We start from the raw sequence: 115,343 nt of genomic DNA on the forward strand, positions 1-115,343 counted from the left end.
TAGTTAAGACTACCATGAATGCGATGATAGTTCCACCAATGGACATAATCTTTCGTTTTGAGAGCTAATTCTTCTAATGACTGAAAGGTTTCTTGGTTGATAAACTCCAGTTTGAAGGAACGATAGGTACTTTCAGCGACGGCATTATCATAGGGACAACCGGCTTGACTGAGGGAACGAGTGATTCCAAAAGCTTCAAGCATCTCATCAATCAGCTGATTGTCAAACTCCTTGCCACGATCAGAATGGAACAACTTGACCTTGGTTAGTGCATAAGGGATGCTTTGAATGGCTTGTTTAACGACTGTTGTAAGTGATAAAGATTTGGTTTTTATAGATGGTCTTGGAGATTTTTTTGTTTTGAATACATTTAATTCCTATATCCAACGTTATTTTAATAATCAGGAGATTGAAAAGTTGGATAGTTTTAAACTAACTAGTCATGTTTTTAGACATTCTCACGTTAGCTTGTTGGCGGAGCTAAGCTTTCATATTCGAGAAATTATGGAACGAGTTGGGCATAGTGATGAAAAAACGACGATTCAAATTTATACTCACGTGACAGAAAAAATGAAACAAAATAGTTTTGAGAAGTTATAATCTGTTGCAATATAAGTAACCAAAAACTAACCAAAAGATGAATAAATAAGTAGAAGTAAGTGGTAGGTAGTTGTTGAATGAAAAGAAATGAAAACTGTAAAATAGTAGTAAATAATAGTATTGGACAATAAGTATTTTTGAAAAAGCATATTAGATGTTATAATGTAGCTATGGCAAAATTAAAAATGATTAAAGAAAAAATTCTTTCTTTGTTTAATAACATCAAGGAGAGAATACCTTCTCACAATCACAGTAAGCGTAACTCATCTGAGGAGGAGTTATCAGGCGTTACTGTTAATGAATTTGAAACAGAAAAAACAGAAGAAAAAGAAGCAACACCAATGTATCAGCGAAGCAAAGGACACCACGAAAAGGTGAAAAAATTACCTGCTTGGGTGCAAAAAATCTCTCGCTTTATGCCCTCCACCAAAAATCCAATCCGACGTTTCTGGCGTCGCTACCGTATTGGAAAAATTCTGCTTATTTTAACAGGAATTAGTGTTTTAGCGATTGGTTCTTACCTTTACTTTGTCGCCAAATCAACGAATGTTTCGGATTTGCAAGATGCTTTGAAAGCAACAACTGTTATCTATGACCAAAATGGTGACCAAGTCGGTTCGCTTTCAGGTCAAAAAGGAACGTATGTTGAATTAGATGCTATCAGTGATAACATGAAAAATGCGGTTATTGCAACCGAGGACCGAACTTTCTATGAAAATAGCGGGATTAATTATTCACGTTTTTTCTTGGCTCTGTTCACCCTTGGGCACTTTGGTGGTGGTTCGACAATCACCCAGCAATTAGCTAAAAATGCTTATCTGAGTCAAGAACAGACAATCACCCGAAAAGCTAAGGAATTCTTCCTCGCGCTCGAGTTAACCAAAAAATACACCAAAGATGAAATCTTGACCATGTATCTGAACAATGCTTATTTTGGAAATTCGGTCTGGGGGATTGAGGACGCAAGTCAAAAATATTTTGGCACCAGCGCAGCAAATTTAACCATTGAACAATCAGCGATTCTTGCTGGGATGTTGAAAGGTCCTGAAATTTACAATCCTTATTATTCTATTGAAAATGCGACAAATCGTCGTAATACGGTCCTAAGTGTTATGGTTGATGCTGGTAAAATCACGCAGGAAGAGGCTGATGAAGCTGAGCAAGTTGATATTTCCAGCGAGCTTAACGATACCTACACAGGAACTTCTGACGATTACCAATACGCTTCTTATTTTGATGCGGTTATTCAGGAAGCTGAAGAAACATATGGCTTATCAGAAGATGATATTGTCAATAATGGCTATAAAATCTACACAGAGCTTGACCAAAATTATCAAGCCAATATGCAGGCTGTTTTTGATAATACGTATTACTTCCCAACATCAGATTATGACGGTGAAAGTGCCCAAGGCGCAAGTGTTGCTATGGACCCATCAACGGGGGCTGTTCGTGGTCTGGTAGGGCGTGTTAGCTCAACCTCTGCAACCTTCCGAAGTTTCAACTATGCGACACAAGCATCACGTAGCCCTGGTTCAACCATCAAACCTCTGGTGGTTTATTCACCAGCGGTTGCCTCAGGTTATTCAATTACAACTGAATTGCCAAATACGGTTCAAGACTACAATGGCTATGCGCCAACAAACTATGGTGGCATTGAGACAGATGATTTGCCAATGTATCAAGCCTTGGCTAATTCTTATAATATTCCTGCTGTTTATCTCTTAAATGAAATTGGTATCAGTAAGGGAATTAGCTATGGTAAGAAATTTGGTATCAACATGGACAATGTCAGCGAGGAATTGGGTATTGCGCTCGGTGGTGGTGTCACAACGAATCCACTTGAAATGGCGCAAGCCTATTCAACCTTTGCTAATGATGGTGTGATGCCAAAAGCTCATTTGATTACCAAAATCGAAAATGCTAGCGGTGATGTGATTGCAGAATTTAAACAATCCAATAAACGTGTCATTAGCCAATTCGTCGCAGATAAGATGACAAGCATGATGCTCGGAACATTCTCAAACGGCTCTGCTATTAACGCTAATGCTTATGGATACACGATGGCAGGTAAGACAGGTACTGTGGAAGCAAGCTTCAATGAAGACTTGACAAGTGACCAATGGGTAATTGGCTATACGCCTGATGTTGTTATCGCTCAATGGATTGGTTATGATTTGACTGATGAAAATCACTACCTAACCGACGCAAGTTCGGGAACGGCATCGACTATTTTTAGTGCGGTAGCAAGTAGCATTTTACCATATACGGCAGGAACAGAGTTTACCGTCGAAAATGCTTATAGCCAGAATGGATACGATTTAGTTTATAGCACCGATGATTCAACAGATACAAGCAGTAGCAGTTCGTCATCAAGCTCTAACAGTATCCTTGATAAAGTGCAAGAATCCGCACAAAACGCTGGCGATACGATTGGACGAGCGGTTAAAGACACTTGGGATAGCTTCTCAAGTTGGTTTAACAGCCAGAAGAACTAACGAACTTGCCAATTTATCAAAAACATGATAAAATAAGGTCTCGGAGGCATTATGGCACAGAAAAAAGCAAGTTTAGCTTGTACAGAATGTGGAAGCCGTAACTACTCTATTGGAGTTAGTAGTAATCCAAAGCCTGTACGACTAGAAGTTAATAAATTTTGTAAACATTGTAAAAAATACACGCTACATAAAGAAACACGTTAATCATTTTATGTAGTAACTGGCATTCTCAGCTTTAGAGTAATGAGCGGAGATGATAGAAAAAGGAGGCGCCCGTGGCATTCGTTAAGGGAGTTTTTACGATTTTAAAAGATACAACATGGCCAAATCGTAAACAACGTTGGAAAGATTTTATTTCTGTACTTGAATATACAGCATTCTTTACCATTGTTATTTTCATTTTTGATAAATTGCTCTCACTCGGAGTGACAGATTTATTGAATCGTTTTTAAGATTAAGTTTGATTGGAGGTTTTGCAATAGCAAGCTTCTGATTGATGATTAAGTCAAAAGAAGTCTGAAAAGTCATTTCTCAGGCTTTTTGTGCACATTTGGCAGCAACTCGTTGACAGCGCTTATTATTTTTCCTATAATAAAATAAAGAAAAACACCCAAAGAGCCTTGCGGGGCTTTTTTATAATGGAGGAAATTATGTTAGATTCATTTAATAAGGGTTGGTTCGTTTTACAAACTTACTCTGGTTACGAAAACAAAGTTAAAGAAACATTGTTGCAACGTGCGCAAACTTACAATATGTTAGATAATATCTTGCGCGTTGAAATTCCAACACAAACAGTTAATGTTGAAAAAAATGGGAAAGTCAAAGAAGTTGAAGAAAATCGTTTCCCAGGTTATGTCTTAGTTGAAATGGTGATGACAGACGAAGCTTGGTTCGTTGTTCGTAACACACCAAACGTTACTGGATTCGTTGGGTCACATGGTAACCGTTCAAAACCAACACCACTTTTGGAAGAAGAAATCCGTTCAATTCTTATCTCAATGGGACAAACTGTTGATGTCATTGACACAAATATCAAACCAGGTGATGTGGTTCAAATCATCGACGGCGCCTTTGCAGGACAAGAAGGACGTGTTGTTGAAATTGAAAGCAACAAAGTGAAATTGATGATTAACATGTTCGGAACTGAAACACAAGCTGAATTGGAGCTTTACCAAATCGCTGAATTGTAATGATTTTTCACAAGCCTAACGTGTATATTGGCTTACATTCTAAAACGCTGAACTCTTAGACGGAATTCAGCGTTTTTTCTATTTGAATGCTATTTTGATTCGGTATCTTCTTTTTCGATTTCTTCGAGGTAGCCTGCAGTCATGATGCTGACAGGGATTGCAATGATAGCAACGCCGAGGATAGAAGAAATCATTGTGATTAATTTTCCAATTTCAGAAATAGCATAAATATCACCATAACCTACCGTTGTCAAAGAAATGGTTGACCAATAAAGCGCATTAAAAAAGTTTTTAAAGGTATCTGGTTCAACATTGAAAATGACCAGTGCCGAGATAAAAATGTAGGTAATAACCAAGGCACCAGCCATAAATAGTGATTCCTTTTGTCTTTTGAGAACATTTATCAGCAGATTAAGGCTTTTAGAATAACGAAAAAGTTTAAATACGCGAATGGTGCGAACCATGCGAATGATTTTCAACAGTTTAAAGGTATTATTCCAAAAAAAGACAGAGGATAAAATGGCAATTAAGTCAGTAATAGCAAGGAAAGTGAAAGGGTATTTGACAAAGGATAATTTTCCTTGATTTAGCTTATAATCGGCGGTTATAAAACGCAAAAAGTAGTCGATAATAAAAATAATCGTTGTGATAGCCTCAAGCGTGAGATAAAATGACGTCGTTGTCTTACTTGTTAGTGGCAATAAGCTAACCACGATAGTACAAACCATAAAAACATCGTAAATTTTTTCAATGGTTGTTAGGTTATTAGAAGGTTCAATAATGTTAAAAAGCTGTTTTCTCATGAATGTCTCCTTGATGTTGTTAGGACTATTATAACATACCAAAAAACACTCTAAATAGCATGTTTTTTGGTATAATAAGTAACAAAACGAGAAAGAACGGAGAATGAGGATGTCTGTTGGTTTAGTATTAGAAGGTGGCGGCATGCGCGGCTTGTACACCGCTGGTGTCTTGGATACTTTTTTAGATGCGGGAATTAAGGTGGACGGTGTTGTCTCGGTGTCTGCTGGCGCTCTTTTTGGGGTGAATTTTTTATCAAAACAAAAAGGAAGAGCCCTCCGTTATAATAAAAAATATGCCTCAAATCCAGGATACATGGGACTTCGTTCATGGTTAAAAACGGGAAATGTGGTCAATAAAGAATTTGCCTATTACAAAGTTCCGATAGAATTGGATGTTTTTGACGAGAAAGCTTTTGAAAAATCAGGTGTGCCTTTCTATGCAACGGTAACGAATTTAGCAACAGGAAAAGCTGAGTATCATAAGGTTGACAATGTTTTTGAACAAATGGAGTTGCTTCGTGCGAGTTCCGCACTGCCTTTGGCGTCAAAAATTGTTGAGTGGCAAGGCAATAAATACCTTGATGGTGGTCTGTCAGACAGTATTCCAGTTGATTTTGCCAAAAGCCTTGTTTTTGATAAATTGATTGTTGTTTTAACACGTCCAATTGATTACCGTAAAAAGCCAAGTAATGGTCATGTCTATAAACTTTTTTACAGAAAATATCCTAAGTTTGTAGAAGTCGCTTCAAAACGTTATCAACACTATAACGACACCATTGAATACATTAGCAATTTGGAAAATAAAGGCGAAGTTTTTGCCATTCGCCCAAGCCAAAATCTAGAAATCGGACGACTTGAAACCAACCCCGACAAATACGAAGAAATTTACCAAATCGGTGTCAAAGATACCAAAGCAATCATGGAACAATTGAAAGATTATTTAGCAAATGACTAAATGAGCATTTGATTTGACTAAAAATTCTTCTTATCAACTGAGAACAGACATGAAATCTCTTGTGATTTCGCCTTTTTTCTTTATTCTTTTCGTGGTATAATAGTAACCAACACTAAGAACATGGAGAATGACATGGCTACTTATAATCATAAAGAAATTGAGAAAAAATGGCAGGCCTATTGGGCTGATAATCATACGTTTAAAACAGGAACAGATGCTGATAAACCAAATTTTTATGCGTTGGATATGTTCCCTTACCCATCTGGAGCTGGTCTGCACGTAGGACATCCAGAAGGATACACTGCGACTGATATTCTTAGCCGTTTCAAACGTGCTCAAGGCTACAACGTTCTTCACCCAATGGGTTGGGATGCTTTCGGACTTCCTGCCGAACAATACGCAATGGATACAGGTAATGATCCAGCTGAATTTACAGCTCAAAACATTGCAAACTTTAAACGCCAAATCAACTCACTTGGTTTCTCATATGACTGGGATCGTGAGGTGAACACAACTGACCCTAACTACTACAAATGGACTCAGTGGATTTTCACAAAATTGTATGAAAAAGGTTTGGCATACGAAGCTGAAGTACCAGTTAACTGGGTTGAAGAATTAGGTACAGCTATCGCCAACGAAGAAGTGCTTCCGGACGGAACTTCAGAACGTGGTGGATATCCAGTTGTTCGTAAACCAATGCGTCAATGGATGCTTAAAATCACAGCTTACGCAGAACGTTTGCTTGAAGATTTGGATGATCTTGATTGGCCAGAATCAATCAAAGACATGCAACGTAACTGGATTGGTAAATCAACTGGTGCTAATGTTACTTTCAAAGTAAAAGATACTGATAAAGACTTCACTGTCTTTACAACTCGTCCAGATACACTATTTGGTGCAACTTACGCTGTTTTAGCTCCTGAACACCCACTTGTTGAAGCTATTACAATACCAGAACAAGCTCAAGCAGTTGCTGATTATAAACACCAAGCAAGCCTTAAATCAGACCTTGCTCGTACAGACCTTGCTAAAGAAAAAACAGGTGTTTGGACTGGTAGCTATGCAATCAACCCAGTAAACGGTAAAGAAATGCCAATCTGGATTGCTGACTATGTTCTTGTAAGCTACGGAACTGGTGCTATCATGGCTGTTCCTGCCCACGATACACGTGACTGGGAATTTGCAAAACAATTTAACCTAGAAATCATTCCAGTTCTTGAAGGTGGAAATGTTGAAGAAGAAGCTTACACAGAAGATGGACTTCACATCAACTCTGGTTTCCTAGATGGTCTTGATAAAGCGCAAGCTATTGACAAAATGGTCGAATGGCTTGAAGCAGAAGGTGTTGGTAATAAGAAAGTAACTTACCGTCTTCGTGACTGGCTCTTCTCACGTCAACGTTATTGGGGTGAACCAATCCCAATCATCCACTGGGAAGATGGTACAACAACAGCTGTTCCAGAAGATCAACTTCCACTTGTATTGCCAGTAACAAAAGATATCAAACCTTCAGGTACAGGTGAATCACCACTTGCTAACTTGACTGATTGGCTTGAAGTGACACGCGAAGACGGCGTTAAGGGTCGTCGTGAAACAAATACAATGCCTCAATGGGCTGGTTCAAGCTGGTACTTCTTGCGTTACATTGATCCACACAACGATGAAAAATTGGCTGATGAAGAGCTTCTAAAAGCTTGGTTGCCAGTTGATATCTACATCGGTGGTGCTGAACACGCTGTGCTTCACCTTCTTTATGCTCGTTTCTGGCATAAATTCCTTTATGATTTAGGTGTCGTTCCAACCAAAGAACCATTCCAAAAACTCTTTAACCAAGGGATGATTTTGGGAACAAGCTACCGCGATCACCGTGGTGTACTTGTGGCAACTGACAAAGTTGAAAAACGCGACGGTTCATTCTTCCATATCGAAACTGGTGAAGAACTTGAACAAGCCCCAGCTAAAATGTCTAAATCACTTAAAAACGTTGTTAACCCAGATGACGTCGTTGAACGTTACGGTGCGGATACTCTTCGTGTGTACGAAATGTTCATGGGACCACTTGATGCTTCAATCGCTTGGTCTGAAGAAGGTCTTGAAGGCTCACGTAAATTCCTCGACCGCGTCTATCGCTTGTTGACAACAAAAGAAATTGTTGCAGAAAACAATGGCAATTTGGATAAAGTTTACAACGAAACAGTCAAAGCTGTAACTGAACAACTTGAAGCCATGAAATTCAACACAGCTATCGCACAATTGATGGTATTTGTTAACGCAGCAAATAAAGAAGATAAACTCTTTGTTGACTACGCTAAAGGCTTTGTACAATTGTTAGCACCATTTGCACCACACCTTTCTGAAGAATTGTGGCAAACATTGACACAATCAGGCGAATCAATTTCATACGTTGCATGGCCAACATGGGACGAAGCAAAACTCGTTGAAAACAACGTTGAAATTGTTATCCAAATCAAAGGTAAAGTTCGTGCAAAACTTGTTGTACCAAAAGATTCAAGCCGTCAAGAACTTGAAAAACTTGCTCTTGCAAACGAAAAAATTCAAGATGAAATCGCTGGTAAAGACATTATCAAAGTGATTGCGGTACCTAATAAACTTGTAAACATTGTTGTAAAATAAGTTTAAATAGATGAATCCTGTCCTTAAGGGCAGGATTTTTTTGTTGGTAAAAACTGAGTTTTAGTAAAACCTTGGTAAAAACAAGCAGAAAACGTTTACAAAAAATTTTAGGAGGAGTAAAATAAAGACAAGACCTAAGAAAGAGGGAAAAAATGGAAGTAAAATAAGAAATTGTTGAGACAATTAATCGGCAAAAGATTGAAAAATACACTATTATTAATGATAACGGTGTCCAAGTTGGTTTACTAACACTGGGAGCAACTTGGCAAGAATTTTTAGTGCCAGATGACAAAGGTGGTCAGAAAAATCTTATCATTGGTTTTGATGAGCCAAGTGATTATCTGAAAAATTCTTTATGTGCAGGTCAATCAATCGGACGTGTTGCAGGGCGTATTAATCAAGGGAAAGTTAACCTTGATGGCAAAGAAATTCAGCTACCACAAAACGAAAAAGGAAACACTCTTCACGGTGGTCCAAAAGGTTTCCACAAACACATTTGGCAAGCAAGAGTTGAAAATGATATTGACAAAGCCACTGTTGTCATGACTTACAATGCCAAAGAAAGCGTTGATGGTTTCCCTGGTGATATGTTGATAACAGCACGTTTTAAGCTGGATAACGACAATCGTTTTACAATCACTTACACTGGTAAAAATGGCGGTCAAGCGACCCTCTTTAACCCAACTAACCATGTTTACTTTAACCTCGGTGAACGCCAAGACTTGACACACCATACCTTTACTTTGGCTACTGACTGTTACTTGGAAACACGTGATGATTTGGTGCCAACAGGAAAATTCATTGACGTTGCTGGCACAGCTTATGATTTTCAAACTGGGCAAAACCTTGGAGAGGCTATCGCTGATACAGGCGGGCTTGACGATGCTTTCTTGGTAAATGCTTCGCTTGATAAACCTTGTGGAGAATTGAAAGATGAAGAAAGTGGCGATTCTGTTCATCTTTATTCTGACCGTGATACTTGGGTCGTTTACAGTATGGGTGGCATTCCTGAGGATATTTATCCAGCGCGAAATAAGGGTAAAATGGCTAAAGAATTTGAAGCCTTAGCGCTTGAAGCACAATTCTTACCTGATGCGATTAATCATGATGGTTTTGGCGATATTGTCTTGCAAGCTAATGAAGAAAAGACTTACACCATTGCTTTTGAATATCACAAAGGATAATATAATTTTACAAATTCAGTTAAAAAAGAGATCTCTGTTTGGAATCTCTTTTTATAATTTACAATTGATTCTTGAATTATGATTGAGAAAATCCAGTCAGAGCAAAATAGTTGTGTGAAAACATACTTTGTAGTAGCATAGCGTTATACAGTTCTACATACTATATTCCAACATCAAAGTAATATAGATATGTAGAATTAGAAAGGAAATGTAAATAATGATTGAAATTACATTTTTAAACTCCGTAAACCAAGAACGAGTAGTGACGTTTGACTCATACGAGGAATTCGAACGTTCACAGCAAACCTGCTCAATCGATATTGCCGACTATTACAAAGTCACTAAGGTCGTTTATAACGGTCATGTACTGGATTATTCAGGAAATTATGGCAACCTATTTTACTACTTTTTAAAACAAGATTTAACACAATATCGCTAATATCATGTTTGTTATTTAATGATGCGGTGCTTTTATGGGGGAAGAAAAATGAAAACATATGATTTATTAGTCATAGGCTTTGGTAAAGCTGGAAAGACACTTGCTGCTAAAATGAGTTCTCTTGGTAAGAAAGTTGCTCTTGTTGAAGAAAGTTCTTCAATGTATGGAGGAACTTGTATCAATATTGGCTGTATTCCAACAAAAACATTAATCCATGCAGCTGAAAATCATTTAACATTTGAGCAGGCAATGGCTGAAAAAGAGGTGGTTACGCATCGATTAAATCAGAAAAATAAAGCCAATGTGGTCAATGCTGGTGTAGATCTTTATGATGCTAAAGCAAGTTTTGTCTCTAATAAGGTTATTAAAATAGTTGCTGGCGAGGATAGTGAACGGTTAACAGCTGATACTATAGTGATTAATACAGGCGCCATTTCAAATCGTTTGCCTATCCCAGGATTAAAGGAATCTAAAAATGTCTTTGACAGCACTGGTATTCAAAAATTAGAAACTTTGCCACAAAGGTTAGGAATCATTGGAGGGGGTAATATCGGGCTTGAATTTGCCAGCCTTTATGCTAATCTTGGCAGTAAGGTCACCGTTTTTGAGACTGCTAACCGTATTTTGCCACGTGAGGAGGATATCGTTGCGCAGCTAGCAAAAGAATACATGGAAGAAGACGGTATTTCCTTTGTTTTAAATGCTCAGATAAATGCTTTAGAAAATGATGAAGAGGATAATGTTATTTTAAGCAATCATGGTCAGAAAATGAGTTTTGATGCTGTCCTTTATGCGACTGGTCGTAAACCGAATATTACTGACTTGGGACTTGAAAATACAGATATTGTGGTAACAGACCGTGGTGCCATTGAGGTTGATGATTATTGTGAAACTAGTGTTCCAAATGTTTATGCTGTTGGGGATGTCAATGGCGGACTCCAATTTACTTATGTGTCATTGGACGATTATCGCATAGTTTTTAATAAATTAACTGGACAGAGTGATTATAACGCTAGTCAGAGAAATAATATCCCCACTACATTATTTATTAACCCTGCTTTGGCACGTGTAGGTTTAACAGAAAAAGAGGCTGCAGAGGCAAATCTTCCCTATAAAGCAAATGAATTAATGGTTTCAGCTATGCCTAGAGCTCATGTTAATGGCAACCTTCGAGGTATTTATAAGGTTATTGTTAATGAAAAAACACAAGATATTTTAGGAGCAACTCTTTTTGGTGAAGGTGCTCAGGAAAATATAAACCTGATTAAGTTAGCTATGGATAACCATATTCCATACACTTATATTAAGAATCAAATATTTACGCATCCTACTATGGCAGAGAACCTTAATGACGTTTTTAATTTTTGAAATAAAAGACGACCAGCAGATTGTCAAAAAATTGATAAAATCGTAACAAATTGATTTTAAAACAAGCAAAAAGCCCTAAACAAAGGGCTTTTTCTTATGACGTTTAGTCCTCCCTATAGGTAGTTTATAGGGATTTATACATATAAAGAAAAGGATTTTTATTGATTTTATGAGATTTTACTATCTTTATATTTTAAAAGAATTTATATTTCGCAACAAATTCGCAACAGATTGAGGAAAGATTTTATGCTACTTATCAATAATGTCATTTCTAATCAGTAGCTTCTGTACTTCCATTAATAATTTTTAAGTAATGTTCGGTATAGTTAGTAAGCATAGTCGTATCACCAAGTATTTCAAATACCTGCAATGCTTGTTCCATTTTTTCTTTTCCTTTGTTTTTTGATTTTTTAAACTCAAAAAATCCTTCTGCATATAGGAAAACAGTTTGTTCATAATAATTTAGTTCACCATCTAGTAACTTTTTTATTTTTTTTATTAGGTAGTTACAATCATTAAACTTCCTATGCTCAATACTTGTTATTAAACAATTAATTGCAAGTTGTGTTACCAACTTTTTATTGTTTTTATTTAAAGAAGAATATATATAATTTCTTAGCATCTCCCTTGTTAGTAAAATCAAAGATGAGTAATCTATAGTGGGCGCACAATTTCCTAATAGGATAATTTCATAATATCCCCAAAATTCAACTTTAAAAAGATAGTCAGTTAATTCGAGTAATTCTTCTTGGCTAGGTTTTATTGAACTATCAATGGTGTATAAGATAGATTTTATCATTGTCTTATCAAATTTACTTAATTGAAAATTATTTTGAGTATTTAGTAAATTTATTAAAGTATCAACCTCTTGCTCAGAATAAGCTTTACGGATGTATTCAAGCAAGTCAATAAAAGACTGATTTTTTTTATTATCATTATTGTATAAAATCATGAATTCATCTAAAGTAACATTCATTTTATCTAATATATTAATTAGACGAATACAGGAGATTTCAGATTCTCCTCTTTCGAATCTTGAGATTTGAGATTTTGAAAGATATTTGTCTGCAATAGAGGTGAGGGAAATATTTTTTCCTTTCCTTATTTTTCTGAGTATTTTCCCAAGAGATGACTTCATATAAATTCCCACTTTCACAACAAAAATTAAGTCGATTTAAATTTATTATACAATAATCGGAAATAAAGGAGAAATATTATGAACAAATTTTTTCGAATAGTAACGATAATTGTGGGAATAATTATTATTGTCGGCGGATAATATATACTATGATAGTAGTTGTATGTTATATAGTTTGTATAGATATTTTAGACAATGAGGTGAAAAATGACTGAATTTTCAAAAAGGATAGATTATTTGAAGGATTCTCCAACTTTAAAATTAAATGACAGGATAAATTTTTTAAAAGGACAGGGGAAAGATATAATCAATCTTACAGTAGGTGAACCGAATTACTATGAACCAATAGTATCAAGTGAAGCTGCAATTTCTGCTATACAAAAGCATTTCACACATTACACGAATAGTTCAGGGATTCTTTCATTAAGAAAGAATATATGTGAGAAGCTTAGTAAAGAAAATAATTTGAATTATAGTCCGCAACAAATTACAGTATCTACGGGAGGAAAACAGGCACTTTTTAATACTCTCTCAGTGCTGGTAAATTATGGAGATGAGGTTATCATCCCCACTCCTGCTTGGCCAAGCTACGAGGCACAAGTTAGACTTGTTGGTGGGATTCCTAATATGGTTCAATTAAATGAAGAAACAAATTTTAAACTTACTCCAGATGTATTGGAAAAAAATATTAGTAATAAGACCAAAGTCTTATTACTAAATAGTCCATCAAATCCTACAGGAGCAACATATCATAAAGAAGAAATGGTAGAATTAGCCAGAATTATTGAAGAAAATGGATTAATTGTTATAAGTGACGAAATCTATGAGAGATTGGTCTATGATATAGATTTTATTTCTCCCGCCTCTTTATCTGATTATATGTATGAAAATACAATTACTATTAACGGTTTTTCAAAATCATTTGGCATGACTGGTTGGAGAATAGGATATTCTGCTGCTCCTATTGAGATTGCAACAAAAATATCGGCTTTTCAAAGTCAAATTACAGCCAGTATTTCCTCTATCTCTCAGGTAGCAGCAGAGAATGCGGTTTTAAATTTTGATTACTCACATGTAGAGGATTTAAAGACTTGTAGAGATTATTTAATGGATATTATAACAGATAATACTGACTTATTATTACCTAATAGACCAGATGGAAGTTTTTATTTGTTCCCGAACTTAGAAAAATTATTCGGGAAGAAGTTTTTTGGACATATAATTACTAGTGATGAGGACTTTTGTGAATTATTATTATCTGAGGTAGGAGTTGCATTAACTCCAGGGTCATTTTTCAATGCACCAAGGAATGTGAGAATATCTTATGCTAAGTCGTTTGATGAGATTCAGGAGGCAGGAAAAAGACTTATTAAATTTTTTGGAGATGAATAATAATGGTTGCTGGTGACTACAAATCGCTTGTTGATACAGTTATTGAAAAAGCAAGAAAAGAAAAAGATATTTTGATTGCTTTAAGATTATTATTAACATTAGATGGAAAACAAGAATTTGATGAAGCAATACTTCCTTTATCAAATAGAGATGTTAAAGTTATTGAGAATCTGCAAATTTTACCTGAGGATTCTGAACAAACAATAAAACTACATTGTTATTTTAGAAATAACAAAATAGAATTTTCTGATGTAGAACTATTAGAAGATGAAAATTGTAAATTTGTACTATCTTTTATGCTATCTAAAGATAGGTGGCATGAAATTTGTAAACAAGATAGTGAAGTGATGAGAAAAGAGTATAAAAGATGCTATAGTTTACTTAAAAAATTAGATGAAGCTGGTTTGCAACAACGTTTATTAAGAATAAAATATTATTTGTTACATATGGCTCCGGTAATTTATTATGTAGGAGCGTCGTGCTATTCAAATTTTGATTATCTTAATAATTTAAGTAGCAAAACTAAAGAAATTAACAGAAATTGTCTACTAGAATATTGGCTTGAAAGTCCATTGGAAAAGTGGGAAGAAAACGACTACATATTTGTATGTTTTACGGATTATATACTGAACTTGAATTAGATAATAAAGTACAAAAACTAAAGGAGAAGTGGGAGAAAATATCGAAAACAACTGTTATTTATAGAGGAATTAATGGTTTATCTCTACAAAAGTCAGAAGAGTTCATTCAAAACGAAGACCTCCTTTCTAAATTCGTTTTCGATTCAGATTTGAGTAGCGAATTGTACGATACATTTGGAGTGAAATCTAACAGTTTAGAAGAATTTCAAACAAGTATTAAAGAATATTTTCAAAGAGATTTATCCCATCTTGAAGAGCGTTTTCTAGATTTATTAAATTTTATTTTTCTACGTTTATCCGATATTACTCACAGTGATATTGCATTTTCAAGATATTTTGGTAATGTTGGCTTATTAATAAAATTAGATTCAGAAAAAGATTATCAAAATATTATCTCTCTTAGTCCTAAAAATTATTATTGTCTTGTTACCCCAAGTAAAAATATGTTAGAGAATGTTCTAGTTGATTTACTTTCAAAAATTGGAATGGCAATAAATTCACGTATGCTGTACAATGGATGGCATTATATGCCAGGGAATTTTATTAATTGTGAGCAGGTTGATTTTAGTGAACGGGATTTTTATTTTTCAGCAGTTTTGTCTGATGTTACGAATAAAGATAAATATCATCATGTTGGTCACGTCAAATTGGATATTAATAATTGTATAAGAGTTCCTTTAACTATGACTATTAATGGTAGAGCATACAAAGCATTAATGGATGTGAGAACTTTTAGAAGAGGAGATAATGAATATTCAATAAGCGACCTAGAAAATGTAATAATATATTCTAAGTACGTTAAAGTCATTGGACAAGCAATTTTTGATATAATTACAGATAAAAAAGATTTTTCTTTTGCGTTACAACAAGTAAATAGAGATAATTATACTAAAAATTTAGCTGAATTGAAGAAAAAGAGGTATTAAAGTGAAAAGAATTTTATTCATTAATTTGCGTTCACATTATGTTGAACGTATGGAGCCATTGTACGCAGCAAAAAAATTAGGGGTTGAAGTTGTGCTTCTTGCAGATATAAAGCCACAAATTGATGATGGATACATATCAGAAGATAATTTTATTATTACGGATACATATGATATGGCTAATGCACTTCAAAAAGTTATAGAGTTTGCTAAAGATAAGCCCATTGATGGTGTCCTAACTTGGTCAGATAGAGATGTCGAGTTAGTCTCACTTATTGCTGAAAAGTTAGATATACCTGCTCCAAATATTGAAGCAAGTAAGAATGCTAGGAATAAGTTTTTGATGCGGAAAGCTATTTCAGAAGAAAACCCAGAACTATGCCCAAAATTCTTGAGAGTTACAAATCTTAGCGAATTCAAAGAAGCAGTTGATGTAATAGGTACTCCAGGGGTATTAAAACCAGTAGGGGCTTCTGGTAGTAAAACGATTGTAAAAATATATTCGGAAACTAATTTGGAAAGTGTATTTGAACGAGTAAGGTCAGAAACTAGAATTTCAAGGGACAAAGTTTATAAATACTTTCCTGATGAATATATTTATGAAGAATTACTTTCTGGTGATGAAATGTCAGTAGAAGGTTTTGTTTCATCAGTAACTGGAGAAGTAGTGATAGCAGGTATGACTGATAAATATGTTACGGATGAGTATTCAACAGAATATAAAGAAGTAGAACCATCTCAAAAATCTCCTAAATTTCTTAAACTATACAGCGAAAAGGTAAAGTCTGCAGTAAAATCACTAGGACTTACAGCCTGTGCCTTTCATGCTGAAGTAAAAGTAGTCGGTGAGACTTTAAAAGTTATTGAGATAGCTGCACGACCGGGAGGCGGCTTTATAACAACACATTTAGTAAAATTGGCATCAGGAGTTTCATTTATTGAAGAAACCATAAAGAATGCTTTGAATCAGCCAATCGATAAAAAAATCTTTTTTGAAAGTTGGTCTCAATCTCCTAAGTATGTTGTTGGGCAAGAAGATTTTATGTCTGAAAAAGAGGGTGAGGTGTCTAGAGTAGGAGGTCTACCAGAAATCTTTGAAGATTCTAATGTTAGATTGTTTATTCCTTTGAAAGAGGTTGGAGATGAAGTTATTCTTCCTCCTAAAAATTACGGCTCACTTTACACAGGTAGAATAATTGTAGCTGCTTCAAATATAAAAGAAGTTGAAAAGTCACTATTAAGAGCAAAAAATAAATATAGATTTGAAGTAAAGTAAATATGTAATTTAAAATTGACATTCATTAATAAGGGGATACTATGAATTTTTTTAATAAAAAACTTTTCTCCTATTCAACGTCTGTAAAATTTTATTTAATAGGAACTTTCATATCTAGTATAGGTGATGGAATGTTTTCCTTAGCTGTTAGTAAGTTAGCTTTTGATAAAACTGGTACAGTAGCTGGAGTTGGTGGTGTGATTATCATTCAGTCTATAACAACGTTTTCGCTTAACCTACTTGCGGGCTATGTTGCTGATGCATATGATTCTAAAAAGATTTCAATTTATTCAGATTTAATACAAGCGATATTAATAATATTGTATGCCTTCTCATTAATTTATCTTAACGGTGGAAGTTTGCTTTTATTTTTATTAACGACTGTTATTAGTTGTATATCTCCTTTTTTTAGAGCTGCAAATTTTAAGCTTCTTCCAGAGATTGATAGAAAAGATTTAAGTTTGGTTAAATTAAATGGGCTAAGAAGTTCTGTTAAACAAGGAGGTTTACTACTTGGCTCCACTCTCATTGCACCTTTTATTTTTTTTAATTTGCTTCCACTTACTTTTCTATTAAATGGCATTAGTTTTCTTATATCTTGCTTATGTACATATAGGGTAATTCTTACAAGCACTACTAAAGAGGGAAGAATAGGGCCTTTATCGAAGATTTCAGAAATCTATAAAAGTTGGTTTTCATTAGTAAAGGAGCTATTTCTTAATCATAAAGTATTTTTCCTTGTTTTATTTTCAACTTTTGATTATTTGACAATAAATTTTATTAATTTAATAGGTATAAAATATGCTGAAACAGTATTACATAATTCAGCTTTTATTTCTCTCATTGATGGTGGCTATGCTGCAGGTGCAATTATTTCGTTTTTGTTAATTAACATAGTCTTTTCAAAGTGTGACTTTAATTACATTTTATGGATAGGACTGTTTGTCCAAGGAATAACGATTATTTTAATGAACTATTTTTCAACGGCGTATAGTACATTTATTCTAATATTTATTATAGGAGTTTTTACAGGTACCTCTATTTCCCTTTTTCAAACAATTCTGCATAAAGGAATATCTCAAAAATTTCATGGAAAGATATCAAGCTTTAGGGATATGATGGTTTCCGGTGAAACACTTTGTATTATTCCAATATTTTCTTATATTATAAATTTTGATTTTAAAAGGGGAATTTTGATTTTTGGAATTCTTATATTAACACTGTCGTCTATTTTAGCTTGGTTAGGTCTGACTAAATATTTTCCAAGTATAAAACTCAGAGAAAATGGAGAATAAAATGAAAAAAAGAATATGTGTTATAAATACTGTGACTTGGCTTAGAGCACCTATTTCAAATTGGCTTAATGATAATCTTGATACTACCTTAATCTCGAGTTATCAAGTTGATAAATCATTGCTTAAAGATATTAATCAATTTATATATTTTGAAAAATACAATGATGATGAGGAGCTTGAGAATTTAGTTATTAAACTTCACCAACAGGAGAAATTTGATTTACTTATTGCTCTCTCTGAAAAGGATATTTTGCGAGTAGCAAAGTTGAGAGAGCTTTTGGGAATACAAGGGCAAAATTATTTTTCAGCACTTCTTTATAGGGACAAATATATCATGAAGCAATTTGCTAAAATAATCGGATTAAATGTTCCAGAATTCAGCACTTTTTCGGAGCCTTGTGAGTTGATGGAAAAGGTTTCAAAAATTGGTTTTCCTATCTTAATCAAGCCTTTATCAAAATCGGGTTCTGAGGGAGTTCAGGTTCTAAAAAATAAAGAGGAGTATGATGACTACTTAGAAAAGAAGAGTCTCTGGGGAGAAAATTATGATGTAGAACAGTTTATTTTAGGTGATATGTATCATGTTGACGGAATTGTTGAAAATAATAAGCTTAAATTTGTATCAGTTTCTAAATACTGGAATAGTCTAGGAAAAAGTACAACATTAATGGAAAGTACGCAAAATACAACAATAACTTTTGCAGACTTTACAATAAATAAATCAGATTGGGAGTTTTTACTATTAAAAGGGGAGACTAAAAAATTTGTGGAAAAATCTAATTTTAATAATGGCACTATCCACGCAGAGTTTATAATTTCAGAGAAAGATAAAACGCCTTATTTTATAGAAATAGCAAGCCGTACAGGTGGTCTAATGATAAGCGATACGATTGAAAAAAAATATGGCATTATCATGAATGAAGTTTCCTTTTATTTACAAGTTGGACAAAAAGTGACTTATCCTTTAAAAAATGAGCCAGAAAATTTTGGTTTTTTAACAGTTTTTCCACAGAATAAAAAATTAATTGAATATGACGTAAGTAAAATTAAGCAAGATTTAAATGTCATTGATTTTTATGAAAATCATAAAATAGGTAAGCACTACAAATCTACGGAATATATGAATCATATAGGTATTATTTTATTTAAAGGTACCAGTCAAGAGAATATGAAACAAAAAATACAATATTTAACACGACTTATTGATTCAAATATAAAGTGGGAATAGCGTATTTATAATTAAAGCTAACTCTACCTTACTTATCCTAATTGGTAACTTTATAACTGAGAATTTTTTAAAATATAAAAGCGAACAACATTGGTTAGAACTCCAATTTGTTCGCTTTTATTTATGGTTGGTAATTGGGTAAAGTTTACATGTTAGGTAAATAAGGATATTGATTATGCAGTAATTGCTAAGTTAGTTACTTTGCAGTGTTTTGTTGTGTTTTTATAAATTTCTAGTTGCTAAAAATAGTGCTATTTAATATTAAATATTTTCTGATTACTTCCAGTTAGAGTTAGTGTTTTCTATGAGGAAATGCTTCTGAGATATCTTTCTCAACTTCTATAAATATAGTATTAAGAATTTCTCGTTCATCATCTAATTTGTATTTTGTGATTAAATTGTCTTTAAGATTGAATGCCTTAATTTTATTTTGCGTCATTTCAAATAGAATAGCCCACTTTAATTTATCTCGCTCTACTTTAGAAAAGTTCTTAATATCACTAACATCAAAATCAGACAAAAATCTTGTAACATCAACTCGTGAATAAATTGTTTGTCCTAATAGTTCATCAAGCGATAGGAGTGATGTTACTAAGTCAAAATATCTAATGCGAAAAAATGTTATCATACGCTTATTTGGAGATAAGAAAATTTCAAAAATAAAACCTAGTGAATATCAACGTATTATGAATGAGTATGGTAAAAAGGTATCAAGAAAACATTTAGGTCGGTTGAATAGTAATATAAAATCAAGTATTCATATGGCGATTGCTGATAAAATTGTCATTGAGGATTTTACAGCCTATGTAGAATTATTTTCTTCAAAACAAGGTCAAGAGACCGAAGAAAAGTATCTTCACACGGAAAAAGATTACCAAACTGTTTTAATCTATTTAAAAGCTAAGTTTGATTATCAAAATTCAATTGTTCCCTATATTATATTTTTCTTTTTAAAACAGGTATGAGATTTGCAGAATTGGTTGGTTTAACTTGGGAAGAGATTGATTTTGAAAAAGAAGAAATTAGAACATATAGACGTTATAATACTGCTACACATCAATTTACAGGACCAAAGAATAAAACTTCTGTAAGGAGTATCCCAATAACTGCTGATATGCTAAAAGTATTTGCTTTCTTAAAGAAAATGCAAGAAAAGACTAACAAAGAACTAGGAATTAGTAATGAAAATAATCTGGTTTTCCAACATTTTGGTTATGTTCACGATATGCCAGATATTGCAACTGTCAATAAGGCTATGAAAATAATGCTTACTGAACTTGACATTTATCCCATTATCACAACAAAAGGTGCACGCCATACTTATGGTAGCTATCTTTGGCATAATGGAATTGACCTTGGTGTTATTGCAAAAATATTAGGTCATAAAGATATTTCTATGCTAGTTGAAGTTTACGGACATACCTTACAAGAAAAAATTAATGAGGAATTTCTAGCTGTTAAACATTTATTATAAAATAGCAACAAATTTCGCAACAAATTGATTTTAGAACAAGCAAAAAGCCCTAAACAAAGGGCTTTTTCTTATGATATTTAATCCTCCCTATAGGGCTCGAACCTATGACCCATGGATTAAGAGTCCACTGCTCTACCAACTGAGCTAAGGAAGGATAAGAAGCTGTATTGGCACCGTGATTCACGATTTGTATTGAACCCGCGATCTACAAGCAGGTGGGCAACTCGCTTCTCCTTAGTTGCTTCCGCATGTAACGGCTTGCATACTGGAGAAAGACTACTGTTTCCCGAAATACAAATATTTAGTCGGTCAATACATTGATGTGAATTCGTATGCCACAGCAATAACCTATGTATCTATGATAGCATTTTTAAAAAATATTTCAAGGGGAAATCTTATTTTTTAGAAAGCGGTTTTCTTTTTAGACATTAACAAAAGCTATTAAAATGAGAAAGTCGATATGTTACCCTTATTTAGATAGTTCATCAATTTGCTCTTTGTTAGCACCGAGGGCACGCTCGTATTTCCCAGTTTGGTTAGCATCAAAATAATTTTTTCCGACTAACTTATCTGGTAAATACTGCTGTTTAACCCATTTTTCAGGATAATCATGAGGGTATTTGTAGCTTTGTGCGTTGCCCAATTCTTTGCTGCCAGCGTAATGTCCGTCGCGTAGATGACGTGGAATTGGCAGATTTCCATTTTGATGAAGGTCGCTGATAGCCTTGTCAATCGCTGTAATGGCAGAATTTGATTTTGGTGATAAGGCAAGGTCAATTACGACGTTGGCAATTAAGATACGTGCTTCAGGAAAACCAATTCTTTGGGCAGCATCAAGGGCCATGACCGTATGAATTTGAGCGTCAGGATTAGCAAGCCCAATATCCTCGTAAGCAATCACAGTCAGCCTGCGAGCAAGGCTTGGCAAATCACCAGCTTCAATCAGACGAGCGGCGTAGTGCAGACTAGCATTGACATCAGAGCCGCGAATGGATTTTTGCAAAGCTGACAGCACATCATAGTGACCGTCACCGTCTTTATCCATGGTAATATAACTGCGCTGCAAGCTATTTTCAACGGTGTCAAGGCTAATGTGGCGCAGTCCGTTATCATCTGCTTTGGTTGACATGACCGCTAAATCAAGCGAATTAAAAGCTGAGCGTAGGTCGCCGTTGGTTGCCGTTGCAATGAAATCAAGCGCATCGACATCAATATCAACATCAAAATCAAATCCGCGCTCTTTATCAGATAAAGCTGTTTGCAAAGCTGTCTTTATGTCATCAGTTGACAAAGGTTCTAATTCAAAAATTTGTACCCTTGAGCGAATGGCTGGCGTCACTGAAAAGAAAGGATTTTCAGTTGTTGCCCCAATCATGATAATATTGCCATTTTCAAGTAAAGGTAGCAAGAAATCTTGCTTGGTTTTATCTAAGCGGTGAATTTCGTCAAGCAGTAAGACTAAACCGCCAGAAAATTTAGCTTCCTCGGCAATTTCTTGCAGGCGCTTTTTGCTGTCTGTTGTAGCGTTGAACGTTCGAAAAGCGTATTTGGTTGTTCCTGCGATAGCGCTAGCGATTGAGGTCTTCCCGATACCAGGAGGACCGTAGAGAATCATTGATGACAACATATTGGCCTCCACCATACGGCGAATGATTTTTCCTTCACCGACTAGATGCTTCTGCCCAATCACTTGGTCAATATTCTTAGGGCGCATTCGCAAAGCGAGATTATTTGGCATGAATATCCTCCAGATAATAACTGTAAACGAGGTCATCAACGTAAGTATGGTTTAAGTAAAATTGATTTTTCAAAGTAGCCTCTTGTTTAAAGCCTAATTTTTCGTAGAATGTGCAGGCTTTTTCATTTGATGATAGTACATGAATGAGAACTTTTTGGTAGCCGTCAGCTTTTGCCATATTGAAGAAAGTTTGGATAAGTTTGCGTCCGATACCTTGACCGCGCGTTTTTTCAGAAACGGCAATGCCAAAAGTTACCACGTGATGACCGCTAGGGAAAAGATAATAAGTATGGTAATCAAGAACACCTAAAATGTCCTGATTTTCTTCAGCGACAAGATAATGTGTTCCATTTTCAAAATCTTTGATGATTTTATCCTTATTTGCAATAGGTAGCGGAGCTGGCGTGTTAAATGTATCCCATGTTTGGTTTTCTAGTATAACCACTTGTTCAATATCTTCTAGCTCCATTGGTCGTATTTGCATGTCATTTCCCCTTAAGTATGATAAAATAATTGTAACACAAAAGAAGATTGGAAGAAATTTTTAATGGCTAAATTTGGCTTTTTATCAGTATTAGAAGAAGAAATGGACAAGCACTTCACGTTTGATTATGCCATTGATTGGAATAAGAAAAATCATGCGGTGGAAGTGACTTTTATTTTGGAAGCGCAGAATCAATCTGCGGTTGAAACTGTGGATGACCAAGGTGAAATCAGCAATGATGACATCATTTTTGAAGATTATGTGCTTTTTTACAATCAAGCAAAATCAAAAGTTGATGAAGATGATTATTTGGTGACTATTCCATTTGACGCCAAAAAAGGCTTCTCGCGTGAATTTTTAGCCTATTTTGCAGAAACATTAAATGACGTTGCAACTAAAGGTCTTGATGATTTGATGGATTTCTTAGCAGATGAAAATGCAACTGACTTTGCTCTTGAATGGGATGCTGAGAGCTTTGAAAAAGGCAAAGCAGAGTTAAAAGAAACAGAATTCTTTGCATATCCGAGATATTAAGATGGTAAAAAGAGGTAAAAATATAAATATGTTTCTGATGGATGGTGAAGTCACTGGTAAGATTAAGTGTACTTTATCCAACTGGACAGGCGTGATTTATAAAATTCCTAGAATTCAGTTAGGTGATTTAAAATCAAGACCTGAGATGAAACAAAGTGGTGTTTATTTTTTACTCGGTCGTGATGATGCTAATCAGCAGGATACTGTTTATATTGGTCAAGCAACGAGCCGAAAGAATGGTGAAGGTGTTTTGTTACGTGTTCAAGAGCATACTAGGGATAATCATGCTGATTATTTCAATGATGTCATTGTATTAACAACTCAAAATAATTCCTTCGGGCCGACTGAAATCAGTTATTTGGAAAACAGATTTACTCAGCTAGCAAACGAAGCAAATCGTTTTGTTGTTCGAAATGGTAACGAACCAAATTCTGGCAATGTAACTGAAGAAAAGCAATCTGAACTGGATGAGGTTGTTGAGAATACAAAAACAATAATTGGAACCCTTGGTTATCGAGTATTTGTTCCTATGATTAACGGTGACAATTCTGTTGATGAAGAGCCAATTGAGGCTGAAACTGTTCTTGCTCTTAAACGTAAGATTAAGCGATCAAACCGTGAAATTATTGCAACTTGCCGACAGACAGCAGAGGGATTTGTTGTTCTTGAAGGCAGTATGATTGAACTTACAGATGGTAAAGGAATTCCAGAATCTATTCGTAACTTGCGACAAGAGTTACTGAAAGAGGGAATTATCAAGGATGGTATCCTCAAGAAAAATCGATTTTTCAATAGTCCATCTTATGCAGCATCTTTTGTTTTAGGTATGCCTACAAACGGTCGTACTGATTGGAAGGATTCAAATGGATGTACTTTGAAAGAGAGAGAAGAAAATTTATAACAATATGTAAATGTTCAGGTGTTTTATTGTGGATAAAGAGAGTTAATAGCTCCGCCTGAAATAGATTAGATGGAAAGGAAAAGGTTCGGTTAGTATTTTAACTGAACCCGCCCGAAACAAAAATAGAAAAGGAGTGTAAGGATAAGCGTTCAGCTTTGAACACGGACTTATGACCTTTTTAATACAGATGGAAAGGAAAAAGGTTCGGTTAGTGTTTTAACTGAACCCTCCCGAAACACTGTGCCAAAAAGATAAAATTCTCCTAGACGCAAGCGCCGTCGGTGATTTTCCTATTTTGGCTTTGTGTTTTACGGGCTTGGTATCTTAATTATGGACAAGTGGCAAGAGTTGACTGTTGAGGTTTTACGTGATGCAGAAGAGGCTGCGTCAAATATTTTGATTGAATTGGGTAGTCAAGGGGTTGCTATCGATGATAGTGCTGATTATCTTGGACACGTCGGGAAATACGGTGAAGTTTTCCCAGAAATCAAACAAGTAGAAACTGTGAAAATTACGGCTTACTACCCTGAACACATTGACATTGAAGAAGTTGAAAAAGAAGCGTCTAAACGTTTGGCTGAATTGACACATTTTGGTGTGGATGCTGGTGAGGTTCACTATGAGACACAAGAATTGGCTGAGCAAGATTGGGCTGAAAATTGGAAGAAATATTATGAGCCAACACGTATTAGTCATGATTTGACAATTGTTCCAAGTTGGACAGATTATGAAGCTAGTGAAGGTGAAAAGACGATTCGTCTTGACCCAGGTATGGCTTTTGGTACAGGAACTCACCCAACCACAAAAATGAGTCTTTTTGCGCTCGAGCAAGTGCTTCGTGGCGGTGAAACGGTCCTTGATGTCGGTACTGGTTCAGGTGTGCTTTCGATTGCAAGTTCACTACTTGGGGCAAAAGACATTTACGCTTATGACCTTGACGAAGTAGCGGTGCGCGTGGCACAAGAAAATATTGATTTGAATGCTAATACTGAAAATATCCACGTGGCTACTGGAAATCTTTTGCAAGGTGTTGGCATTCAAGCAGACGTTATCGTGGCAAATATCCTTGCGGACATTTTGGTCAATATGACAGAAGATGCTTATCGTCTTGTCAAAGATGAAGGTTACCTTATCATGTCAGGCATTATTTCTAATAAATGGGATATGGTTCGTAAATCAGCTGAGGACGCAGGTTTCTTCCTTGAAACACACATGGTTCAGGGCGAATGGAATGCCTGTGTTTTCAAAAAAACAGATGATATTTCAGGTGTAATTGGAGGATAAATGCAACAGTATTTTGTAGCAGGACAAGCTCAAGATGTCGTTATAATCACGGATAAAGATACGATTAAGCATATGTTTAACGTTATGCGTTTGACAGAAAACGATGAAGTTGTCCTTGTCTTTGATGACCACGTGAAGCGTTTGGCAAAAGTCATTGATAGTGCTGAACACCGTTTTGAAATCATTGAAGAACTAGATAGCAATGTTGAATTGCCTATTGAGGTGACGATTGCTGCAGGATTTCCTAAGGGTGATAAATTGGAATTTCTAGCACAAAAAGGGACTGAACTTGGTATGGCAAAGCTCTGGGCATTTCCAGCGGATTGGTCAGTGGTCAAATGGGATGGAAAAAAATTAGCCAAAAAAGCTGATAAGCTGGCAAAAATCACACTAGGTGCTGCGAAACAAAGCAAACGTAATGTGATTCCAGAAGTCACTCTTTTTGAGAAAAAAGCAGCTTTTTTAGAAGAACTTGAGCAATTTGACAGGATTTTTATTGCTTATGAGGAATCAGGCAAGGAAGGTGAGACGGCTATTTTAGCGCGTGAATTGTCACAAATGAAAGCGGGAGAGAAAATTCTCTTTATCTTTGGACCAGAAGGCGGCATTTCGCCAGAAGAAATCGAAACATTTGAATCAAAAGGTGGTTTGAAAATCGGCTTAGGACCACGTATCATGCGCGCTGAAACCGCACCGTTATACGCTTTAGCGAGCATTAGCTATGCCTTGGAATTGATGAAGTAGCTAGAAACCTAGGTTGTTAACAATTTATAATGGAAAACACTGTTATAGGTGTTTTCTTTTTATTTACTTATTTTTTACTGGTGCTTGTGAAGGTTTTGGGTTGACAGCGCTTTAAAAAGTTTTTATTCTAGATATATACAAATTACAGATAAGGATAATATAATGGTAACAATTAAGGATGTCGCAAGGGTTGCGGGGGTATCAAGTTCGACAGCTTCACGTGCTCTACATGATAATAGTATGATTAGCGAGGCGACTAAAAGACGTGTGCGTCGTGCGATGAAAGAACTGGATTACTCTCCAAACTATTCGGCACAAAATCTAGTCAATCGCACAACCAATACAATAGGGATTATTTTGCCTGTGCGAGAAAGTCAGGATTCACTTGAAAATAACCCATTTTTCATGCAAATTATTCAAGGTATTTCAAGCGTGTGTAGCGAGAATGACTACATGGTCAGCTTGGCAACAGGACGAACAGATGACGAATTGCAAAAAAATATCCAAACCTTAATTCGTAGCGGCAACATCACTAAGCTTATTTTTCTTTATTCAAGAAAAGCAGATCCAGTTTTTGAATTTGTCAAACAAGAAAAGAAGGTTTCTTGTGTCGTTGTTGGTCGTTCTTACGAAGATGCTCCGCAAAAAATGGTGCGTTTTGTCGATAATAATAATGACCAAGCTGGTAAAAATGCAACGACATTCATGTTAGCCAAAGGCTATAATCATCTTGTTTTTGCCTATACTGATATGGATGAATTAGTGCAAACCGAACGTTATCAAGGTTACTGTGAAGCTTTGCAAGAATACGGTAAAAAAGGGAGTACATTGCAATTATCACGCCTAAGCGACGAGGAAAATGCGGTGAAGTTGCAGACGTTTCTTGCTGAAAATCCCAAAACAGAGGCTTTTGTTGCCTGTGATGAACATCATGGCGATTCGTTTGCAACGTTTATTTAAGGATAGTGACCTTGAAAATCATTATACTATGATTGATTTTAACAATTCATTGATTACAGAAATTGCGAGCCCTGCCTTGACTTCCGTGGATATTTTTCCATATGAGCTGGGGAAGAATGCTGCCAAATTATTATTAACTGACCCTAAAAATTTAACTGAACAAACGGTTGTTATTCCACATAAAATCATTGAACGCGAATCAACACCAGATTTGGGTTAACAGCTTTTACTAACTAAAACCTCCGTTGAAGGTTTTTTGGCAAGGAAGTGTTTGTTTAGATGTCTTTTTTTTAAAAAATTACGGAAAACGCTTTACAAATTAAAAATACGTGTTATAATAAAATCATCAAAATTAACGCAAACGTTTGCGTAAATTTAAAACAAATCTCAAACCAATACTTTAAAGGAGTTGGAAAATAGAAGTGGCATTATTTTTCATAAATTAAAGCAATTGGTTTCCTAGAAAATGGTTTAAGGAGTATTTCATGAAGAAGGCATTTAAAAATTTAACCAGCTTCGAATTTTGGCAAAAATTCGGAAAATGCTTGATGGTTGTTATTGCTGTTATGCCAGCAGCAGGGTTAATGGTTAGTATTGGGAACTCAATTTCGCTAATCAATGCAGACTCAGCCCTTCTTGCTACGGTTGGTAACGTTATTGCTCAAATCGGATGGGGAATTATCAATAACCTTCATATCCTCTTCGCGTTAGCAATTGGTGGTAGTTGGGCAAAAGAGCGTGCTGGTGGTGCGTTTGCAGCAGGTATCGCATTTATTCTCATCAACCTTATCACAGGTCACGTTTATGGTGTTTCACTTGATATGATTGCCGATGGTACAAGTACGGTACACAATGTGCTTGGTGGTAAAATGCTTGTAGCTGACTACTTTGTCAATGTTCTCGGTCAACCTGCCCTTAATATGGGTGTGTTTGTCGGTATTATCTCTGGTTTTGTTGGGGCAACAGCTTACAATAAATATTATAACTACCGCAAATTGCCAGACGTTCTTTCATTCTTTAATGGTAAACGTTTCGTACCATTCGTTGTTATCTATCGTTCAGTTCTTGTTGGTTTGTTCATGTCACTTGTTTGGCCAATCATCCAATCAGGGATCAACGGATTTGGTATGTGGATTGCATCTTCACAAGATTCAGCACCATTTTTAGCACCATTCTTATATGGTACTTTGGAACGTTTGCTTCTTCCATTTGGACTTCACCACATGATTACTATCCCAATGAACTACACATCACTTGGTGGTACTTATGAAATTTTGACAGGTGCTCAAAAAGGAACAGAAGTATTTGGTCAAGACCCACTTTGGTTAGCATGGGTAACAGACCTTATCAATCTTAAAGGGTCTAATGCTTCAGCATACCATGATCTTTTAACAAATGTAACACCAGCTCGCTTTAAAGTTGGGCAAATGATTGGTGCAACTGGTACACTTATGGGACTTAGTCTTGCTATGTACCGTAATGTCGACCCTGACAAGAAGAAAAAATACACTGCTATGTTCATCTCAACAGCAGCAGCAACATTCTTAACAGGTGTTACTGAACCAATTGAATACATGTTTATGTTCGTTGCAATGCCACTTTACCTTGTTTATGCAGTCTTTCAAGGGGTGACATTTGCTTTAGCTGATTTAGTTAACCTTCGTCTCCATTCATTTGGTAATATTGAACTCTTAACACGTACACCTATGGCTCTCAAAGCTGGACTTGGTGGTGATTTGATTAACTTTGTCATCTGTTCTATCTTGTCAGGGGTTGTGATGTACTTTATCGCAGACTTCATGATTAAGAAATTCAACTTTGCTACTCCAGGTCGTAATGGTAATTATGACGATATGGATGATGACCAAGCTAGTGCATCAGCAGACGGTGCTAGTGTCTCTGCAGACTCACAGATCGTTCAAATCATTAATCTCCTTGGTGGACGCGATAACATCGAAGATGTTGATGCTTGTATGACTCGACTTCGTGTCACAGTCAAAGATGTCGCTAAAGTCGGTGATGAGGACACTTGGAAAAAAGCTGGCGCTATGGGACTTATTATCAAAGGCTCAGGTGTTCAAGCGGTTTATGGACCAAAAGCAGATATTTTGAAATCTGATATCCAAGACCTTCTTGATTCTGGCGCAGAAATTCCAACTGTCAACTTGTCAGAAGTTGAAGGAAATGATGTTACAAAAGTTTCTTATAAAGGTGTGACAGAAGTTGTCAATGCAGTTGCAGATGGTTATGTAAAACCTATCACAGAAGTTAAAGACCCTGTCTTTGCTGGTAAAATGATGGGTGATGGCTTCGCTGTTGAACCAGAAAACGGCAATGTTTACGCACCAGTTTCAGGTATTGTAACAAGCGTCTTTCCAACAAAACACGCCTTTGGTCTATTAACAGACAATGGACTTGAAGTTCTTGTTCACATTGGTTTAGATACTGTTGCCCTTAACGGAGTACCATTCTCAGTTAAGATTACAGAAGGTAAACGTGTTCAAGCTGGTGAGCTTTTGGTGGTAGCTGATTTAGCAGCTATTCGTTCAGCAGGTCGTGAAACAACAATTATTGTTGCCTTCACAAATACAGCAGAAATCAAAGCAGTCAATTTAACACAAACAGGAAAAGTTTCTGCTAACACACCTGTTGCCAAAGTAGAACTTTAAGCTGATATTACTCATATGAATAAGAGATGTTTAGGTTAAATCTAAATAAAAGGGAGTCTGAGATAGGAATCATGGAGTCTCCTTTGACTTGAAGGGAACAGATATGGCTAAATTTTTAACACTTAATACGCATTCTTGGTTGGAGGCAAATTCATTAAAGAAATTATTCGACTTGGCAGAAACGATTTATAGTGAAAATTATGATGTCATTTGCCTTCAAGAAATTAACCAAGATATTCGTGGACTGTTAGCCAAAGAAGTTGATGGCTATGAAAAATTACCAAGTAGCCCAGCTTTGCATCGTGATAACTACGCTTTACAACTCGTGAATTATCTGAGAAGTCAAGGACGATATTATTATTGGTCTTGGGCATATAATCATATTGGATATGAAAAGTACAATGAGGGTGTTGCTATCCTATCAAAAACACCTATCAAAGTGAATGATATTCTGATATCTGATGTTGATGACGAAACTGATTTTCACACAAGACGTGTTCTCGTTGCGGAGACAGAAATTGACCAGAAACCAATTACGGTTGTCAGCTTACACATGTCTTGGTTTGGTAAAGGCTTTGAAGGTGAATGGCAAAAGCTGGAGACAGCACTGCTTGATTACCCCAAACCATTGGTACTCATGGGTGATTTTAACAATCCAACGGATACTGCTGGCTATGATATGATTTTAAACAGCCCACTTGACTTACAAGACAGCCACAAAGTGGCTAAGAAAGTCCAAGGCGACCACACGATTATTGAAGACATTGACGGCTGGGAGGGCAATAAACAATCCCTCAAAGTTGACCATGTTTTCACAAGTAAAGATATTGATATTCTATCATCAATCATCACATTTGATGGTGGTGAAGCGCCAATCGTCAGTGACCATTTCGGTCTTGCCGTTGAGCTTAATTACTAATAATACTACCTCCTAATTTATTTGTTTGTTTTTACACAATCGCTCCTGATTTCAGGGGCGATTTTAGGTGTTATGTGTTATAATGACTCCATGATAATAGCATAAAATAATAAACAGTTAATTGCGGAGAAAAATATATGAGGCCATTCAGGTGAAAATGAAGCTTTGAGATTGGTAACTGACCATTACAGACGAGGAGATATTGTCTTGAATGAGGAGGATTATAAAGGAATGAAATAAGAAGCTGGACATTTGGTCTCAGCTTCTTATTTTTCAAATTCAATCATTCTACAATTGGGCTTTTTAGGTAAGCATCAACGAGGCGTTCAGTTGCTTGGACAGAGTTAATGTGTGTGCGTTCGTATGAGTGACTTGATTCGATACCAGCTCCAAAAAGGGCATGTTTGACTTCAGCACCTGCACGAAGAGCAGCAGAAGCATCACTACCATAATACGGATAAATGTCCAATTTGTAAGGAATCTTATTGTCATTTGCTAATTTGACAAGATGTTGGCGCAATTCATAGTGATAAGGTCCTGAACCGTCTTTGACACAGATTGACACACTGTATTCATCTGTTTGTTGGTCGTCTCCCATTGCTCCCATATCGACCGAAAGGTATTCAACAGTTTCAACCGGAATACTCGAATTCGCTCCATGACCAAGTTCTTCAAACGCTGAGAAGTAGAAGTGTGTCGTATATGGCAAAGTAATGTTTTGCGCTTTATATTCTTTAAGCAATTCAATTAAGATGGCTGCTGACACTTTGTCATCTAAGTGACGTGATTTGATAAAACCTGATTCGGTAACGACAACACGCGAGTCAAATGAGATAAAGTCACCAACTTCGATACCAAGAGCGCGTGTTTCTTTCTCATTTGTCACTATTTCATCAAGGCGAACTTCCATATTAGTTTGGTTGCGCTCAGCTGTACCAGCATCTTTATAAACATGTACAGATGTTTGGTGCATAAGGATTGTACCACTGATTTTCTTGCCATTTTTAGAAACGTGAACGGTACAATTTTCTCCCTCAATAGCGTTGTAAACAAAGCTACCGATAAGGTCCATTTTGAGCCGTCCATCAGATTTGACAGCGCGAACCATAGCACCAAGTGTATCCAGATGAGCAGTCACCACACGGTGTTTGCTGTCATCTTTACCTGTGACTGTGACCATAACACCGCCTTTATTCGTGCGAGCAGGCGCATAGCCAAAGCTTTCAAGTTCAGCAATCACATAATTCATAATGTGACTTGTGTAGCCAGTAGGTGAAGGGATATTTACAAGTTTTGTAATATAATCAACCGTAGTTTTCATGAGTCCTCCAATTAAAATTTAGTAGTCATATCGACGATAAAATACACGATATCATCTATGTTATTATACCATGTCTGCTAAATTTAGTTGAGAGAGGACTGTATGTATTAACTAGGATTGGCAAATCCTTGGTGTTGCTTCACAATAATCTTTGCTAGGCGCTCAATATCAGCACTTGTTCCTCGTAATTCAAAATCACCCAACATAGGAAAACCAAAACGTTTGGCGTACTGCTTAGCTGTCAGACAATATTGTTTATTGAAATTACGATTGCCAGAACCAATAATACCAAAACAATATTTGTAGTTTTCATGAGCAGCAATAAAATCACCTAGTGGATTCGTCAAGATTTCAACATCACCTGAATCAATACCATTTCCCCCTTCAAGATATGTTGGTAAAATAGTAACGAAAGGTGTTGTAATTGGAAATGTTTCATGATTAAGTTCTTTGATATTAATTGCTTCTATATCCAACGTATAGTGGTTAAGTAAGTGCTCAGTTAAGCGCTTTACAAAGCTTTGTGTGTTACCGCTCAAACTGATGTAAACAATGCTCAACGGAGCTAATTTTTTCTCTTGTGACATAATAAATTCCCTACTATATATGGTATTGCTTAGAATACTGTAACACAATATATGGTTATAAACAAGAATTTAGCTTTGCAATTTAGATGATTTAGAAAGCGTTTAAATTTTTTGAAAAAGTTCACACTTTTAAAAATAAAATAATATATATTTTAAAAAGTCTGTGTTTTACTTTTAGTAAAGATGTTGAGGAGCGTAAAACATCTTAAACAACTATTTTATATTCTATTCTAAAAGGGAGAATGATTATGTCAAAAGCATTGATTATCTGTGTAGCTGGAATGTCATCATCACTAATGGCCCAAAAAACAACAGACTTTTTGAAAAACCAAGGTAAAGACATCACTGTAGAAGCTATTAGCTCTAACGAAGGTGAACAAGTTATTACTGACGCAACTTACGATTTGTATCTAGTTAGTCCACAAGCTGGTATGTACTATAACCAATTTGCAGCTGCTGGTGAAAAATAAGGTCGTTCAGTTGTTAAAGTTCCACCACAAGCTTATGTTCCAATCCCAATGGGTGTTGAGAAAATGGCTAATCTTATCGTAGAAAACATTTAATGAGGTATTGTTAGAGATGACTGAAGAAGAATTGCAACTTGCTGCTTTTGAAATTATCTTGCACAGTGGTAACGCCCGCACTTCTGTTCACGAAGCATTTGCTGCAATGAAAGAAGGCAAATATGACGAAGCAAAAAAAAACTAGATGCTGCTGATGCAGAACTTTTGGAAGCACATCATGCTCAAACTGATTTGTTACAGAAATATCAAGCGGTACCGAAGTTAAAATCGAGATTATTATGGTTCACGCACAAGATCATTTGATGACTACAATGAATTTGAAAGAAGTTGCGGTGGAAATGATCACATTGTACCAACGAGTCGACGAAAAATTACGAGACGTTTTCATGTTAGCGTTTCCATTAACTGTGTTTGGGTCAATTGTCGTGGATATTTGTAACCTTCCTTTTTTAAGCAATGATTTGAAATCGCTTTTATACGACATTATGGGTAGTGGTCAAAGTGCCACAATGTCTATCATGACAGTGTTTGTAACCTTTGGTATTGGTTATTACCTATGCAAGTTTCCTTATCTTAACACCATTCTTCACAACTACCGACAGTGGTGAAGAATGGTGTTAAGTGTTTTAAGTCTTGATCGTCTTGGTGCCAAAGGAATATTCCTTGGTATGATTGTTGCTTTCCTTGCGGCAGAAATTTATAGCCGCGCAAGCAAAAAAAGGTTGGCAAATTAAAATGCCAGATAGTGTTCCACCTGCAGTTGCTAAATCATTCGCAGCGCTTATCCCAGCTATTTTGACATTGTCAGTCTTCACATCTATCAATGCTATTGTAACAGTTGGTTTCAATACAAACCTTCACGACGTTATCTACAATGTTATCCAAGTTCCACTTGTTGGTTTGGGAAGTAGTATTTGGGAAACATTTATCGTTGGTCTAGGTGGTTCAGGTATGACTTTGGCAGTTGTTATCATCATGGCGTTTATCATGAAGAAAAAACAATATCGTGATGTCGGTCGTTTGGCATTATGTGCCGGAATCTTCAACGTTAATGAACCTGTTATCTTTGGTTTGCCAATCGTGTTGAATGCTACGATTCTTATTCCTTGGGTAATTTCTCCAATTATTATAACGGCTCTTAACTATTTCATTATGTCAATTGGTCTTGTTCCTGCCCCAACAGGCGTGTCAGTACCTTGGACAGTGCCAATCTTCTTTAGTGGTATGATTGCGACAAACTCACTCACCGGAGGTATTCTCCAAATTATTGACTGTCTCCTTGTCGGATTTATTTGGTATCCATTCTTGCGTATGCTAGACAAACAATCTGATTCTGCGTTATAATAGAACTATAGTTTTTAAAAAATAGTCTATACAAGTAGAGTAGGAGCGATCTATGTCAAAATATGAAGAGATTGCAGATATTATTCGAACAAGGATTTCAGACGGCACCTACCCAGTTGATTCAAAGCTACCGACCCAATCGGACTTAGCAGAAGAATTTAAGGTAAGTCGTATGACAATTAAAAAGGCTATTGAGATGTTAATCATTGAAGGTTTAGTCCTCTCAAAGCAAGGTAATGGTACAAAAGTTTTAAATTCTTCGTTTTGGGATAAAGGGGACTCAAAATTCCGTTTAAATAATTACAATGGGTTGAGCTATGATATGAAAGATGACCCTCGGCAATTGACAAGTAAAATCATTGATTTTACTGTCGAATTTCCAGATGCTAAAATAGCAGAGAGGCTCCAAGTTGATTCAGCGACACCTGTTTACAAAATTATCCGACTTCGTTTATTGGACGGTAAACCTTACGCTTTGGAACATACTCATATGCCCTGTGATTTAGTACCTGGTTTGGATGATGAGATCTTATTAACATCTGTTTATGATTACCTTTGGCATCAGCTCGGTCTCAAATTTGCAGGTTCCTACCGACATATCACGGCTGAAAAGCCAGATCATTATGACAAAGATTATTTAGCCTGTAAAGATGATGATCCCATTTTGCAAGTCGAACAAGTTGTTTATTTGGAGAACGGGAGGCCAATCGAGTATTCTCGTAGTAGAAATCGTTTCGATACTAGAGGTTATTCATTATTGGATGTTAAGAACATTTAACTAAGAAACCCAAAAATGCTTTGGGTTTCTTCTTGGTGAACAAGCATATTTTGCTTGAAGGAAAGGAAAATTGTTATGGCAGAACCATTATTTCTAAAGTCACAAATGCATGATAAAATCTGGGGTGGAACTAAACTTCGTGATGAATTTGGTTATGACATTCCAACAGAAACAACTGGTGAATACTGGGCAATTTCAGCTCACCCAAATGGTGTTTCAATCGTAGATAATGGTACTTATAAAGGTGAAGGTCTAGATAAACTTTATCGTGAACACAAAGAACTTTTTGGCAATCCAAAATCTGAAGTCTTTCCATTATTGACAAAAATTCTTGATGCCAACGATTGGCTTAGTGTACAAGTTCACCCAGATGATGCTTACGCTCTTGAACATGAAGGCGAACTTGGTAAAACTGAGTGCTGGTATGTTATTGCTGCGAATGAAGATTCTGAAATTATTTACGGACACAATGCCAAATCAAAAGAAGAACTTCGTCAATTGATTGAAGCTGGGAAATGGGATGATTTGTTAACAAAAATCCCTGTTAAAGCTGGTGATTTCTTCTACGTACCAAGTGGCACAATGCACGCTATTGGTAAAGGGATCTTGATTTTGGAAACACAACAATCAAGCGATACAACTTACCGTGTTTACGATTTTGATCGCCGTGATGCACAAGGCAATCTTCGTGACTTACATATCAAGCAATCAATTGATGTTTTAACCATTGGTGAACCAGCTAACAGTACCCCTGTGGCAGTTGATGTTGACAATTTGAATTCAACACTTTTGGTTTCAAATGAATTCTTTGCTGTCTATAAATGGCTGGTATCTGGTGCTGTTAACTTTACCCAAACAGCGCCATACTTGCTGGTAAGTGTCCTTTCAGGTCAAGGTAGCATGAAAGTTGACAACCGTGTTTATAACATCAAAAAAGGTGACCACTTTATCCTTCCTAATGACGTTAAGTCATGGGAATTTGATGGTGAGTTAGAAATCATTGCTAGTCACGCAAATGAAAAATAATGATTGCTAATAAAGAGAGAGGATGGAGCCTAAGGCTAGAGAAAAGATAGTTGGCTGAAAATTTTACCCAGTATTCAACACCTTCTTTGATCTCTTGTACGGTAATGCCTTATGCTAATCCTATTTTTGTTATTTATAAAAAGTATGATAAGTGAGCATTAGCATTAATAACCTAAAAACGACTTAGTTTATAAGTCGTTTTTATTTATAGTGGTTTGATTTAGGAATAGGGCTAGATAACGAGTTGCAGATAAAACTGGAGTTCATCAAGACGAGTTAACGACGTCCTAACCTAAAAAACAACTATAGTTCAAAGGCTACATTGTTATTGTCAACAGAGGTTAGAGTTACCACACAATCGATGGAAAAAAGCACGACCACTCGCTAAAGTAGAGAATTTTTTTAACTGGGCAACTTAGATTTGACAGTCGGTGATTTGGTAGATTTGCGAAACAATTGTTTTGGCTGTGTCTCTCATCACCCAGTTAGGATTGCTCTGAGTTTGTGATAGGTAACGTTTTTTATTTTGGCTAGGGTGACCCAACACAATAAAAGAGGGATATGCCTTTATTCTTAAAAAGAAAGGTCATCGTAGATAAAAATACCAGTATAATTATTTTCAAAGATTGATGTTATAGAAATAAATACATATTTTTATATAAAAGATATATACTTTCTAAAAATAAAGCGTTATAATGTAAGCGCAAACAAAAAGAAGCTAAAATTAGGAGGAAGAACCTATGAAAAAAGGTTTGCTTACAATTGGGATGACTGCATTAGCAGCCGTGACATTAGTTGGTTGTTCAAGCGGAAGCAGTAATAGCGATGTTGAAACAATTACATTCATCAACCATAAGACCGATTGGGAAACTAACGGTAAATGGGATGAGTACATTGCAAAATTTAACGAGAAATATCCTGATATTAAAGTTGAAGTACAAACTATCACTGATTATGCTGGTCAAATGAAAACTCGTATGAATAGTAAAGAGTATGGCGATGTTTTAATGATTCCTGGTGATATTAGCCCGAAAGATTATGAGAACTTCTTTGAACCACTTGGTGATACAGAAGAATTATCAGAAAAATACTTAGGACTTAATGACCGTTCATATGAAGGTGTTCAATACGGTATTCCAAGCCAAATGAATGCTACTGGTTTGGTTGTTAATAAGAAAGTCTTTGAAGATGCAGGTATTACAGAACTCCCTAAGACAACAGAGGATTTCATGGTTGCACTTAAGAAAATAAAAGAAAATGATAGTAGCATTGTCCCACTTTACACAAACTACGCTGCTGGTTGGACATTGTCTAACTGGGACTTCACACGTACAGGTGTGTCAGGTGACGCTGATTTCACTAATGAAATGACTACTGATTCATCACCATTTGATGAAGGGGATACAATGTATACTATCTACAATACCCTTTACACAGTTGCTAAAGAAGGTTTGATTGAATCTGACCCTACAACAAGTGATTGGGAGCAATCAAAAGTTGACTTAGCAAATGGTAAAGTAGCTGTTATGGTACTTGGAAGCTGGGCAGTTCCACAAGTTCAAGAAGCCAATGAAGATAATGCGGACAACATTACGTTTGAAGTATTCCCAGTAACTGCATCTGATGGCAAACAATATATGCCAATCGGTGGTGACTACAACTACGGTATTAACATTAACAGTAAACACAAAAAAGCAGCCCGCAAATTCATCGACTGGATGGTTAATGAATCTGACTACGCTGTTGACAATGGTGGTATTCCAACCGTGAAAGGCGCCGAATATCTAAAAGCACTTCAAGATAGTCAAGATGCAGGTGTTGAATTGATTGAAGAAAATCCAGCTCCAGAAGGTAAAGAATCACTCTTTAGCGACATTAATAATGAATCTGAATTAGGTATTGGTTCTACTGACACGGAAAAACAACGTATTATTGATGCTGCTATTGGTAATTCAAAAGAATCATTTGATGATATTATGAAAGACTTTAACACAAAATGGGCTAATGCCATCAAGGCGGTTTCAGATAACTAAAATTTAGTTTAGTGGGATGAAAAAGTTTGGGAGTCAAAAATGTCTTGCTCCCTTACTTATGCTCATTGGGGTATTTATATAAGAATTTAAAGTTATTGTCATGGTGGAGGTTATTATGACAAAAAGTAAATTGAGTAAAGAATGGGAAAAACGCATCCTCGTTTTCTCTTTCACCATTATTCCAGTTCTTCTGTTACTCGTCTTTTCATATTATCCATTGATAAAAATGATTCAATATAGTTTGACAGATTGGAATGGATACGGTCAAAATCCCAATTTTGTTGGGCTTGATAATTATAAAACAGTTTTAACAAATCCAAAATATTTTTCAGTTTTTAAAACAAGTCTGTACTACTTTATTGCAACATTTTTCCAATTAGGAATTGCGCTGCTATTTGCTACGATTCTTTCATTCAAAGTGAAGTTTGCTAATTTCTGGAAAGGGATTTTATTTTTCCCATATCTTCTAAATGGTGTTGCGATTGGTTTTATCTTCCTTTATTTCTATAAAGGCGGTGGAACGCTTGATACGGTTTTGAAAGCTATTGGTCTTGGAGACCAAATTAGACTTTGGTTGGGAGATCGTTCAATCAATTATATCTCGCTTGCATTTACATCTGTTTGGTGTTACACAGGCTTTAATTTCTTGGTGTTCTTAGGAACGATTCAGTCTATTAACCCTGAAGTCTATGAGGCAGCTGAGATTGACGGTGCTAATCGCTGGGATCAATTTAGATACATTATCATTCCAAGTATTCGAAACATTGTCTTTCTTAACATTATCTTGGGTGTGAGTGGTTCACTAAGCGTCTTTGATATTCCATATATCATGACAGGCGGTTCAAATGAAACATCAACTTTCGTTATTCAAACAATTATACAGCCTTCAAGTACAATAAAGTTGGTTTGGCATCGGCTATGGCAATCATTCTCTTGTTTATCGTTATTGTTGTTTCTTTGATTCAAAAGGTTGTTACTAGTGAAAGGAAGAATGTCTGATGAAAACGAAAAAATAACATTTGGAAAAATTCTTCAATACCTTATCTTGCTAATTGGAGCAACCGTTGCGATTTTGCCGATTTTAGTTGTCTTTATCGGCTCATTCAAATCAAATACTAAATTTTTGAGTACGGGTGTTTTGGAATTACCAAAATCACTAGATTTCTCAAATTATAAGATGGCTTTTGTGAATGGGCAAATGTTGTTCGGTTTTAAAAATACGTTGATTATCTTTGTGGTTAGTATGGTTGGGAAATTGACTCTTGCCTCAATGTTTGCTTATGCGGTTAGTCGATTTGATTTTAAACTGAAAAAGCTTATCTTGACGCTCTTTATGTTGGCAATGTTGATTCCGAGTATCACTAGCCAAGTTGCAACTTTCCAAATCATCAATTCACTTGGATTGTTTAACAAAATTTGGTCAGTTATTTTACTCAATTTGGGAACTGATGTTATTTCCGTCTATGTCTTTTTACAATATCTGGATAAAATTCCAATTTCTCTTGATGAATCAGCTTATCTTGACGGTGCTAGTCATTTTGGTATTTTCTGGCGCATTATTCTCCCAAATTTGAAAGCTCCGATTGTTACCATTTTAATTATCAGTGTTGTCGGTGTTTACAATGACTTTTACAATCCTTTCCTTTATATGCCAGACCGTAATTTGAAAGTTATTTCAACAGCGCTCTTTGCCTTTAAGGGACCTTACGGAACTAGTTGGCCTGTTATTTTGGCAGGGGCTGTCATCGTTATTTTGCCAATTTTAATTGTCTTTTTATCACTTCAAAAGCACATCTACAATGGTGTTGCTGGTTCAGTAAAATAGAAAGATTTAGAAATTGTCTAGAAAGGAACAGCTATGACCGAAAAATCATCGCGTTTGATAGACGCTGTTAATTTAGTTTATACCGTCATGAAGGGCTCAGTGCTCTTCTGGCTGGCTTTGCTAAGTAGAGGTTTTGTTTATGGCTGGGTCTTTGCCATAAAGATAGTGTCTCTTTATTTCACTTCTGAAAATCCTCAGACGTTGCGATTTAGAGATTTGTTAAAGCAAAAAGAAAGTATTCCTTATGCTAAAGTGATTTCGGCTATGATGACTTTCTTCTTTAGCTTGGGAGTGACTGGTTGGTTACTTAGTCTGGTCAATATCAGCCAGTTATCGTTTGCCATGTTTTATATTGGTGGGCTTGCTTGGTTAGTCTGGTTAGTTATCGTGATTTATTACGTTAAAACACAGTCGTCAAGCGGAGAAAATCAGTTTTATCAAAGCCTTCTTGAAATGAAACAGGACTTTTAAAAGGTTATTTTAGCCTTTCTTCTTGCTTTTATCTTTGTGTGGTTAACATTAACCAAAACGATGCTTGGTTGGTTATTGTTTCCAGGAATTTATTTTTATCTTGTTGGACGTATTCAAAAAGTACAATTTAAGGAGTCAAGTCATGATTCTCATTAATGAGGAAGAACCTTCTTTTCATTTGACCAATGGAAAAGTATCGTATGTGTTTAGAGTAATGGAGAGAACAGGGATTTTAGAGCAATTATATTGTGGACCTGCTATTTCTGATTACAAATCGTTTACCTTTTTAATCGAGCGTGAAATTCGCCCAGGAAACAATCTTTATATGGAAACGAGTTTGATGTCGTTGGAACATATCAAACAAGGATATCCCGTATTTGGAACAACAGATTTCCGCTATCCAGCTTTGGAAATCTAATATCCGACAAGAGATTTGATTTCTCATTTTCGTTACACGGGATACCGTATTGAAAAGGAAAAAACGGTGACTGGCGCACTTCCTGGCACATTTGGAAATGAAGAAGATGTTGAAACGTTGATTGTTTGTTTGAAAGATGACTATGCTGATTTAGAGCTTGAATTGCAATATGCGATTTATGTGAATTATCCTATCATTACGCGTCAGCAAAAAATCATCAATAAGGATAATCAAACGGTTTCCATTAAACGCTTTGCTAGTTTTAGTTTAGACCTTCCAAATGAGAATTATGACTGGGTTCATTTAGATGGTGCTTGGGCACGTGAAAATCATTTGTCGCGTAGTTCCATTCAAGAAGGTATCCAAAATGTTTCAAGCACGAGGGGACATAGTAGTCATGTGCATACCCCTTTTCTTGCCATTTGTTCACCAGAAGTAACCGAAAATAGTGGACAAGTGTATGGATGTAGCTTAATTTATAGTGGAAGCTTTTTAGCTCAAATTGAATCCGACAACTACAATACCCTACGCATACAAATGGGTATCAATCCCTTCCAGTTTGATTGGCAACTTCATCCAGGACAGCTGCTCGAATCTCCTCAAGCTGTCTTGGTTGTGAGCCAGTCGGGCTTTAATGGGATGAGTCAGGTTTTTCATGATTTTTATAAAGAACATTTAATATGAAGTTCATGGAAAAATAAAAAACGCTCTGTTTTACTAAATAGTTGGGAGGCGATGTATTTCGATTTTAATCAAGAAAGGATTTTAGAAGTGGCTGAGGAAGCCAGTAAATTAGGAATTGAACTTTTTGTCTTGGATGACGGTTGGTTTGGCAAGCGAAATAGTGACACGGGTTCACTTGGTAATTGGACGGAAAATAAGGAAAAATTACCAGACGGACTTGCTCATTTAGCTAAGGCTATCAAAGAAAAAGGAATGTTGTTTGGACTTTGGTTTGAGCCAGAAATGGTCTCTGATGATACTGATTTGTTTAAAGAACATCTAGATTGGGTCATTGGCAATCCAGAAGTGGTTGAAGCAATTTATAGTCAAATGGCACATTTGTTATCAACGGTGACGATTGATTACATTAAGTTAGACATGAACCGCTACATTTCAGAAAGTTTTTCAAGTCATTTGCCAAGTAAACAGCAAAGTGAGGTTAACCACCGTTACATCTTGGGTGTTTACAGCTTGTACGAAAAACTAAATCAGGCATTTCCTGATGTTCTTATTGAATCTTGTACGGGTGGCGAGGCACATTTATCAACCATGAGTGCCCATGTTTCAGCGGTGCCTAATCATCAAGTCGCACGTGTGACATCACTTGATATGCGAAAAGACGTTGCCATGTTTGGTGTCTTTGGCTACGAATTAAATCCATTAGCTTTGACAGAAGAGAAAAAAGAAGCTGTAAAAGCGCAGATTAAAGAATACCATGCCTATCAAGAACTGATTCAAAATGGTATTTTCTATCGCTTGGATTTGACGGACAAAAACCATGTCGGCTGGCTGGTTGTCAATAAAGAAAGAACAGAAGCTTTGGTTGGCTATTATATGATTTTGGCGCAACCAAATCCAATTTACGAACGCTTAAAATTAGTTGGTCTCAACCCTGATAAAGCCTATCATATTCTCGGAAAAGATAAAGATGAGGTAAGGTATGGACGTGACCTAACTTCTATCGGTATTGTTTTAGGAAAAAATTATATCGGTAGAGAAAATGAGTATTGGTCACGCGAAATGCTGGGTGATTTTAACGGAAAATTTTATTATTTGCAACAAATTGATAAATAACATTTTGAACTTCTTGCGTTCTAGTTTACAATAAAGGTAAGGAAAAGAGTAATCAAAGTGAGCAGAGGAGAAAAAATGGAAAAATATAATCTTATTGCAAATGATGTTCGCAAGAAGATCTTAGAAGGTGTTTATCAGCCAAATGAGCAACTACCTTTTGAAAAAGACCTTTGTCAATTTTACGATGTTAGTAAAATGACGGTTAAAAAGGCTTTGGACATGCTAGTTGCAGAGGGATTAATTTACAAGCGTCGTGGTGCTGGAACTTTTGTGATGGACCTATCTGTTGAAAAAATGGAAAAAGTGTTGATGGACAATCAAATGATGGGGACAACCGCATCCTATCCAGACAAAAACATTACAAGTAAGGTGATTGACTTTTCTGTCGTAAAAGCAACGCCTGAAATTGCTGATAAATTAAAAATTAAAGAAACAAGTTTTGTGTACAAAATTCATCGTGTGCGTATTGTTGATGATAAACCAACGGTTATTGAAGAAACATATATGCCGATTGATTTAATTAACGGTCTGAAATTAGAGCATGTTGAAAGCTCAATTTATGATTATATCGAAAGTAGTTTAGGGCTAAAAATCCAATCTGGTCACCGTACGATTACAGTACGTCGTGCAACGGATATGGAAGCTGAATACCTAGACTTGGAAAAAGGAGACCCAGTTGCAATTGCCGTTCAAACAGGTTACCTAAGTACAGGTGCTGCTTTTGAGTATTCAATCAGTACCCACCGTTATGATGAATTTTCAGTGGAGATTGTTTTAACACATAATTGATAGCAATCTCCACCGCTTAGAATGGAGAAAAAAATGAATTTAGTTGTGTTTGATATTGGTGGAACATCTGTAAAATACGGTCTTTACTAAGATGGTAGTATCGAAAAGAAAAGCTTTTTTGCTACGCCAAAAACTTGGGATGAAATGAAAGAAAATCTGTATCAAGTCTTTAAAGAATTATCAGATGCTGATACAAAAGGTGTTGCCATGTCAAGCCCGGGTGCCGTAGATACAGAAGAAGGTGTTATCAAAGGGCTTAGTGCGATTCCATATATTCATCGCTTCAAAATTGTTGATGAATTAGAAGCTTTGTTTGGACTTCCTGTTGCTATTGAAAATGATGTCAACTGTGCAGGTTTAGCTGAAAGTAAATTTGGTATTGGTCAAGACAGCAAAAATGCCCTTTACTTTATCATTGGTTTTGGTATTGGCGGTGCAGTTTGTCAAAATGGTCAATTGTACAAAGGTAGCAGCCTTTTCGGTGGTGAATTTGGCTATATGATTATCGAAAATGGTAAGATATTAAGCACGCTTGCTAGTCCAGTTCAAGTAGCTGACCGTTATGCTAAAGCTCATGGTTTAACTGATTTTTCTGGGAAAGACTTGTTTGATTTAGCAGAAAATGGCAATGAAGAACCTAAAGCTGCTTTGTCAGGTTTGTATGGTGCCTTGGCTACTAGTATTTTCAATTGCCTTGTCAGCTTCAACCCAGATTTGGTCGGTATCGGTGGCGGTATCTCAGTTCGACCAGATTTGGTATCTGAACTTGATCGTATTCAAAAATTAATTCATGACACTGAAGCCAATGAATTAACTTACGAACTTAAAATTTGTCAATTTAAAAATGACACCAACTTATTAGGAGCCGTTTCAAATTTCTTAAACACTAAGTGAGGTAACCTATGGAAATTAGGAAACATGACCGTATCGTTTTTTTCGGAGATAGCATTACGGAGTGGGGATGTGATAAAAGTAATCCAGACAGTCTAGGACATGGCTATGTGAGTATTGTAGCGGCAGATTTACTGGATCGTTCTCCAGAGTTAGAATTGCATTTTTACAATCGAGGTGTTGGTGGTGATAAGGTTCAAAATTTGTTAAATCGTGTGGGTGATTGCTTATCTTGCCAACCCGATGCTGTCATTTTAATGGTTGGTATCAATTATGTTTGGCACTTGGTTGGTAAAGATGGCTTTGCTAGTTAAGAAGAACAACAACGTTTTGAAAATGTCTATCGTCAGCTTCTGCAAGCATTAAAACAAGCAGGAATTGAGCGCATTTTGTTAATGGAACCATTTGTGTTGGATTATCCAGAAGACCGTATGGAATGGCGCCGAGATTTGGACCCTAAGATTCAAATTGTCCGTCATCTTGCGCGTGAGTTTAAATTGGAATTGGTTCCTTTGGATGGCTTGATGAATGAGCAGGCATTGCTTTATGGCAGACGTGAATTGACAGGTGATGACGGTGTTCACCCAACATTGGCTGGCGCTAATATCATTGCTCAAGAAATCCTAAGACGCCTAACGTTTATTTATTGAAAGTAGAGGTAGGCAATGAAAACAGAGGATACTTTGAGATAGTGGGGCAATTACTAAGGGCATCAAGATAAGCCTGATGATTTTTGGGATAAAGCCAAAAAAGAGGTGGATTCGCTGGGGCTTCATTATGAATTGACGCTGACTGATTTTACATCAAAAGTGGCAGAGTGTTATGACTTGTATTTTACAGGTGTTCATGAGTCAAAAATCTATGCTCAACTGCTTTTGCCAAAGAAATCGAGTGCGAAACACCCTGTTATTTTTCAATTTCATGGTTATCATAGTGATGTCGGTGATTGGTCGGATAAATTAGCTTTTGTGTCTGAAGGCTATGTTGTGGTTGCCTTGTCTGTTCGAGGGCAAGGTGGCGAGTCAGAAGACCGTTTGCAAACAAGTGGTGGTACCTTGAAAGGACACCTTATCCGTGGCATTGAGGACGGTCCAGAGAAGCTTTTTTATCGTGCGGTTTTTCAGGACGTTTACCAACTGACAAATGTGGTGAGTCGTCTGCCATTTGTGGATAGTTCTAAAATGGCTTCTTACGGCGTATCACAAGGCGGAGCTTTAGCGCTTGTCTGTGCAGCGCTGTGTCCAAAGGTTAAACGGACATTTGTGCAGTATCCTTTTTTAAGCGATTATCGTACCGCATATGGTTTAGAGGTCACACAATCAGCTTATGAGGAGTTGGCATACTATTTCCGCTATCGTGATCCACTTCATGAACGAGAAGAAGCTGTATTTACCGCTTTAGATTATGTTGATATTCAATATTTGGTGAACTGTATCCAAGCAGAAGTGATATGGGCGATGGGCTTAGAAGACCGAGTTTGTCACCCAAGAACACAATTTGCTGTTTATAACCACATTCAATCACCAAAACAGCTTTATTTTTACCCAGAATACGGTCACGACTACTTGCCAAAATTTAACGACAAGATTCACCAGATTTTAGGTGGAAAATAAGTTGAAAAAGAGTGAAAGGAAGCTGAGACAAAGCTGCTCAGCTTTCTTTATATCATTATATTGCTAGATGTGGTGACTTAGGCTGTCGGTCAGCCAGCAAGAAATGAGGAATAAGCGCCAATTCGCCAGATTTTATTTGTTCTAAGCTTGACTATTTCTTATTTGGATAATATTTAGCACATTTCTCCTTCCAAAACGTGGCTTTTTGGCTTATGAATTGGTATTTTAGGCAGTTTAGTGTTAAAATAAATACAATATCAATCTGAAGAGGTCTTTATGGCAAAAACTGTGAATTTAACGGGTGAAGAGGTGGTTGCACTTACAGCCCAATATATGAGCGAATCTGATGTGGCAATTGTTCAAAAGGCATTGGATTACGCAACAAAAGCACATATTTCTCAAGTCAGGCAATCAGGTGAGCCTTACATTATTCACCCTATCCAAGTTGCAGGTATTTTAGCAGATTTGCATCTTGATGTGGTGACGGTAGCTTGCGGTTTTTTGCATGATGTTGTTGAAGATACTGAAGTTACTTTAGATGACATTGAAGCGGAATTTGGCAAAGATGTTCGTGATATTGTCGATGGTGTTACAAAACTTGGTAAAGTTGAGTACAAATCACATGAAGAACAATTGGCAGAAAATCACCGTAAAATGTTGATGGCGATGTCTAAGGACATTCGTGTTATTTTGGTTAAATTGGCAGACCGTCTCCACAATATGCGCACTTTAAAACATCTGCGCAAAGATAAGCAAGAGCGTATTTCACGAGAAACAATGGAAATCTATGCACCCCTAGCTCATCGTTTGGGAATTAGCCGTATCAAGTGGGAATTGGAAGATTTGTCCTTCCGTTATCTTAATGAAATTGAATTTTACAAGATTTCTCACATGATGAATGAAAAGCGTCGTGAACGTGAAGCTTTGGTTGACGAAATTGTTAAGAAAATCAAGGATTACACGCAAGAACAAGGGCTTTATGGTGAAGTTTACGGACGACCAAAACACATTTACTCGATTTATCGCAAAATGCGTGACAAGAAAAAACGTTTTGACCAAATTTACGATTTGATTGCCATTCGTTGTATTATGGAAACGCCGAGTGATGTTTATGCTATGGTCGGTTATATTCATGAATTGTGGCGTCCAATGCCTGGTCGTTTTAAGGATTACATTGCTGCGCCTAAAGCTAATGGTTACCAATCTATTCATACGACAGTTTATGGTCCAAAAGGTCCGATTGAGATTCAAATTCGTACCAAAGAAATGCACCAAGTTGCCGAATACGGGGTTGCTGCTCACTGGGCTTACAAGCAAGGTATCAAAGGGAAAGTTGATAACCAAGAACAAGTTGTTGGTATGAACTGGATTAAGGAATTGGTGGAATTGCAAGACGCTTCAAATGGTGATGCGGTTGATTTCGTTGATTCGGTTAAGCAGGATATTTTCTCAGAACGTATATATGTCTTTACACCAACAGGTGCTGTACAAGAATTGCCAAAAGATTCAGGTCCGATTGACTTTGCCTATGCTATCCATACGCAGGTTGGGGAAAAGGCAGTTGGTGCTAAGGTTAACGGACGTATGGTGCCACTGACCGCTAAATTGAAAACAGGTGATGTGGTTGAGATTGTCACTAATCCTAATTCATTTGGTCCAAGTCGTGATTGGATTAAGATTGTCAAAACCAATAAAGCTCGCAATCGCATTCGCCAATTTTTCAAAAATCAAGATAAAGAAACCTCAATTAATAAAGGTCGCGAGCTCTTAGTGGATTATTTCCAAGAGCAAGGCTATGTGGCTAATAAATACCTTGATAAAAAGCATATTGAAGAAATTTTGCCACGCTTTAGCGTTCGTAGCGAAGAAGCCTTGTATGCTACTGTCGGTTTTGGTGAAATTAGTGCTGCTTCTGTCTTTAATCGATTGACGGAAAAAGAACGCCGTGAAGAAGAACGCGCGAAGGCGAAGGCTGAAGCCGAAGAACTGATGAACGGTGGCGAAGTTAAAACTGAAAACAAAGATGTTCTGAAAGTTCGTAGCGAAAATGGTGTTATTATCCAAGGAGCTTCAGGTCTCTTGATGCGTATTGCCAAATGTTGTAACCCAGTCCCAGGAGACCCAATCGAAGGTTATATCACTAAGGGGCGTGGGGTGGCTATTCACCGTGCAGATTGTCATAATATCAAGAGCCAAGAGAGTTACGAACAACGTCTTATTGAAGTTGAATGGGACGATACTAGTGCCAACAATGATTACTTGGCTGAAATTGACATTTACGGACTTAATCGTTCAGGTTTGCTCAATGATGTGCTTCAAGTGTTATCAAGTGCCACTAAGAACATTTCAACTGTCAATGCCCAACCAAGTAAAGATATGAAATTTGCCAATATTCACGTCAGCTTTGCTATTCCAAACTTAACAGCATTGACAACTGTCGTTGATAAAATCAAAATTATTCCAGATGTTTACTCTGTCAAACGAACAAATGGGTAATGAGTGTGTTTTTCAAGCGAGTTGACTCGGTCAGCCCGCTTTTTTAGAAAGGATTGTACATGAAAGTTGTTATTCAGCGTGTCAAGAAAGCCCAAGTCGTGATTGATGAGGAGCTTGTCGGTGATATTAAACAAGGCTTGTTGCTTTTGGTTGGGGTCGGTCCAGATGATGAGCAAGAGGACCTTGATTATGCGGTGCGAAAAATTACGAATATGCGGATTTTTTCAGATGATATGGGAAAAATGAATTTATCTGTTCAAGATGTCAAGGGAAGTATTTTATCGGTGTCACAGTTTACCTTGTTTGCGGATACGAAAAAGGGTAACCGACCAGCCTTTACTGGTGCTGCCAAACCTGACAAAGCTGAGCAATTATACAATGCCTTCAATGAATCACTAGCGCAATACATTCCTGTTGAAACAGGCGTTTTCGGAGCTGATATGCACGTTAGTCTTGTCAATGATGGTCCTGTTACCATTATCTTGGATACTAAGGCACGCTAATCCCTTGATTAAAGTAGAGACTTATTGCATTTAATTAATATAAAACTGGTATTAATTTTGCAACAGTTATTAAAAATGGAGGTAAATCATGTCACTAGATGAATTGTTTCCTGAAGTGACATCAAAAGGAAATATCCAAAATCCAGAAGAATGGCTTATTTTAGAAGAAAATGGAACACCTTATTATCTTCCTCTAGCAAGTCTTAGTGAGCGTGAAAAAGCATTGCTGAGACTTAAAAAGACGATGATTTCAGCCAGCCGTGTTTCTGAAAATCTTTGGTATCAGTATTTGGTGCAAAAAAAGGGCAGTTTACCCCAAGAGTACAAACGCCTTCAGATGATTTACATTGACCATCAATATCGATTACCAGAAGAATTGGTTGATTTTTTAGCAACCCTTTTGCCAAATATGATTACAGAAGTCAGTCTTTCAGATAATCGGACCATTCTTTTGTTGGACCAATCAGAGCCGATTGAGGTAGAAGAATTGGTAAAAGATGTTTTACCGACTTTGGAAAGTGATTTTGGGATTAAATTGACTGTTTTCTTTGGCAATAGCTGGAGTAAATTGCAAGCAAATGATTTGCAAGCTTATTTCGATGAAGAAACCAAGCTTTTTTCTGATGTGAGTCACTATCGTGGTAATGAACGGGTGGCGACGTTTTCTGAAATGTTGTTGTTAGATTTTTCACGTCATCTTGATATTCCAATGATAAAACACAAAATATTACAATCTATTGATGATAGCAAGGATATTCGAGCTATCATTGTTGCCATGTGGCAGGAGCAGGGAAATCTTGCCAAAACGGCACAAAGTCTTTATATTCATCGAAATTCACTTCAATATAAATTAGAAAAATTTCGATTGTTGTCTGGTTTGAATTTGAAAAATCTTGATAGCCTTGCTTTTTGTTATCTCCTAATCATGATGCCATAATTTTTGGGCACTTTGCACAAAAAATCTTGTCACTCCTGTCCATGGTCTGTAAGCGTTATCTTTGTTATAATAAAGCCACATAGATCAAAGGAGTTACAAAATGGTAGAATTAAACCTTAACCACATTTACAAAAAATATCCAAATGCAAGTCATTATGCTGTTGAAGATTTCGATCTTGACATCAAAGATAAAGAATTTATCGTTTTTGTAGGACCTTCAGGTTGTGGTAAATCAACAACACTTCGTATGGTTGCTGGTCTTGAGGACATCACAGAAGGTGAACTTAAAATTGATGGTGAAGTTGTTAATGACAAAGCACCAAAAGACCGTGACATTGCCATGGTTTTCCAAAACTATGCCCTTTACCCACACATGACTGTTTACGATAACATGGCATTTGGGCTAAAACTTAGAAAATACAAAAAAGACGACATTGACAAACGTGTTCGTGAAGCTGCTGAAATTCTTGGGTTGACAGAATTTCTTCAACGTAAACCTGCTGACCTTTCAGGTGGTCAACGTCAACGTGTTGCCATGGGACGTGCCATTGTCCGTGATGCCAAAGTGTTCTTAATGGACGAACCTTTGTCAAACTTGGATGCTAAATTGCGTGTGTCAATGCGTGCTGAAATTGCCAAAATCCACCGTCGTATCGGTTCAACAACAATCTATGTTACTCACGACCAAACAGAAGCCATGACCCTTGCTGACCGTATTGTTATCATGAGTTCTACAAAAAATCCTGACGGTTCAGGAACAATTGGTCGTGTCGAACAAATCGGTACACCACAAGAACTTTATAACCGCCCTGCTAATAAATTTGTTGCAGGATTTATCGGTAGCCCTGCCATGAACTTCTTTGAAGCAATGGTTGAAGGCAATACTTTGGTCAATGATGCTGGCTTCAAGATTACTTTGCCAGAAGGTAAAAAGAAATTGCTTGAAACAAAAGGTTACAATGGTAAAAAAGTTATCTTTGGTATTCGCCCAGAAGATATTTCAAACCATCCATTAGTTCGTGATACTTATCCTGGTGCAACAATCAAAGCAGAAGTTACTGTTTCTGAATTGCTCGGTGCTGAAACAATGCTTTACGTTAAAGTAGGTAACACTGAACTTGTTGCTCGTGCGGATGCGCGTGATGTTTACCAACCAGGTTCAAAAGTGGAATTGACATTGAATGTTGCCAAAGGTCACTTCTTTGACCCAGAAACGGAGGCAGCTATTCGCTAATTTAACGCTATCCAAAACAGAACTCTTCTAGAATACAACCCAAAAAGCCTTACGTCTAACGACGTAGGGCTTTTTTGGGTTTTCATCATAAAATAAAGTTACTTACCAAATGATAAGTAACTTTTTATTGTCTAAACTTATTCGTCAGCGACCATGATATCAGTTAATTGACCAAATTTTTCTTTGGCATCTTCAGAAATACCTGAATCAGTGACCAGATGATCGATTTTGCTAACATTGTAGAAATCATAAAAATCGTATTTATTGAATTTTTCATGGTCGACGAGAAGGAATTTTTCAAAGGCATTATCAAGGGCAATGCGTTGAATTTCTCCTTCACTTTCGCTGTAAGTAGCTACAGAATCCCCAAAGACACCGTTAGCACTGACAAATGCTTTTGAGAATTTGAGGTTTTGCAAGTAGTTAGCAGTCAGTGAGCCAACAAAGGCACCTGTAATATCACGATATTCACCGCCGGTTAAGATTAAATCGGTGCTTTTATTTTGATTTAAAATAGTGAATACTGGCAAACTATTTGTCACGACACGGATGTTTTTGGCAACAAGTTCGTGAGCAAAATGTTCCAGCGTTGTTCCGGGACCGATAAAGACTGTTTCGCCTTCTTGAATGAGTGTGCTGGCGAATTTAGCAATGGCACGCTTTTCTTCAATTTGTAGTTCTTGTTTTTCAGTGTTTGATTTTTCGTATTTAGGTTTTACTTTTGGTGTATCGATACTTTGGGCGCCACCATGGATACGAATCAACAAACCTTCTTTATCGAGTTCGTCAAGGTCACGACGAACAGTCATATCTGAAACACCAAGTTCTTTAATGATGTCGTTAACTGTAATAACACCTTTGACGTTGATTTTTTCGAGAATCCACTGGAGGCGTTCTTTTTTCAGCATGTCAATCTCCTTTCTTTTCTTTTTTTCTTCTCACTATCATATCACAAACAAAGAACTAACTCAACAAATAAAAAAAAAAGAAACAATTCAAAACATTGTCGTCATAAAGGTAACAATTACTGAAAATAAAGGATTTCTATGACGTTGTTTTTAATGAAGGAAACAAAAATAAACAAACATTTTTAAAAAATCTAAAACAAATATGTTGACAAATGTTTGTTTTAGATTTATTATATAAACATAAAAAAACGTTTTTAAAAAATTATCTAGATAAAAGAAAAATTTTGAGGTGTTAAAATGACAATTATTCTTGGTTCAGATGCTGCAGGTGAAACTTTGAAAAATATTATCAAAGATTACTTGCTTGAAAATGATTATGATGTCAAAGACGTCACAGAGGTTAATAAAGATTTCGTTGATAACACGCTTGCTGTTGCGGCTGGTGTCAACGAATCAGATGAAAATTTAGGTATTATGATTGATGCCTATGGTGCAGGTAGCTTTATGACAGCAACTAAAATCAAAGGTATGATTTGTGCGGAAGTTTCAGATGAACGCTCTGCTTATATGACACGTGCTCACAATAATGCTCGCATGATTACTATGGGTTCTGAAATTGTCGGAGTTACTTTGGCGAAAAATATTGTTAAAGGATTTTTGGAAGGTCACTATGATGGTGGTCGTCACCAAATCCGTGTCGATATGCTAAATAAAATGTGCTAGGAGCGAGGAAGATAAAATGAAAATTGCAATTGGATGTGACCATATCGTAACAACAGAAAAAATGGCAGTATCAGATTTCTTGAAATCAAAAGGTTACGAAGTAATTGACTATGGGACTTATGACCACACACGTACGCATTACCCAATTTTTGGTAAAAAAGTCGGTGAAGCGGTGACAAGCGGTAAAGCAGATTTAGGTGTTTGTATCTGTGGAACAGGTGTTGGAATCAACAACTCTGTCAACAAAGTTCCAGGCATTCGTTCTGCTTTGGTTCGTGATATGACAACAGCGATTTACGCTAAAGAAGAATTAAATGCTAATGTCATTGGTTTTGGTGGCAAAATCACAGGTGAATTACTCATGTGCGATATTATTGAAGCCTTTATTAAAGCTGAATACAAACCAACAGCAGAAAATAAAGCTTTGATTGAAAAAATTGCACAAGTCGAAACGGTTAATGAGGACCAAACATCACCAGATTTCTTTGATGAATTTCTTGAAAAATGGGACCGTGGCGAATATCACGACTAGGAGAAAATCAGATGATTCTTACAGTAACACTGAATCCGTCAATTGATATTTCTTATCCGCTTGATGAACTAACTTTGGATACGGTCAATCGTGTTTCTGAGGTTAAGAAAACAGCAGGTGGTAAGGGTTTGAACGTCACACGTGTGCTATCAGAAATTGGTGACAATGTGACTGCGACAGGCTTTATCGGTGGAAAGCTCGGTGATTTTTTAACCAGTAGGCTTGATCAAAATGGTATTCAACATCGTTTCTTTCCGATTCATGGGGAAACCCGCAATTGCATTGCGATTTTACATGAAGGTTTGCAGACAGAAGTTTTGGAAGCAGGTCCGATGATTGACCGAGATGAGGCAGATGGTTTTCTTAATCATTTTCGTTACCTTTGCCCATCTTATGAAGTCATCACGATTTCAGGAAGCCTTCCAGCGGGGCTTGAAAGCGATTATTATCAAAAAGTCATTGGCCTTGCTAATTCGCAAGGCAAAAAAGTGGTGCTAGATTGTTCTGGTAAGGCTCTGGAAGCTGTTTTAACAGGTGATGACAAACCGTTTGTTATCAAGCCAAATACAGAAGAATTATCACAACTTGTTGGAAGAGAAGTGAGCGATGATGTGGAGGAGTTAAAAGAAATCTTGCAAGATGATTTGTTTACAGGGATTGATTGGGTGGTCGTTTCACTAGGCAGCAAAGGAGCTTTTGCGAAACACGGTGACCACTATTACCGCGTTACCATTCCAAAAATTGATGTCGTCAATCCTGTTGGTTCTGGTGATTCAACGGTGGCTGGTATTGCGTCAGCAATTATCCATAACCTTTCCGACAAAGACTTCTTACGTCATGCGAATGCCCTTGGTATGCTAAACGCTCAAGAAAAAGTGACAGGTCATGTCAATATGACAAATTACGAAAACTTATTTAATCAAATTCAGGTAGAAGAGGTATAAGAAAAATGGTATTAACACAAGAAAAACGCAGATTACTTGAGAAGCTTAGTCGTGATGGCGTGATTTCTGCTTTGGCATTTGACCAACGTGGAGCACTTAAACGCATGATGGCGAAATATCAAACAGAAGAACCAACAGTTGAACAAATCGAACAATTGAAAGCCTTAGTTTCAGAAGAATTGACACCGTATGCGTCATCTATTCTTCTTGACCCTGAGTATGGTTTGCCAGCAAGTAAGGTTCGTAATGCGAATGCTGGACTTTTGCTTGCTTATGAAAAAACAGGTTATGATGCGACAACGACTAGCCGCTTGCCAGATTGCTTGGTTGAATGGTCTGCTAAACGTCTTAAAGAAGAAGGAGCTGATGCAGTGAAATTCTTGCTTTATTATGATGTTGATGGTGATGAATACGTTAATCTTCAAAAACAAGCTTATATCGAACGCATTGGTGCCGAATGTAAAGCTGAAGATATGCCATTCTTCCTTGAGATTTTGACTTATGATGAAAACATCACTGACAATACAAGCGCAGCATTTGCCAAAGTAAAACCTCACAAAGTTAACGAAGCCATGAAAGTTTTTTCTGACGACCGCTTTGGTATTGATGTGCTCAAGGTTGAAGTCCCTGTCAACATGAAATATGTTGAAGGTTTTGCGGACGGTGAAGTGGTTTACACTAAAGAAGAAGCTGCTAAAGCTTTCAAAGACCAAGAAGCAGCAAGTCATTTACCATATATCTATCTTAGCGCAGGTGTTTCAGCAAAGCTTTTCCAAGAAACGTTGGTATTTGCGGCTGAATCAGGTGCTAAATTCAATGGTGTCCTTTGCGGACGTGCTACTTGGGCTGGCTCTGTACAAGTGTATATCGAAGAAGGCGAGGCCGCAGCGCGTGAATGGCTAAGAACACAAGGACGCAAGAATATCGAAGAACTCAACGCAGTCCTTATCAAAACAGCCAGCTCATGGAGTGAGAAAGTGTAAGAAGGTGATAAAATGACTCAATTATTTGCAGAAGATACGGTATATATATCTGAACAACAAGATCAAAAAAGTGTTTTTAAAGAAATCGCTCATAAATTATTTGAAAAAGGTCTTGTAACAGAAGAATACTTGGATAATTTAATCGACAGAGAGGAACATTATCCGACTGCCTTACCGTTAAGTCCAATTGATTCGAGTCTTCCCAATATTGCTATTCCACATACAGAAAGTCAGTTTGTAAATGTTACTCGTATTGTTCCAGTTAAACTGGAACATGCGATAACTTTTCATAATATGATTTTGCCAGATGAAAAACTAGAGGTTTCATTTTTGTTCATGATTTTAAACAATGAAGAAAAAGAGCAAGCTGGTTTATTGGCAGCAATAATGGATTTTATTAATAGACAAGATAAGGAAGCGTTAATTAAATTCTTTAATTCTGAAAATCCAGAAAGAATTTATCAATTTTTGGAAAATAATTTTTAAGGAGGAATTTCTCATGATTAAAATTTTAGCAGCTTGTGGAGCTGGGGTTAACTCAAGTCACCAAATTAAAAACGCTCTAGAAACAGAATTGACTAAACGTGGTTATCAAGTATCGTGTGATGCTGTTATGATTAAAGATATCAATGAAGAATTGTTATCGCATTATGACATCTTTGCACAAATTTCTAAGACTGATTTAGGCTTTGATGTTAAGATTCCAGTTGTCGATGCTGGTGCTATTCTTTATCGTATCCCAGCAATGGCAGAACCTGTTTATAAGAAAATGGAAGACGTTATTAATAGCTTAAACAAATAAATTAAAGCGCTTTCGAAAGAAAGGGAAGAAATGAAATGAATGTAATTATCGACTTTGCAAATACGATTTTCCAACCAATTATTGGCCTTGGTGCCGCTCCGTTAATGACAATCATCTTGACTGTCATTGCCCTCTTTTTTAAAGTGAAATTCACTAAAGCATTAGAAGGTGGTATTAAACTAGGAATTGCCTTAACGGGTATTAGCGCAATTATCAATATCTTGTCAACGGCATTTTCGGGTGCTATGGCTGACTTTGTTGCCAGAACTGGTTTGGAATTAAATATCACTGACGTTGGTTGGGCACCGTTGGCAACTATCACTTGGGGCTCACCTTATACCCTATATTTTTTGATGGTAATGGTCATTGTAAATATCATTATGTTGGTATTGAATAAAACCAATACGCTTGATGTTGATATTTTCGATATTTGGCATTTATCAATTGTTGGCTTGTTTGCTATTTATAGTGGAGCAAACCTCATGATTGCAACGATTTTGGTTATTTTTATCGGTATTTTAAAAATTATCAATTCAGACCTTATGAAACCTACTTTTAATGATTTATTGGGTACTGGTGATGAAAATCCGATGACAACAACTCACATGAACTACATGATGAATCCAATTATTATGGTATTCGATAAAATTTTTGACAAGCTTTTCCCTTGGCTTGATAAATATGACTTCGATGCTGCTAAATTAAATGCTAAAATTGGTTTCTGGGGTTCAAAATTTGCAATTGGTATTTATTTAGGAATCTTTGTTGGTTTATTAGCAGGTCAAACACCAACTGAAATTGCTTCTTTAGCTTTTACAGCAGCTGTCTGCTTGGAATTGTTCTCATTGATTGGGTCATGGTTTATCGCTTCTGTTGAACCACTTTCTCAAGGTATTACTGACTTTGCTTCTTCAAAATTACAAGGATGCACATTAAATATTGGTTTGGACTGGCCATTCATTGCAGGTCGTGCAGAAGTATGGGCTGCCGCTAATATTTTAGCTCCAATTATGTTGTTAGAAGCAATTGTTTTACCAGGAAATAAATTATTACCGCTCGCAGGTATTATTGCGATGGGGGTTACTCCAGCTTTGCTAGTTGTAACACGTGGTAAATTAATCCGCATGATTGTCATTGGTGCTATTGAATTACCGCTATTCTTGTGGTCAGGAACGTTGATTGCACCATTTATCACAGAAACTGCTAAAAAAGTGGGTGCCTTTCCAAGTGGTTTAGATGCTTCGACCATGATTTCTCATACAACAATGGAAGGACCAATTGAAAAATTCTTGGCATTCTTTGTTGGTAAAGCTTCAACTGGTGATTTGACTTACGTTCTTTATGCAGCTATTGCTTTAGTTGTTTACACGTTGCTCTTCTTCTGGTATAAAGGAGAAATGAAAAAACGTAATCAAGCTTATCAAGAAGCCAAATAGTAATACATCTAATCTAACTCACTAAAACTTCTTTTATTATTTTGTTTTTACGCGTGATGAGAATGGCAGTTATGAGGCTGTTCATTCTCATTTTATTTAGGAGAAAGTAATGGTTATTGAATTAAAAAATGATTTCTTAACAGTTCAATTTAAGGAATTTGGTGGCGCTGTGTCATCCATAAAAGATAAAGACGGCGTCGAATATTTGTGGCAAGGAAATCCAGAGTATTGGAGTTCACAAGCACCAGTATTATTTCCGATTTGTGGGAGCTTACGTGATGATGAAGCTATTTATCGTCCTAGTAGCCGTCCCCATTTTACAGGTGTGATACCGCGACATGGTTTGGTGCGTAAGAAGACTTTTACTTATGAACCATTATCTGAAAATAGCCTTGTTTTTTCAATCACCCCTGATGCGGAAATGTTGGCAAATTATCCTTATGATTTTGAGTTGAAAATCATTTACACTTTGATTGGAAAGACGATTAAAACAAGTTACCAAGTGACAAATCGCGAGACGGAAAAGGTCATGCCTTACTTTATTGGTGGGCACCCTGGGTTTAATTGCCCATTGCTTGCTGATGAGTGTTATGAAGATTATTATCTCGAATTTGAAAAAGAGGAAACTTGTACTGTTCCAGAATCTTTTCCAGAAACAGGGCTTCTTGATGTGAATAAGCGTACGCCATTTTTAGAAAAGCAAAATATTCTAAATTTGGATTATGCTTTGTTTGCCAAAGATGCCATTACTTTGGATAAATTAGCTTCACGCAGCGTTTCTTTGAAATCTCATAAACACGATAAAGGATTGCGTTTGGATTTTGAAGATTTTCCAAATTTGATTTTATGGTCAACCGTCAATAAGAGTCCTTTTATTGCTCTAGAGCCGTGGAGCGGCTTGTCAACGTCGCTTGATGAAAGTGATATTTTAGAAGATAAACGTCAAGTAACTTTTGTAGCGAGTGGGGAAACGAGTAAAAAATCCTTTGATATTACGATTTTTTGAATTTGTTTAAAATAAACAAAAAAAATCAAAAAAACACAAAGAAAGGGTTTACAAAGTTAAAATTATGTGTTATATTATAATCGTAGAAATTAATAGAGTGGATTGTAACTAAGACATTAGGCAAGACCGCAAATGACCTAGAAGGGAGGATTCTAGTTTGTTTGTGGTTTTTTTATCTAGAAACCACGTGAGGAGAGTAGAATGTTTCGGATTGTACAAGCGCTCAACAATAATGTCGCTCTGGTAAAAAATGAGCAGGATGACCAAGCCGTTGTCATGGGGCTAGGGATAGTCTTTCAAAAGAAAAAAGGTGATTTAATCACTCCAAGCAAAGTCGAGAAAGTTTTCCTTTTGAAAACAGAGGAATCCAAAGAAAACTTTTTAACCCTTTTGAAAAATATTCCGCTTGATATTCTAACGGTGACTTATAACATGATTGATGATTTGGTAGCCAAATATCATTTTCCTGTTCAGGAATACCTATATGTAAGCCTTACCGACCACGTTTATTTGGTATATCAAAAGCTTTTAAAGGGAGCTTATCAGGATAGTCATTTACCAGATATTTCAGCGGCGTATGTTACTGAGTTTCAAATGGCGCAAGAAGCTGTTGCTATTTTAAGTCAAAAGTTGTCAGTAACTTTTCCAGATGATGAAGTCGGACGAATGGCTCTGCATTTCATTAATGCCAAAGGTGATTACGAAGTTTCTGATAATAACAAAGAGGATGCAACTAAAAAAGTGATAGCTTTGATTGAGAACGAATTGGCTAAAAATAACATCAAGCGGAGCGCAGAAAACAGTAATCTTTACGACCGTTTGATGATTCATTTAACCTACCTCGTTAATCGATTGCAGATGAACCAGCAAGACAATACATCGTTGATTAATTTGGAAGAATATGTGAAATCAGATTATCCACAAGCCTATCAAATTGGGCAGGCCATTTATGATTTGATTGAACAAGAATTAAAAATAGATTTATCGCATAGTGAACGTGTTTACCTTGTGATTCACATTCAACGCTTATTGAAATAAGGAGAAAATTATGTATCAATTACCAGAAGATTTTATTTTAGGTGGTGCAACAGCAGCCTACCAAGTTGAAGGAGCTACTAAAGAAGGCGGTAAAGGTCCAGTAGCTTGGGATGATTTCTTAGCAGAACAAGGGCGTTTCAGTCCAGACCCTGCTAGTGATTTCTATCATCAATATCCACAAGATATTGAACTTTGTGAAAAATTTGGTGTCAACGGACTTCGCTTATCAATTGCTTGGAGCCGTATTTTCCCAAATGGAACTGGTGAAGTCAATCAAGAAGGTGTGGATTTCTATCACAAGGTTTTTGCAGAATGTCAAAAACGTGGCATTACAGCATTTGTAACGCTTCATCACTTTGACACGCCAAAAGTTTTGTTTGACAATGGTGATTTCTTAAACCGTGATACGATTGAAGCTTTTGTTAACTATGCAAAATTTTGTTTTGAAGAATTTACAGAAGTTCGTCATTGGAGTACATTCAATGAAATTTACCCAGTAGCAACTAACCAATATTTGCTTGGTATTTTCCCACCAGGAATCAAATATGACCTGTCAAAAGTCATTCAATGTCTGCACAATATGATGTATGCGCATGCGCGTGTGGTTAATTTGTTCAAAGACGGTGGCTACCAAGGCGAAATTGGTGTGGTTCACTCTCTTGAAACAAAATACCCTGCAACTGATAGTGAAGAAGATAAACATGCCGCTTTCCTAGATGATGCTCTTTCAATTCGTTTCTTACTTGATGCAACTTATCTAGGTTATTATTCAAACGAAACAATGGAAGCGCTTAACGAAATTTGCGCAGCGAACAATGCTAGCTATGAATTCCTTGACAGCGACTTTGAAGAAATGAAAAAAGCTAGTCACCGTAACGATTATCTTGGTATTAACCATTATCAATGTCACTTTGTCAAAGCCTACAATGGTGAAAATGCTATTCATCACAACGGTACAGGCGATAAAGGAACATCTGTTTACAAAGTTAAAGGTATCGGCGAACGCATTTACAAAGAAGGTATTCCACGAACTGATTGGGACTGGCTCATTTACCCAGAAGGCTTGTATGATTTGCTTCTTCGCATCAAAGCAGATTACCCACACTATAACAAGATTTACATCACAGAAAATGGTATGGGTTACAAAGATGAATTTGATGATGGCGTTGTTATGGACACAGCTCGTATTGATTATTTGAAAGTTTACATTCAATCTCTTGCTAAGGCAATTGAGGCTGGAGTTAATGTTAAAGGATATTTCCTATGGTCATTGATGGATTGCTTCTCATGGTCAAATGGTTATAATAAACGCTATGGTTTGTTTTATGTGGATTTTGAGACACAAAAACGTTATGCAAAAGCGTCAGCTTACTGGTATAAACACATTAGCGATACAAAAATTGTAGAATAGGGGATTTAGAAAATGGATAAAAAAGAATTGCAAATGTAAAAAGTATGTTTAGGATTCTAATTTCTATATTAATCATGGAAAAACTGAGGAATTTTATGTTTAATCAATGATGTAACTTTAACTGATCACATTTATTGTGCTTACCAGTCTATTCAAGCAGGTAACTACCAAAATAGTAAGTTGTCAGATATTTCCAATGAGTATCCAATTGAATATCAAATTGGTGAAGAAGCTCTTTCCATTTTCAAATTAAAATTATTTGATGGTTTTCCTGAGGACGAACTTGGAAGAATTGCTATTCATTTTATAAATGCCAAGAGAGAAGGGGAAGTGACTCCATCGTTTCAGATTAGTCGAACGAAGCATATTCTTGAATTAGTTAAGCAGGAATTGTCTCGAGACAATATTGAACGAACTCCACAGAATAGTAATTTCTATGATCGTTTCATGGTTCATCTAAGTTATTTTTTGGATTATATTGATCGATCTAGGAAAGATAATATGTCCTTGCTGGGAATGGAAGAACATCTAGAGGTTTCGTATCCTAAGGCTTTTGAAATAGGAAACAGAATCTATAATGTCATTGCAAGAGAAACAGAAGTGGATTTATTCCACAGTGAGCGAATTTATATCGTTCTTCATGTTCAACGTCTCTTGTAAAAATTTAATTTGCTCTATATCATTAAAATTATAAGGAGGAACTATTATGAATAGAGAAGAAGTCCAATTACTTGGCTTTGAAATTGTCGCTTATGCTGGTGATGCTCGTTCTAAACTTCTAGAAGCATTAAAAGCTGCTGAAGCTAGCGATTTTGCTAAAGCAGAAGCTCTTGTTGAAGAAGCAGCAAATTGCATTGCGGAAGCTCACAAAGCGCAAACATCTATGCTTGCTCAAGAAGCTGCGGGCGAAGAAATTCCATACAGCATCACAATGATGCACGGACAGGATCACTTGATGACAACCATTTTGTTAAAAGATGTGATTCATCATCTTATTGAATTATACAAAAGGGGAGCTAAATAATGAACAAACTCATTGAGCTTATTGAAAAAGGGAAACCATTCTTTGAGAGGATTTCTCGTAATAAATATTTGCGAGCGATTCGTGATGGTTTCATTGCAGGGATGCCTGTAATCTTATTCTCATCTATCTTCATCCTAATTGCGTATGTGCCAAATGCTTGGGGATTCCACTGGTCTAAAGATATTGAAACACTCTTGATGACTCCATATAACTATTCTATGGGCATCTTGGCCTTCTTCGTTGGTGGTACAACGGCTAAGGCTTTGACTGATTCAATGAACCGCGACCTTCCAGCAACCAACCAAATCAACTTCATTTCTACAATGTTGGCTTCTATGGTTGGATTCTTGCTCATGGCTGCTGAACCTGCTAAAGAAGGTGGATTCTTAACAGCATTCATGGGGACAAAGGGGTTGCTAACAGCCTTTATTGCTGCATTCGTTACTGTTAATGTTTACAAAGTCTGTGTGAAAAACAATGTGACTATCCGCATGCCGGACGAGGTTCCACCAAATATTTCACAAGTATTTAAAGACTTGATTCCATTTACATTGTCAGTTGTACTCTTGTATGCACTTGAATTAGTTGTGAAAGCAAGCCTTCATGTAACAGTTGCTGAATCAATTGGTACTCTTCTTGCTCCACTATTCTCAGCTGCAGACGGATACCTTGGTATTACTATCATCTTTGGTGCTTTTGCCTTCTTCTGGTTTGTAGGTATCCATGGTCCTTCAATCGTAGAACCAGCAATCGCTGCAATTACTTACGCAAATATTGATAACAACTTGCATTTGATTCAAGCTGGACAACATGCCGATAAAGTCATCACATCTGGTACTCAAATGTTTATCGTTACCATGGGTGGTACTGGTGCAACCTTGGTTGTTCCATTCCTCTTCATGTGGTTGTGTAAATCAGAGCGTAACCGTGCAATCGGACGTGCATCTGTTGTTCCTACATTCTTCGGTGTAAACGAACCACTCTTGTTCGGTGCTCCAATTGTATTGAACCCAATCTTCTTTGTTCCATTTATCTTTGCTCCAATTGCAAACGTGTGGATCTTCAAATTCTTCGTTGATACCTTGGGAATGAACTCATTCTCTGCTAACCTTCCATGGGTAACTCCTGGACCTCTTGGTATTGTTCTTGGTACGAACTTCCAAGTACTTTCATTCATCCTTGCTGCGCTATTAGTAGTAGTTGACGTGATCATTTACTATCCATTCGTTAAAGTTTACGATGAACAAATTCTTGAAGAAGAACGTTCAGGTAAATCAAACGATAGCTTGAAAGAAAAAGTTGCTGCAAACTTTAACACTGCTAAAGCAGATGTTATTCTTGAAAAAGCTGGTGTGGAAGGCGAACCAGTTCAAAACAATATCACAAAAGAAACAAACGTATTGGTTCTTTGTGCCGGTGGTGGAACTAGTGGACTTCTTGCCAACGCTTTGAATAAAGCTGCTGAAGAATATAATGTTCCTGTGAAGGCTGCTGCTGGTGGCTACGGTGCTCACCGTGAAATGTTGCCAGAATTTGACCTTGTTATCCTTGCACCTCAAGTAGCTTCAAACTATGAAGATATGAAGGCTGAAACAGATAAACTTGGAATCAAATTGGCTAAGACTGAAGGAGCTCAATACATCAAGTTGACTCGTGATGGTAAAGGCGCTCTTGCATTCGTTCAAGAACAATTTCAATAATAAATAGATTTACTGTTGATTGAAGTGAGATGGAGAAGGATTGATCACTGACTCCTCTCCATCTTGCTTTATTTCTATTTTATGATTGAGAAGGGGAAACTTATGTCAAAAACATTACCTAAAGATTTTATTTTCGGTGGCGCAACAGCAGCTTATCAGGCAGAAGGTGCTACACATACAGATGGAAAAGGTCCTGTTGCTTGGGACAAATACCTAGCAGATAACTATTGGTATACTGCTGAACCAGCGAGTGATTTCTACCATAAATATCCAGTAGACATACAGTTGGCTGAAGAATATGGCGTAAACGGAATCCGTATTTCTATTGCTTGGTCACGTATTTTCCCAACTGGCTATGGTGAAGTCAATCCAAAAGGGGTAGAATTCTATCATAAGTTATTTGCAGAATGTCATAAACGTCATGTAGAACCGTTTGTAACTCTTCACCACTTTGATACACCTGAAGCTCTTCACTCAAAGGGAGACTTCTTGAATCGTGAAAACATCGAACACTTTGTAGATTATGCTGCCTTCTGTTTTGAAGAGTTCCCAGAAGTCAACTACTGGACAACCTTCAATGAAATTGGCCCAATCGGTGATGGTCAATACTTGGTAGGTAAATTCCCACCGGGTATTCAATATGACCTTGCCAAAGTCTTCCAATCTCACCACAATATGATGGTTTCTCATGCACGTGCTGTGAAATTGTACAAAGGCAAAGGTTATACAGGTGAAATTGGGGTTGTTCACGCCCTTCCAACTAAGTATCCTTTGGATCCTAAAAATCCTGCAGACGTTCGTGCTGCTGAATTGGAAGATATCATCCACAACAAATTTATCTTGGATGCGACTTACCTTGGACACTACTCAGATGCAACCATGGAAGGGGTAAACCACATCTTATCAGTAAATGGTGGGAGCTTGGATCTTCGTGAGGAAGACTTTGCAGTCCTTGAAGCAGCTAAAGATTTGAACGACTTCCTTGGAATTAACTACTACATGAGTGATTGGATGGAAGCCTTTGATGGTGAAACTGAAATCATCCACAACGGTAAAGGTGAAAAAGGAAGCTCTAAATACCAAATCAAAGGTGTTGGACGTCGTGTGGCTCCTGACTATGTCCCTCGGACGGATTGGGACTGGATTATCTACCCTCAAGGTTTATATGACCAAATAATGCGTGTCAAGAAAGATTATCCAAACTACAAGAAGATCTACATCACTGAAAACGGACTTGGATACAAAGATGAATTTGTGGACAACACTGTTTACGATGATTACCGTATTGATTATGTGAAACAACACTTGGAAGTATTGTCTGATGCGATTGCCGATGGTGCAAACGTAAAAGGATACTTCATCTGGTCATTGATGGACGTCTTCTCCTGGTCTAATGGTTATGAAAAACGTTACGGACTCTTCTACGTTGATTTCGATACACAAGAACGTTATCCTAAGAAATCTGCACATTGGTACAAGAAATTAGCTGAAACTCAAGTGATTGAATAACCTCACTTGAACGTATTCTATTTTGTTATCAGATATTCTAGAAAAGGTGGCTCTTTGCCACCCACTACAGTTGACAAAGAGCTGAACTTTGAAGTCGTAGAACTAAAGATGTTTAGAGGCATTGTAGCCAATATCGGCTAAGCCTTTAAAAACGGTAGCTCTATGATTGCGGACAGGTTGGCAAAGTGGCAAAGGAAAACTATCTATAATGGCTAGTTTATCAGATGGAAGCATTTCACTCATAGCTTTTCGGATTAATTGGACGAGCCAAATCAATTGTTTTGACCGACGATTGAAATGACCTCTTTCTAGTAGCTGTCCACAAGGAAAGAGGTGGCAGATGCTGTAGAAATGACGCTGTGACGTTATGCCTAGTTCAGCCTGTAACAAAAGTAAGATAAGAATTGATTCATCTGAAACTTTGGCTAAACTAACATTACGCCGATGTTTGAAGGAATTTGGACAGTAGTTTTGGTAGAAGTGATGACAAATTTGTGATAATTGCTGTACATTCCATTGTAAATGATGAGATTTAGCAGTATACTGCAAGTGGCTCATTTGGACTAACCTCCTATATGTTTCATAACTTACGCTATTTTGAAATGAACTAGCACCACGAGTAAAAGGTATCCTAGTAGCCTTTATCACTGTTAATGTTTATAAATTCTGTGTGCTTCATGACATCACCATCAAGATGCCAAAAGAAGTACCTGGTACTATTTCTCAAACATTAAAAAAGTTGTTGTGGTTGAAACAGCTTATGCCAATACTCTTGGCAATCTTGACCAAAAGACAAATGCTGTCACAGCAACAGAAGAAGCAGCAGCTGGTTACAAAGCTAGCCAAGATGGTTAGTACGAATTTTTGACAGATTTAGTTGATAAGATTAAGGATGTCAAAAATAACAATGGACTTGGTTTCTTCTATTAGGAACCACTCTGGTATAACGGTAACGTCTTATGGGCTACGCAAGTGGGTATGTCATATCTTGGCGTTTCAGATATGACAGGTAACGAATGGGAAAATCAAGCTGTCTTCGATTTCCAAGGAAATGCTTTACGTGGCATCAAAGCCTTTAATTACTCTAATCTAACAAATCTCCTTCAAAACAATAGCTTTGAATGGGATGGTTATACCGAAAGTTCATCATCTTGGAATATTTGGAAAAATGGCCAAATTTCTGGGATTAAGACCGAAGTTTATGATAATACGCGTTATAAACTCAGCTTCTGGTCAGACAAAGCATATGAAAGTTCTATCTATCAAACAGTAGGAAATCTCAGCTCAGGTACTTACAAATTAAGCATCGATGCTATGGGTGGTACAAGTCTTGAAAATGCAGAACTTTATATCAAAAACTACGGTGGCAACGAACAAAAAATCTCTCTCAAAGATTCAAATACTTGGAAAACCTATACCATTGACAACATTCAAATCACAAACGGACAGTGTGAAGTTGGCGCTTACGTCACATCATCTGCCAACAAATGGTTAAACATTGATAACGTCCGACTTGTTAAAGTTGATTAAGAAAAACTCCCCCAAGAACTTAGTTCTAGGGGGGATTTCTGTTTTATTTTTTCAGCGCTCTTCGGTAATGGCTTGGGCTTTGTCCGAAATGTTTTTTGAAAGCCTTGCTGAAGGCGAGAGCGTCTGGAAAGCCTACAGCGTTTGCGATTTCTGATATGTGAAAAGTCGTGCTGGTAAGCAAATCAGCACTTTTTTCCATGCGGATTTGGATGAGATAATCCTTGAGAGAATAATCTGTTTCTTCTTTGAAAATCTTGTACAAGTAGGAGCGATTTAGATTGAGCTTTTTTGCAATCTCACTGATTTTTAATGGATTTCCATATTGTGTGTGAATGATTTTTTTAGCTTGCTTGATGTAATTTTGAATCAAAATACTGCTATCAGACATTGCTTTGCTTGGAAATTCTTCTATTAGAAACGCTAGCAATTTGTAAAGTTCAGCAATCAGCTGAAGCTCTGTAATGTCATCAAGTTTTTGGTCACGGAATTGTGTTAATTTGACTAGCTGATCGAGGATTTTAGAGTTGAGCGTTGAATGACAAAAATAGTGTTCAAGAAGTTGTGTTTTATTTAAGATGCTTTCAGCTTTTGAGCCACTAAATCCAACCCAAAGATAAGTCCAAGGGTGCTTGCTATCTGCTTGGTAGAAGGTCACTTTTCCTTTTGGCAAAATAAACATATCACCTGTTTTAAGTTCGGTCATTGTGCCATCAATTTTGAAAGTTCCCTTGCCATCAACAATGAAATGAAGGACGTAGTTATCCCTAACAGTAGGTCCAAAAGAGTAGTTTTTATCACAAATCTCAGCACCATAATGGTCGACGTTCAGGTCAAAATTATTCGTGCCAAATTCGTTGTAGGTATTTAGAATATTCAAAGTATCAACTCCTTTATAAACAACATTTTACCATATTTGCCCAACATGATACCATTCAAGAGGTAAATAAATGATGGTAAAATTTTAGTAAACAAAGGGAGGAATTATCATGGGAATTCGCATCGAAGGGAATCTTTTTTACATTCAAAGTAAAGAGATGTCAATGATTATCGAAAATAAAGAAGGGGATTTGCTTCTTCGTCATATTGGAGGCAAAATCGCCAAATATCACGGCTCAAACGCTATTTTGGAGAAGGACCACGCTTTTTCAGGAAATCCAACTCCAGATAACCGCACCTTTAGTTATGATACACAACGCCAAGTTTTTGGCGTTCATGGATTCGGAGATTTCCGACAACCATCTCTAAAAATAGCACACGCTAATAACGAATTGACACAATTTAAGTTAACATCTAGTGAGATTTTAAATGGTGCAAACGAAGCAACAGGATTACCTAATCCACATTCAACAGAAGATGCCGAAACTTTAGTTTTGACACTTGAAGACAAAGTCGCTGCGCTAGAATTAAAACTTTACTACACTGCTTATGCTGATTGCAGCACTATTTCAACTCATGCTGAGGTTCGAAATTTATCAGATAAAGCAGTTGTTATCAATCGTGTTTTGTCAACCATGCTTGATGTGCCAGCTTCTGCTTATGATGTGGTGACATTGCAAGGTGCTTATGCACGTGAAAAAACGGTTCGTCGTCAAAAAGTTGAACAAGGTATTTTCACAGTTGCTTCAAATCGTGGTGCTTCAGGTCATTCCCATACACCTGCCATGATTTTATGTGAGCATACAGCAACAGAAGATGCTGGTCAGGCTTTAGCTCTTCAACTGCTTTACAGCGGTAATTTCCAAGCTTTTGTCCAAAAAAATCAATTGAACGAAGTTCGTTTAGGTATCGGAATCAACGATGATAATTTTGCTTGGCAACTATCAGCTGGCGATAGCTTTGAAACACCAGTGGCTTTGATAACCTTTTCAAATCATGGTCTTGGAAAACTTACTCAAGAAAGTCAATTGTTCATTCAAGATCACATCATGCCAAAACAATTTGCACATGCTGAACGTCCAATTCTCATTAACAACTGGGAAGCAACTTATTTTGATTTCAAAAAAGAAAAATTGCTTGATTTAGCTGACGAAGCAAGTAAACTTGGTATCGAGCTTTTTGTTCTTGATGACGGTTGGTTTGGTAATCGATTTGATGATAATCGTGCGCTTGGTGACTGGGTTGTCAACGAAGAAAAACTCGGTGGGCCTTTGAATGACTTGATTGCTGAAGTGCATGCCAAAGGTTTGAAATTTGGTTTGTGGTTTGAACCAGAAATGATTTCTGTTGATAGTGATCTTTATCGTGCGCATCCAGATTGGGCTATTCAAGCTGAAGGTCGTGGTCATACTTATTCTCGTAATCAATTGGTGCTCAACCTTGCAAATCCTGATGTCGTAGCCTACATCAAGGCAGCTATTGATAAGATTTTGACAGAAAATGCTATTGATTATGTTAAATGGGATTATAACCGTAACATCACAAATATCGGAAATGGTGATACTTACCTTGCGACCCAAATGCAATCTCATGCTTACATGCTAGGCTTGTATGATTTGGTGTCTTATTTGACAGAAAAACATAGTAACATTCTCTTTGAATCTTGCTCAGGTGGCGGTGGGCGAAATGACCTTGGTATGATGCGCTATTTTCCACAAGTTTGGGCTAGTGACAATACTGATGCTATTTCACGTTTACCAATTCAATACGGCTCAAGTTACCTTCACCCAACCATTTCAATGGGCTCTCACGTATCAGCAAGTCCTAATCACCAAATGGGTCGCACAACACCGATTGAAACTCGTGGTAATGTTGCCATGATGGGAAATCTTGGCTATGAACTTGATTTGACAAGCTTGCCAGAAAGTGACAAAGAAGTAATTGCTGCTCAAGTCGCTCATTACAAAGAGATTCGTCCAGTGATTCAATTTGGTAAGCAATATCGCTTGATTAATCCAGAAGAAGGGTCAAATGAAGCAGCGGTTCAATTTGTTTATGAAGATAAGGTAGTTGTCACTTATGTTCGCACACTTTCAACCATTGAAATCATTGAAACAACACTTAAGCTGAAAGGTTTGGAAGAAGAAGCTCTTTACTGCTTGCAAGGAACAGACCAAGTTTACTCAGGAGCAGAGCTCATGTACGCGGGCCTCATAGCGATTCTCCCACAAGGTGATTACCTCAGCAAACAATACTATTTCGTGAAACAATAAGGAGGTTTTCCATGAAATGGCCTAAACGATTAATAGTGACTGGAGTGGCAATGTTGACAGCGGCAGCTGCTTTGACATTGACAGCTTGTTCAAAAAACAGTGATTCCTCTAATGATGGCAAGGTAACTATCGAATATTTCAACCAAAAAACAGAAATGGTTGATACGCTAAAAGAAATCATTAAGGATTTTGAAAAAGAAAATCCAAAAATCCATGTCAAAATGACCAGTGTGCCAAGTGCTGGTACTGTTCTAAAAACACGTATGCTTGCAGGTGATGCTCCGGATGTCATTAACATTTACCCTCAGAACGTTGATTTTAAAGAGTGGGCAAAAGCAGGTTACTTTGAGAATATGACTGGAAAATCATATCTTAAAAACATCAAAAATCATTACGAAAAAAATTATGCTGTCAACGGCAAAATTTATAGCGTCCCGCTATCAGCCAACGTTTCAGGGATTTATTTTAACAAGACAAAATTTGAAGAATTAGGCCTCAAAGTTCCAGAAACTTGGGATGAATTTGAAACACTTGTTAAACAGATTAAAGCTGACGGCGAAACCCCGTTTGCGCTTGCTGGTAGTGAAGGTTGGACTTTAAATGGCTATCACCAACTAGCTTACATTAGTGTAACTGGTAGCGGCGATAAGGCAAATGATTACCTTCGTTTTTCTCCGGTGAATTCTATTTCAACAGATGACAAAGAAGTAAAAAATGTCTTGAAACGTCTTGATTTATTGGCTGAAAAAGGAAATCAACAAACTAACTGGGAAGGGGCTTCTTATAATGATTCTGTTGTAGCCTTTGCGACTGAAAAAGCTTTAATGTTACCTGGCGGTTCATGGGTATTAGCAGCCATTAAGCAACAAGACCCTAAATTTGACATCTCAACCTTTGCCTTTCCTGGGAATGAAGTTGGTCAAGAAGTGACTGTTGGTGCAGGTGATTTGGCTTTGTCTATCTCATCAGCAAGCAAACACAAAAAAGAGTGCGAAAAATTCATTTCTTATATGGCTTCAGCTAAAGCAATGCAAAAATATTATGACGTCGATGGCTCACCAGTATCTGTAAATGGTGTGGTTGAAGATGAGAACTCTCCCCTTGCTCCGCTTTATCGATTAGCTTTTACAGATAAGCACTATGTTTGGCTTGGTGAAAATTGGACAAGCGAAGAAGACTTCTTTAGTTTGACAGCCAATTATTTGATGAGCGAAGATGCTAAGCAATATACAGATGAATTAAATGCCTTTTTCAATCCGATGAAAGCCGATGTGACGAAGTAGGAGGAAACTAGAATGCGAAAATTTTTAAATAAATATTGGGGCTGGGTGTTCTTGATTGTTCCCTTGATTTTACAAGCAATTTTCTTCTATTTCCCAATGATTCAAGGTGCTTTCTACAGTTTTACAAACTGGACTGGATTGACTTACAATTTTGATTTTGTTGGTGTCAACAATTATAAAATCTTGCTAACGGATACCAAATTCTTTAAAGCTCTTGGCTTTACTTTGATTTTGACCATTGTGTTAATTGTCGGTGAAATTGTGATTGGTATCTGGGTGGCGCGTGCTTTGAATACTAAAATCAAAGGTCAAACGTTCTTTAGAGCTTGGTTCTTTTTCCCAGCTGTTTTGTCAGGGTTGACAGTGTCTTTGATTTTTAAACAAGTTTTTAACTATGGTTTGCCTGCTATCGGCGAAGCTTTGAATATTGAATGTTTAAAAACAAGTCTTTTAGGAACAACTGGCGGTGCTGTTTTTGCAGCAATCTTTGTTATGTTGTGGCAAGGTGTTGCCATGCCGATTATTCTCTTCCTATCTGGTCTTCAAACCATTCCGAGTGAGATTACAGAAGCGGCAGCAATCGATGGCGCAAACAGCAAACAAACGTTCTGGAACATTGAATTACCATATCTGTTACCAAGTATTTCTATGGTCTTTATCATGGCACTAAAAGGTGGCTTAACAGCTTTTGACCAAATCTTTGCTTTGACTGGTGGTGGACCAAGTAATTCAACAACATCAATCGGACTTTTGGTTTACAATTATGCCTTTTCAAGTAACCAATACGGTTATGCTAACGCAATTGCCTTGATTCTTTTTGCCATCATTGTTCTTGTTTCAGTGTTGCAACTTAAATTATCAAGTCGTTTTGAAGTATAGGAGTGAGAGATGAAAAAAGAAGAACGTTATAATACTTTTTGGAAATATGTGCTCTTAATTGCGGGTTCAATTCTGATTTTGATTCCTTTATTAGCAACTGTCTTTAGTTCGTTTAAGACAACTAAGGATATCATGCAACATTTCTTTGCTTTTCCAAATCCTGTCACTCTAAGCAACTACACACGCTTGCTTGCTGATGGCATCGGACATTATTTCTTAAATTCAACGATTATCACCGTTGTATCAGTGATTTTGGTGACTTTATTTATTCCTGCGGCTGCTTATTCAATTGCTCGTAATATGAGCAAAAAACGTGCTTTCAATATCATGTACAGTTTGTTGATTTTGGGAATTTTTGTGCCATTTCAAGTTATCATGATTCCAATCACAGTGATGATGAGTCGACTTGGCTTGACTAATATTTGGGGTTTGATTATCTTGTACTTAACATATGCTGTACCACAAACCTTATTCTTGTATGTCGGATACATCAAGTTAAGTGTTCCTGACAGTTTGGATGAAGCAGCTGAGATTGATGGTGCTGATAAATTCACAACTTATCGCAAAATCGTCTTTCCAATGTTAAAACCAATGCACGCTACAACTTTGATTATCAATGCACTTTGGTTTTGGAATGACTTCATGCTTCCACTCTTGATGCTGAATAAATCATCAGACTCTTGGTCATTGCCACTTTTTCAATACAACTACACAGGACAATACCTCAGCGACTACGGACCAAGCTTTGCATCATACGTCGTTGGTATTATTACTATCACAATCGTTTACCTCATTTTCCAAAAACATATCATTTCAGGAATGAGCAACGGCGCAGTGAAATAAGGAGTCGACGCAGTGTCATTAAGACACAAGGAAGCTCATCTTTTTCACCCAGCCCGTAGCCCGAGTTCAACTTTTGCTGGGTGCTAAAATCCAAAAAGGTAAAGGAGTAACTATGACAATACAAAATAAAACAATGCTTATTACTTACTCAGATAGTCTGGGAAAGAATTTGAAAGAATTAAATGAAAATCTTGGCAAGTATTTTGGAGAAGCTGTTGGCGGGGTTCATCTTTTGCCATTTTTCCCGTCAACAGGTGACCGTGGTTTTGCGCCAGTCGATTATGATGAGGTTGATGCTGCATTTGGGGATTGGGATGACGTGAAGGCATTGGGTGAGAAGTATTATCTCATGTTTGATTTCATGATTAACCATATTTCTCGTCAATCAAAATATTACAAAGATTATCAAGAAAAGCACGAAGCTAGTGCTTACAAGGATATGTTTCTTAACTGGGATAAATTTTGGCCAGAAAATCGTCCGACACAAGCTGATGTGGATTTGATTTACAAGCGTAAAGACCGCGCACCAAAACAAGAAATTCACTTTGCGGACGGTTCAGTTGAGCATCTCTGGAACACATTTGGTGAAGAGCAGATTGACCTTGATGTGACAAAAGACGTGACCATGGATTTCATTCGAAAGACCATCGCGCATTTAGCTGAAAATGGTTGCGACCTTATTCGATTAGATGCTTTTGCTTATGCAGTTAAAAAATTAGATACTAATGATTTCTTTGTAGAACCAGAAATCTGGGAATTGCTTGATAAAGTCCGTAGCATTGCTGCGGAATCTGGTACAGAGTTACTTCCAGAAATTCACGAGCATTATTCGATTCAGTTTAAAATCGCTGAGCACGATTACTATGTTTATGATTTTGCCCTTCCGATGGTGGTTCTTTATAGCCTTTACAGCGGAAATGTTAATCGTTTGGCGAAATGGCTTAAAATGTCTCCAATGAAACAATTTACGACACTTGATACGCACGATGGTATTGGAGTTGTTGATGTCAAAGATATCTTGACGGATGAGGAAATTGATTACACGTCAAATGAACTTTATAAAGTAGGTGCCAACGTCAACCGAAAATATTCAACAGCCGAGTATAATAATCTTGATATCTACCAAATCAATTCAACTTACTATTCTGCGCTTGGGGATGATGACAAGAAATATTTCTTAGCTCGTTTGATTCAAGCTTTCGCGCCAGGCATTCCACAAGTGTATTATGTTGGCTTTTTAGCTGGTAAAAATGATCTTGAATTGTTAGAAAAAACAAAAGAAGGGCGCAATATTAATCGTCATTATTATAGCAGTAGCGAAATTGCAGAAGAAGTCAAACGTCCAGTTGTTCAAGCTTTGCTAAAATTATTTACTTTCCGTAATCAATCGGCTGCTTTTGACCTGGATGGCAGTATTGAAGTTGATGAACTTGATAGTCACACAATTCTTATTACACGCCGTAATCAAGGCAGTAGTGTTGTCGCACAAGCAAAGATTAATCTAAAAGATTTGACTTATCATATCACAGAAAACGGTCAAGAAATTACCTTTCTATAAAGCTAAAAGCAAGGGAGTATCCTTGCTTTTCTTTGCATCTAGGTTTGAGTAATGCAAACGCTTGCGTGAAACAAAAGAAAAGGCTAAAATAGAGACAAAGAATTCTAAAATGAGGTGCGTTATGGAAAAACATTGGTGGCATAAAGCAACCATTTATCAAATTTACCCAAAATCATTTAAGGATTCAAATGGTGATGGAATTGGTGATTTGCAAGGGATTATCAGTAAGCTTGACTACCTAGAGAAGCTTGGTATTACAGCAATTTGGCTTTCTCCCGTTTATCAGTCTCCGATGGATGATAATGGCTATGATATTTCAAATTATGAAGCGATTGCGGATATTTTCGGCGATATGTCTGACATGGAAGAATTGCTAGCTCAGGCAAAAGCGCGTGGCATTCGCATTATCATGGATTTGGTGGTTAATCACACATCAGATGAGCACGCTTGGTTTGTTGAAGCGTGTGAAAATCCTGCCAGCCCATACCGTGATTTTTACATTTGGCGTGATGAACCAAATGAGCTTAATTCAATTTTTGGTGGCTCTGCCTGGGCATATGATGGCAAAACTGGGCAATATTATTTGCACTTTTTCAGCAAGAAACAGCCAGATTTGAATTGGGAAAATCTCGCATTACGCAAGTCTGTTTACGATATGATGAATCGCTGGATTGACAAAGGTATTTCTGGCTTTCGTATGGACGTGATTGACATGATTGGGAAAATGCCAGAGCAATTAATTTCTAATAATGGACCAAAATTGCATGATTATCTCAAAGAAATGCATCAAGAAACCTTGGCTGGAAAGGATTTGTTAACGGTTGGCGAAACTTGGGGCGCAACACCAGAAATTGCTAAGAAGTACTCATCCCCAGATGAAAAAGAATTATCAATGGTTTTTCAATTTGAACATATCGGTCTGCAACACAAGCCAAATGCTTCAAAATGGGAATACGAAAAAGAATTAAATGTTCCTGCACTCAAAGCCATTTTCAACAAGTGGCAGACAGAGCTTGAGCTTGGTCAGGGTTGGAATTCGCTTTTTTGGGACAATCATGATTTGCCACGTGTTTTATCTATTTGGGGAGACACAGACACTTATCGTGAAAAATCAGCCAAAGCGCTAGCGATTTGCTTGCACCTAATGCGTGGTACGCCTTACATCTACCAAGGAGAAGAAATCGGCATGACTAACTATCCTTTCAAGGATTTAGGAGAAATTGATGATATTGAGTCGCTCAATTTTGCCAAAGAAGCGCTTGAAAATGGTAAGACGTCAGAAGAAGTGCTAGACAGTATTCGCATGATTGGACGCGATAATGCTAGAACGCCAATGCAATGGGATAGTAGCAAGAATGCAGGATTTTCAACAGCTGATAAGACTTGGTTGCCAGTTAATCCAAACTATCAGGACATCAATGTCCAAGCTGCTTTAGACAATCTAGAATCTATTTTCTATACTTATCAAAAACTCATCAAGCTTCGCAAGGAAAATGAGTGGTTGATTGATGCGGATTTTGAACTTTTAGAGTCAGCAGATAAGATCTTTGCCTATCTCAGAAAAACTGCGGACGCTACTTATCTTGTTGTGGCTAACCTATCGGACCAAGCGCAACCATTTGAATGCGACCTTAGTTACCAAGCAACTATTATCAGCAATACCGCAGAACTTGCTGATTTTGAAAATCATCAACTTCAACCATGGGATGCCTTTTGCGTTAAAGTTGGGTGAAAATATGAAATAAAACGAGCTTCAGATTTAAATTTGGAGCTCGTTATTAACATCTTTTATTTCGTGCTATCTCGCAATGTTAGGGTAGTTGCGAGTCTTGTCATTGTTGGGACGGTGTGGCGTTTGATGAGTTGGTGATTTAGGATATCAACAGCTGTGCGTCCCATTTCTTCGGTGTAGACAGTGATACTTGATAGAGCAGGAAAGACTTGCTTAGTCAAGGCAGTATCATTGAAAGAAATGAGGCTGACACGGTCAGGAACAGCAATGTTAGCTTCTTGAAGGGCACGAAGGGCACCTATGGCTAGGGTGTCGTTTGCAACAAAGAAAGCTTGCGGAAGGTCATCACCCAGTTCAGTGGTGGCTTTTTTCATTAATTCATATCCTGCTTGTGCTGAAAAATCTCCGGCAAAGATATAGTTAGGATTATAGAGGTTATTTTCGTAAGCGTAGTTTTTAAAGGTGCGGAAGCGTTGGTCGATAATGAGTTCTTTTTGGTCAGTTGTACGTTCTTCCCCGGCAATCATCCCAATTTTAGTAAATCCTTTCTGCATGAAGTAATCAAGCACCTTAACCACTGCATTATCAAAATCAGTTGTAACGCAAGGATGACCAGCGTTCAAAGTATCACTATCAACAAAAACTAGATTTTTTGAATGGCTTTCCAGACTATGAATTTGTTGGTCTGAGAATTTACCAATAGCGATAATTCCGCTAACACTTTCTGAAATAGTCAGAATGTCATTGTTAAAATAGCGTAAAACGTCATAATCCAATTCTTGAGCGCGCTTTTCGAGTCCGATACGAATGCTGTAGTAATAGAGGTCGTTGAGTTCTTCCTGCTCACTGTACCATTGTACAATGGCGATTTTTTGCCGTTCTTGTAAGATATTTGTGCTGTGTTTGTGCTTTTCGTATCCCAACTCTTCGGCGACGGTTAAAATGCGATGCCGTGTTTCTTCGCTAACAGAAAGGGTAGCATCTTGATTAAGCACCCGAGAAACGGTTGCTGATGAAACCTTTGCCAACTTTGCAATGTCTTTTAATGTAGCCATAAGTCATCCCTTCTTTCTTATCCCTATTATAGCACAAAAAATAAAATAAAGAAAATTTTAAGTAAAACTTTAGTAAATATTATTGACTTAAGATATTTAGGGTTGTAAAATGAAAGCGTAAACAAAAAGAAATGAAAAAAGGAGACCCTCATGACTATTACAGAACTTAAAGAAGCTTTTGCTAAAGTATTTGGCAATGAAGCAGACGCAACCTTTTTCTCACCAGGACGTATCAATTTGATTGGTGAGCATACAGACTACAATGGTGGTCATGTTTTCCCAGCGGCTATCACCCTTGGAACATACGGTGTAGCTCGTAAACGTGATGATAAACTTTTACGTTTTTACTCAGCTAACTTTGATGATTTAGGTGTTATTGAAGTGCCACTTGATAATCTTACTTTTGATAAGAAAGATAGCTGGACAAATTATCCAAAAGGTGTCATTAAATTCTTGCAAGAAGCTGGGCATATGATTAATACTGGTTTTGACCTTTACGTCAATGGTAATATTCCGAACGGTTCAGGCTTGTCATCATCAGCTTCGTTAGAGCTCTTGGTCGGAATTGTTGCTGAAGAATTATTTGACCTCAACTTAGACCGTCTTGACTTAGTAAAAATTGGTAAACAAACGGAAAATGAATTTATCGGCGTTAATTCAGGAATAATGGACCAATTTGCTATTGGTATGGGAGCTGACAAGCAAGCTATTTACCTTGATACCAATACATTAGAATACGACCTTGTGCCGCTTGATTTAGGTGACAATGTCATTGTTATCATGAATACTAACAAACGCCGTGAATTGGCTGATTCAAAATACAATGAACGTCGTGCCGAATGTGAAAAAGCCGTTGAAGAATTGAATCAAGTGCTTGATATCAAGACACTTGGTGAACTTGATTTGCAAGCTTTTGATGAATACAGTTACCTCATTAAAGATGCTAATCGTCTCAAACGTGCTCGTCACGCTGTTTGGGAAAATCAACGCACTCTTCAAGCCAAAGAAGCTTTGATTGCAGGTGAACTTGAAAAATTTGGTCGTTTGGTCAATGCCTCACATGTGTCACTTGAGCATGATTACGAAGTGACTGGTATTGAGCTTGATACCCTTGCTCATACCGCTTGGCAACAAGAAGGTGTCCTTGGAGCTCGTATGACAGGAGCGGGCTTTGGTGGCTGCGGTATTGCCATTGTCGCTAAAGATAAAGTTGATGAATTCACCCAAAATGTCAGCAAGGTTTATACAGAAATCATTGGCTATGCGCCAGCTTTTTACATTGCTGAAATTGCAGGTGGCTCACGTGTCTTGTCTCGAAAATAAGTAAGATTAGAGAAGAAAAATGAAACTTTTAGATACTTTTGTTGCTAAAGTCATTGCAGTTAGCGACTACACAGAAGATGATATGTTTTACTTGCGTAATCGTGTTCTTGCCCTTGTTGGCGAAGATGGCGTACAGCAAGAAACGAAGCAAACAGAGCTTATTGCCCTCAAAGATGGATTGGTTGACCTAGCCGTGCAAAATGGCAAGGTTGGTGAATTGGTAGCTGAAAAAGATTGTTTGGGTGCTGAGCTAATGAATTTTATCACGCCTGTCCCAAGTCAGGTGAATCGTAAATTCTGGGATACTTATGCAAAATCTCCTCAACAAGCTATCGCAGATTTTTATGCCCTCAGCAAACACAACGATTATATTAAAGTTGCCGCAATCGCAAAAAACATTGCCTTTACGACACCGTCACAATATGGTGATATTCAAATCACAATCAATTTATCAAAACCTGAAAAAGATCCTAAAGCTATTGCACAAGCTAAACTGGTCAAAGCTTCCTCATATCCAAAATGCCAACTTTGCATGGAAAATGAAGGTTACCAAGGTAGGATTAACCACCCTGCCCGCGCTAACCACCGCATTATCCGTATTAAGTTAGACGGTGAAAAATGGGGCTTCCAGTATTCACCTTATGCTTACTTCAATGAGCACTGCATTATTTTAAATACTGAGCATGTGCCAATGGTTATTAGCAAGGATACTTTTGCGCAATTATTGGACATTGTTGATATTTTTCCAGGGTATTTTGCAGGGTCAAATTCCGATTTACCGATTGTTGGTGGGTCAATTTTGACACACAATCACTATCAAGGTGGGCGTCATGTCTTTCCTATGGAAATAGCAGAGCTAGACCGTGAGTTTCATTTCAAAGGCTTTTCTGATGTGACAGCTGGTATTGTCAACTGGCCAATGTCTGTTATTCGTTTGCGTAGCGCTGATAAAAATCGTTTGGTTGAACTAGCTGAAACCATTCGCTTGGCTTGGCGTGATTATTCTGATGATAGCGTTGATGTTATCGCCTATACAGGAGACACACCGCACCACACCGTGACCCCGATTGCTCGTAAACGTCGTGGCTTGTTTGAATTGGATATTGTCCTACGTGATAATCACACGACTGCTGAATTTCCTGACGGTGTTTATCATCCGCACGCTGATGTGCAACACATCAAAAAAGAAAATATCGGTCTGATTGAGGTTATGGGCTTAGCTATTTTACCTCCGCGTTTGAAAGATGAACTGTCAGAAGTTGAAAAATATCTTTTGAACCAGTATAATGAAATCGCTGACTATCACAAAGATTGGGCAGATAATATTAAAAAACGTACTGATATTACGGCTAAAACAGTGTATAATATTGTACAAGAGGAAGTCGGAAAAGTTTTTGTTCGTGTTTTAGAAGACGCAGGTGTTTACAAACGTGATGAAAAAGGGCAAGCTGCCTTTATGCGTTTTGTAGATAGCGTGGGGTTAGAATAGGAGAAATACATGTCAATTTTAGTGCTTGGTGGGGCTGGTTATATCGGTTCTCACATGGTTGATCGTTTGGTTGAAAAAGGTGACGAAAAAGTCGTCGTGGTTGACAGTTTGGTGACAGGGCACCGTGCTGCGGTTCACCCTGATGCGACATTTTATCAAGGCGACCTTGCTGACCAAGACTTTATGCGTAAAGTCTTTACAGAAAATCCAGATATTGATGCTGTCATTCACTTTGCGGCTTATTCATTGGTTGCTGAATCAATGGAAAAACCTTTAAAATACTTTGATAACAATACAGCAGGCATGGTCAAATTGCTTGAAGTGATGAATGAATTTGGCGTGAAATACATTGTTTTCTCGTCAACAGCAGCAACTTATGGCATTCCAGATGAAATTCCAATCAAAGAAACAACACCACAACGCCCAATCAATCCGTATGGCGAAAGTAAACTCATGATGGAAACAATCATGAAATGGTCTGACCAAGCTTACGGTATTAAATTTGTACCGCTTCGCTATTTCAATGTTGCTGGTGCAAAACCAGACGGTTCAATCGGTGAAGACCATGGTCCAGAAACACATTTGTTACCAATTATTTTGCAAGTGGCACAAGGTGTACGTGAAAAAATCATGATTTTTGGTAATGATTACAACACACCAGATGGCACAAATATCCGTGATTATGTTCACCCATTTGACCTAGCAGATGCGCATTTGCTTGCGGTTAAATACCTTCGTGAAGGTAATCCGTCAAAGGCATTCAATCTTGGTTCTTCAACAGGATTTTCAAATCTTCAAATTCTCGAAGCAGCTCGTAAAGTGACCGGCAAAGAAATTCCAGCTGAACTGGCTGACCGTCGCCCTGGTGACCCGGATACCTTGATTGCGTCATCTGACAAAGCGCGTGAAGTCCTTGGTTGGAAACCACAATTTGACGACATTGAAAAAATCATTGCCTCAGCATGGGCATGGCACTCAAGCCACCCAAATGGGTATAATGATAGATAAGTATAACAGGACACCAAGTTCAACTTGGTGTTCTGTTCTTGATTATAAAAGGAGATATTATGGAAATTATTAGGGCTTATGTTTTAACAGATGAGGAATTGTTGGCAGCTAAAGAACTTATCAAGGTTGTTCAAGCGTTTGACCAGACACATCGCACACCGTATTTGTCTAATCAGCTTAATTTTGATGTGGATATGCCATCGTTTTTCTTGGGTTATGATGAGGGAAAATTAGTGGCTTTATTAACCGTTTATGCGGATTGCCAAGAAGCCGAGCTTGCTATTTTGGTTCACCCAAATCATCGTCGAAAGGGGTATGCAAAGGCGCTCTGGCGTGAATTTGATGAGATTAGACGTGATTATCAACTAAGACCAATCATCATGACTGAAAAGTGTTTTTTAGACAAAAATCCTGACTTAACCAGGCATTTGGGCATGGTGTTAGAACCTGATTTTGAATATTGGTTGGCACGTGAGCGAGAACCCTATCCTTTAGAAGAACGCACGGATTTAACCGTTCTTGAGGCTAGTACAGCACATATTGAAGCTATTGCTGATTTCCAAATGAAGGCTTTTAAAGAATCGAAAGAACAAGCGCTTCATTATGCCAAAGGGGCTTTGGAAGATGAGAATGGCAAGCTGTATACTGTCATGAGAGGAGATACAGTTTTGTCCTCTTGTACAGTTGATTTTAGTACAGATTATAACTATTTTTACGGTTTTGCGGTGGTTGAGGATTGCCGCGGTCAAGGAATTGGTACTTATTTTATGAAAAGGTTGGTGAATCAATTGATTGCTGAAAATGAGAAAACTTTTCAGATTGCAGTTGAGTCAGCTAACATTGCTGCCAAGAGTCTATATGAAAAATTAGGCTTTAAAGAACAGACTCAAGTGTTTTATGTGAAAAAATTGACAGATTTCACACGTTGAATCCTTGCTTTATTACCATTTTAACGGTCAATTCTTGCGTTGATAACTTAAATTTGGTATAGTAAATTTTGACCTTATAAATTTGGAGGAAACATATGGGAACAATTATTATGTTGGTTGTATTGGGTGGTATGATTTGGTTCATGCAACGTTCACAAAAGAAACAAGCTCAGGAACGTCAAAATCAGCTTAAAAAATTAGCTAAAGGTGATGAAATTGTAACTATCGGTGGTCTTTACGGAGTTATTGACGAAGTAGATGAAGATAACCAAAAAATGGTTTTAGACATTGATGGTGTTTACTTGACATTTGAATTGAGCGCTTTGAAACGTGTTATTAACCGCGCAGAACAAGAAACTGTTGAACCTGAAACAACTGTTATCGAAGAAGCAACAGAAACAGAAGCAGTTGTTGAAGGAGCTACTGAAGAAGCAAGTACAGATACTGCCATTGAAAGCAAAGATTAATACATGAAGTCAGATGTGAAAAACGTCTGGCTTTTTAAATGCAATGCTTGGAGAATTTTCCAGCATAATCTGCTTAAAAGCGTGCAATAAGTGGAGAAAAAATTGCCAATTTATGGTAAAATATTATAATGAGTATGCTTTTAAGGAAATTTTATGTTTAAATTTAGAAAAAAAGAAAAGGCGATAAGCCTTGAAAAGATTCCAAAACACATCGGAATCATCATGGATGGAAATGGTCGCTGGGCGAAGAAGCGTATGCAACCACGTGTCATGGGACACAAAGCAGGAATGGACGCTCTGCAAGACGTCACCATTGCGGCTTCTGAACTTGGTGTTAAAGTTTTGACTGTCTATGCTTTTTCAACTGAAAATTGGTCTCGTCCCGAAGATGAAGTTAAATTCATTATGAATTTACCAGTCGAATTCTTTGATAAATATGTCCCTGAATTGGACGCAAATAATGTCAAAGTTCAAGTTATTGGTGAAACAGACCGCCTGCCAAAAGATACTTTTGATGCGATGAAACATGCTTGCGAGAAAACAAAGCACAATTCTGGTTTGATTTTGAATTTTGCGCTTAATTATGGTGGACGTTCAGAAATCACAGAAGCAGTAAAAAACATTGCCCAAGAAGTGCTTGAAGCTAAAATCAACCCTGATGACATTACAGAAGATGTGATTTCAAACCACTTGTTGACAAATCACTTGCCGTATTTATACCGCGATCCTGATTTGATTATTCGAACAAGTGGTGAGCTTCGACTAAGTAATTTTCTGCCTTGGCAGTCAGCTTATAGTGAATTTTATTTCACACCAGTTTTATGGCCTGATTTCAAAAAAGATGAGCTGATTAAGGCAATTGCTGAATACAATCGACGTCATCGTCGTTTTGGTGGAATATAGAAAGGAAATGTCATGAAACAACGTGTGATTTGGGGGGCGATTGCCTTACTGATTTTACTGCCGTTTCTGTTGTTAGGAGGCTTATCTTTCCAAGTTTTTGCTGGTCTTTTAGCGATGATTGGTGTGGCAGAAATGTTGCACATGAAACGTCTAGAATTTTTCTCAATTGAAGGTGTTTTGGCGATGTTGGGAGCTTTTGTTCTTACTGTGCCTTTGGATAATTATTTTACATCGCTACCGCTGGACTCAAGTTTTTCAGTTTATGGCTTGCTAGTTTTTCTACTCTTGGCTGGAACTGTTTTAAACAGTGATGATTATTCATTTGACGACGTTTCTTATCCTATTGCGGCTAGTCTTTACGTCGGCATTGGTTTTCAGAACCTTGTTAATGCTCGTATCAGCGGTTTAGATAAAGTTTTATTTGCTTTGTTTATCGTTTGGGCGACTGACATCGGTGCTTACATGATTGGACGTCGTTTTGGACGCCGTAAATTGTTGCCGAAAGTTTCTCCGAATAAAACAATCGAAGGTAGCCTTGGAGGAATTGTCTGTGCTGTTATTGTTGCTTTGATTTTCATGCTTGTTGATAAGGCAGTCTATACACCGCATAATCTTTTTGCAATGCTTATTTATGTTGTGCTGTTTAGTGTTTTTGGCCAATTCGGTGATTTGGTTGAGAGTGCTATCAAACGTCACTTTGGTGTAAAAGATTCAGGCAAATTAATCCCTGGTCATGGTGGTATTTTGGACCGCTTTGATTCAATGATTTTTGTCTTTCCAATTATGCATCTCCTTGGTCTTTTCTAATTTTGATTGTGAGTTAACGCTGACAAGTCGCTCTTATCGCTTAATGGCTAGTGAATGATTATTAGGATAATATCAAATTTACTGGTATGGAAAGGAGTAAAATGCTCGGAATTTTAACCTTTATTATTGTTTTTGGAATTTTAGTTATTGTCCATGAATTTGGGCACCTTTACTTTGCTAAAAAGTCTGGTATCTTAGTACGAGAATTTTCTATCGGAATGGGCCCGAAAATCTTTTCGCATATTGATAAAGAGGGTACCGCTTATACAATTCGTATCCTACCTCTGGGTGGCTATGTACGCATGGCTGGTTGGGGTGATGATACAACGGAAATAAAGACTGGAACACCTGCCAGTTTGACACTAAATCAAGACGGTTTGGTGACACGTATTAATTTATCACAAAAGCAGTTGGACAACACCGCTCTTCCGATGAATGTCACGGCTTATGATTTAGAGGATAAGTTGGAAATCACAGGTCTAGTGCTCGATGAAATGAAAACCTATTCTGTTGACCATGATGCGACTATTGTCGAGGAAGATGGTACAGAAATCCGTATTGCACCGCTAGATGTGCAATATCAAAATGCAACAGTTTGGAGACGTTTAATCACAAACTTTGCTGGTCCGTTGAATAACTTTATTTTGGGAACAATTGTCTTTATCCTTCTTGTTTTCATGCAAGGTGGTGTACCAGATAATTCAACGAATGTTATTCAAGTAACTGACGGCGGTGCCATGCAGGCAGCTGGTGTTGAAAGTGGTGACCGTGTCCTATCCATCGAAAATTACGACATCTCTAATTGGTCTGATTTGACGGAGGCTGTCACGAAAGCAACTGAAAATATTTCAAGTGGTGATACGATTTCCGTAACCGTTGAAACCAGCTCAGGAAAGACTGAAACGCTTGATATCAAACCGCGAGAAAATAATGGTAGCTACTATATCGGTGTTACTCGAGTATTGAAAACAGGTTTCTGGGACAAGGTCACTGGTGGCTTCCAAATGGCTTGGCAAAGCGCAACCGCTATTCTGACAGCTTTGAAAGGCTTGATTTCAAACTTTAGTTTGGATAAATTAGGTGGTCCTGTTGCCATGTACCAAGTTTCAAGTCAAGCTGCTTCAAATGGATTGACTTCAGTTCTTTACTTATTGGCGCTATTATCAATGGACTTAGGAATTGTGAATTTGATTCCGATTCCAGCCTTGGACGGTGGAAAAATTTTGATGAACCTTATCGAAATTGTTCGTCGTAAACCGCTTAAACAAGAAACCGAAACTTATATCACCCTAGTTGGCGTTGTTATCATGCTTATTTTGATGATTGCTGTCACTTGGAACGATATTATGCGAGTTTTCTTTTAGATATATCTGATTACGCCTAAATGATGTAGTACAATAATTTATAAATAAAACCTATTTTTTAGAAAGGAATTTATACGGCCTTTTATAAAAAGAAGATAAGTGAGCTACTTGTTCAATTGAAGAGCTTACTTATTTTCATGATTTGACCGTTATATTTTGTTATGAAACAATCACAAATGCTTATCCCTACGCTTCGCGAAATGCCAAGCGATGCCCAAGTTATCAGTCATGCCCTTATGGTACGTGCTGGTTACGTTCGCCAAGTCTCAGCAGGTATATACGCTTACTTGCCACTTGCTAACCGTACGATTGAAAAATTCAAAGCAATCATGCGTGAAGAATTTGAAAAAATTGGTGCGGTTGAAATGCTTGCCCCAGCACTTTTGAATGCTGACCTTTGGCGTGAATCAGGTCGTTACGAAACTTATGGTGAAGACCTTTATAAACTTAAAAACCGTGATAAATCAGACTTCATTCTTGGTCCAACACACGAAGAAACATTCACAAGTCTTGTCCGTGATGCGGTAAAATCATACAAACAATTGCCATTGAACCTTTACCAAATCCAATCTAAATATCGCGATGAAAAACGTCCTCGTAACGGACTTCTTCGCACACGTGAATTTATCATGAAAGATGGTTATAGTTTCCACGCTGACTACGAAGGATTGGACACAACTTACGAAGATTACCGTAAAGCATATGAAGCTATCTTTACACGTGCTGGTCTTGATTTTAAAGGTATCATTGGTGACGGTGGTGCCATGGGGGGTAAAGATTCTCAAGAGTTTATGGCTATCACTCCAGACCGTACAGACCTTGACCGTTGGTTGGTTCTTGATAAATCAATCGCTTCAATTGATGAAATTCCAGCTGATGTTTTAGAAGATATCAAAAAAGAATTGGCATCATGGTTGGTTTCAGGTGAAGATACCATTGCTTACTCAACAGAATCAAGCTATGCTGCTAACCTTGAAATGGCAAGCAATGAATATAAACCAACAACAAAAGTTATCGCTCAAGAAGATGTCAAACGTGTGGAAACACCAGATTGCAAATCAATTGATGATGTTGCTGCATTCTTGAAAGTTGACGAAGAACAAACAATCAAAACACTTTTCTTCATTGCTGATAATGAGCCAGTAGTTGCTCTTCTCGTCGGAAATGACCAAGTCAATGATGTTAAATTGAAAAACTATCTTGGAGCTGATTTCCTTGAACCTGCAAGCGAAGAAGAAGCTGTTGAAGTCTTTAGTGCTAACTTTGGTTCACTTGGACCAGTTAACCTTCCTGAAAATGTCCGCATCGTGGCTGACCGCAAAGTGCAAGATGTTGCCAATGCAGTTGTTGGCGCAAACGAAGACGGCTATCACTTGACAGGTGTTAACCCAGGACGTGATTTTGAAGCGGAATACGTTGATATTCGTGAAGTTAAAGAAGGTGAAATCTCACCAGACGGTAAAGGTGTTCTTAAATTTGCTCGTGGTATCGAAATTGGACACATCTTTAAACTCGGTACTCGCTATTCAGAAAGCATGGGAGCAACAATCCTTGACCAAAATGGACGTGCTATTCCAATCGTTATGGGATGCTATGGTATTGGTGTTAGCCGTATCTTGTCAGCTGTTATTGAACAATATGCTCGTCTCTTTGTTTCTAAAACACCAAAAGGCACTTACCGCTTTGCATGGGGTATCAACTTTCCTAAAGAATTGGCACCGTTTGATGTACATGTCATCACTGTCAATGTGAAAGATAAAGAAGCACAAGCTTTGACAGCGAAAGTTGAAGCTGAATTGGTTGCTAAAGGTTACGAAGTCTTGGTTGACGACCGTAACGAACGTGTCGGCTCTAAATTCTCAGACAGTGACCTTATCGGTCTCCCAATTCGTGTCACAGTAGGTAAGAAAGCTGCTGACGGTATCGTTGAAGTGAAAATTAAAGCAACTGGCGATACTATCGAAGTTAACGCGGAAAACCTTATCGAAACTCTTGAAATTTTGACAAAAGAAAATTAATGATAACAAGGTCAGACAGTTAGTTCTGACCTTTTTCTTTTGTATCGAAAAAAGATTTCATTTGTGGTAAAATTAAGAGATAACGTAACTAGAAAAGAAGGCAAAATATGGTAACCAAGAGGTGTATTTTGCTTAGTAGATAAATTTAGTTTTTGGAATTGAGGTAGTTTACGCATTATGTCAGAATTATTTAAAAAATTGATGGAGCAAATCGATATGCCGCTTGACATGCGACAATCTTCTGCTTTTTCATCTGCAGATATTCGTGAAGTTAAGGTGCATTCTGTATCTCGCCTCTGGGAGTTCCATTTTTCATTTGCGGAAATTTTGCCAATTGAAATCTATCGTGAATTGTCTTATCGATTGGTGAACACTTTTAAGCAAGCGGATATCAGAGCGACTTTTGATATTCAAGCAGAAACTGTCGATTTTTCACAACCTTTATTGCAAGCCTACTATGAAGAGGCTTTTGAGCATGCTCCGTGTGATAGCGCCAGCTTCAAGGCTTCTTTCAGTAAATTGAAGGTCTCTTATGATGGCACAAAATTATTGATTGAAGCGCCAGCATTTGTTAACAATGACCATTTTCGCAAAAATCATCTGCCTAATCTAGCGCGTCAATTTGAAGCATTTGGTTTTGGCAAACTTACCATTGACATGGTTTCTGATGAAGCGATGACGCAAGCTTTACGAGAAGACTTTACGTCAATTCGCGAAGCTATGGTGGAAAAAGCGGTGCAAGAAAATCATGAGGCGGTTAAATCTCTGGAATCTTCTATGCCACCAACTGAAGAAGCACCAAAACCTAAATTTGATTTTAAGGAACGTACCAAACAGCGCCGTTCAGGTTTCGAAAATGCCAAAATCACACCAATGGTTGAAGTCACAACAGAAGAAAACCGAATTGTCTTTGAAGGAATGGTTTTTGACGTTGAAAAGAGAACAACTCGTACAGGACGTCACATTATTAATTTTAAAATGACTGACTACACATCAAGTTTTGCCATGCAAAAATGGGCAAAAGATGATGATGAGTTGAAAAAATACGATATGATTGCCAAAGGGTCATGGCTTCGAGTTCGTGGAAATGTTGAAAATAATAATTTCACCCATGCATTGACCATGAATGTGCAAGATGTCAAAGAGATTGTTCATCATGACCGCAAGGATTTAATGCCAGAAGGTCAAAAACGTGTGGAATTCCATGCCCATACGAATATGTCAACCATGGATGCTTTGCCAACGGTTGAAGAATTAATTGATACAGCAGCGAAATGGGGACACAAGGCTGTTGCTGTTACTGACCACGGCAATGTGCAAAGTTTCCCACACGGTTATCACAGAGCACGCAAAAATGGTATCAAGGCGATTTTTGGTTTAGAAGCTAATATCGTTGAGGACAAAGTGCCGATTGCCTACAATCCTCAAGATATTGAGTTAAACGAAGCTACCTACGTCGTATTTGACGTGGAAACGACTGGGCTTTCTGCGGTCAATAATGACTTGATTCAGATTGCAGCTTCAAAAATGTACAAGGGAAATATTGTTGAGCAGTTTGATGAGTTCATCAACCCAGGTCATCATTTATCAGCTTTTATAACGGAATTGACTGGTATTACGGATAATCATGTTCGCAATGCTAAACCGATTGAAGAAGTCCTTCAAATGTTCCAAGATTTTTGTCAGGATACTGTGTTAGTTGCCCACAATGCAACCTTTGACGTTGGCTTTATGAATGCCAATTATGAACGTCATGGCATGCCAATCATTACACAACCTGTCATTGATACCTTGGAATTCGCCCGAAATCTCTATCCAGAATACAAACGTCATGGTTTGGGACCATTGACTAAACGGTTTCAAGTTTCGCTAGAACACCACCATATGGCGAACTATGATGCGGAAGCAACGGGGCGCTTGCTCTTTATTTTCTTGAAAGAAGCACGTGAAAACCACAATTTAACTAATATGATGGATTTGAATACGAAATTGGTTGCTGAGGATTCTTACAAGAAAGCACGCGTCAAACACGCGACGATTTATGTTCAAAACCAAACAGGTTTGAAAAATATTTTCAAACTCGTCAGCCTTTCTAATGTCAAATATTTTGAAGGTGTGGCTCGCATTCCAAGAACGGTTCTTGACGCCCACCGTGAAGGGCTCTTGATAGGAACAGCCTGCTCAGAGGGCGAAGTCTTTGACGCAGTTTTATCTTCAGGGGTAGATGCTGCAGTCAAAGTGGCGAAATATTATGATTTCATCGAAGTTATGCCACCAGCAATTTACGCTCCGCTATTGGCGCAAGGAACAATCAAAGATGAAGAAGGTATCCGACAAGTCATCCGAGATTTGCTTGAGGTTGGACGTCGTCTGAACAAGCCTGTTTTGGCGACTGGGAATGTCCATTATATCGAGCCTGAAGATGAGATTTACCGTGAAATCATTGTCCGTAGTTTAGGACAAGGGGCACCGATTAACCGTCCGATTGGTCGTGGTGAAAATGCCCAACCTGCTCCGCTACCAAAAGCGCATTTCCGTACAACCAATGAAATGCTAGATGAATTTGCTTTCCTTGGTGAGGATGTTGCCTACGAGATTGTTGTTAAAAATACCAATGATTTTGCGGAACGCTTTGAAGAAATTGAAGTCGTTAAAAAAGACTTGTACACCCCCTTCCTTGAAAAATCAGAAGAACGTGTCGCTGAAATGACCTATCAAAAAGCCTTTGAAATCTATGGTAATCCACTTCCTGATATCGTCGATTTACGTATTGAAAAAGAATTGACGTCAATTTTGGGTAATGGATTTGCCGTGATTTACTTGGCTTCGCAGATGTTGGTAATTCGTTCCAATGAACGTGGTTACTTGGTTGGTTCGCGTGGTTCAGTCGGGTCAAGTTTCGTGGCAACCATGATTGGGATTACCGAAGTTAACCCAATGCCACCACATTATGTCTGTCCAAATTGTCAGCATTCAGAATTCATCACCGATGGTTCTGTCGGTTCTGGTTATGATTTGCCTGACAAGGATTGCCCAGAATGCGGCACACGTTACAAGAAAGATGGACACGATATTCCGTTTGAAACCTTCCTTGGTTTTGATGGAGACAAGGTTCCTGATATTGATTTGAACTTCTCTGGAGATGACCAACCGTCAGCTCACTTGGACGTTCGTGATATTTTTGGTAAACAATACGCCTTTCGTGCTGGAACCGTAGGTACGGTGGCGGACCGTACTGCTTATGGATTTGTTAAAGGTTACGAACGTGATTATGGCAAATTCTATCCAGAAGCAGAAGTGGAACGCTTGGCACAAGGTGCAGCTGGCGTTAAACGTACGACTGGACAACACCCAGGTGGTATCGTTGTTATTCCAAACTACATGGATGTGTATGATTTTACCCCTGTTCAATACCCAGCGGACGATTTATCAGCAGAATGGCAAACCACTCACTTTAACTTCCACGATATCGATGAAAACGTCTTGAAACTTGATATTCTCGGTCATGATGATCCGACCATGATTCGTAAATTGCAGGATTTATCTGGTATCGATCCTAAGGATATTCCAGCTGATGACCCAGACGTTATGGCGCTTTTCTCAGGCACAGAAGTGCTTGGTGTCACCCCTGAACAAATCGGAACACCGACAGGAATGCTTGGTATTCCAGAATTTGGGACAAACTTTGTTCGTGGTATGGTTGAAGAAACTCACCCAACAACATTTGCCGAATTGCTCCAGTTATCAGGGCTTTCTCATGGTACCGACGTTTGGCTAGGAAATGCTCAAGATTTGATTAAAGAGGGGATTGCCACGCTGAAAACCGTTATCGGTTGTCGTGACGACATCATGGTTTACCTCATGCACGCAGGTTTGGAGCCAAAAATGGCTTTTACCATTATGGAACGTGTGCGTAAGGGAATGTGGCTTAAAATCTCTGATGAGGAACGTAATGGATACATTGAAGCTATGCGAGAAAATAATGTGCCCGACTGGTACATTGAATCCTGTGGTAAAATCAAGTACATGTTCCCTAAAGCCCATGCAGCAGCCTACGTTTTAATGGCGCTTCGTGTAGCTTACTTTAAAGTACATTATCCGATTTACTACTACTGTGCTTATTTCTCAATCCGTGCTAAGGCCTTTGATATTAAGACAATGAGTGCTGGGCTTGATGCGGTAAAAGAACGCATGGCTGATATTTCTAATAAGCGTAAGAATAACGAAGCTTCAAACGTTGAAATTGATTTATACACCACACTTGAAATTGTCAATGAAATGCTCGAACGTGGTTATAAATTTGGTCAACTTGACCTTTACCGTAGTGATGCAACCGAGTTTATCATCGACGGTGATACACTTATTCCACCATTTGTAGCGATGGATGGTCTTGGTGAAAACGTTGCTAAGCAAATTGTTAAAGCACGTGAAGAAGGCGAATTCCTTTCAAAAATGGAACTCCGCAAACGTGGTGGCGTTTCAGCCACATTAGTTGAAAAAATGGATGAAATGGGAATCCTCGGCAATATGCCAGAAGATAACCAATTAAGTCTGTTTGATGATTTCTTCTAAGATAGAAACTTAAACTAGGATAGAAATGAACAAATTGCTTTCAGAAAAACTGGCGTGGTTTGTTCGTTTTCTTATGACATTTATTTTTAAAGGGAAATTTTTAAGGAGACGAAATGGCAAATTTTAAAAATAATGCTGTAAAATCAATGGTTGTGATGCGAAAAGCTTTTCGCACGATTGATGCTAGAGTATCAGAGTCGTTTGAAGTTGATCATTTGACACCGACTCAATTTGGTGTTTTAGACGTTCTTTATGCCAAAGGACCGATGAAAATCGCAGAGCTACTAGACAGTATGTTGGCAACTTCTGGCAATATGACGGTTGTCATCAGAAATATGGAGAAAAAAGGTTGGGTGACACGTACCACTTTCCCTCACGATAAACGAGCTTATCTGGTTGGGTTAACAGAGCAGGGACGCCAGGTCATTGAACACGCTCTGCCACTCCATATCGCTAAAGTTGAGGAAACTTTTTCAGTGCTAACAGAGGACGAACAAGCAGAACTCATTCGACTTTTGAAAAAATTCAAACCTTGTGAGCAAAATAATTTACAAAATCAAAAATAAAGTGTACAATGACAGCATATAAAAAGCACTATTTAGTGATAAATAATACTTTGATTTCTTTAAAACTAATCATTACTAAATAAATAACCTTTTTAAGGAGACTCACATGAAAAAAATTCTATTTGTTGTCGGCTCATTACGTAGCGGTTCATTCAATGCCCAATTCGCTAAAAATGCTGAAAAAGTGCTTGAAGGAAAAGCAGAAGTTAGCTATCTTGATTGGTCACAAGTACCAGTCTTTTCACAAGATTTAGAAGCTAATATTCCAGCGACTGTTCAGGCAGCTCGTCAAGCTGTTTCAGAAGCTGATGCTATCTGGATTTTCTCACCTGTTTACAACTTTGCTATCCCAGGTCCTGTGAAAAACTTGCTAGACTGGTTGTCACGTGCCATTGACCTTTCAGATCCAACAGGTCCATCAGCAATCAATGAAAAAGTAACTACGGTTTCTATTCTTGCTAATGGTGGTCACGAACAAGTAGCAGAAAGCTATCGTGCCTTGCTCCCATTCATCCGTACACAATTTGTCGATGAAATCACAACGACACGTGTAAATGATTCAGCTTGGGTGGATGGTGTGTTCGTTCCAACAGAAGAAGTTCTTGCAAATCTTGACAAACAAGCTCAAGCCCTTCTATCAGCAATCGACTAAATCAAATCATACATAAAAAGCTCATTGTCAGCCGTAATGGTTGATAATGAGCTTTTTGTTTTATTCGATAATTAGCATACCTTCTTTAATGGCAAATGGATTTTTCTCATTAATGCGATCGTAGAACATAATACCATTTGTATGGTCAATTTCGTGTTGAACGACGATTGAATTATAACCTTTGAGTTTAATGCGATGTTTTTCACCATTTTTATCAAAGTAATCAACGGTTACACGCGAGTGACGAACCACATAGCCTTCGACAGCACGGTCAACAGACAAGCATCCCTCACCATCAGCAAGTGCAGCATCTTGAACAGAATGTGCTACAACTTTTGGATTGTACATGACTTCTTGTAAGCTATAAGCTTCTTTTGGTGGATTACCGTCTTTGTCCTCAGGATTTGGAACGAGAACAGCAATGATGCGTTTTGAAATGTCTAATTGTGGGGCTGCTAGACCAACACCACCACGCAAGCCCATTTTTTCAGCTGTCACAGGGTCTTGTGAGTTTTTCAAAAATTGTAACATTTTTTCGCCTAGAATAATTTCTTCATCAGACAAAGGAAATGTTACTTCTTCGGCAACCGCACGAAGTGTCGGATTGCCTTCACGAACGATGTCATCCATATTGATTAAATGACTTGGTTTTGTTAATTTTTCAATAACTGACATATTTTCTCCTCAATTCATTCTATAATAACAATATAGCACAAAAATGCGAAACGAGAAAGTTAAAGACTTAATTAGTGATTTTTAGGTCAATCAATTGCGTCATGTCTTTGATGTAATAATAGGGTCTGCGTTTTTCGATGATTCCTGTATCAATAAGTTCATGAATGACACGTAGTAAATGACGGTAGCTGACGCTAAAGGAATCAGCAAGGCTTGTCAATTCTAATTTGAAAACACCTTTTTCCTCGATAGCCAAGATATGCGTTGCTAAGCGTTCTTTCAATGTGTAATTTAAATTCGTTGACGCGCGAATGTTTTGCTCGTAGAGAGATTGTGCTAAGCCTTTGCTCAAGTTTAAAAGCAGAGCATTGTCAGCAAGCAATTGTTCACGAATGCCAGCTAACGGTAATTGAATGATAAGAGTATCCTCAAGAGCAATGACAGATGATACGACAGGTTGGTCTGTTAATAACTCAATATCACCGATTAAGGTTGGCTTTTCTTTAATGTCAAGAATGTGTTCTTTTCCGTTAAAAAGTCGGCGAACGATTTTGAGTTTTCCCTTGGCAAAGTAAGAGAGTGCTGTTAATGATTCGCCTTGATGACAAATGGCATCCCCAGCAGATAGTTGCAAGACTTGCAATTTATCAAAATAATGAGTAGAGAAGATTTTTTCTAGCTGATATTCTTTAATATAGGCTTCTAATGACACGTAGATCTCCTTTTAATTGTGACAAAAGTCATATTTTTATGCGTTAACTTTGATTATACTTGATTTGATGAAAAAAACAAGTAAGGAGTTAATATGAAAGCATTTTTGGAAAAACTTAGTCTCTTGTCGCTCTCTCTCATGTTGGTTTCGACTTTTTCGACATCAACAGCTTTACCGCAAATGATTGCAACGTTTCAGCAACAAGGCTATGTTGCAAGTCAGGTTGAAATGCTGTTTTCCATTTCCTCTTTTGTAATTATGGGAATGTTGGTGATAAATCCATTTTTGGACCGTTTCCTGTCAGAACGCAGCAGTATCATTTTAGGACTTTCATGCATTGCATTTGGTGGAAGTTTGCCCGTTGTTGGTAAAACCTATGCGTTGGTTGTTGTCTCACGTGTGCTTCTAGGAATGGGAATTGGTCTGATTAACGCGCGTGCGATTAGTATCATTAGCGAAAATTACCAAGGAAATGAGCGCGCACAAATGCTTGGCTTTCGTGGGTCGTTTGAAGTGCTAGGCAATGCTTTTTTAACAGCTTTGGTAGGTTTTTTAGTGCCGCTTGGTTGGTCATGGTCGTTTATCGTTTATCTGTTTGCTTTACCTATTTTACTGTTTTATTTGCTGTTTGCCCCAAAACGAGCTGTTGTAGCGGAAGTGGCTAGCCAAAAAACATCAGCTAAATTTACAAAAAAAGATATTGTGTATATTGTCGGATTGTCTTTATTGGCAGGATTTGTGATTAATATTAATAGTGCCAATAGCCTTAGAATTCCAGTTATCGTTGACCAACTGCACCTTGGAAGTCCACGCCAAGCTAGTTTGATTTTGAGTGGCATGATGTTAATGGGAATTCTCTCTGGTATTTGCTTTGAAGGCTTATTAGCACGATTTAAGAAAGAGCTGATAATTGTTTCCTTGATTCCATTTGCTCTTGGGTTGTTTATGCTTGGTGTGGCACACAATCTCTGGTTAATGCTTATCGGAGCGATGCTTTCAGGGTTCTGGTACAGCATTGTGGTTACAAGCGTCTTTAGCAATGTGTCAAATAAAATATCGCCACAATTGATTGGACATGCGACAACTTTGGTTCTCCTATTTTGTAATTTTGGCGGAGCTAGCGCAGCCATTGTCCTCAGTCTTTTTTCAAAAATCAATCCACAACCTGGTTTTACCTTTGTGATTTATGCTATTATTAGCCTAATAATCAGCCTTGTCTTGATGTTTAAAACGCGCTTTTTAAGTCAAAAATGATACAATAAATCTATGAAAATGATACAAAGGTTACAATTACTAGAACACCTAACACCGACAGAACAGATTTTATCGGAAAATCATTATAATAAGATGTCGTCGTTTTCAACACGAATGACCTTACTTTATTTGTTAGATAGTTTGTACTCTTTGTATTTCCAATTAAATTACGACCAAAATTTGGCATTCAAATTGGAAGCTTACGAGCGAATGACCAAAACGAAAAAAGAATAAAAAAAACTTGGTAACTACTCCTAATACCTATCTGATTAGGATTTAGCCCAAGTTCTTTTTTGTTTGCTATAAGTGAGATTCGCAAATGCTGGATAGGTAATCTCCCCATAGCAAAGCCGATTAAACGGTCAATTCTAAACGATTTCCTTCGGGGTCACAAACGACGGATTCGTAGTAACCGTAACCAGTTGTTCGGGGTTGACCTAAAACATGATAGCCATCGTTTTCAAGCTGTGCCGTTAACTGATCAACGGCTTCTTTACTACCAAGTGAAATGGCTAAATGAGTAAAGCCAAGACTCTTATCAACGCCTTCAGAAATATCCCCACGATGACACAATTCCAAACGAGTACCATCAGAAAAGCTCAAAAAATGAGATGAAAAACCAGTTCGTGGATTATGGTAAAGTTCAGAAGCAGATGTGTTGAAATATTTAGCAAAAAAAGCTTTCATTTGCTCTAAATCATGTACCCAAACACCGATGTGTTCAATTTTTATCATTTTTATCTCCCGTTTAATCAAATGTTAAAGTAAACTCGTAACGTTTCAGCGATACCGTCCTCGTCGCTAGAAAGGGTAATAATATCGGCAATGTCTTTCAATTCTTGCACAGCATTTGCCATTGCCACCGCAGTTCCAGAATAAGTCAGCATACTAGCATCGTTTTGTCCGTGACCAAAAGCAATCATATCCTCTGGTTGATAACCAAGCGGTGCTAAAACAGTATTCAAGGCTTTTGCCTTGTCGATTCCTTGAGCAGTAAATTCATAATAAAAATCTGCCGTAAACATTGAACTGAGTTTGCCTTCAAATGGTGCAGCAATTTCTTTGTAATGTGCAGCAAGATAATCGCTACTGCCAGCCAATAAGATTTTATGGAGCGGGAAATCAGCAAAGGAAGCCAAATCACGCTTTTCAGCTAGCAAATATTTACCGCCACGTGATTCGTATTCAATGATATTAATGTCCAGATTCTTTTTCTCCCAGTGAATCATGTTCTTATAGACGTCGTTGACGTACATATAATCCCCTTTGCTAATCATTGGGATGACATCAAATTGTTTCACGTGTTCAAGAACTGCTTGTCCTTCTTCAACTGTCATGGCTTGATTGAAAAGAATATCGCCAGATTCACAATCCACTACCACAGCGCCATTATAAACTACTAAAAGCCCGTGGTGCTTGTCCATTGCTAATTCGTTAGCAAAATCCTGCATACCACTTACAGGATGACCAAGAAGCCAAGATGAGACGTGCTCCTTGTTCTTGAGTGGCTAAAAGAGCTTCTTTTGTTTTAGAAGTGATTTTTTTCTCGCTGTTTGTCAATGTTCCGTCAATATCCATGATAATTAAAGATTTTGTCATAAGAGTTCTCACTTTCTTGTTGTTTGATTTCAGTATAGTTGATTTTGGAAAAGATAAAAATAGCTGAGCGTTGTTTAGAATGTTCTTGTCATTTTTTCTGACTTTCTTGATAAATTTTTGAAAAAAGTTTTTCAAACGGATGATTTCCAAATAACTTTTAGATGACCTTAGCTAAAAACATTAAAAACCTTTGACAAAAGCAGCAGTAATCTGCTAAAATAAGGACTGTCATATGACAAGTAACTTTTTCTTGGTTGTAGGAGACGCCAAAAACCTACGACTCGGATGAAGCAATATAAAGGAGAAAAATATTATGGCAATCTCAAAAGAGAAAAAAAATGAAATCATTGCTCAATACGCACGTCATGAAGGTGACACAGGTTCAGTTGAAGTTCAAGTAGCTGTTCTTACTTGGGAAATCAACCACCTTAATGAGCACATTAAACAACACAAAAAAGACCACGCAACTTACCGTGGATTGATGAAAAAAATTGGTCACCGTCGTAACTTGTTGGCATACCTTCGCCGCACAGACGTTAACCGTTACCGCGAATTGATCGCATCACTTGGACTTCGTCGTTAATCAGATGCCCAAGTCAACTAAAAGCTTCTTGGATTTTTCCAAGGGGCTTTTTTGTATTTTCTAAGATGATTTCTCCTTTAAAAAGACAAATTTTACAAAAAATGAAAGCAAACGATAATAACCTTGAGATGATTAAATAAAATGAGAGAATCGTGTCAAAAGTGATAAAAAACATTAATATATCAAGCTTTTTGGTGTTTCTTTTGTATCCCCTTACAACGCTTTTATAATAAAAATAAAAAAGCTTACAAAAAATACTTAACTTTTTTGAAAAAAGTTTAATATAGTTGGTGAAGAATATCACAATTATTGATAGTTGAAGAACTTAACCTTTGATTTTGTGTAGTGAAGAGAGTTTTTTGACCTCTGTTGAGGTTTTAGGCGACTATACAGGTTTTATTTTTATCTTGGTGTCATTCATTCATTATTCTTCTTAAAAATTGAGGCACTTATTTTAAGGGTACTTATAAGGAGGTTTTCTTAATGGCTTAAAGCAACAAATGCAGATGTAAAGAATAACGAGTTGAGCGCTGAAGAAGCAGCCTAGCAGTATACAGGGGCTCTTGTCGATAAAGCTCTTGAAGCTGAGCGCGTTTATGCAACTTATTCACAAGAACAAGTTGATAAAATTGTAGAAGCTATGGCTCTCGCAGGTTCTGAAGCTTCGCTAGAATTGGCAAAAGAAGCACATGCCGAAACTGGTCGTGGTGTCGTTGAGGATAAAGATACTAAAAACCACTTCGCAACAGAATACGTTTACGAACGTATCAAAAATGAAAAAACAGTTGGTATCATTGGTGAAGATAAGGTTTCTGGAAGTATTCAAATTGCAGAACCTCTTGGTGTTTTAGCAGGTATTGTCCCAACAACAAACCCAACATCAACAACAATGTTCAAAATTTTGGTAGCGTTGAAAACACGTAATGCCATTGTTTTTGCATTCCACCCACAAGCACAAAAATGTTCTGCTCATGCAGCAAAAATTCTTTACGAAGCTGCGGTGAAAACTGGTGCTCCTGAAAATATTGTCCAATGGATTGAAATGCCCTCAATCGCTAACACAACAGCCCTTATCCAAAACAAGAAAATTGCTTCTATTTTGGCAACTGGTGACCTGGTATGGTAAATGCAGCCCTTAAATCAGGTAACCCATCAATGGGTGTCGGTGCAGGTAATGGTGCTATCTATGTTGATGCAACTGCTCATATTGACCGCGCTGTGGAAGACTTGTTGTTATCAAAACGCTTTGATAATGGTATGATTTGTGCGACTGAAAATTCAGCAGTCGTTGAAGCGTCAGTTTACAAAGAATGGTTGCAAAAAATGCAAGATAAAGGTGCTTACTTAGTACCTAAGAAGGACTACAATAAAATTGAAGACTTTGTTTTCAATGATAACCATGGTGTAAACGGTCCTGTTGCCGGGATGCCAGCAACTTGGATTTGTGAACAAGCTGGTGTGAAATTGCCAGAAGGTAAAGATGTTCTCTTGTTTGAGCTTGACAAGAAAAACATCGGTGAAAAACTAACATCAGAAAAATTGTCTCCACTCCTTTCAGTGTACAAAGCTAAAGATCGTCAAGAAGGTATCGAAATTGTTGAAGCACTTCTTGATTATCAAGGTGCAGGGCACAATGCCGGTATCCAAATTGGTTCACAAGCAGACCCATTTGTAGCAACATATGGCGATGCCGTGAAAGCATCACGTGTCTTGGTTAACCAACCAGATTCAGTCGGAGGTATCGGTGATATCTATACAGACGCACTTAAAGCCAGCTTAACAATTGGAACAGGATCATGGGGGAAAAATTCATTGTCACACAATCTTTCAACTGGCGATCTCTTAAATATCAAGACTGTTGCGAAACGTCGTAACCGTCCACAATGGATTCGCTTGCCAGGAAAAACTTACTACGAAAAGAATGCTATCTCATATTTGCAAGATGAATATGAACCAATGCAACGTGCTTTGATTATAGCAGACCCAGGTATGGTTCAATTTGGATTTGTTGACACTGTCCTTGCTCAATTGGCATTGCGTGATGAAAAAGTCGCAACATCAATTTACGAAACAATCAAACCAGACCCAACCCTTGGACAAACAATCGAAATTGCAAAACAAATGCGTGATTTCAAACCAGATACAGTCATTGCAATTGGTGGTGGCTCTGCTATTGATGCATCTAAGATTGCACGTTTAATTTATGAATTTTATCTTGACCGTGGTGATGAATTCCTTGATAGTTATGATGCTGTTAGCGAATTTTTCCTTGAATTGCAACAAAAAATCATTTATATTCGTAAACGTATTGTGAAATTCAAACATCAAACAACAATACGTCTCTTCTGTATCCCAACCACATCTGGTACAGGTGCTGAGGTGACACCATTTGCGGTTATTACTGATGATTATACACACGTGAAATACCCACTTGCTGATTATGAATTGGTACCACAAGTTGCTATTGTTGATCCAGAATTTGTTATGACTGTGCCAAAACGTACAGCAGCTTGGTCAGGATTAGATGCTTTGTCACATGCTCTTGAATCTTACGTATCAGTTATGGCATCTGACTTTACACGTCCATGGTCTCTTGAAGCTATCAAGTTGATTATTGAAAATCTTGAAGATGCTTATAACTACGATCCTAAGAACCCAACACTTCGTGGTGAAAAAGCTAAAGAAAATATGCATTATGCAGCAGTTATTGCTGGTATGGCATTTGGTAATGCTTTCTTAGGTATCAACCATTCACTTGCTCACAAAACAGGTGGTGAATTTGGACTTCCACACGGTTTAGCTATTTCAATCGCAATGCAACATGTTATCCGCTATAACGGTGCATCTGGTAATGTTAAACGCTCAGTTTATCCACGTTATGAAGAATACCGTGCTCAAAAAGATTACGCAGATATTGCGCATTATATTGGTCTTAAAGGTAAAGATGATGCAGAATTAGTCGAAGCACTTTGCGACCGCATTGATAAATTGATTCATACTGTTGACGTTGAACCAAAACTTTCTGCTAATGGGATCACAAAAGAAGCCTTTGATGCAGCAGCTAATCGTTTGGCAAGCTTGGCATATGATGACCAATGTACTCCAATAAACCCACGTCAACCATACATTTCAGAATTGAAACAACTTTTGATTGATATGTTCTAATATTAGTTGTTTAGTTAGCAGTCAATATCTTAAAAGTCTCCCTTTGGGAGGTTTTTATGTTACAATAAGGATATGGTATTTGGAATTTTAGCATTTTGTTTTGTTTTAATGGGACTGCTAGAGTTGATTTTTCTTGGTTTGAGTTTGTCAATTGGTCACCGTTGGAAATATATGTGGCTTTTGTCACTAGCATTCGGAATTGTATTTTTAAGTTCCTTTATTTTCATGGCAGAATAAACAATTGTTTTTTTAATACTGATGATACTAGGTTCTTTTGGAATGGGATTTACTTGCCCAAATCGATTTAGCAAGCGGAGCCGAATAGCTTTGTTTATCGTAGCTATTTTGGTTTTGGCATTTTATCTAATCGTCTTGTGGATAATTAGTGGAGCTCTTTCAAATATTTCTAGTGGGACAACGATTTAAAAGGAGAATATTATGATTTGGTCATTAATTGTCGGAGCGCTTATTGGGGTGATGGCTGGTGCAATTACCAATAGAGGAGAATCTATGGGCTGCATTTACAATATTTTTGCTGGTTTAGTCGGTTCTTTTGTTGGTCAAAGTTTATTTGGCTTTTGGGGACCATCGTTAGCTGGCATGGCAATTTTACCATCGATTTTAGGAGCTATTATTGTTATTGCAGTCGTTGATTTATTCTTTGGCAAGTAAATATTTTGATAAGAAGTAGTTGTCAACTGACAACTGCTTTTTAGTATTCTTAAAAAACTATGCTACAAGCTCTGCTATTTCCCATAAAATGTGATAAAATGATAGGGATACGTGGTTTTATGCAAAGACGAGTTTATAAGTCTTTTACAGACTGGTTTTTGTAGAAAACGGACGTATCAAAATAAAATATCAGAGGAATAAATATGTCAAAACAAACTTTTGAAACAACTTTTGCTGGCAGACCACTTGTTGTTGAGATTGGTCAAGTTGCTAAACAAGCCAATGGCGCTGCTGTGGTACGTTATGGTGAATCAACCATTCTTAGTGCAGCTGTGATGTCTAAAAAGATGTCAACAGGTGACTTTTTCCCACTTCAAGTTAATTATGAAGAAAAAATGTATGCAGCTGGAAAATTCCCTGGTGGTTTCAATAAACGTGAAGGACGCCCAACAACTGATGCGACTTTGACAGCGCGTTTGATTGACCGTCCAATTCGTCCAATGTTTGCAGAAGGCTTCCGTAATGAAGTTCAAGTGATTAATACCGTTCTCTCTTACGATGAAGATGCTAGTGCGCCAATGGCTGCTATGTTTGGTAGCTCACTTGCTTTATCTATCTCAGATATTCCATTTAACGGACCTATTGCAGGCGTTCAAGTAGCTTACATTGACGGTGAATTTATTATTAATCCGTCAGCTGCACAAAAAGAGGAGTCACTTCTTGAGTTGACTGTTGCCGGTACAAAAGATGCCATTAATATGGTTGAATCTGGCGCCAAAGAATTGTCAGAAGACATTATGCTTGAAGCGCTTCTTAAAGGACACGAAGCTGTTCGTGAGTTGATTGCTTTCCAAGAAGAAATCGTAGCAGCTGTTGGTAAAGAAAAAGCTGAGGTTGAATTGCTTCAAGTTGACCCAGAATTGCAAGCTGAAATTATCGCAGCTTATAACGCTGACCTTCAAAAAGCAGTTCAAGTTGAAGAGAAAAAAGCGCGTGAAGCAGCGACAGAAGCTGTGAAAGAACAAGTCATTGCTGTTTACGAAGAACGCTACGCTGACGATGAAAATTACGAAACTATCATGCGTGACGTTGCTGAAATCCTTGAACAAATGGAACACGCAGAAGTCCGTCGCTTGATTACTGAAGATAAAATTCGTCCTGACGGTCGTCGTGTTGATGAAATTCGTCCATTGGATGCTGAAATTGATTATTTACCAAAAGTTCACGGTTCAGGTCTTTTCACACGTGGACAAACACAAGCATTATCAGTCTTGACCCTTGCTCCAATGGGAGAAACACAAATTGTTGACGGTCTTGACCCAGAATACAAGAAACGTTTCTTACATCACTACAATTTCCCACAATATTCAGTTGGTGAAACAGGACGTTATGGCGCTCCAGGTCGCCGTGAGATCGGTCATGGTGCCCTTGTTGAACGTGCTCTTGCGCAAGTTCTTCCTAGCTTAGAAGAATTTCCGTATGCAATCCGTCTTGTAGCCGAAGTTTTGGAATCAAATGGTTCATCTTCACAAGCTTCAATCTGTGCGGGTACTCTTGCTCTTATGGCTGGTGGTGTACCAATCAAAGCTCCAGTAGCAGGTATTGCCATGGGATTGATTTCAGACGGTAGCAACTACACAATCTTGACAGACATCCAGGGTCTTGAGGATCACTTTGGTGATATGGACTTTAAAGTTGCTGGTACACGTGAAGGAATTACAGCACTTCAAATGGACATTAAGATTGAAGGAATCACTCCTCAAATCTTGAAAGAAGCTCTTGCTCAAGCTAAGAAAGCTCGTTTTGAAATTCTTGATTTGATTGAAGCAACTATCCCAGCACCACGTGCTCAATTGGCTCCAACAGCACCAAAAATTGATACAATCAAGATTGATGTTGATAAAATCAAAGTTGTCATCGGTAAAGGTGGTGAAACAATCGATAAAATCATCGAAGAAACGGGTGTTAAAATCGATATTGATGATGACGGAAATGTATCTATTTATTCATCTGACCAAGCTGCAATTGACCGCACAAAAGAAATCATTGCTGGTTTAGTTCGCGAAGCTAAAGTTGGTGAAGTTTACCATGCCAAAGTTGTTCGTATTGAAAAATTTGGTGCGTTTGTTAATCTCTTTGATAAGACAGATGCCCTTGTTCATATCTCAGAAATTTCATGGTCACGTACGGCTAATGTGTCTGATGTCTTAGAAGTCGGTGAAAAAGTCGATGTTAAAGTTATCAAAGTTGATGATAAAGGTCGTATTGATGCTTCAATGAAGGCTTTGTTACCACGTCCATCAAGAGCTGAGAAAGAACACAAAGGGCAGTCACCATTTGGCGGACACTTACTTGATCGTAAAGAAAAACATGACAAAATCGACTAATTGTCTTTCTTAAAGATCATTCTTTATAATTTTGGAGTTTTATCATGACAAATACAAATGAACTTGATATTCGTTTGCGTGCCTTTATTAATGCGCCAGACAATTTTTTAGATAGTATTGCCCTTGTTAATGCTTTGCATAACGCCCCTGTCTTAGCCAGTGATCAGCCTTATGCTCTTGAAATTGATGGGCAAAAGGTGACCCCTGTTTTTTCAGACAAAGATGACCTTGAAACATTCAAAACAGAACAAGCTAGTGCCAAACAACAAAATTGGATAGAACGTTCAACACTAGATGTTTTGAGAGAAGTTATTGAAAAAGGATTGACAGGACTTGTTTTTAACCTTAAAAAGACAGGTGATTTTGGTAATTCAACCATTTTCAAAAGTAGTGAATTGATTCAATTTTTGAATGCTTACACAACTATCTTAAACAAACTCATGGGAGAAGAAAATCTCACCGCAGATGTTTTGGATAAATATTATTTAGTACCTGCTTTTGTTCACCCACGTGATGACAAGAGTTTTGATCGTATGTTTCCAACAATGTTAACACCAGAAGGTAAAAGCTATGTCCCTGCTTTCTCAAACCTTCAAAGTTTTGCCAAATGGTATAACCACAATGATTTTGGTTTGCCATTCCGTAAAGCACAAGGAAGTGTTTTAACATGGCGCTTGGCAGATATTTATCAACCGGGACATGGTGAAAATGACATTGACGAAACCGTAGGAGTTGCGATTAATCCATTTGACGACCAACAAATCTTAGTGGATTGGTCCGAAATCGACGAAGACGAATAAAGGAAAGGAGAAGATATGGGTTGGTGGAAAGAGACCATAGATATCGTTAAGAAAAATGATCCAGCGGCTCGTAGCTCTCTGGAAATTATCTTAACATATCCCGGTATTAAAGCTCTGGCTGCACACCGTTTATCACATTTTTTGTGGAAACATGGTTTTAAATTAATCGCTCGTATGCACAGCCAATTTTGGCGCTTTTGGACACAAATTGAAATTCACCCAGGAGCTGAAATTGCTGAAGGAGTTTTTATTGACCACGGTTCAGGACTTGTTATCGGAGAAACAGCTATTGTGGAAAAGGGAGTTATGCTCTACCACGGTGTAACCCTTGGTGGAACAGGTAAAGATGTAGGAAAACGTCATCCGACCGTTCGTGAAGGAGCGCTTGTCTCTGCTCACGCTCAAGTCATTGGTCCTATTGAAATTGGAAAAAATGCTAAGGTAGGTGCTGCTGCTGTTGTAGTTGCGGATGTTCCTGCTGATGTCACAGTTGTCGGTGTTCCCGCAAAAGTTGTTCGTGTTCACGGTAAAAAAGATGTGGATGCTATTCATAACATGGAAGAAAATCGTGAATATTACACGTCTAAACTTGAAGAAGCACGCTATCAAAGCTTGCATTCCTCAAAACTTTAGATAACATGAACAGTTTAAACAATAGTTTAAGAATGACTATAAAAGGGGAGAAACAGACATGACAATTAAAATTTATGATACAATGACCAGAAGTTTGCGAGATTTCGTGCCGATTACTGAAAATACGGTTAATATGTATGTCTGCGGACCAACGGTTTACAACTATATTCATATTGGAAATGCTCGTAGCGTTGTGGCATTTGACACTATTCGTCGTTATTTTGAATACCGAGGATACAAGGTTAACTATATTTCTAACTTCACAGATGTTGATGACAAAATCATCAAAGGAGCTGCTGAAGCTGGTATGGACACCAAAGCTTTTTCAGATAAATTTATCGCCGCTTTCATGGAAGATGTCAAACAACTCGGTGTGAAACCAGCAACTAAAAATCCTCGTGTCATTGATTATATGGATGAGATTATTGACTTTGTTAAAGTCTTGGTAGATAAAGGTTTTGCTTACGAAGCTAATGGCGATGTGTATTTTCGCGTTGCAAAAAGCCAAAACTATGCAAAACTCGCTAATAAAACACTTGCTGACTTAGAAGTTGGAGCTAGTGGTCGTGTTGATGGCGAAGGAGAAATCAAGGAAAATCCCTTAGACTTTGCTCTTTGGAAATCAGCCAAACCAGGCGAGGTTTCATGGCAAAGCCCATGGGGAGAAGGACGCCCTGGTTGGCATATTGAATGTTCTGTTATGGCGACAACCATTCTTGGTGATACGATTGATATTCACGGTGGTGGAGCTGACTTGGAATTTCCTCACCATACCAACGAAATCGCCCAATCTGAAGCCAAAACAGGAAAAACATTTGCCAATTATTGGATGCATAATGGTTTTGTCAATGTGGATAATGAAAAAATGTCAAAATCTCTTGGAAATTTTGTAACTGTTCATGATATGTTAAAAACCGTTGATGGACAAGTTTTAAGATTTTTCCTTGCGACACAACAATACCGCAAGCCAGTAAATTTCACTGAAAAAGCTGTTCATGACGCCTCTGTTAATCTTAAATATTTGAAAAATACTTTTACATTGCCACTTACTGAAGAAGCTGATGCTGCTGAATTGGCAAAATTTAAAGCTGACTTCGAAGTAGCTATGGATGATGATTTCAATACGGCAAATGGTATTACAGTCATTTTTGATATGGCAAAATGGATTAATTCAGGTAATTATAATCAAGCAGTCAAAGATACCTTTGCTAAGATGCTTGCTGTATTTGGTATTGTGTTTGAAGAAGAAGTCTTGGATGCTGATATTGAAGAACTTATTGAAAAACGTCAAGCTGCGCGTGCTAATAAAGATTTCGCAACAGCAGATGCCATTCGTGACCAATTAGCAGCACAAGGTATTAAACTTCTTGATACCAAAGATGGTGTGAGGTGGACACGTGACTAACAAGGTAGATGTCAATCTAATTAATGGTATTGCCCTTGCTTTTGAAGGTGACGCGGTTTATTCCATGTATATTCGTAAGCACTTGATTTTTCAAGGATTAACAAAGCCAAATCAATTGCACCGCAAAGCAACCAAATATGTCTCTGCTAAGGCGCAAGCTATGCTAATTAATCTTATGTTAGAAGCTCAGCTATTGACTGAAAAAGAAGAAGACATCTATAAACGTGGTCGCAACACAAATAGCCACACTAAAGCTAAAAATGCGGATGTCGTGACTTATCGCATGTCAACAGGCTTTGAAGCAGTCATGGGATATCTTCATATGACTGGCCAAATCGAACGCCTCGAAGAACTAATCGACTGGTGTATTCAAGCCGTTGAGAAAATAGAAGACTAGTTATAAATAAAAATAACAGCCAGTTCTCGCATGAGAGCTGGTTTTCGTGATATAATAATACTATGGAAAACAGAGAATTTAATGAAACTAATGACATTGTTTACGGTGTTCATGCCGTAACGGAAAGTTTGACGGCTAATACAGGAAATAAACTTTACATTCAAGACGATTTACGCGGAAAAAATGTTGATAAGATAAAAAATTTAGCAGCAGAGAAAAAAGTATCCATCTCTTGGACGCCTAAAAAAACACTTAGCGATATGACAAATGGTGCTGTTCACCAAGGATTTGTTTTGCGTGTTTCAGAATTCGCCTATGCAGAATTGGATGCAATTTTGGATAAAGCTGCGCAGGAAGAAAACCCGCTCATTCTTATCTTGGACGGACTCAATGACCCGCATAATTTTGGATCAATCTTGCGAACAGCTGATGCAACAAATGTGACAGGTGTTATCATTCCAAAACACCGTGCGGTTGGTGTTACGCCAGTTGTTGCCAAGACATCAACAGGGGCCGTTGAGCATGTGCCGATTGCACGTGTGACAAATCTCAGCCAAACCCTTGATAAATTAAAAGAACAGGGTTTCTGGGTATTTGGGACAGACATGAATGGAACCCCATCTCACAAATGGAATACTTCAGGTAAATTAGCATTAATCATCGGAAACGAAGGAAAAGGCATTTCACAAAACATCAAAAAACAAGTTGATGAAATGATTACCATTCCGATGAACGGTCATGTGCAAAGCTTAAATGCCAGCGTCGCTGCGGCAGTATTGATGTACGAAGTCTTCCGCCATAAAATCGACTAAAACCTTGTAAAGCCGAAAAAGCTAGCCATCTATGAAAGGACTAGAATAATTGAAGAAAAAAATCCTCTTAGTTGATGGTTATAATATGATTGCCTTTTGGCAGGAAACACGTCAACTGTTTAAGAAAAATCAACTAGACGAAGCCAGAAATATCTTGCTACGTAAGTTAAATAACTACGCTCATTTTGAAAATCTTGACATTATCTGTGTTTTTGATGCGCAATATGTTCCTGGAGTTCGTCAACGCTATGACCAATATAAAATTCAAGTCATCTTTACAGAAGAAGACGAGACTGCAGATTCTTACATTGAACGTACCGCTGCTGAATTAAACACAACCCTTAATCTTGTTGAAGTTGCGACCAGTGATTTGAATGAGCAGTGGACAGTTTTCTCGCAGGGAGCTTTACGCGTCTCGGCCCGTGAACTCGAACAACGTGTTAATACAGTCAAATCAGATTTGGATAAAATGTCTCAACATATTGATTTAACAACACCCAAATTACGCCCTTGGAACGACGGACAATTGGATAAATTAAAACAATTGCTAGACGATATGTAGTTTAAGTTTAATCATAATTGGACTTTTTAAAAGAAGCTCGCGCAATGTGAGCTTTTTTGGTATAATAATTTAAAATAATTTGATTATCAAAGTATCATTTTGAAAATGAAAACTGATTTGACGGTAAAATATCAGAAAAATCAGTGTTTGATAGTAAAGGAAGAATTATGACTTTTAAATTAATAACAGATTCAACAGCTGATTTGGATGAAAAATGGGCAAACGCTCACGATGTTGAAATTTTAGGATTAACCATTCAGCTAGATGGAAAAACATACGAAACTGTCGGCGAAAACCGTTTAACAAGCGAAACATTACTTGACAGCATGAAAAATGGTAGCAAACCAACCACTAGTCAAGTTAATGTTGGACAATTTGAAGAAAGTTTCCGACGTCATGTTCGAAATGGGGAAAAGGTGCTTTATTTGGCATTTTCATCTGTTCTTTCAGGAACGTATCAAAGTTCGATAATTGCTCGTGATATTGTCTTAGAAGAATTCCCGCAAGCTACTATTGAGATAGTCGATACTTTAGCTGCTGCTGGGGGAGAAGGCTACTTGTCTATTTTAGCAGCTCAAGCGCGTGATGAAGGAAAATCTCTTGAAGAGACAAAAGCAATGATTATTGATGTTTTGCCACGTCTAAGAACTTATTTCTTGGTTGATGACCTTTATCATCTTGTACGTGGTGGGCGTTTATCAAAAACATCAGCTATTGTAGGAAGTTTAGCAAATATTAAACCACTTCTGTGGATTGAGCCATCTGGAAAGTTAGTTCCATTAGCCAAAGTTCGTGGACGCAAAAAAGCCTTGAAAGAAGTCGTTGCCCAAGCAACGCAATCACTAGCGCATGACACTGCCGTTGTTGCCTATGCCAATGACATTGAAGGTGCTGAAACACTCAAAAAATCATTACTAGAACATGAAGATATTAACCATGTCCTCATCATGCCACTAGGACCAGTCATTTCTGCTCATGTAGGACCAGGAACATTAGCCGTCTTTTCAATCGGAAAAGAAGCAAGATAATAGAGAAAGGTTAGAATAGTAAGTTCTAGCCTTTTTATTTATAGCTAGCCATAAGAAAATTCTATACCTGATTTCCTCCATATTCGACTGATGAAGTGATATAATTTTTAAAATCAAAGGAGGAAAAGACATGGCTTTGACTTATGCTGTACTTGGAAGTGGTGCAATGGGACTACGTTTTGGGCTGCTATTAAAAGAACACCTCGGTGTTCAAGTGGATTTTATTGATACGTGGGAAGAGCAAATCGATACGATTAGAAAACAAGGTGGTGTTTATCAATCACGTGATGGTAAAAATCGTCATCTGATTCCAATTAGCATTCAGACACCAGAAGTATACCAAGGAAAACCAGATGTTTTTATCATTTTTGATAAACAAATGCATTTGTCACAGTTGCTCGAACGAAGTAAGCATTTCTTCCATGAAAATCAATATGTTTTCACAGGAATGAACGGCATGGGACATATCGAGAAAATTAATCGCTATTTTGCGCCTGAAAAAGTTTTAGCAGGAACTTGTCTGATTGGAACGGTCTTGAAAGACGCAGGAAATGTTGATTTTATTGGAAAAGCAGGTGTTGGTTCTATTAATATTGCCGCTCAATCAGGGACGATCGATGATGTTCAAAAGCAGATAATAACTGAATTTGAAGCTTCAAACCTCAATCCAAATCTGACTGATAATTTTTTAGGAACACTTTACACAAAAGTTGTGTTCAATTCTGTCATCAATACCATCTGCACCCTTTTTGAAATTCGTATGGGACAATTCATTGATTACGACGGTGCCGAAAAACTAGGATGTCAATTAATTGATGAAGCTTATAACGTTGCCGAATTAGCGGGCATTACTCCTCTGAATAGTCGTGATGAAGAATGGGAGACCATTCGGTATATCAGCGCGGAAACAAGCCCTCTGCATTATCCGTCAATGTACCAAGATATGAGCAAAGGACGTCAGACAGAAGTTGATTATATCAATGGTTATATCTATGATTTAGGTAGGACTTATGATTACCAGGCCAAAACGCATGACTTTTTACGCCACTTAGTTCACTTAGCAGAAAATACCCGTAAATTCCGCTAAGCGTTTTCTATGAAAAAAAGAAAAAATCGCTAAAAAACTTAGAAAAGATGGTAGGTAAGTGTTGACTTGGTACCACTTTTTTTGGTATTATAGTAAACGGTATTGTTTACCCCATTTGTAAGGCCCCGGAACCTTTCAAATAACTCGTGGACCGGAACATCCACACTTTGTAAACAAAAACGAATTCGTATAGGAGAACTCATGAACAAAACAACATTCATGGCTAAACCAGGCCAAGTTGAACGTAAATGGTACGTTGTTGACGCGACAGATGTACCTCTTGGACGTCTTTCTGCAGTAGTTGCTAGCGTACTTCGCGGAAAAAACAAACCAACATTTACACCACACACTGATACAGGTGATTTCGTTATCGTTATCAATGCTGAAAAAGTTAAATTAACTGGTAAAAAAGCAACTGATAAAATCTACTACACTCACTCAATGTATCCAGGTGGTTTGAAACAAATTTCAGCTGGTGAACTTCGTTCTAAAAATGCTGTTCGCTTGATTGAAAAATCAGTTAAAGGCATGCTTCCACACAACACTCTTGGACGTGCACAAGGCATGAAATTGAAAGTCTTCGTAGGTAGCGAGCATACACATGCTGCACAACAACCAGAAGTACTTGATATCAAAGGACTTATCTAAGAGAGAAAGGAGCATCTATTAAATGGCACAAGCACAATACACAGGTACTGGTCGTCGTAAAAACGCTGTTGCACGCGTACGTTTAGTTCCAGGTACTGGTAAAATTACAGTTAACAAAAAAGATGTAGAAGAATACATCCCACATGCTGACCTTCGTCTTGTTATTAACCAACCATTTGCAGTTACATCAACTGAAGGTTCATACGACGTTTTCGTTAACGTTGTAGGGGGTGGTTATGCAGGTCAATCAGGAGCTATCCGTCACGGTATCGCTCGCGCATTGCTTCAAGTAGACCCAGACTTCCGTGATTCATTGAAACGCGCTGGTCTTCTTACACGTGATTCACGTATGGTTGAACGTAAAAAACCAGGTCTTAAGAAAGCTCGTAAAGCTTCACAATTCTCAAAACGTTAAGAAATGCCTACAATACAGCATTTACAACACTTCATGGTTCACACCATGGGGTGTTTTTTTGACGTTTTTTAACAAAATTCACACCACTTTTCACACCAAATTCACATCATTACTTTTTAAGATTACGATAGGCAATCTCTCCAACAGCCATTGGAATAACATTCGAAGCATTGACATAAGTCTTTGTTGTAATCGTGTCACTATGGGTTAGAGCTTCAGAAATAGCTTCAATAGACGTTCCAGCCTGTTTAGCAAGTGTAGCTCCTATATGCCTTAGTTTATGTGGTGTGGCGTGTGTAAAATATGGGTGACGATTTTTAAATGTTCTCATCTTATTGTTAAGATAATCTGCATGCAGAGGTTTATTTATGTTTCCTTTGGTATCTATATATGTAATCTTGTTTGTCGCAAGAGAGGTTTAGTAAAAAACTAGTGGTACTGAGTATTTTGACAGATTTTTATAGAACTAGATCAGATGGTATTTAGATTTATGAAGGATTGTGAGACTTTGGGTGAATGTCAAAAAGAAGTTTAGTAAATACAAAATAAGTAAACAGAACCGCAGTAAATTATCTGCGGTTTTCTTGTATTCTGATTATCTGTCAGTATCAGACACCATGTATTGTAAATGAAATTTAAGTTCTGTTCATGTTTTGCCTTTTTTTGAGAGCTAACTTACATTATTTCAGGGAACTTCAAACACTCTCAGAAATAGTTAAAGTTAGGCATAGAAAATGGTATAATAGGTGGAGATATAAACGTTTTCAAGGAGTAGGTTTTGGAAGAGAGCTTAATTAAATCAAAACAACGTGTTCAAAAACATGGAGAAGTCTTTACACCTGCTTGGATGGTTCGGAAAATGCTGGATACTCCTGGAGTGAAAGAAGCTTGTGAAAGTGTATATAAGACCTTTTTAGAGCCATCTGCAGGCGATGGAAATTTTTTGCAAGCAATTTTAGAGAGAAAGCTAGAGGCTGTGGTCAGACAGTATGACAAACGAAATTGGAAAACAAAGTCTTTATTCGCTCTCTCGTCCATCTATGGCATAGAGTTTTTAGAAGATAATTTGGAAGTGGCACGTTCACGGATGTTTCTTTGTTATTTAGACTGGTACGAGCAAGCTTTTGGAACTAGACTAAATAGCAAAAATGATATCTATCAATCAGCACACTATCTTATTCATAAAAATATTGTGAGAGGAAATACCTTGACTCAGCAGCATCCAGTTACAGGGGAGCCTATTAGGTTCAATGAGTGGCAACTGGTCAAAGGTCATCCAAGTTTGGTAAGAAAAATTCCTTTTGCACTTTCAGAACTTTTGGGTAATGAAGTAGAAGACGATCGGACAGTCGTGGAAGGGCAACTGAGTTTTTTTGATATAGATGATGAATTTATTATTGAGAATGAATCTGTTAAAAAAGCAGATACGATAAAAGAGATAACTATTCAAAAAGTGTATTTACTAGGAGATTAGGCTATGATTTCAAATTTTGAATTTTTGGCAATTGATATAGATACAGCCGAGCTTTTTAGAACCATAAATATGGCTGAAGAAAATTATACACATGGGGACTATGAAGGCACGCTGACTAAGGTGAGAAAAGTTGCTGAGAATACAGCGAGGTTGGTTGCCGATAGAGAATATTTAGATATTAGTGAGCGCGCCACCCTTAATGACGTACTAAGAGAGATAAGAGACTTTATTCCTAATAAAACAATCGTCGATCACTTTTATGATATCAAGGGAAAGGGGAATAATTCTGCGCATGTCCTTAATCCAGAAGATGCGACAAAAGAAAATGCCTTAAAATCACTAAAACAAGTCTTTGACATACTCGCTTGGGTCATGCTGACCTATATTGAACCGGATATTAAAGCCAGTGCAATCGGTCAGTTTTTAGAACCGAGAGCACAAGAAATGTACACTACGGCTGAGCGGAAGTTTATCTATATTCAAACAGTTAACAATGAAAGTGGACTATTTAATGCCTTCGAAGGAACTCAAAAAATTGGTGAGGGTAGCGTTTCTTCGGATGATATTGAGACAGATTGGTCGCCAAATAGTGACTTTTTACGTACTGTTGCCCCAAAACGTATTAATCAATACATGAAAACATCTGGTCTGCCTTACACGCTTGGTTGGGTAGAGCTTGCTTACAAAAAGGCGACCAAGTCCTGGTTCCATGATTATGATGTGCATAATATCTTGAAGCGTTCAGGGATTAAACAGGCTGAACAACTGGAAGGAACAGAGTGGTTCAAGACGGATTTAGAGACAGCTAAGGCTGCTATTAAAGCTGTTAAAGAAGGTAGAAATTATCTAAATATTACTGCCAAAGAATCATTTATTGAAGAACCAGTTATCACCCTTCGTCCAGAACAAGAGACAGCGGTCGAGCAGACGCAAAAAGTCTTTAAGAAAAAAGACCGAATGCTCTGGAATGCTAAAATGCGTTTTGGTAAAACCTTGACGTCCTTGCAATTGGTCAAGAATGAAGCCTTTCAAAGAGT

Annotated in this window: 95 protein-coding genes, 1 tRNA gene, 1 other RNA gene and 15 pseudogenes (2 of these 112 running past the window's edge); 93 read left to right on the forward strand and 19 right to left on the reverse strand. The window is 37.5% G+C overall.

What is annotated here, in order from left to right:
* Positions 1-305, reverse strand: a pseudogene (locus tag SMA_RS00935) (integrase core domain-containing protein); its annotated part reaches 91 nt to the left of the window's first position; the annotation flags it as partial.
* Between SMA_RS00935 and SMA_RS00940 the strand changes: the two are divergent.
* The 5 genes from SMA_RS00940 (at position 289) to nusG (ending at position 4,285) form a co-directional block, all read left to right on the forward strand.
* Entirely contained in the window at positions 289-600 is a 312-nt protein-coding gene (locus SMA_RS00940) for a tyrosine-type recombinase/integrase (RefSeq protein WP_223246219.1), read from the forward strand. The pseudogene SMA_RS00935 and the gene SMA_RS00940 sit on opposite strands and share 17 nt — an antisense overlap.
* Positions 601-770: 170 nt before the next feature.
* The gene (gene pbp2a / locus SMA_RS00945; RefSeq protein WP_014293812.1) at positions 771-3,095 is read left to right on the forward strand and encodes a penicillin-binding protein PBP2A; all 2,325 of its coding nucleotides are present in this window, start codon (positions 771-773) and stop codon (positions 3,093-3,095) included.
* A gap of 51 nt (positions 3,096-3,146) precedes the next feature.
* Positions 3,147-3,299, forward strand: coding sequence for a 50S ribosomal protein L33 (rpmG, locus tag SMA_RS10725; protein ID WP_003062986.1), 153 nt, complete (start codon positions 3,147-3,149; stop codon positions 3,297-3,299).
* 71 nt (positions 3,300-3,370) lie between these two features.
* Positions 3,371-3,547, forward strand: coding sequence for a preprotein translocase subunit SecE (gene secE / locus SMA_RS00950; RefSeq protein WP_014293813.1), 177 nt, complete (start codon positions 3,371-3,373; stop codon positions 3,545-3,547).
* Between the two features lie 198 nt (positions 3,548-3,745).
* Positions 3,746-4,285 carry a transcription termination/antitermination protein NusG gene (gene nusG, locus SMA_RS00955; protein WP_014293814.1) on the forward strand — a complete coding sequence of 180 codons (540 nt, stop codon included), beginning with the start codon at positions 3,746-3,748 and terminating at the stop codon, positions 4,283-4,285.
* Between the two features lie 89 nt (positions 4,286-4,374).
* Here the strand turns inward: nusG and SMA_RS00960 are convergent, their stop codons facing one another.
* Positions 4,375-5,088 (reverse strand): ion transporter, encoded by a 714-nt coding sequence (locus SMA_RS00960; RefSeq protein WP_014293815.1) that lies wholly within the window; start codon positions 5,086-5,088, stop codon positions 4,375-4,377.
* 109 nt (positions 5,089-5,197) lie between these two features.
* On the opposite strand from SMA_RS00960, the gene SMA_RS00965 reads away from it, so the two are divergent.
* From SMA_RS00965 to SMA_RS00985, 5 genes are all read left to right on the forward strand, one after another.
* Positions 5,198-6,043: a patatin-like phospholipase family protein gene (locus SMA_RS00965; protein WP_014293816.1), complete on the forward strand. Its 846-nt coding sequence runs from the start codon at positions 5,198-5,200 to the stop codon at positions 6,041-6,043.
* A gap of 132 nt (positions 6,044-6,175) precedes the next feature.
* Complete coding sequence (gene leuS / locus SMA_RS00970; RefSeq protein ID WP_014293817.1) at positions 6,176-8,677, forward strand: leucine--tRNA ligase; 2,502 nt, start codon at positions 6,176-6,178, stop codon at positions 8,675-8,677.
* Between the two features lie 170 nt (positions 8,678-8,847).
* Positions 8,848-9,861, forward strand: coding sequence for an aldose epimerase family protein (locus SMA_RS00975; protein WP_318248500.1), 1,014 nt, complete (start codon positions 8,848-8,850; stop codon positions 9,859-9,861).
* Positions 9,862-10,078: 217 nt separating this feature from the next.
* Complete coding sequence (locus tag SMA_RS00980; protein WP_014293818.1) at positions 10,079-10,300, forward strand: DUF4649 family protein; 222 nt, start codon at positions 10,079-10,081, stop codon at positions 10,298-10,300.
* 48 nt (positions 10,301-10,348) lie between these two features.
* A complete protein-coding gene (locus SMA_RS00985; RefSeq protein WP_014293819.1) occupies positions 10,349-11,668 on the forward strand; it encodes an FAD-containing oxidoreductase in 1,320 nt (439 codons plus the stop codon).
* Between the two features lie 271 nt (positions 11,669-11,939).
* Here SMA_RS00985 and SMA_RS00990 read toward each other — a convergent pair whose 3' ends face one another.
* Positions 11,940-12,806: a helix-turn-helix domain-containing protein gene (locus SMA_RS00990; protein WP_014293820.1), complete on the reverse strand. Its 867-nt coding sequence runs from the start codon at positions 12,804-12,806 to the stop codon at positions 11,940-11,942.
* Positions 12,807-13,013: 207 nt separating this feature from the next.
* On the opposite strand from SMA_RS00990, the gene SMA_RS00995 reads away from it, so the two are divergent.
* The 6 genes from SMA_RS00995 to SMA_RS01020 are packed head-to-tail and all read left to right on the forward strand — an operon-like array spanning position 13,014 to position 19,561.
* Positions 13,014-14,198 carry a pyridoxal phosphate-dependent aminotransferase gene (locus SMA_RS00995; protein WP_014293821.1) on the forward strand — a complete coding sequence of 395 codons (1,185 nt, stop codon included), beginning with the start codon at positions 13,014-13,016 and terminating at the stop codon, positions 14,196-14,198.
* A 2-nt stretch (positions 14,199-14,200) separates the two neighbouring features.
* The gene (locus tag SMA_RS01000) at positions 14,201-14,839 is read left to right on the forward strand and encodes a hypothetical protein (RefSeq protein ID WP_014293822.1); all 639 of its coding nucleotides are present in this window, start codon (positions 14,201-14,203) and stop codon (positions 14,837-14,839) included.
* The gene (locus SMA_RS01005; protein WP_014293823.1) at positions 14,806-15,765 is read left to right on the forward strand and encodes a hypothetical protein; all 960 of its coding nucleotides are present in this window, start codon (positions 14,806-14,808) and stop codon (positions 15,763-15,765) included. Before SMA_RS01000 ends, SMA_RS01005 begins: the two co-directional genes overlap by 34 nt.
* Before the next feature lies 1 nt (position 15,766).
* Positions 15,767-17,038 (forward strand): ATP-grasp domain-containing protein, encoded by a 1,272-nt coding sequence (locus SMA_RS01010; protein WP_014293824.1) that lies wholly within the window; start codon positions 15,767-15,769, stop codon positions 17,036-17,038.
* A gap of 41 nt (positions 17,039-17,079) precedes the next feature.
* Positions 17,080-18,333, forward strand: a complete 1,254-nt coding sequence (locus tag SMA_RS01015) for an MFS transporter (RefSeq protein WP_014293825.1) — start codon at positions 17,080-17,082, stop codon at positions 18,331-18,333.
* Position 18,334: 1 nt separating this feature from the next.
* A complete protein-coding gene (locus tag SMA_RS01020; RefSeq protein ID WP_014293826.1) occupies positions 18,335-19,561 on the forward strand; it encodes an ATP-grasp domain-containing protein in 1,227 nt (408 codons plus the stop codon).
* 292 nt (positions 19,562-19,853) lie between these two features.
* Here the strand turns inward: SMA_RS01020 and SMA_RS01025 are convergent, their stop codons facing one another.
* On the reverse strand, positions 19,854-20,081 hold the full coding sequence (locus SMA_RS01025) for a hypothetical protein (RefSeq protein ID WP_044563176.1): 228 nt from the start codon (positions 20,079-20,081) through the stop codon (positions 19,854-19,856).
* A gap of 52 nt (positions 20,082-20,133) precedes the next feature.
* Between SMA_RS01025 and SMA_RS01030 the strand changes: the two are divergent.
* Positions 20,134-21,035 (forward strand): annotated as a pseudogene (locus SMA_RS01030) (site-specific integrase); the annotation flags it as partial.
* 81 nt (positions 21,036-21,116) lie between these two features.
* Here SMA_RS01030 and SMA_RS01035 read toward each other — a convergent pair.
* The 4 genes from SMA_RS01035 to SMA_RS01045 form a co-directional block, all read right to left on the reverse strand.
* Positions 21,117-21,189 (reverse strand) — tRNA-Lys (locus SMA_RS01035).
* A gap of 1 nt (position 21,190) precedes the next feature.
* A non-coding RNA gene (gene ssrS, locus SMA_RS10730) (6S RNA) lies at positions 21,191-21,382 on the reverse strand.
* A 122-nt stretch (positions 21,383-21,504) separates the two neighbouring features.
* Entirely contained in the window at positions 21,505-22,773 is a 1,269-nt protein-coding gene (locus SMA_RS01040) for a replication-associated recombination protein A (protein ID WP_014293828.1), read from the reverse strand.
* Positions 22,763-23,257, reverse strand: coding sequence for a GNAT family N-acetyltransferase (locus SMA_RS01045; protein WP_014293829.1), 495 nt, complete (start codon positions 23,255-23,257; stop codon positions 22,763-22,765). The genes SMA_RS01040 and SMA_RS01045 overlap by 11 nt, the downstream gene beginning before the upstream one ends.
* 63 nt (positions 23,258-23,320) lie before the next feature.
* Here SMA_RS01045 and SMA_RS01050 point away from each other — a divergent pair, with 63 nt between their 5' ends.
* From SMA_RS01050 to SMA_RS01080, 7 genes and pseudogenes are all read left to right on the forward strand, one after another.
* The gene (locus SMA_RS01050) at positions 23,321-23,791 is read left to right on the forward strand and encodes a DUF3013 family protein (protein ID WP_014293830.1); all 471 of its coding nucleotides are present in this window, start codon (positions 23,321-23,323) and stop codon (positions 23,789-23,791) included.
* Between the two features lies 1 nt (position 23,792).
* A complete protein-coding gene (locus SMA_RS01055; RefSeq protein WP_014293831.1) occupies positions 23,793-24,692 on the forward strand; it encodes a GIY-YIG nuclease family protein in 900 nt (299 codons plus the stop codon).
* Positions 24,693-25,022: 330 nt separating this feature from the next.
* Entirely contained in the window at positions 25,023-25,976 is a 954-nt protein-coding gene (gene prmA, locus SMA_RS01060) for a 50S ribosomal protein L11 methyltransferase (RefSeq protein ID WP_014293832.1), read from the forward strand.
* On the forward strand, positions 25,977-26,720 hold the full coding sequence (locus SMA_RS01065; RefSeq protein WP_014293833.1) for a 16S rRNA (uracil(1498)-N(3))-methyltransferase: 744 nt from the start codon (positions 25,977-25,979) through the stop codon (positions 26,718-26,720).
* Between the two features lie 162 nt (positions 26,721-26,882).
* Positions 26,883-27,900: pseudogene (locus SMA_RS01070) on the forward strand (LacI family DNA-binding transcriptional regulator).
* Positions 27,901-28,165: 265 nt separating this feature from the next.
* Positions 28,166-30,349 (forward strand): PTS transporter subunit IIBC, encoded by a 2,184-nt coding sequence (locus SMA_RS01075; RefSeq protein WP_014293834.1) that lies wholly within the window; start codon positions 28,166-28,168, stop codon positions 30,347-30,349.
* A 103-nt stretch (positions 30,350-30,452) separates the two neighbouring features.
* Positions 30,453-31,268: an endonuclease/exonuclease/phosphatase family protein gene (locus SMA_RS01080; protein ID WP_039670392.1), complete on the forward strand. Its 816-nt coding sequence runs from the start codon at positions 30,453-30,455 to the stop codon at positions 31,266-31,268.
* Between the two features lie 283 nt (positions 31,269-31,551).
* Here SMA_RS01080 and SMA_RS01085 read toward each other — a convergent pair whose 3' ends face one another.
* Together SMA_RS01085 and nrdI are read right to left on the reverse strand one after the other, a co-directional pair.
* Positions 31,552-32,589 carry a M42 family metallopeptidase gene (locus SMA_RS01085; RefSeq protein WP_014293836.1) on the reverse strand — a complete coding sequence of 346 codons (1,038 nt, stop codon included), beginning with the start codon at positions 32,587-32,589 and terminating at the stop codon, positions 31,552-31,554.
* 107 nt (positions 32,590-32,696) lie between these two features.
* Positions 32,697-33,176: a class Ib ribonucleoside-diphosphate reductase assembly flavoprotein NrdI gene (gene nrdI, locus SMA_RS01090; protein WP_014293837.1), complete on the reverse strand. Its 480-nt coding sequence runs from the start codon at positions 33,174-33,176 to the stop codon at positions 32,697-32,699.
* A gap of 248 nt (positions 33,177-33,424) precedes the next feature.
* Between nrdI and SMA_RS01095 the strand changes: the two are divergent.
* The 18 genes and pseudogenes from SMA_RS01095 (at position 33,425) to SMA_RS01180 (ending at position 51,855) form a co-directional block, all read left to right on the forward strand.
* Positions 33,425-33,739 (forward strand): annotated as a pseudogene (locus SMA_RS01095) (PTS cellobiose transporter subunit IIB).
* Between the two features lie 16 nt (positions 33,740-33,755).
* Positions 33,756-34,065 (forward strand): annotated as a pseudogene (locus SMA_RS11770) (PTS cellobiose transporter subunit IIA); the annotation flags it as partial.
* Between the two features lie 6 nt (positions 34,066-34,071).
* Positions 34,072-35,044, forward strand: a pseudogene (locus SMA_RS11650) (PTS sugar transporter subunit IIC); the annotation flags it as partial.
* 52 nt (positions 35,045-35,096) lie between these two features.
* On the forward strand, positions 35,097-35,822 hold the full coding sequence (locus tag SMA_RS01110; RefSeq protein ID WP_014293839.1) for a GntR family transcriptional regulator: 726 nt from the start codon (positions 35,097-35,099) through the stop codon (positions 35,820-35,822).
* 75 nt (positions 35,823-35,897) lie between these two features.
* Positions 35,898-36,848 carry a mannose-6-phosphate isomerase, class I gene (gene manA / locus SMA_RS01115; RefSeq protein ID WP_014293840.1) on the forward strand — a complete coding sequence of 317 codons (951 nt, stop codon included), beginning with the start codon at positions 35,898-35,900 and terminating at the stop codon, positions 36,846-36,848.
* A 740-nt stretch (positions 36,849-37,588) separates the two neighbouring features.
* Positions 37,589-38,881 carry an ABC transporter substrate-binding protein gene (locus SMA_RS01120; RefSeq protein ID WP_014293841.1) on the forward strand — a complete coding sequence of 431 codons (1,293 nt, stop codon included), beginning with the start codon at positions 37,589-37,591 and terminating at the stop codon, positions 38,879-38,881.
* 115 nt (positions 38,882-38,996) lie between these two features.
* Positions 38,997-39,880: pseudogene (locus SMA_RS01125) on the forward strand (carbohydrate ABC transporter permease).
* Entirely contained in the window at positions 39,873-40,706 is an 834-nt protein-coding gene (locus SMA_RS01130; protein ID WP_014293843.1) for a carbohydrate ABC transporter permease, read from the forward strand. The pseudogene SMA_RS01125 and the gene SMA_RS01130 overlap by 8 nt, the downstream one beginning before the upstream one ends.
* Positions 40,707-40,739: 33 nt before the next feature.
* Positions 40,740-41,177 (forward strand): hypothetical protein, encoded by a 438-nt coding sequence (locus tag SMA_RS01135; protein ID WP_014293844.1) that lies wholly within the window; start codon positions 40,740-40,742, stop codon positions 41,175-41,177.
* 142 nt (positions 41,178-41,319) lie between these two features.
* A pseudogene (locus SMA_RS01140) lies at positions 41,320-43,392 on the forward strand (glycoside hydrolase family 36 protein).
* Positions 43,393-43,467: 75 nt separating this feature from the next.
* Positions 43,468-44,181, forward strand: a complete 714-nt coding sequence (locus tag SMA_RS01145) for a GntR family transcriptional regulator (RefSeq protein WP_014293846.1) — start codon at positions 43,468-43,470, stop codon at positions 44,179-44,181.
* 33 nt (positions 44,182-44,214) lie between these two features.
* Positions 44,215-45,075: pseudogene (locus SMA_RS01150) on the forward strand (ROK family protein).
* A gap of 8 nt (positions 45,076-45,083) precedes the next feature.
* A pseudogene (locus SMA_RS12355) lies at positions 45,084-45,722 on the forward strand (SGNH/GDSL hydrolase family protein).
* Between the two features lie 15 nt (positions 45,723-45,737).
* A pseudogene (locus tag SMA_RS01160) lies at positions 45,738-46,685 on the forward strand (acetylxylan esterase).
* A 276-nt stretch (positions 46,686-46,961) separates the two neighbouring features.
* Positions 46,962-49,181, forward strand: a complete 2,220-nt coding sequence (locus tag SMA_RS01165; RefSeq protein ID WP_014293848.1) for a RelA/SpoT family protein — start codon at positions 46,962-46,964, stop codon at positions 49,179-49,181.
* A gap of 59 nt (positions 49,182-49,240) precedes the next feature.
* Positions 49,241-49,684, forward strand: a complete 444-nt coding sequence (dtd, locus tag SMA_RS01170; RefSeq protein WP_014293849.1) for a D-aminoacyl-tRNA deacylase — start codon at positions 49,241-49,243, stop codon at positions 49,682-49,684.
* Between the two features lie 88 nt (positions 49,685-49,772).
* Positions 49,773-50,621, forward strand: a complete 849-nt coding sequence (locus SMA_RS01175) for a helix-turn-helix domain-containing protein (protein ID WP_014293850.1) — start codon at positions 49,773-49,775, stop codon at positions 50,619-50,621.
* Positions 50,622-50,721: 100 nt separating this feature from the next.
* On the forward strand, positions 50,722-51,855 hold the full coding sequence (locus SMA_RS01180) for an ABC transporter ATP-binding protein (RefSeq protein ID WP_014293851.1): 1,134 nt from the start codon (positions 50,722-50,724) through the stop codon (positions 51,853-51,855).
* 137 nt (positions 51,856-51,992) lie between these two features.
* Here SMA_RS01180 and SMA_RS01185 read toward each other — a convergent pair whose 3' ends face one another.
* Complete coding sequence (locus SMA_RS01185; RefSeq protein ID WP_014293852.1) at positions 51,993-52,763, reverse strand: DeoR/GlpR family DNA-binding transcription regulator; 771 nt, start codon at positions 52,761-52,763, stop codon at positions 51,993-51,995.
* A gap of 297 nt (positions 52,764-53,060) precedes the next feature.
* On the opposite strand from SMA_RS01185, the gene lacA reads away from it, so the two are divergent.
* The 14 genes from lacA to lacG (SMA_RS01255) all read left to right on the forward strand — a co-directional run bounded on the left by lacA (position 53,061) and on the right by lacG (SMA_RS01255) (position 65,871).
* The gene (gene lacA / locus SMA_RS01190) at positions 53,061-53,486 is read left to right on the forward strand and encodes a galactose-6-phosphate isomerase subunit LacA (protein WP_006531663.1); all 426 of its coding nucleotides are present in this window, start codon (positions 53,061-53,063) and stop codon (positions 53,484-53,486) included.
* Between the two features lie 16 nt (positions 53,487-53,502).
* A complete protein-coding gene (gene lacB, locus SMA_RS01195; protein WP_014293853.1) occupies positions 53,503-54,018 on the forward strand; it encodes a galactose-6-phosphate isomerase subunit LacB in 516 nt (171 codons plus the stop codon).
* 11 nt (positions 54,019-54,029) lie between these two features.
* Positions 54,030-54,962, forward strand: a complete 933-nt coding sequence (locus tag SMA_RS01200; protein ID WP_014293854.1) for a tagatose-6-phosphate kinase — start codon at positions 54,030-54,032, stop codon at positions 54,960-54,962.
* Positions 54,963-54,967: 5 nt separating this feature from the next.
* A complete protein-coding gene (gene lacD / locus SMA_RS01205; protein ID WP_014293855.1) occupies positions 54,968-55,945 on the forward strand; it encodes a tagatose-bisphosphate aldolase in 978 nt (325 codons plus the stop codon).
* A gap of 12 nt (positions 55,946-55,957) precedes the next feature.
* Entirely contained in the window at positions 55,958-56,431 is a 474-nt protein-coding gene (locus tag SMA_RS01210; protein ID WP_009853317.1) for a PTS sugar transporter subunit IIA, read from the forward strand.
* Between the two features lie 13 nt (positions 56,432-56,444).
* Positions 56,445-56,747 (forward strand): PTS sugar transporter subunit IIB, encoded by a 303-nt coding sequence (locus SMA_RS01215; protein WP_009853318.1) that lies wholly within the window; start codon positions 56,445-56,447, stop codon positions 56,745-56,747.
* A 35-nt stretch (positions 56,748-56,782) separates the two neighbouring features.
* On the forward strand, positions 56,783-58,183 hold the full coding sequence (locus SMA_RS01220) for a PTS galactitol transporter subunit IIC (protein WP_014293856.1): 1,401 nt from the start codon (positions 56,783-56,785) through the stop codon (positions 58,181-58,183).
* 109 nt (positions 58,184-58,292) lie between these two features.
* Positions 58,293-59,189 (forward strand): aldose 1-epimerase family protein, encoded by an 897-nt coding sequence (locus SMA_RS01225; RefSeq protein WP_014293857.1) that lies wholly within the window; start codon positions 58,293-58,295, stop codon positions 59,187-59,189.
* Positions 59,190-59,390: 201 nt separating this feature from the next.
* The gene (locus SMA_RS01230) at positions 59,391-60,227 is read left to right on the forward strand and encodes a PRD domain-containing protein (protein ID WP_014293858.1); all 837 of its coding nucleotides are present in this window, start codon (positions 59,391-59,393) and stop codon (positions 60,225-60,227) included.
* 10 nt (positions 60,228-60,237) lie between these two features.
* Entirely contained in the window at positions 60,238-61,638 is a 1,401-nt protein-coding gene (lacG, locus tag SMA_RS01235) for a 6-phospho-beta-galactosidase (RefSeq protein ID WP_014293859.1), read from the forward strand.
* Positions 61,639-61,740: 102 nt separating this feature from the next.
* Complete coding sequence (locus tag SMA_RS01240) at positions 61,741-62,298, forward strand: PRD domain-containing protein (protein WP_265644224.1); 558 nt, start codon at positions 61,741-61,743, stop codon at positions 62,296-62,298.
* Between the two features lie 46 nt (positions 62,299-62,344).
* Positions 62,345-62,662 (forward strand): PTS lactose/cellobiose transporter subunit IIA, encoded by a 318-nt coding sequence (locus SMA_RS01245; RefSeq protein ID WP_006531657.1) that lies wholly within the window; start codon positions 62,345-62,347, stop codon positions 62,660-62,662.
* The gene (locus tag SMA_RS01250) at positions 62,662-64,362 is read left to right on the forward strand and encodes a lactose-specific PTS transporter subunit EIIC (protein ID WP_014293860.1); all 1,701 of its coding nucleotides are present in this window, start codon (positions 62,662-62,664) and stop codon (positions 64,360-64,362) included. The genes SMA_RS01245 and SMA_RS01250 overlap by 1 nt, the downstream gene beginning before the upstream one ends.
* A gap of 102 nt (positions 64,363-64,464) precedes the next feature.
* Entirely contained in the window at positions 64,465-65,871 is a 1,407-nt protein-coding gene (gene lacG / locus SMA_RS01255; RefSeq protein WP_014293861.1) for a 6-phospho-beta-galactosidase, read from the forward strand.
* Between the two features lie 105 nt (positions 65,872-65,976).
* Here the strand turns inward: lacG (SMA_RS01255) and SMA_RS01260 are convergent.
* Positions 65,977-66,429: pseudogene (locus SMA_RS01260) on the reverse strand (transposase family protein); the annotation flags it as partial.
* A gap of 420 nt (positions 66,430-66,849) precedes the next feature.
* Between SMA_RS01260 and SMA_RS01265 the strand changes: the two are divergent.
* Positions 66,850-67,401: a hypothetical protein gene (locus tag SMA_RS01265; protein ID WP_081498563.1), complete on the forward strand. Its 552-nt coding sequence runs from the start codon at positions 66,850-66,852 to the stop codon at positions 67,399-67,401.
* Between the two features lie 43 nt (positions 67,402-67,444).
* Here SMA_RS01265 and SMA_RS01270 read toward each other — a convergent pair whose 3' ends face one another.
* Positions 67,445-68,278, reverse strand: coding sequence for an AraC family transcriptional regulator (locus SMA_RS01270; protein ID WP_014293863.1), 834 nt, complete (start codon positions 68,276-68,278; stop codon positions 67,445-67,447).
* A 109-nt stretch (positions 68,279-68,387) separates the two neighbouring features.
* Between SMA_RS01270 and SMA_RS01275 the strand changes: the two genes are divergently transcribed.
* From SMA_RS01275 to dexB, 6 genes are all read left to right on the forward strand, one after another.
* Positions 68,388-70,550 carry an alpha-galactosidase gene (locus tag SMA_RS01275; protein WP_014293864.1) on the forward strand — a complete coding sequence of 721 codons (2,163 nt, stop codon included), beginning with the start codon at positions 68,388-68,390 and terminating at the stop codon, positions 70,548-70,550.
* An 11-nt stretch (positions 70,551-70,561) separates the two neighbouring features.
* The gene (locus SMA_RS01280) at positions 70,562-71,833 is read left to right on the forward strand and encodes an extracellular solute-binding protein (RefSeq protein WP_014293865.1); all 1,272 of its coding nucleotides are present in this window, start codon (positions 70,562-70,564) and stop codon (positions 71,831-71,833) included.
* 12 nt (positions 71,834-71,845) lie between these two features.
* Entirely contained in the window at positions 71,846-72,712 is an 867-nt protein-coding gene (locus SMA_RS01285) for a carbohydrate ABC transporter permease (protein WP_014293866.1), read from the forward strand.
* Between the two features lie 9 nt (positions 72,713-72,721).
* Entirely contained in the window at positions 72,722-73,555 is an 834-nt protein-coding gene (locus SMA_RS01290; protein ID WP_003063108.1) for a carbohydrate ABC transporter permease, read from the forward strand.
* Positions 73,556-73,667: 112 nt separating this feature from the next.
* Positions 73,668-75,113 (forward strand): sucrose phosphorylase, encoded by a 1,446-nt coding sequence (gene gtfA, locus SMA_RS01295; protein ID WP_014293867.1) that lies wholly within the window; start codon positions 73,668-73,670, stop codon positions 75,111-75,113.
* 121 nt (positions 75,114-75,234) lie between these two features.
* Positions 75,235-76,845, forward strand: a complete 1,611-nt coding sequence (gene dexB, locus SMA_RS01300) for a glucan 1,6-alpha-glucosidase DexB (protein WP_014293868.1) — start codon at positions 75,235-75,237, stop codon at positions 76,843-76,845.
* Positions 76,846-76,901: 56 nt separating this feature from the next.
* Here dexB and SMA_RS01305 read toward each other — a convergent pair whose 3' ends face one another.
* Positions 76,902-77,900, reverse strand: coding sequence for a LacI family DNA-binding transcriptional regulator (locus SMA_RS01305; protein ID WP_014293869.1), 999 nt, complete (start codon positions 77,898-77,900; stop codon positions 76,902-76,904).
* 150 nt (positions 77,901-78,050) lie between these two features.
* Between SMA_RS01305 and SMA_RS01310 the strand changes: the two genes are divergently transcribed.
* The 12 genes from SMA_RS01310 (at position 78,051) to SMA_RS01365 (ending at position 93,998) form a co-directional block, all read left to right on the forward strand.
* Positions 78,051-79,223 (forward strand): galactokinase, encoded by a 1,173-nt coding sequence (locus SMA_RS01310; protein ID WP_014293870.1) that lies wholly within the window; start codon positions 78,051-78,053, stop codon positions 79,221-79,223.
* Between the two features lie 19 nt (positions 79,224-79,242).
* Positions 79,243-80,712 carry a UDP-glucose--hexose-1-phosphate uridylyltransferase gene (gene galT / locus SMA_RS01315; RefSeq protein WP_014293871.1) on the forward strand — a complete coding sequence of 490 codons (1,470 nt, stop codon included), beginning with the start codon at positions 79,243-79,245 and terminating at the stop codon, positions 80,710-80,712.
* 9 nt (positions 80,713-80,721) lie between these two features.
* Positions 80,722-81,720 carry a UDP-glucose 4-epimerase GalE gene (gene galE, locus SMA_RS01320; protein ID WP_014293872.1) on the forward strand — a complete coding sequence of 333 codons (999 nt, stop codon included), beginning with the start codon at positions 80,722-80,724 and terminating at the stop codon, positions 81,718-81,720.
* Between the two features lie 59 nt (positions 81,721-81,779).
* Positions 81,780-82,649, forward strand: a complete 870-nt coding sequence (locus SMA_RS01325; protein WP_014293873.1) for a GNAT family N-acetyltransferase — start codon at positions 81,780-81,782, stop codon at positions 82,647-82,649.
* Between the two features lie 95 nt (positions 82,650-82,744).
* Positions 82,745-83,116, forward strand: a complete 372-nt coding sequence (yajC, locus tag SMA_RS01330) for a preprotein translocase subunit YajC (RefSeq protein ID WP_014293874.1) — start codon at positions 82,745-82,747, stop codon at positions 83,114-83,116.
* A 153-nt stretch (positions 83,117-83,269) separates the two neighbouring features.
* Positions 83,270-84,019 carry an undecaprenyl pyrophosphate synthase gene (gene uppS, locus SMA_RS01335; protein WP_014293875.1) on the forward strand — a complete coding sequence of 250 codons (750 nt, stop codon included), beginning with the start codon at positions 83,270-83,272 and terminating at the stop codon, positions 84,017-84,019.
* A gap of 12 nt (positions 84,020-84,031) precedes the next feature.
* Entirely contained in the window at positions 84,032-84,826 is a 795-nt protein-coding gene (locus SMA_RS01340) for a phosphatidate cytidylyltransferase (RefSeq protein ID WP_014293876.1), read from the forward strand.
* A 101-nt stretch (positions 84,827-84,927) separates the two neighbouring features.
* The gene (rseP, locus tag SMA_RS01345) at positions 84,928-86,190 is read left to right on the forward strand and encodes an RIP metalloprotease RseP (RefSeq protein WP_014293877.1); all 1,263 of its coding nucleotides are present in this window, start codon (positions 84,928-84,930) and stop codon (positions 86,188-86,190) included.
* A 161-nt stretch (positions 86,191-86,351) separates the two neighbouring features.
* Positions 86,352-88,208 carry a proline--tRNA ligase gene (locus tag SMA_RS01350; RefSeq protein ID WP_014293878.1) on the forward strand — a complete coding sequence of 619 codons (1,857 nt, stop codon included), beginning with the start codon at positions 86,352-86,354 and terminating at the stop codon, positions 88,206-88,208.
* Positions 88,209-88,385: 177 nt separating this feature from the next.
* On the forward strand, positions 88,386-92,780 hold the full coding sequence (locus SMA_RS01355) for a PolC-type DNA polymerase III (RefSeq protein ID WP_014293879.1): 4,395 nt from the start codon (positions 88,386-88,388) through the stop codon (positions 92,778-92,780).
* A gap of 113 nt (positions 92,781-92,893) precedes the next feature.
* A complete protein-coding gene (locus SMA_RS01360) occupies positions 92,894-93,346 on the forward strand; it encodes a MarR family winged helix-turn-helix transcriptional regulator (RefSeq protein ID WP_014293880.1) in 453 nt (150 codons plus the stop codon).
* A 106-nt stretch (positions 93,347-93,452) separates the two neighbouring features.
* The gene (locus SMA_RS01365; protein ID WP_014293881.1) at positions 93,453-93,998 is read left to right on the forward strand and encodes an NADPH-dependent FMN reductase; all 546 of its coding nucleotides are present in this window, start codon (positions 93,453-93,455) and stop codon (positions 93,996-93,998) included.
* 60 nt (positions 93,999-94,058) lie between these two features.
* Here SMA_RS01365 and def read toward each other — a convergent pair whose 3' ends face one another.
* Together def and SMA_RS01375 are read right to left on the reverse strand one after the other, a co-directional pair.
* Entirely contained in the window at positions 94,059-94,673 is a 615-nt protein-coding gene (gene def, locus SMA_RS01370; RefSeq protein WP_014293882.1) for a peptide deformylase, read from the reverse strand.
* A 67-nt stretch (positions 94,674-94,740) separates the two neighbouring features.
* The gene (locus tag SMA_RS01375) at positions 94,741-95,385 is read right to left on the reverse strand and encodes a cyclic nucleotide-binding domain-containing protein (RefSeq protein ID WP_014293883.1); all 645 of its coding nucleotides are present in this window, start codon (positions 95,383-95,385) and stop codon (positions 94,741-94,743) included.
* 93 nt (positions 95,386-95,478) lie between these two features.
* On the opposite strand from SMA_RS01375, the gene SMA_RS01380 reads away from it, so the two are divergent.
* Both SMA_RS01380 and SMA_RS10745 read left to right on the forward strand, forming a co-directional pair.
* Positions 95,479-96,639: an MFS transporter gene (locus SMA_RS01380; protein ID WP_014293884.1), complete on the forward strand. Its 1,161-nt coding sequence runs from the start codon at positions 95,479-95,481 to the stop codon at positions 96,637-96,639.
* A 12-nt stretch (positions 96,640-96,651) separates the two neighbouring features.
* On the forward strand, positions 96,652-96,873 hold the full coding sequence (locus SMA_RS10745; protein WP_223246224.1) for a hypothetical protein: 222 nt from the start codon (positions 96,652-96,654) through the stop codon (positions 96,871-96,873).
* Positions 96,874-96,993: 120 nt separating this feature from the next.
* Here SMA_RS10745 and SMA_RS01385 read toward each other — a convergent pair whose 3' ends face one another.
* Positions 96,994-97,374: a VOC family protein gene (locus SMA_RS01385; RefSeq protein ID WP_014293885.1), complete on the reverse strand. Its 381-nt coding sequence runs from the start codon at positions 97,372-97,374 to the stop codon at positions 96,994-96,996.
* A 17-nt stretch (positions 97,375-97,391) separates the two neighbouring features.
* Positions 97,392-98,238: pseudogene (locus tag SMA_RS01390) on the reverse strand (Cof-type HAD-IIB family hydrolase).
* 313 nt (positions 98,239-98,551) lie between these two features.
* Here SMA_RS01390 and rpsO point away from each other — a divergent pair.
* The 14 genes and pseudogenes from rpsO (at position 98,552) to rpsI (ending at position 112,832) form a co-directional block, all read left to right on the forward strand.
* Complete coding sequence (rpsO, locus tag SMA_RS01395) at positions 98,552-98,821, forward strand: 30S ribosomal protein S15 (protein WP_003063161.1); 270 nt, start codon at positions 98,552-98,554, stop codon at positions 98,819-98,821.
* A 523-nt stretch (positions 98,822-99,344) separates the two neighbouring features.
* Positions 99,345-101,986: pseudogene (adhE, locus tag SMA_RS01400) on the forward strand (bifunctional acetaldehyde-CoA/alcohol dehydrogenase).
* A gap of 438 nt (positions 101,987-102,424) precedes the next feature.
* On the forward strand, positions 102,425-102,658 hold the full coding sequence (locus SMA_RS01410; RefSeq protein WP_014293888.1) for a GlsB/YeaQ/YmgE family stress response membrane protein: 234 nt from the start codon (positions 102,425-102,427) through the stop codon (positions 102,656-102,658).
* Between the two features lie 203 nt (positions 102,659-102,861).
* Complete coding sequence (gene pnp / locus SMA_RS01415) at positions 102,862-105,045, forward strand: polyribonucleotide nucleotidyltransferase (RefSeq protein WP_014293889.1); 2,184 nt, start codon at positions 102,862-102,864, stop codon at positions 105,043-105,045.
* Between the two features lie 44 nt (positions 105,046-105,089).
* Positions 105,090-105,845, forward strand: coding sequence for an SseB family protein (locus tag SMA_RS01420; RefSeq protein ID WP_014293890.1), 756 nt, complete (start codon positions 105,090-105,092; stop codon positions 105,843-105,845).
* A 15-nt stretch (positions 105,846-105,860) separates the two neighbouring features.
* Positions 105,861-106,478, forward strand: coding sequence for a serine O-acetyltransferase (cysE, locus tag SMA_RS01425; protein WP_009853357.1), 618 nt, complete (start codon positions 105,861-105,863; stop codon positions 106,476-106,478).
* A 58-nt stretch (positions 106,479-106,536) separates the two neighbouring features.
* Complete coding sequence (gene cysS, locus SMA_RS01430) at positions 106,537-107,883, forward strand: cysteine--tRNA ligase (protein ID WP_014293891.1); 1,347 nt, start codon at positions 106,537-106,539, stop codon at positions 107,881-107,883.
* The gene (locus SMA_RS01435) at positions 107,876-108,280 is read left to right on the forward strand and encodes a Mini-ribonuclease 3 (RefSeq protein ID WP_009853359.1); all 405 of its coding nucleotides are present in this window, start codon (positions 107,876-107,878) and stop codon (positions 108,278-108,280) included. Before cysS ends, SMA_RS01435 begins: the two co-directional genes overlap by 8 nt.
* Before the next feature lie 62 nt (positions 108,281-108,342).
* Positions 108,343-109,092, forward strand: a complete 750-nt coding sequence (gene rlmB, locus SMA_RS01440) for a 23S rRNA (guanosine(2251)-2'-O)-methyltransferase RlmB (protein ID WP_014293892.1) — start codon at positions 108,343-108,345, stop codon at positions 109,090-109,092.
* Positions 109,093-109,141: 49 nt separating this feature from the next.
* Positions 109,142-109,654, forward strand: a complete 513-nt coding sequence (locus SMA_RS01445; RefSeq protein ID WP_014293893.1) for an NYN domain-containing protein — start codon at positions 109,142-109,144, stop codon at positions 109,652-109,654.
* A 167-nt stretch (positions 109,655-109,821) separates the two neighbouring features.
* Complete coding sequence (locus tag SMA_RS01450) at positions 109,822-110,682, forward strand: DegV family protein (protein ID WP_014293894.1); 861 nt, start codon at positions 109,822-109,824, stop codon at positions 110,680-110,682.
* 130 nt (positions 110,683-110,812) lie between these two features.
* Entirely contained in the window at positions 110,813-111,769 is a 957-nt protein-coding gene (locus SMA_RS01455) for a ketopantoate reductase family protein (protein WP_014293895.1), read from the forward strand.
* A 201-nt stretch (positions 111,770-111,970) separates the two neighbouring features.
* On the forward strand, positions 111,971-112,417 hold the full coding sequence (gene rplM, locus SMA_RS01460) for a 50S ribosomal protein L13 (RefSeq protein WP_003063191.1): 447 nt from the start codon (positions 111,971-111,973) through the stop codon (positions 112,415-112,417).
* A 22-nt stretch (positions 112,418-112,439) separates the two neighbouring features.
* Complete coding sequence (gene rpsI, locus SMA_RS01465; RefSeq protein ID WP_014293896.1) at positions 112,440-112,832, forward strand: 30S ribosomal protein S9; 393 nt, start codon at positions 112,440-112,442, stop codon at positions 112,830-112,832.
* 109 nt (positions 112,833-112,941) lie between these two features.
* Here rpsI and SMA_RS01470 read toward each other — a convergent pair.
* Positions 112,942-113,226, reverse strand: a pseudogene (locus SMA_RS01470) (tyrosine-type recombinase/integrase); the annotation flags it as partial.
* A gap of 384 nt (positions 113,227-113,610) precedes the next feature.
* Here SMA_RS01470 and SMA_RS01475 point away from each other — a divergent pair.
* Both SMA_RS01475 and SMA_RS01480 read left to right on the forward strand, forming a co-directional pair.
* On the forward strand, positions 113,611-114,306 hold the full coding sequence (locus SMA_RS01475) for a DNA methyltransferase family protein (protein WP_014293898.1): 696 nt from the start codon (positions 113,611-113,613) through the stop codon (positions 114,304-114,306).
* A gap of 3 nt (positions 114,307-114,309) precedes the next feature.
* Positions 114,310-115,343: the 5' portion of an Eco57I restriction-modification methylase domain-containing protein gene (locus SMA_RS01480; RefSeq protein ID WP_014293899.1), read on the forward strand. 3,361 nt of this gene lie beyond the right edge of the window; 1,034 of the gene's 4,395 nt are visible here — the first part of the coding sequence; its start codon is at positions 114,310-114,312; its stop codon lies beyond the right edge, outside the window.

The sequence above is a fragment of the Streptococcus macedonicus ACA-DC 198 genome, assembly GCA_000283635.1.
GTDB lineage: Bacteria > Bacillota > Bacilli > Lactobacillales > Streptococcaceae > Streptococcus > Streptococcus macedonicus.

Excerpts from the sequence above, each read along its gene's own strand:
- SMA_RS01365 (WP_014293881.1), top strand. The coding sequence starts at position 93,453 with ATGAAAAAAATTCTATTTGTTGTCGGCTCATTACGTAGCGGTTCATTC.
- SMA_RS01005 (WP_014293823.1), top strand. The coding sequence starts at position 14,806 with ATGTTTTACGGATTATATACTGAACTTGAATTAGATAATAAAGTACAA.
- SMA_RS01110 (WP_014293839.1), top strand. The coding sequence starts at position 35,097 with ATGTCAAAATATGAAGAGATTGCAGATATTATTCGAACAAGGATTTCA.
- SMA_RS01340 (WP_014293876.1), top strand. The coding sequence starts at position 84,032 with ATGAAACAACGTGTGATTTGGGGGGCGATTGCCTTACTGATTTTACTG.
- SMA_RS01250 (WP_014293860.1), top strand. The coding sequence starts at position 62,662 with ATGAACAAACTCATTGAGCTTATTGAAAAAGGGAAACCATTCTTTGAG.
- SMA_RS01200 (WP_014293854.1), top strand. The coding sequence starts at position 54,030 with ATGATTCTTACAGTAACACTGAATCCGTCAATTGATATTTCTTATCCG.
- SMA_RS01135 (WP_014293844.1), top strand. The coding sequence starts at position 40,740 with ATGACCGAAAAATCATCGCGTTTGATAGACGCTGTTAATTTAGTTTAT.
- SMA_RS01020 (WP_014293826.1), top strand. The coding sequence starts at position 18,335 with ATGAAAAAAAGAATATGTGTTATAAATACTGTGACTTGGCTTAGAGCA.
- dtd (WP_014293849.1), top strand. The coding sequence starts at position 49,241 with ATGAAAGTTGTTATTCAGCGTGTCAAGAAAGCCCAAGTCGTGATTGAT.
- SMA_RS01410 (WP_014293888.1), top strand. The coding sequence starts at position 102,425 with ATGATTTGGTCATTAATTGTCGGAGCGCTTATTGGGGTGATGGCTGGT.
- SMA_RS01080 (WP_039670392.1), top strand. The coding sequence starts at position 30,453 with ATGGCTAAATTTTTAACACTTAATACGCATTCTTGGTTGGAGGCAAAT.
- SMA_RS01420 (WP_014293890.1), top strand. The coding sequence starts at position 105,090 with ATGACAAATACAAATGAACTTGATATTCGTTTGCGTGCCTTTATTAAT.
- cysE (WP_009853357.1), top strand. The coding sequence starts at position 105,861 with ATGGGTTGGTGGAAAGAGACCATAGATATCGTTAAGAAAAATGATCCA.
- galT (WP_014293871.1), top strand. The coding sequence starts at position 79,243 with ATGAAACTTTTAGATACTTTTGTTGCTAAAGTCATTGCAGTTAGCGAC.
- SMA_RS01180 (WP_014293851.1), top strand. The coding sequence starts at position 50,722 with ATGGTAGAATTAAACCTTAACCACATTTACAAAAAATATCCAAATGCA.
- SMA_RS01265 (WP_081498563.1), top strand. The coding sequence starts at position 66,850 with ATGTCATATCTTGGCGTTTCAGATATGACAGGTAACGAATGGGAAAAT.
- SMA_RS01165 (WP_014293848.1), top strand. The coding sequence starts at position 46,962 with ATGGCAAAAACTGTGAATTTAACGGGTGAAGAGGTGGTTGCACTTACA.
- SMA_RS01015 (WP_014293825.1), top strand. The coding sequence starts at position 17,080 with ATGAATTTTTTTAATAAAAAACTTTTCTCCTATTCAACGTCTGTAAAA.
- pbp2a (WP_014293812.1), top strand. The coding sequence starts at position 771 with ATGGCAAAATTAAAAATGATTAAAGAAAAAATTCTTTCTTTGTTTAAT.
- SMA_RS01275 (WP_014293864.1), top strand. The coding sequence starts at position 68,388 with ATGGGAATTCGCATCGAAGGGAATCTTTTTTACATTCAAAGTAAAGAG.
- SMA_RS01385 (WP_014293885.1), bottom strand. The coding sequence starts at position 97,374 with ATGATAAAAATTGAACACATCGGTGTTTGGGTACATGATTTAGAGCAA.
- SMA_RS01225 (WP_014293857.1), top strand. The coding sequence starts at position 58,293 with ATGGTTATTGAATTAAAAAATGATTTCTTAACAGTTCAATTTAAGGAA.
- prmA (WP_014293832.1), top strand. The coding sequence starts at position 25,023 with ATGGACAAGTGGCAAGAGTTGACTGTTGAGGTTTTACGTGATGCAGAA.
- SMA_RS01325 (WP_014293873.1), top strand. The coding sequence starts at position 81,780 with ATGGAAATTATTAGGGCTTATGTTTTAACAGATGAGGAATTGTTGGCA.
- SMA_RS01285 (WP_014293866.1), top strand. The coding sequence starts at position 71,846 with ATGCGAAAATTTTTAAATAAATATTGGGGCTGGGTGTTCTTGATTGTT.
- SMA_RS00960 (WP_014293815.1), bottom strand. The coding sequence starts at position 5,088 with ATGAGAAAACAGCTTTTTAACATTATTGAACCTTCTAATAACCTAACA.
- SMA_RS00980 (WP_014293818.1), top strand. The coding sequence starts at position 10,079 with ATGATTGAAATTACATTTTTAAACTCCGTAAACCAAGAACGAGTAGTG.
- SMA_RS01210 (WP_009853317.1), top strand. The coding sequence starts at position 55,958 with ATGACTCAATTATTTGCAGAAGATACGGTATATATATCTGAACAACAA.
- SMA_RS01280 (WP_014293865.1), top strand. The coding sequence starts at position 70,562 with ATGAAATGGCCTAAACGATTAATAGTGACTGGAGTGGCAATGTTGACA.
- lacG (WP_014293859.1), top strand. The coding sequence starts at position 60,238 with ATGTATCAATTACCAGAAGATTTTATTTTAGGTGGTGCAACAGCAGCC.
- galE (WP_014293872.1), top strand. The coding sequence starts at position 80,722 with ATGTCAATTTTAGTGCTTGGTGGGGCTGGTTATATCGGTTCTCACATG.
- SMA_RS01290 (WP_003063108.1), top strand. The coding sequence starts at position 72,722 with ATGAAAAAAGAAGAACGTTATAATACTTTTTGGAAATATGTGCTCTTA.
- SMA_RS01305 (WP_014293869.1), bottom strand. The coding sequence starts at position 77,900 with ATGGCTACATTAAAAGACATTGCAAAGTTGGCAAAGGTTTCATCAGCA.
- SMA_RS01040 (WP_014293828.1), bottom strand. The coding sequence starts at position 22,773 with ATGCCAAATAATCTCGCTTTGCGAATGCGCCCTAAGAATATTGACCAA.
- def (WP_014293882.1), bottom strand. The coding sequence starts at position 94,673 with ATGTCAGTTATTGAAAAATTAACAAAACCAAGTCATTTAATCAATATG.
- manA (WP_014293840.1), top strand. The coding sequence starts at position 35,898 with ATGGCAGAACCATTATTTCTAAAGTCACAAATGCATGATAAAATCTGG.
- SMA_RS01310 (WP_014293870.1), top strand. The coding sequence starts at position 78,051 with ATGACTATTACAGAACTTAAAGAAGCTTTTGCTAAAGTATTTGGCAAT.
- SMA_RS01360 (WP_014293880.1), top strand. The coding sequence starts at position 92,894 with ATGGCAAATTTTAAAAATAATGCTGTAAAATCAATGGTTGTGATGCGA.
- SMA_RS00940 (WP_223246219.1), top strand. The coding sequence starts at position 289 with ATGGCTTGTTTAACGACTGTTGTAAGTGATAAAGATTTGGTTTTTATA.
- SMA_RS01085 (WP_014293836.1), bottom strand. The coding sequence starts at position 32,589 with ATGAAAACTACGGTTGATTATATTACAAAACTTGTAAATATCCCTTCA.
- uppS (WP_014293875.1), top strand. The coding sequence starts at position 83,270 with ATGTTTAAATTTAGAAAAAAAGAAAAGGCGATAAGCCTTGAAAAGATT.
- SMA_RS01220 (WP_014293856.1), top strand. The coding sequence starts at position 56,783 with ATGAATGTAATTATCGACTTTGCAAATACGATTTTCCAACCAATTATT.
- SMA_RS01175 (WP_014293850.1), top strand. The coding sequence starts at position 49,773 with ATGTCACTAGATGAATTGTTTCCTGAAGTGACATCAAAAGGAAATATC.
- rseP (WP_014293877.1), top strand. The coding sequence starts at position 84,928 with ATGCTCGGAATTTTAACCTTTATTATTGTTTTTGGAATTTTAGTTATT.
- SMA_RS01055 (WP_014293831.1), top strand. The coding sequence starts at position 23,793 with ATGGTAAAAAGAGGTAAAAATATAAATATGTTTCTGATGGATGGTGAA.
- nusG (WP_014293814.1), top strand. The coding sequence starts at position 3,746 with ATGTTAGATTCATTTAATAAGGGTTGGTTCGTTTTACAAACTTACTCT.
- rplM (WP_003063191.1), top strand. The coding sequence starts at position 111,971 with ATGAACAAAACAACATTCATGGCTAAACCAGGCCAAGTTGAACGTAAA.
- lacB (WP_014293853.1), top strand. The coding sequence starts at position 53,503 with ATGAAAATTGCAATTGGATGTGACCATATCGTAACAACAGAAAAAATG.
- SMA_RS00965 (WP_014293816.1), top strand. The coding sequence starts at position 5,198 with ATGTCTGTTGGTTTAGTATTAGAAGGTGGCGGCATGCGCGGCTTGTAC.
- SMA_RS01145 (WP_014293846.1), top strand. The coding sequence starts at position 43,468 with ATGGAAAAATATAATCTTATTGCAAATGATGTTCGCAAGAAGATCTTA.
- SMA_RS01455 (WP_014293895.1), top strand. The coding sequence starts at position 110,813 with ATGGCTTTGACTTATGCTGTACTTGGAAGTGGTGCAATGGGACTACGT.
- SMA_RS01065 (WP_014293833.1), top strand. The coding sequence starts at position 25,977 with ATGCAACAGTATTTTGTAGCAGGACAAGCTCAAGATGTCGTTATAATC.
- lacG (WP_014293861.1), top strand. The coding sequence starts at position 64,465 with ATGTCAAAAACATTACCTAAAGATTTTATTTTCGGTGGCGCAACAGCA.
- SMA_RS01450 (WP_014293894.1), top strand. The coding sequence starts at position 109,822 with ATGACTTTTAAATTAATAACAGATTCAACAGCTGATTTGGATGAAAAA.
- rpmG (WP_003062986.1), top strand. The coding sequence starts at position 3,147 with ATGGCACAGAAAAAAGCAAGTTTAGCTTGTACAGAATGTGGAAGCCGT.
- dexB (WP_014293868.1), top strand. The coding sequence starts at position 75,235 with ATGGAAAAACATTGGTGGCATAAAGCAACCATTTATCAAATTTACCCA.
- rpsO (WP_003063161.1), top strand. The coding sequence starts at position 98,552 with ATGGCAATCTCAAAAGAGAAAAAAAATGAAATCATTGCTCAATACGCA.
- SMA_RS01000 (WP_014293822.1), top strand. The coding sequence starts at position 14,201 with ATGGTTGCTGGTGACTACAAATCGCTTGTTGATACAGTTATTGAAAAA.
- cysS (WP_014293891.1), top strand. The coding sequence starts at position 106,537 with ATGACAATTAAAATTTATGATACAATGACCAGAAGTTTGCGAGATTTC.
- SMA_RS01230 (WP_014293858.1), top strand. The coding sequence starts at position 59,391 with ATGTTTCGGATTGTACAAGCGCTCAACAATAATGTCGCTCTGGTAAAA.
- SMA_RS01075 (WP_014293834.1), top strand. The coding sequence starts at position 28,166 with ATGAAGAAGGCATTTAAAAATTTAACCAGCTTCGAATTTTGGCAAAAA.
- SMA_RS00985 (WP_014293819.1), top strand. The coding sequence starts at position 10,349 with ATGAAAACATATGATTTATTAGTCATAGGCTTTGGTAAAGCTGGAAAG.
- nrdI (WP_014293837.1), bottom strand. The coding sequence starts at position 33,176 with ATGTCACAAGAGAAAAAATTAGCTCCGTTGAGCATTGTTTACATCAGT.
- SMA_RS01215 (WP_009853318.1), top strand. The coding sequence starts at position 56,445 with ATGATTAAAATTTTAGCAGCTTGTGGAGCTGGGGTTAACTCAAGTCAC.
- SMA_RS01045 (WP_014293829.1), bottom strand. The coding sequence starts at position 23,257 with ATGCAAATACGACCAATGGAGCTAGAAGATATTGAACAAGTGGTTATA.
- rlmB (WP_014293892.1), top strand. The coding sequence starts at position 108,343 with ATGGAAAACAGAGAATTTAATGAAACTAATGACATTGTTTACGGTGTT.
- SMA_RS00995 (WP_014293821.1), top strand. The coding sequence starts at position 13,014 with ATGACTGAATTTTCAAAAAGGATAGATTATTTGAAGGATTCTCCAACT.
- SMA_RS01355 (WP_014293879.1), top strand. The coding sequence starts at position 88,386 with ATGTCAGAATTATTTAAAAAATTGATGGAGCAAATCGATATGCCGCTT.
- lacA (WP_006531663.1), top strand. The coding sequence starts at position 53,061 with ATGACAATTATTCTTGGTTCAGATGCTGCAGGTGAAACTTTGAAAAAT.
- SMA_RS01130 (WP_014293843.1), top strand. The coding sequence starts at position 39,873 with ATGTCTGATGAAAACGAAAAAATAACATTTGGAAAAATTCTTCAATAC.
- yajC (WP_014293874.1), top strand. The coding sequence starts at position 82,745 with ATGGGAACAATTATTATGTTGGTTGTATTGGGTGGTATGATTTGGTTC.
- leuS (WP_014293817.1), top strand. The coding sequence starts at position 6,176 with ATGGCTACTTATAATCATAAAGAAATTGAGAAAAAATGGCAGGCCTAT.
- SMA_RS01050 (WP_014293830.1), top strand. The coding sequence starts at position 23,321 with ATGGCTAAATTTGGCTTTTTATCAGTATTAGAAGAAGAAATGGACAAG.
- SMA_RS01350 (WP_014293878.1), top strand. The coding sequence starts at position 86,352 with ATGAAACAATCACAAATGCTTATCCCTACGCTTCGCGAAATGCCAAGC.
- SMA_RS00990 (WP_014293820.1), bottom strand. The coding sequence starts at position 12,806 with ATGAAGTCATCTCTTGGGAAAATACTCAGAAAAATAAGGAAAGGAAAA.
- SMA_RS10745 (WP_223246224.1), top strand. The coding sequence starts at position 96,652 with ATGAAAATGATACAAAGGTTACAATTACTAGAACACCTAACACCGACA.
- SMA_RS01120 (WP_014293841.1), top strand. The coding sequence starts at position 37,589 with ATGAAAAAAGGTTTGCTTACAATTGGGATGACTGCATTAGCAGCCGTG.
- gtfA (WP_014293867.1), top strand. The coding sequence starts at position 73,668 with ATGACAATACAAAATAAAACAATGCTTATTACTTACTCAGATAGTCTG.
- SMA_RS01380 (WP_014293884.1), top strand. The coding sequence starts at position 95,479 with ATGAAAGCATTTTTGGAAAAACTTAGTCTCTTGTCGCTCTCTCTCATG.
- lacD (WP_014293855.1), top strand. The coding sequence starts at position 54,968 with ATGGTATTAACACAAGAAAAACGCAGATTACTTGAGAAGCTTAGTCGT.
- pnp (WP_014293889.1), top strand. The coding sequence starts at position 102,862 with ATGTCAAAACAAACTTTTGAAACAACTTTTGCTGGCAGACCACTTGTT.
- SMA_RS01185 (WP_014293852.1), bottom strand. The coding sequence starts at position 52,763 with ATGCTGAAAAAAGAACGCCTCCAGTGGATTCTCGAAAAAATCAACGTC.
- rpsI (WP_014293896.1), top strand. The coding sequence starts at position 112,440 with ATGGCACAAGCACAATACACAGGTACTGGTCGTCGTAAAAACGCTGTT.
- SMA_RS01245 (WP_006531657.1), top strand. The coding sequence starts at position 62,345 with ATGAATAGAGAAGAAGTCCAATTACTTGGCTTTGAAATTGTCGCTTAT.